Source organism: Clostridium culturomicium, from assembly GCF_000821305.1.
GTDB lineage: Bacteria > Bacillota > Clostridia > Clostridiales > Clostridiaceae > Clostridium_J > Clostridium_J culturomicium.
The window spans coordinates 230686-346028 of sequence record NZ_CCXK01000017.1; the positions used below are offsets into that span (position 1 = coordinate 230686).

The 115343-nt window shown below is 32.0% G+C and carries 118 protein-coding genes (2 of these 118 only partly in view); 95 read left to right on the forward strand and 23 right to left on the reverse strand.

Annotated features, from left to right (window positions below; genetic code table 11):
* The 3 genes in view from BN1075_RS13570 to BN1075_RS13580 are tightly spaced (at most 12 nt apart) and all read left to right on the forward strand, a layout consistent with a single transcriptional unit that may run on beyond the window.
* Nucleotides 1-347, forward strand: partial view of an ABC transporter ATP-binding protein gene (locus tag BN1075_RS13570; protein ID WP_235777806.1) — the end only. It extends 634 nt beyond the left edge of the window; the window shows 347 of its 981 coding nt (coding positions 635-981); its start codon lies beyond the left edge, outside the window; its stop codon occupies nt 345-347.
* Nucleotides 337-1281, forward strand: a complete 945-nt coding sequence (locus tag BN1075_RS13575) for an ABC transporter permease subunit (RefSeq protein ID WP_040193754.1) — start codon at nt 337-339, stop codon at nt 1279-1281. The genes BN1075_RS13570 and BN1075_RS13575 overlap by 11 nt, the downstream gene beginning before the upstream one ends.
* A 12-nt stretch (nt 1282-1293) precedes the next feature.
* A complete protein-coding gene (locus BN1075_RS13580) occupies nt 1294-2256 on the forward strand; it encodes an ABC transporter ATP-binding protein (protein WP_040193755.1) in 963 nt (320 codons plus the stop codon).
* 44 nt (nt 2257-2300) lie between these two features.
* Here the strand turns inward: BN1075_RS13580 and BN1075_RS13585 are convergent, their stop codons facing one another.
* Complete coding sequence (locus tag BN1075_RS13585) at nt 2301-3617, reverse strand: APC family permease (protein WP_040193756.1); 1317 nt, start codon at nt 3615-3617, stop codon at nt 2301-2303.
* Between the two features lie 217 nt (nt 3618-3834).
* Here BN1075_RS13585 and BN1075_RS13590 point away from each other — a divergent pair, with 217 nt between their 5' ends.
* The 5 genes from BN1075_RS13590 (at nt 3835) to BN1075_RS13610 (ending at nt 10229) form a co-directional block, all read left to right on the forward strand.
* Nucleotides 3835-4629, forward strand: coding sequence for a pseudouridine synthase (locus BN1075_RS13590; protein WP_040193757.1), 795 nt, complete (start codon nt 3835-3837; stop codon nt 4627-4629).
* Between the two features lie 124 nt (nt 4630-4753).
* The gene (locus BN1075_RS13595) at nt 4754-7126 is read left to right on the forward strand and encodes a glycosyltransferase (protein WP_235777807.1); all 2373 of its coding nucleotides are present in this window, start codon (nt 4754-4756) and stop codon (nt 7124-7126) included.
* Nucleotides 7127-7139: 13 nt separating this feature from the next.
* Nucleotides 7140-7577 carry a hypothetical protein gene (locus BN1075_RS13600; RefSeq protein WP_040193758.1) on the forward strand — a complete coding sequence of 146 codons (438 nt, stop codon included), beginning with the start codon at nt 7140-7142 and terminating at the stop codon, nt 7575-7577.
* 4 nt (nt 7578-7581) lie between these two features.
* Complete coding sequence (locus BN1075_RS13605) at nt 7582-9003, forward strand: MBOAT family O-acyltransferase (RefSeq protein WP_040193759.1); 1422 nt, start codon at nt 7582-7584, stop codon at nt 9001-9003.
* Between the two features lie 14 nt (nt 9004-9017).
* On the forward strand, nt 9018-10229 hold the full coding sequence (locus BN1075_RS13610) for an alginate O-acetyltransferase AlgX-related protein (protein ID WP_040193761.1): 1212 nt from the start codon (nt 9018-9020) through the stop codon (nt 10227-10229).
* 78 nt (nt 10230-10307) lie between these two features.
* On the opposite strand, the gene BN1075_RS13615 is transcribed toward BN1075_RS13610, so the two are convergent.
* Complete coding sequence (locus BN1075_RS13615) at nt 10308-11159, reverse strand: helix-turn-helix domain-containing protein (protein WP_040193763.1); 852 nt, start codon at nt 11157-11159, stop codon at nt 10308-10310.
* A 255-nt stretch (nt 11160-11414) separates the two neighbouring features.
* On the opposite strand from BN1075_RS13615, the gene BN1075_RS13620 reads away from it, so the two are divergent.
* Both BN1075_RS13620 and BN1075_RS13625 read left to right on the forward strand, forming a co-directional pair.
* Nucleotides 11415-12758 (forward strand): MFS transporter, encoded by a 1344-nt coding sequence (locus BN1075_RS13620; RefSeq protein WP_456151392.1) that lies wholly within the window; start codon nt 11415-11417, stop codon nt 12756-12758.
* Between the two features lie 16 nt (nt 12759-12774).
* On the forward strand, nt 12775-13527 hold the full coding sequence (locus tag BN1075_RS13625) for an alpha/beta hydrolase family protein (protein WP_040193765.1): 753 nt from the start codon (nt 12775-12777) through the stop codon (nt 13525-13527).
* Nucleotides 13528-13603: 76 nt separating this feature from the next.
* Here BN1075_RS13625 and greA read toward each other — a convergent pair whose 3' ends face one another.
* Entirely contained in the window at nt 13604-14068 is a 465-nt protein-coding gene (greA, locus tag BN1075_RS13630; RefSeq protein WP_040193766.1) for a transcription elongation factor GreA, read from the reverse strand.
* Nucleotides 14069-14478: 410 nt separating this feature from the next.
* On the opposite strand from greA, the gene BN1075_RS13635 reads away from it, so the two are divergent.
* From BN1075_RS13635 to BN1075_RS13660, 6 genes are all read left to right on the forward strand, one after another.
* Nucleotides 14479-14709 carry a hypothetical protein gene (locus BN1075_RS13635; RefSeq protein WP_040193767.1) on the forward strand — a complete coding sequence of 77 codons (231 nt, stop codon included), beginning with the start codon at nt 14479-14481 and terminating at the stop codon, nt 14707-14709.
* A gap of 112 nt (nt 14710-14821) precedes the next feature.
* Entirely contained in the window at nt 14822-15463 is a 642-nt protein-coding gene (gene uppS, locus BN1075_RS13640) for a polyprenyl diphosphate synthase (protein ID WP_040193768.1), read from the forward strand.
* A 48-nt stretch (nt 15464-15511) separates the two neighbouring features.
* A complete protein-coding gene (locus BN1075_RS13645; RefSeq protein WP_197072320.1) occupies nt 15512-17038 on the forward strand; it encodes a phytoene desaturase family protein in 1527 nt (508 codons plus the stop codon).
* A gap of 198 nt (nt 17039-17236) precedes the next feature.
* Nucleotides 17237-17926: a FadR/GntR family transcriptional regulator gene (locus tag BN1075_RS13650; protein ID WP_268871545.1), complete on the forward strand. Its 690-nt coding sequence runs from the start codon at nt 17237-17239 to the stop codon at nt 17924-17926.
* A gap of 306 nt (nt 17927-18232) precedes the next feature.
* On the forward strand, nt 18233-19948 hold the full coding sequence (gene ilvD / locus BN1075_RS13655; protein ID WP_040193771.1) for a dihydroxy-acid dehydratase: 1716 nt from the start codon (nt 18233-18235) through the stop codon (nt 19946-19948).
* A 33-nt stretch (nt 19949-19981) separates the two neighbouring features.
* Entirely contained in the window at nt 19982-21340 is a 1359-nt protein-coding gene (locus BN1075_RS13660; protein ID WP_040193772.1) for a GntP family permease, read from the forward strand.
* An 89-nt stretch (nt 21341-21429) separates the two neighbouring features.
* Here BN1075_RS13660 and BN1075_RS13665 read toward each other — a convergent pair whose 3' ends face one another.
* Entirely contained in the window at nt 21430-22647 is a 1218-nt protein-coding gene (locus tag BN1075_RS13665) for a helix-turn-helix transcriptional regulator (RefSeq protein WP_040193773.1), read from the reverse strand.
* A 232-nt stretch (nt 22648-22879) separates the two neighbouring features.
* On the opposite strand from BN1075_RS13665, the gene BN1075_RS13670 reads away from it, so the two are divergent.
* Both BN1075_RS13670 and BN1075_RS13675 read left to right on the forward strand, forming a co-directional pair.
* Nucleotides 22880-24346, forward strand: a complete 1467-nt coding sequence (locus BN1075_RS13670) for an MFS transporter (protein ID WP_052406550.1) — start codon at nt 22880-22882, stop codon at nt 24344-24346.
* 133 nt (nt 24347-24479) lie between these two features.
* Nucleotides 24480-25022, forward strand: a complete 543-nt coding sequence (locus tag BN1075_RS13675) for a peptidylprolyl isomerase (protein ID WP_235777808.1) — start codon at nt 24480-24482, stop codon at nt 25020-25022.
* Between the two features lie 99 nt (nt 25023-25121).
* Here BN1075_RS13675 and BN1075_RS13680 read toward each other — a convergent pair whose 3' ends face one another.
* Entirely contained in the window at nt 25122-25778 is a 657-nt protein-coding gene (locus BN1075_RS13680) for an HAD family hydrolase (RefSeq protein WP_040193775.1), read from the reverse strand.
* Between the two features lie 173 nt (nt 25779-25951).
* On the opposite strand from BN1075_RS13680, the gene BN1075_RS13685 reads away from it, so the two are divergent.
* Nucleotides 25952-26785, forward strand: coding sequence for a tyrosine-protein phosphatase (locus BN1075_RS13685; RefSeq protein WP_040193776.1), 834 nt, complete (start codon nt 25952-25954; stop codon nt 26783-26785).
* 193 nt (nt 26786-26978) lie between these two features.
* On the opposite strand, the gene bilS is transcribed toward BN1075_RS13685, so the two are convergent.
* Both bilS and bilQ read right to left on the reverse strand, forming a co-directional pair.
* Complete coding sequence (bilS, locus tag BN1075_RS13690; protein WP_040193777.1) at nt 26979-27482, reverse strand: flavodoxin family protein BilS; 504 nt, start codon at nt 27480-27482, stop codon at nt 26979-26981.
* A gap of 106 nt (nt 27483-27588) precedes the next feature.
* Nucleotides 27589-28062: a bilirubin utilization transcriptional regulator BilQ gene (gene bilQ / locus BN1075_RS13695; RefSeq protein WP_081911601.1), complete on the reverse strand. Its 474-nt coding sequence runs from the start codon at nt 28060-28062 to the stop codon at nt 27589-27591.
* A 230-nt stretch (nt 28063-28292) separates the two neighbouring features.
* Here bilQ and BN1075_RS21215 point away from each other — a divergent pair, with 230 nt between their 5' ends.
* The gene (locus tag BN1075_RS21215) at nt 28293-28502 is read left to right on the forward strand and encodes a DUF1540 domain-containing protein (RefSeq protein ID WP_328286195.1); all 210 of its coding nucleotides are present in this window, start codon (nt 28293-28295) and stop codon (nt 28500-28502) included.
* A gap of 96 nt (nt 28503-28598) precedes the next feature.
* Here the strand turns inward: BN1075_RS21215 and BN1075_RS13700 are convergent, their stop codons facing one another.
* The 5 genes from BN1075_RS13700 to BN1075_RS13720 form a co-directional block, all read right to left on the reverse strand.
* Nucleotides 28599-30674, reverse strand: a complete 2076-nt coding sequence (locus tag BN1075_RS13700) for a carbohydrate-binding domain-containing protein (protein WP_040193781.1) — start codon at nt 30672-30674, stop codon at nt 28599-28601.
* A gap of 13 nt (nt 30675-30687) precedes the next feature.
* Entirely contained in the window at nt 30688-31383 is a 696-nt protein-coding gene (locus tag BN1075_RS13705; RefSeq protein WP_040193782.1) for a DUF4956 domain-containing protein, read from the reverse strand.
* Nucleotides 31376-32095 (reverse strand): polyphosphate polymerase domain-containing protein, encoded by a 720-nt coding sequence (locus BN1075_RS13710; protein ID WP_040193783.1) that lies wholly within the window; start codon nt 32093-32095, stop codon nt 31376-31378. The genes BN1075_RS13705 and BN1075_RS13710 overlap by 8 nt, the downstream gene beginning before the upstream one ends.
* Nucleotides 32096-32298: 203 nt before the next feature.
* Entirely contained in the window at nt 32299-33522 is a 1224-nt protein-coding gene (locus BN1075_RS13715) for a sensor histidine kinase (RefSeq protein WP_040193784.1), read from the reverse strand.
* Nucleotides 33519-34193 (reverse strand): response regulator transcription factor, encoded by a 675-nt coding sequence (locus BN1075_RS13720; protein ID WP_040193785.1) that lies wholly within the window; start codon nt 34191-34193, stop codon nt 33519-33521. The genes BN1075_RS13715 and BN1075_RS13720 overlap by 4 nt, the downstream gene beginning before the upstream one ends.
* A 309-nt stretch (nt 34194-34502) precedes the next feature.
* On the opposite strand from BN1075_RS13720, the gene BN1075_RS13725 reads away from it, so the two are divergent.
* From BN1075_RS13725 to BN1075_RS13770, 10 genes are all read left to right on the forward strand, one after another.
* Nucleotides 34503-35975, forward strand: coding sequence for a protein adenylyltransferase SelO (locus BN1075_RS13725; RefSeq protein WP_040195178.1), 1473 nt, complete (start codon nt 34503-34505; stop codon nt 35973-35975).
* Between the two features lie 309 nt (nt 35976-36284).
* Complete coding sequence (locus tag BN1075_RS13730; protein ID WP_040193786.1) at nt 36285-37019, forward strand: IclR family transcriptional regulator; 735 nt, start codon at nt 36285-36287, stop codon at nt 37017-37019.
* Between the two features lie 58 nt (nt 37020-37077).
* On the forward strand, nt 37078-37824 hold the full coding sequence (locus BN1075_RS13735; protein WP_040193787.1) for an ABC transporter ATP-binding protein: 747 nt from the start codon (nt 37078-37080) through the stop codon (nt 37822-37824).
* Entirely contained in the window at nt 37821-38606 is a 786-nt protein-coding gene (locus tag BN1075_RS13740; protein ID WP_052406552.1) for an ABC transporter permease, read from the forward strand. The genes BN1075_RS13735 and BN1075_RS13740 overlap by 4 nt, the downstream gene beginning before the upstream one ends.
* A 24-nt stretch (nt 38607-38630) precedes the next feature.
* On the forward strand, nt 38631-39419 hold the full coding sequence (locus BN1075_RS13745) for a nucleoside phosphorylase (protein WP_235777809.1): 789 nt from the start codon (nt 38631-38633) through the stop codon (nt 39417-39419).
* 44 nt (nt 39420-39463) lie between these two features.
* Nucleotides 39464-40480, forward strand: a complete 1017-nt coding sequence (locus BN1075_RS13750) for an ABC transporter substrate-binding protein (RefSeq protein WP_235777810.1) — start codon at nt 39464-39466, stop codon at nt 40478-40480.
* A gap of 36 nt (nt 40481-40516) precedes the next feature.
* A complete protein-coding gene (locus BN1075_RS13755; protein ID WP_042387339.1) occupies nt 40517-41296 on the forward strand; it encodes an ABC transporter permease in 780 nt (259 codons plus the stop codon).
* A gap of 171 nt (nt 41297-41467) precedes the next feature.
* Entirely contained in the window at nt 41468-43192 is a 1725-nt protein-coding gene (hcp, locus tag BN1075_RS13760) for a hydroxylamine reductase (RefSeq protein ID WP_040193789.1), read from the forward strand.
* Nucleotides 43193-43421: 229 nt separating this feature from the next.
* A complete protein-coding gene (locus BN1075_RS13765; RefSeq protein ID WP_040193790.1) occupies nt 43422-43748 on the forward strand; it encodes a cupin domain-containing protein in 327 nt (108 codons plus the stop codon).
* Between the two features lie 71 nt (nt 43749-43819).
* Nucleotides 43820-44008, forward strand: a complete 189-nt coding sequence (locus BN1075_RS13770; RefSeq protein WP_197072321.1) for a DUF1858 domain-containing protein — start codon at nt 43820-43822, stop codon at nt 44006-44008.
* Between the two features lie 139 nt (nt 44009-44147).
* On the opposite strand, the gene BN1075_RS13775 is transcribed toward BN1075_RS13770, so the two are convergent.
* On the reverse strand, nt 44148-45782 hold the full coding sequence (locus tag BN1075_RS13775) for a PucR family transcriptional regulator (protein WP_040193793.1): 1635 nt from the start codon (nt 45780-45782) through the stop codon (nt 44148-44150).
* Nucleotides 45783-46045: 263 nt separating this feature from the next.
* Between BN1075_RS13775 and BN1075_RS13780 the strand changes: the two genes are divergently transcribed.
* The 12 genes from BN1075_RS13780 to BN1075_RS13835 all read left to right on the forward strand — a co-directional run bounded on the left by BN1075_RS13780 (nt 46046) and on the right by BN1075_RS13835 (nt 58578).
* The gene (locus BN1075_RS13780) at nt 46046-46900 is read left to right on the forward strand and encodes a DUF3100 domain-containing protein (protein ID WP_040193794.1); all 855 of its coding nucleotides are present in this window, start codon (nt 46046-46048) and stop codon (nt 46898-46900) included.
* Between the two features lie 25 nt (nt 46901-46925).
* Nucleotides 46926-47396 (forward strand): hypothetical protein, encoded by a 471-nt coding sequence (locus BN1075_RS13785; RefSeq protein WP_040193795.1) that lies wholly within the window; start codon nt 46926-46928, stop codon nt 47394-47396.
* A 79-nt stretch (nt 47397-47475) separates the two neighbouring features.
* Complete coding sequence (locus tag BN1075_RS13790) at nt 47476-48621, forward strand: M20 family metallopeptidase (RefSeq protein ID WP_040193797.1); 1146 nt, start codon at nt 47476-47478, stop codon at nt 48619-48621.
* A 14-nt stretch (nt 48622-48635) separates the two neighbouring features.
* Entirely contained in the window at nt 48636-49574 is a 939-nt protein-coding gene (locus tag BN1075_RS13795) for a DUF1177 domain-containing protein (RefSeq protein WP_040193798.1), read from the forward strand.
* A gap of 336 nt (nt 49575-49910) precedes the next feature.
* Nucleotides 49911-51497, forward strand: a complete 1587-nt coding sequence (locus BN1075_RS13800) for an ABC transporter substrate-binding protein (protein WP_040193799.1) — start codon at nt 49911-49913, stop codon at nt 51495-51497.
* 90 nt (nt 51498-51587) lie between these two features.
* Nucleotides 51588-52544: an ABC transporter permease gene (locus BN1075_RS13805; protein WP_040193800.1), complete on the forward strand. Its 957-nt coding sequence runs from the start codon at nt 51588-51590 to the stop codon at nt 52542-52544.
* Nucleotide 52545: 1 nt separating this feature from the next.
* Nucleotides 52546-53388, forward strand: coding sequence for an ABC transporter permease (locus tag BN1075_RS13810; protein ID WP_040193801.1), 843 nt, complete (start codon nt 52546-52548; stop codon nt 53386-53388).
* 10 nt (nt 53389-53398) lie between these two features.
* Nucleotides 53399-54406, forward strand: coding sequence for an ABC transporter ATP-binding protein (locus BN1075_RS13815; protein WP_042387343.1), 1008 nt, complete (start codon nt 53399-53401; stop codon nt 54404-54406).
* On the forward strand, nt 54396-55355 hold the full coding sequence (locus BN1075_RS13820; RefSeq protein WP_040193802.1) for an ABC transporter ATP-binding protein: 960 nt from the start codon (nt 54396-54398) through the stop codon (nt 55353-55355). Before BN1075_RS13815 ends, BN1075_RS13820 begins: the two co-directional genes overlap by 11 nt.
* 24 nt (nt 55356-55379) lie before the next feature.
* Entirely contained in the window at nt 55380-56549 is a 1170-nt protein-coding gene (locus BN1075_RS13825; RefSeq protein ID WP_040193803.1) for a MalY/PatB family protein, read from the forward strand.
* Nucleotides 56550-56573: 24 nt separating this feature from the next.
* The gene (locus BN1075_RS13830; protein WP_040193804.1) at nt 56574-57725 is read left to right on the forward strand and encodes a double-cubane-cluster-containing anaerobic reductase; all 1152 of its coding nucleotides are present in this window, start codon (nt 56574-56576) and stop codon (nt 57723-57725) included.
* A 91-nt stretch (nt 57726-57816) separates the two neighbouring features.
* Nucleotides 57817-58578, forward strand: coding sequence for an acyl-CoA dehydratase activase (locus tag BN1075_RS13835; RefSeq protein WP_040193805.1), 762 nt, complete (start codon nt 57817-57819; stop codon nt 58576-58578).
* Nucleotides 58579-58667: 89 nt separating this feature from the next.
* Here BN1075_RS13835 and BN1075_RS13840 read toward each other — a convergent pair whose 3' ends face one another.
* The 4 genes from BN1075_RS13840 to BN1075_RS13855 all read right to left on the reverse strand — a co-directional run bounded on the left by BN1075_RS13840 (nt 58668) and on the right by BN1075_RS13855 (nt 62857).
* Complete coding sequence (locus tag BN1075_RS13840; RefSeq protein WP_040193807.1) at nt 58668-59687, reverse strand: polyamine aminopropyltransferase; 1020 nt, start codon at nt 59685-59687, stop codon at nt 58668-58670.
* Between the two features lie 351 nt (nt 59688-60038).
* Nucleotides 60039-61088, reverse strand: coding sequence for a lysylphosphatidylglycerol synthase transmembrane domain-containing protein (locus tag BN1075_RS13845; protein WP_040193808.1), 1050 nt, complete (start codon nt 61086-61088; stop codon nt 60039-60041).
* Nucleotides 61078-61692, reverse strand: coding sequence for a polysaccharide deacetylase family protein (locus tag BN1075_RS13850; RefSeq protein WP_235777811.1), 615 nt, complete (start codon nt 61690-61692; stop codon nt 61078-61080). Before BN1075_RS13850 ends, BN1075_RS13845 begins: the two co-directional genes overlap by 11 nt.
* Complete coding sequence (locus BN1075_RS13855; protein ID WP_052406553.1) at nt 61682-62857, reverse strand: MGDG synthase family glycosyltransferase; 1176 nt, start codon at nt 62855-62857, stop codon at nt 61682-61684. Before BN1075_RS13855 ends, BN1075_RS13850 begins: the two co-directional genes overlap by 11 nt.
* 304 nt (nt 62858-63161) lie before the next feature.
* Here BN1075_RS13855 and BN1075_RS22205 point away from each other — a divergent pair, with 304 nt between their 5' ends.
* The 10 genes from BN1075_RS22205 to BN1075_RS13890 all read left to right on the forward strand — a co-directional run bounded on the left by BN1075_RS22205 (nt 63162) and on the right by BN1075_RS13890 (nt 70851).
* Entirely contained in the window at nt 63162-63704 is a 543-nt protein-coding gene (locus tag BN1075_RS22205; RefSeq protein WP_235777812.1) for a M20/M25/M40 family metallo-hydrolase, read from the forward strand.
* Nucleotides 63689-63883, forward strand: a complete 195-nt coding sequence (locus tag BN1075_RS22210) for a peptidase dimerization domain-containing protein (protein ID WP_407637984.1) — start codon at nt 63689-63691, stop codon at nt 63881-63883. The genes BN1075_RS22205 and BN1075_RS22210 overlap by 16 nt, the downstream gene beginning before the upstream one ends.
* A gap of 68 nt (nt 63884-63951) precedes the next feature.
* Nucleotides 63952-64329, forward strand: a complete 378-nt coding sequence (locus BN1075_RS22215) for a zinc-binding metallopeptidase family protein (RefSeq protein WP_235777813.1) — start codon at nt 63952-63954, stop codon at nt 64327-64329.
* A 156-nt stretch (nt 64330-64485) separates the two neighbouring features.
* Nucleotides 64486-65901 (forward strand): amino acid permease, encoded by a 1416-nt coding sequence (locus tag BN1075_RS13865; RefSeq protein ID WP_040193811.1) that lies wholly within the window; start codon nt 64486-64488, stop codon nt 65899-65901.
* 210 nt (nt 65902-66111) lie between these two features.
* The gene (locus tag BN1075_RS13870) at nt 66112-66471 is read left to right on the forward strand and encodes a CidA/LrgA family protein (protein ID WP_040193812.1); all 360 of its coding nucleotides are present in this window, start codon (nt 66112-66114) and stop codon (nt 66469-66471) included.
* Nucleotides 66464-67156 carry an LrgB family protein gene (locus tag BN1075_RS13875; RefSeq protein WP_040193813.1) on the forward strand — a complete coding sequence of 231 codons (693 nt, stop codon included), beginning with the start codon at nt 66464-66466 and terminating at the stop codon, nt 67154-67156. Before BN1075_RS13870 ends, BN1075_RS13875 begins: the two co-directional genes overlap by 8 nt.
* A gap of 338 nt (nt 67157-67494) precedes the next feature.
* On the forward strand, nt 67495-67785 hold the full coding sequence (locus tag BN1075_RS13880; RefSeq protein WP_235777814.1) for a FeoA family protein: 291 nt from the start codon (nt 67495-67497) through the stop codon (nt 67783-67785).
* Nucleotides 67786-67803: 18 nt separating this feature from the next.
* On the forward strand, nt 67804-69804 hold the full coding sequence (gene feoB, locus BN1075_RS13885; protein ID WP_040193814.1) for a ferrous iron transport protein B: 2001 nt from the start codon (nt 67804-67806) through the stop codon (nt 69802-69804).
* Between the two features lies 1 nt (nt 69805).
* Complete coding sequence (locus BN1075_RS21220) at nt 69806-69970, forward strand: FeoB-associated Cys-rich membrane protein (RefSeq protein WP_081911604.1); 165 nt, start codon at nt 69806-69808, stop codon at nt 69968-69970.
* A 164-nt stretch (nt 69971-70134) separates the two neighbouring features.
* Nucleotides 70135-70851: a DUF5714 domain-containing protein gene (locus BN1075_RS13890; RefSeq protein WP_040193815.1), complete on the forward strand. Its 717-nt coding sequence runs from the start codon at nt 70135-70137 to the stop codon at nt 70849-70851.
* Between the two features lie 2 nt (nt 70852-70853).
* On the opposite strand, the gene BN1075_RS20835 is transcribed toward BN1075_RS13890, so the two are convergent.
* Nucleotides 70854-71570: a helix-turn-helix transcriptional regulator gene (locus BN1075_RS20835; RefSeq protein ID WP_052406554.1), complete on the reverse strand. Its 717-nt coding sequence runs from the start codon at nt 71568-71570 to the stop codon at nt 70854-70856.
* 216 nt (nt 71571-71786) lie between these two features.
* Here BN1075_RS20835 and BN1075_RS13900 point away from each other — a divergent pair, with 216 nt between their 5' ends.
* The 5 genes from BN1075_RS13900 (at nt 71787) to BN1075_RS13920 (ending at nt 76963) form a co-directional block, all read left to right on the forward strand.
* Complete coding sequence (locus BN1075_RS13900; protein ID WP_040193816.1) at nt 71787-73526, forward strand: NEAT domain-containing protein; 1740 nt, start codon at nt 71787-71789, stop codon at nt 73524-73526.
* Between the two features lie 83 nt (nt 73527-73609).
* Entirely contained in the window at nt 73610-74203 is a 594-nt protein-coding gene (locus tag BN1075_RS13905) for a class D sortase (RefSeq protein WP_040193817.1), read from the forward strand.
* A complete protein-coding gene (gene isdE, locus BN1075_RS13910) occupies nt 74196-75143 on the forward strand; it encodes a heme ABC transporter substrate-binding protein IsdE (protein WP_040193818.1) in 948 nt (315 codons plus the stop codon). Before BN1075_RS13905 ends, isdE begins: the two co-directional genes overlap by 8 nt.
* Nucleotides 75144-75158: 15 nt before the next feature.
* The gene (locus tag BN1075_RS13915) at nt 75159-76184 is read left to right on the forward strand and encodes a FecCD family ABC transporter permease (protein ID WP_042387346.1); all 1026 of its coding nucleotides are present in this window, start codon (nt 75159-75161) and stop codon (nt 76182-76184) included.
* Between the two features lie 47 nt (nt 76185-76231).
* Nucleotides 76232-76963, forward strand: a complete 732-nt coding sequence (locus BN1075_RS13920; RefSeq protein ID WP_235777846.1) for an ABC transporter ATP-binding protein — start codon at nt 76232-76234, stop codon at nt 76961-76963.
* A gap of 262 nt (nt 76964-77225) precedes the next feature.
* On the opposite strand, the gene BN1075_RS13925 is transcribed toward BN1075_RS13920, so the two are convergent.
* The gene (locus tag BN1075_RS13925) at nt 77226-77696 is read right to left on the reverse strand and encodes a hypothetical protein (protein ID WP_148315515.1); all 471 of its coding nucleotides are present in this window, start codon (nt 77694-77696) and stop codon (nt 77226-77228) included.
* 797 nt (nt 77697-78493) lie between these two features.
* Here BN1075_RS13925 and BN1075_RS13930 point away from each other — a divergent pair.
* The 4 genes from BN1075_RS13930 to BN1075_RS13945 all read left to right on the forward strand — a co-directional run bounded on the left by BN1075_RS13930 (nt 78494) and on the right by BN1075_RS13945 (nt 83268).
* On the forward strand, nt 78494-78916 hold the full coding sequence (locus BN1075_RS13930) for a DUF5301 domain-containing protein (RefSeq protein WP_052406555.1): 423 nt from the start codon (nt 78494-78496) through the stop codon (nt 78914-78916).
* 718 nt (nt 78917-79634) lie between these two features.
* Entirely contained in the window at nt 79635-81266 is a 1632-nt protein-coding gene (locus BN1075_RS13935) for an amidohydrolase (RefSeq protein ID WP_040193823.1), read from the forward strand.
* 143 nt (nt 81267-81409) lie between these two features.
* Nucleotides 81410-82579, forward strand: a complete 1170-nt coding sequence (locus BN1075_RS13940) for a hypothetical protein (RefSeq protein ID WP_052406556.1) — start codon at nt 81410-81412, stop codon at nt 82577-82579.
* Nucleotides 82580-82614: 35 nt separating this feature from the next.
* On the forward strand, nt 82615-83268 hold the full coding sequence (locus BN1075_RS13945; protein WP_040193824.1) for a hypothetical protein: 654 nt from the start codon (nt 82615-82617) through the stop codon (nt 83266-83268).
* 151 nt (nt 83269-83419) lie between these two features.
* On the opposite strand, the gene BN1075_RS13950 is transcribed toward BN1075_RS13945, so the two are convergent.
* Nucleotides 83420-83887, reverse strand: a complete 468-nt coding sequence (locus BN1075_RS13950) for a GNAT family N-acetyltransferase (RefSeq protein WP_040193825.1) — start codon at nt 83885-83887, stop codon at nt 83420-83422.
* A gap of 308 nt (nt 83888-84195) precedes the next feature.
* Here BN1075_RS13950 and BN1075_RS13955 point away from each other — a divergent pair, with 308 nt between their 5' ends.
* The 14 genes from BN1075_RS13955 (at nt 84196) to BN1075_RS14020 (ending at nt 95909) form a co-directional block, all read left to right on the forward strand.
* A complete protein-coding gene (locus tag BN1075_RS13955; RefSeq protein WP_040193826.1) occupies nt 84196-84819 on the forward strand; it encodes an alpha/beta fold hydrolase in 624 nt (207 codons plus the stop codon).
* A 160-nt stretch (nt 84820-84979) separates the two neighbouring features.
* A complete protein-coding gene (locus tag BN1075_RS13960) occupies nt 84980-85171 on the forward strand; it encodes a DUF6440 family protein (protein ID WP_040193827.1) in 192 nt (63 codons plus the stop codon).
* Nucleotides 85172-85512: 341 nt separating this feature from the next.
* On the forward strand, nt 85513-86034 hold the full coding sequence (locus BN1075_RS13965; protein WP_040193829.1) for a cysteine hydrolase family protein: 522 nt from the start codon (nt 85513-85515) through the stop codon (nt 86032-86034).
* A gap of 54 nt (nt 86035-86088) precedes the next feature.
* Nucleotides 86089-86799 (forward strand): HAD family hydrolase, encoded by a 711-nt coding sequence (locus BN1075_RS13970; RefSeq protein ID WP_040193830.1) that lies wholly within the window; start codon nt 86089-86091, stop codon nt 86797-86799.
* Nucleotides 86800-87002: 203 nt separating this feature from the next.
* Nucleotides 87003-87776 carry an aminoglycoside adenylyltransferase domain-containing protein gene (locus BN1075_RS13975; protein ID WP_040195189.1) on the forward strand — a complete coding sequence of 258 codons (774 nt, stop codon included), beginning with the start codon at nt 87003-87005 and terminating at the stop codon, nt 87774-87776.
* 195 nt (nt 87777-87971) lie between these two features.
* Nucleotides 87972-88313 (forward strand): PadR family transcriptional regulator, encoded by a 342-nt coding sequence (locus BN1075_RS13980; RefSeq protein WP_040193831.1) that lies wholly within the window; start codon nt 87972-87974, stop codon nt 88311-88313.
* Complete coding sequence (locus tag BN1075_RS13985) at nt 88297-88962, forward strand: hypothetical protein (RefSeq protein WP_040195190.1); 666 nt, start codon at nt 88297-88299, stop codon at nt 88960-88962. The genes BN1075_RS13980 and BN1075_RS13985 overlap by 17 nt, the downstream gene beginning before the upstream one ends.
* Nucleotides 88963-89077: 115 nt before the next feature.
* Nucleotides 89078-89746 (forward strand): response regulator transcription factor, encoded by a 669-nt coding sequence (locus tag BN1075_RS13990; RefSeq protein WP_040193832.1) that lies wholly within the window; start codon nt 89078-89080, stop codon nt 89744-89746.
* Between the two features lies 1 nt (nt 89747).
* A complete protein-coding gene (locus BN1075_RS13995) occupies nt 89748-90746 on the forward strand; it encodes a sensor histidine kinase (protein ID WP_040193833.1) in 999 nt (332 codons plus the stop codon).
* Between the two features lie 250 nt (nt 90747-90996).
* Entirely contained in the window at nt 90997-91764 is a 768-nt protein-coding gene (locus tag BN1075_RS14000; RefSeq protein WP_040193834.1) for an ABC transporter ATP-binding protein, read from the forward strand.
* Entirely contained in the window at nt 91757-93799 is a 2043-nt protein-coding gene (locus BN1075_RS14005) for an ABC transporter permease (protein WP_040193836.1), read from the forward strand. Before BN1075_RS14000 ends, BN1075_RS14005 begins: the two co-directional genes overlap by 8 nt.
* A gap of 194 nt (nt 93800-93993) precedes the next feature.
* Nucleotides 93994-94470, forward strand: a complete 477-nt coding sequence (locus BN1075_RS14010) for a DUF3997 domain-containing protein (protein ID WP_040193838.1) — start codon at nt 93994-93996, stop codon at nt 94468-94470.
* A gap of 31 nt (nt 94471-94501) precedes the next feature.
* On the forward strand, nt 94502-94999 hold the full coding sequence (locus BN1075_RS14015; protein ID WP_040193839.1) for an NUDIX domain-containing protein: 498 nt from the start codon (nt 94502-94504) through the stop codon (nt 94997-94999).
* Nucleotides 95000-95090: 91 nt separating this feature from the next.
* Nucleotides 95091-95909: a MerR family transcriptional regulator gene (locus BN1075_RS14020; RefSeq protein ID WP_235777815.1), complete on the forward strand. Its 819-nt coding sequence runs from the start codon at nt 95091-95093 to the stop codon at nt 95907-95909.
* A 154-nt stretch (nt 95910-96063) separates the two neighbouring features.
* Here the strand turns inward: BN1075_RS14020 and BN1075_RS14025 are convergent, their stop codons facing one another.
* Nucleotides 96064-97404, reverse strand: coding sequence for a helix-turn-helix domain-containing protein (locus BN1075_RS14025; protein ID WP_040193841.1), 1341 nt, complete (start codon nt 97402-97404; stop codon nt 96064-96066).
* A 372-nt stretch (nt 97405-97776) separates the two neighbouring features.
* On the opposite strand from BN1075_RS14025, the gene BN1075_RS14030 reads away from it, so the two are divergent.
* The 6 genes from BN1075_RS14030 (at nt 97777) to BN1075_RS14055 (ending at nt 104859) form a co-directional block, all read left to right on the forward strand.
* The gene (locus BN1075_RS14030; RefSeq protein ID WP_040193842.1) at nt 97777-98502 is read left to right on the forward strand and encodes a DUF5058 family protein; all 726 of its coding nucleotides are present in this window, start codon (nt 97777-97779) and stop codon (nt 98500-98502) included.
* A gap of 21 nt (nt 98503-98523) precedes the next feature.
* Nucleotides 98524-99246, forward strand: a complete 723-nt coding sequence (locus BN1075_RS14035; RefSeq protein ID WP_052406558.1) for a hypothetical protein — start codon at nt 98524-98526, stop codon at nt 99244-99246.
* A 13-nt stretch (nt 99247-99259) separates the two neighbouring features.
* Complete coding sequence (locus BN1075_RS14040; protein ID WP_040193843.1) at nt 99260-100435, forward strand: M20 metallopeptidase family protein; 1176 nt, start codon at nt 99260-99262, stop codon at nt 100433-100435.
* Between the two features lie 224 nt (nt 100436-100659).
* Nucleotides 100660-101931: an MFS transporter gene (locus tag BN1075_RS14045; RefSeq protein WP_040193844.1), complete on the forward strand. Its 1272-nt coding sequence runs from the start codon at nt 100660-100662 to the stop codon at nt 101929-101931.
* A gap of 271 nt (nt 101932-102202) precedes the next feature.
* Nucleotides 102203-104002, forward strand: a complete 1800-nt coding sequence (locus BN1075_RS14050; RefSeq protein ID WP_040193845.1) for a flavocytochrome c — start codon at nt 102203-102205, stop codon at nt 104000-104002.
* Between the two features lie 203 nt (nt 104003-104205).
* The gene (locus BN1075_RS14055) at nt 104206-104859 is read left to right on the forward strand and encodes an FMN-dependent NADH-azoreductase (RefSeq protein ID WP_040193846.1); all 654 of its coding nucleotides are present in this window, start codon (nt 104206-104208) and stop codon (nt 104857-104859) included.
* Nucleotides 104860-104897: 38 nt separating this feature from the next.
* Here BN1075_RS14055 and BN1075_RS14060 read toward each other — a convergent pair whose 3' ends face one another.
* On the reverse strand, nt 104898-105146 hold the full coding sequence (locus BN1075_RS14060; protein WP_040193847.1) for a DUF1653 domain-containing protein: 249 nt from the start codon (nt 105144-105146) through the stop codon (nt 104898-104900).
* Between the two features lie 231 nt (nt 105147-105377).
* Between BN1075_RS14060 and glyA the strand changes: the two genes are divergently transcribed.
* The 14 genes from glyA to rbr all read left to right on the forward strand — a co-directional run bounded on the left by glyA (nt 105378) and on the right by rbr (nt 114844).
* Entirely contained in the window at nt 105378-106616 is a 1239-nt protein-coding gene (gene glyA, locus BN1075_RS14065; RefSeq protein ID WP_040193849.1) for a serine hydroxymethyltransferase, read from the forward strand.
* Between the two features lie 21 nt (nt 106617-106637).
* Nucleotides 106638-107492: a bifunctional 5,10-methylenetetrahydrofolate dehydrogenase/5,10-methenyltetrahydrofolate cyclohydrolase gene (locus tag BN1075_RS14070; RefSeq protein WP_040193851.1), complete on the forward strand. Its 855-nt coding sequence runs from the start codon at nt 106638-106640 to the stop codon at nt 107490-107492.
* 166 nt (nt 107493-107658) lie between these two features.
* A complete protein-coding gene (locus BN1075_RS14075; RefSeq protein WP_042387351.1) occupies nt 107659-108015 on the forward strand; it encodes a hypothetical protein in 357 nt (118 codons plus the stop codon).
* Nucleotides 108016-108050: 35 nt separating this feature from the next.
* Nucleotides 108051-108452, forward strand: a complete 402-nt coding sequence (locus tag BN1075_RS14080; protein WP_040193852.1) for a hypothetical protein — start codon at nt 108051-108053, stop codon at nt 108450-108452.
* Nucleotides 108453-108586: 134 nt separating this feature from the next.
* Nucleotides 108587-109117 (forward strand): flavodoxin domain-containing protein, encoded by a 531-nt coding sequence (locus BN1075_RS14085; RefSeq protein WP_040193853.1) that lies wholly within the window; start codon nt 108587-108589, stop codon nt 109115-109117.
* A 30-nt stretch (nt 109118-109147) separates the two neighbouring features.
* Nucleotides 109148-109708, forward strand: coding sequence for a hypothetical protein (locus tag BN1075_RS22220; protein ID WP_235777816.1), 561 nt, complete (start codon nt 109148-109150; stop codon nt 109706-109708).
* A gap of 126 nt (nt 109709-109834) precedes the next feature.
* Nucleotides 109835-110266, forward strand: a complete 432-nt coding sequence (locus BN1075_RS14095) for a hypothetical protein (RefSeq protein ID WP_040193854.1) — start codon at nt 109835-109837, stop codon at nt 110264-110266.
* A 20-nt stretch (nt 110267-110286) separates the two neighbouring features.
* Nucleotides 110287-110916: an SGNH/GDSL hydrolase family protein gene (locus tag BN1075_RS14100; RefSeq protein ID WP_040193855.1), complete on the forward strand. Its 630-nt coding sequence runs from the start codon at nt 110287-110289 to the stop codon at nt 110914-110916.
* Between the two features lie 22 nt (nt 110917-110938).
* Entirely contained in the window at nt 110939-111118 is a 180-nt protein-coding gene (locus tag BN1075_RS21975) for a hypothetical protein (protein WP_197072322.1), read from the forward strand.
* A 69-nt stretch (nt 111119-111187) separates the two neighbouring features.
* Complete coding sequence (locus BN1075_RS21980) at nt 111188-111640, forward strand: hypothetical protein (RefSeq protein WP_197072323.1); 453 nt, start codon at nt 111188-111190, stop codon at nt 111638-111640.
* 238 nt (nt 111641-111878) lie between these two features.
* A complete protein-coding gene (locus tag BN1075_RS14110) occupies nt 111879-112217 on the forward strand; it encodes a DUF5643 domain-containing protein (protein ID WP_268871557.1) in 339 nt (112 codons plus the stop codon).
* Nucleotides 112207-112773: a hypothetical protein gene (locus tag BN1075_RS14115; protein ID WP_040193859.1), complete on the forward strand. Its 567-nt coding sequence runs from the start codon at nt 112207-112209 to the stop codon at nt 112771-112773. The genes BN1075_RS14110 and BN1075_RS14115 overlap by 11 nt, the downstream gene beginning before the upstream one ends.
* 177 nt (nt 112774-112950) lie before the next feature.
* A complete protein-coding gene (locus BN1075_RS14120; protein ID WP_220396210.1) occupies nt 112951-114120 on the forward strand; it encodes a S41 family peptidase in 1170 nt (389 codons plus the stop codon).
* A gap of 136 nt (nt 114121-114256) precedes the next feature.
* The gene (gene rbr / locus BN1075_RS14125; RefSeq protein WP_040193860.1) at nt 114257-114844 is read left to right on the forward strand and encodes a rubrerythrin; all 588 of its coding nucleotides are present in this window, start codon (nt 114257-114259) and stop codon (nt 114842-114844) included.
* A gap of 50 nt (nt 114845-114894) precedes the next feature.
* Here rbr and BN1075_RS14130 read toward each other — a convergent pair whose 3' ends face one another.
* Nucleotides 114895-115343, reverse strand: the final stretch of a protein-coding gene (locus tag BN1075_RS14130) for a DUF4317 family protein (protein WP_040193861.1). The gene runs 1003 nt beyond the window's last position; the window shows 449 of its 1452 coding nt (coding positions 1004-1452); its start codon lies off the right edge, out of view; it ends in the stop codon at nt 114895-114897.

Below are 115343 nucleotides of genomic sequence, written 5' to 3' on the forward strand. Positions count from 1 at the left end.
TAAGTGTAATACGCCACGTAAGTCATAAGGTGGCAGTTATGTATCTTGGAAAGATAGTTGAAAAAGGGATGGTGGATGAGATTTTTGAGAATCCCAAACATCCATATACGAAGGCACTTATGTCAGCTTCACCAATTCCAGAGCCAGGAAAACAGTTAAATAGAATAAAGCTTGAAGGTGAAATACCAAGTGCTATGGAAATACCAAAGGGGTGTGCTTTTCATGATAGATGTATCCAGAAGTTAGAAAAATGCTGTACTATTGAGCCACCAATGATAAAGCTAGAATCAGGAAGGGTTGTGGCCTGTCATTTATATATGAAGGGAGATGAGCAGGGTGAGAAGTGAAGTTGTAAAAGCTATAAGTAAGAAGATTTTTGTAAATATACTCATACTTATTGCAATATTGTTTATGATTATAGCAATAACTGGAATACCTCTGGATTTTAATATTATTACTTATAACGGAATATCAACTCCGAATATGACCATGAGCCAAATTGGAGATAGTATAAAAACAAATTTTAGAATCTTCCTTAGCGGACAGGCATTGAGTATAAAAGTTCAAGGGGATACAGTAGGGCAGCTTCTCTTGAAGACTGCAGGTAAAAGTGCTGTTATTTTAGTCGGAGGAGCAATTTTAGCACTTATTATCGGCATTCCAAAGGGAATAATTGATAGTCGTAAAAGAGATAGAAGTGGAACTTTAAAGCTTATGCAGTCTTTAATTCCTCTTTCAATTCCAGATATTTTAACAGTGGTTTTAGTGCAGTTAGGTGCTTTATATTTATATAAAAATCAAATTTCCTTTTTGGGCTTAGGAGTAATTCCATCCGTAGGGGACGCTAATTTGTTAAATGCAATTTATCCAATAATATCAATGGCGGTTTTGCCTGCAGCATATATTTCAAGGGTTACAGCAGCAACCATAGAAGAGAATTTTGAGAAGCCATTTGTTTTAGCGGCAAGGGGGAAAGGCTGTTCCAGGTTTCAAATTATAAAAAATCACATGATGAAGAGCATTGGATATGAAATATTATCTAGCTTCCCAACAATAATAGGAATAATGTTTTCAACCTTAATTGTAGTAGAAAGATTGTTTTTTTATCGCGGAATGGGATTTTACTTAATTTTCTTATACACAACAGATATAATTAAGCCCTTTGAAGCTGGGATTGCCTTTACCACATTTATTGTGGCGCTTGCAATATTCTACTATATAATCTTTATGATATTTAATATGGTTAAAGATATTATTTTACCAAAGGTTAAAGCACATTAAGGAGGGATAAGTATGGCACTGCTAGAAGTTGAAAATTTAAAAACATATTTCGATATAGAAGGCAAAAAATGTACAGCGGTAGATGGCATATCCTTTGTGCTTAATAAAGGTGAAACTATGGCTGTTATTGGGGAATCAGGTAGCGGAAAAAGTGTAACAGCTTTGTCCATAATGGGACTAATTGATTATTCAGGCAAAATTGCTGAAGGAAAAATTATATTTAATGGAGAAGATTTGTTAAAGAAAAAAGAAAATGAGATAAGAAAAATTAGGGGAAATGAAATTGCAATGATTTATCAAGATCCCATGACAACCTTAAATCCAATGAATAAGGTTGGAGAACAAATAGGGGAAGCCTTGATAATTCACAAAAAAAATAAAAAAAATGAAATTAAACCAATTGTAATTGACTTGATGAAAGCTGTTGGTATTATGGATGCAGAGGAAAGGTATAATCAGCTTCCAGATCAGTTCAGTGGTGGTATGAGGCAGAGATTAATGATTGCAATGGCAATAGCGTGTAAGCCAAAGCTTTTAATTGCCGATGAACCTACTACAGCTTTAGATGTGACAATTCAGGCTGAAATTTTAGATTTGCTGCGTAATCTTAAGAGTAGCAATGATATGTCCATAATATTAAACACTCATGATTTAGGTGTTGTTGCAGAGATGGCAGATAAAGTAATTGTAATGTATTGTGGAAAAATTATGGAGATGACATCTAATGAGGAATTATTTAATAATCCTCTGAATCCATATACAAAAAAGCTGATGGAATGTATTCCAAGAGTTGATGATAAAAAAAGAAGGCTACAAACCATAGATGGTTATGTACCATATTTAACTCAATTGCCTAAAGGATGTAGATTTTCTAACAGGTGTGAGTATGCCACAGATAAATGTAAAGCAGAAGTACCAGAGCTCATAGAAGTTGAAGAAGGACATTGGTCAAGATGTTGGTATATTAATATTTAAAACTATATTATAGAAAAATTCTCAAGCATTTGCTTGAGAATTTTTTATGCTGCACGCTTTTTATAGGCATAAATTGGAATACCTATAAGTGTTATTATTATTCCACCTGAAGAAATTAAAGGGGCCGTTATTAATTGATTAATTACAACAAATAGACCACCTAAAATTGCTAGGAATGGGATAATGGGATATAAAGGTACTTTATATGGCCTATTCATATCAGGTTTTTCTTTTCTGAGTTTTATTACACCAATAAAGGTAAGAGTATAGAAAACCCATACAGCAAATATGGTTAAGTCACTTAAAAGATTAAATTGGCCAGAAAGGGCATATATGCAGGCCAAAATTGAGGTAAGCCATATTGCATTAACAGGGGAACCACCTTTATTTACCTTTGATAAGCATTTACTTCCTGGAATGTAGCCTTGTATGCTAAGTGCATAAGGGATTCTCGAACCAGTTAGAATATATCCGTTTAAGGTTCCAAAAACAGAGATAAGGATACCTACAGTGATAATTTTACCTCCTATCGGTCCGAATATTTTATTCGCAACTAAGGTTGCAGGAGATGTTACTTTAGCAAGTTCACTGGCTGGAGCAATCCATAGATAAGCGATATTTATTAATAAGTATACGGCCATTACTACAGATAATCCACCAATGATAGCTTTAGGAAGATCTTTTCCTGGAGTTTTCATTTCACCGGCTAATGCACCAACGTTTATCCAGCCGTCATAAGCAAAGAGGGTTGCGATAAGTACTTGACCTAATGCGCTGAAGGCATTTATGTCAGGCCCAGTTAAAGGAGAGATTATAGATGTTGAGTTTCCTTTTATGAATCCAAAAATAATAATTAATATTAAAGGGATTAATTTGCAGATAGTTGCTACTGTTTGAATACCTCCTCCTATGGAAGAACCAATAATGTTTAATAATGCTAATAATAAAATTATTCCAAGTGCAATTGGTAATACGACTCTCATATTATCTGAGGTAAATCCAAGTAATTCTGATGCCTGCTGAGCAAAAATTACTCCTATGGCAGCTATGGTGCCAGGAAAAAATAGAACTGTCTGCATCCATCCAGTTAAAAATCCTAATCTTTCTCCGTAAATATCTTCAATATAAACCATCATACCACCAGTTTTGGGTATTGCAGCAGAGATTTCAGCAGCGGTTAATCCACCCATGATGGTGATAAAACCACCTAGGATCCAAGCTATAATACCAAGGCCTGGTCCACCATTTGTAGCAGTGTAAATAGCTTGGGGCTTGAAAAAAACGCCAGAGCCTATAACTAAACCTACAACAGTGGATATTGCTGCAGCGAATCCAATATTTTTCTTCAGTTTCTTTGACATACTTATTCTCCCTTACAATGTATTTTAATAAATAATAATTCAATAAAATTAGTGTTCCACTTTTATATGGATTTATTAATGCTTAGCTTATAAAAGTAGTAATGTGGTATACTAAGGTGAGCATTAAGAGGTTAAAGCACATAAAATCTATTTTCTTAGCAAAAGCTAAAGTAATTTTTATATAAATAATTAGTAACGTAAGATGAGGTAAAGAGTAATGAGGTTAGATAGGTTTTTAGTAGAGTCATCAATTGGCACAAGACAAAAAGTTAGAGATTATGTGAAGGCTGGTTTGATTAAAGTAAATGGAAAAATCACAATTGAACCGTCCATTGATGTAAATGAAGAAACGGATGTTATTAAATATAAAGATGTAATAGTTGAACTTGGTAAAAAGAGATACTATATGTTCCATAAACCAGGTGGATGCGTTACAGCCAGAACAGATTCTAACTGTAAAACTGTAATGGATTATTTTTTAAAAGAAAATATGGAAGGGATTTTTCATGTAGGAAGATTGGACAAGGATACTGAGGGGTTGCTGCTTTTTACTAATGATGGAGAGTTTAATAAAAGGCTTATGAGTCCAGAAAAGAATGTGAAAAAGACCTATTTCTTTTGGGCACTGGGAAGTTTAAATGATAAGGAGAAAGAACTTCTTGAAAAAGGCATTTATATAAGCAAGGATGAAGCAATTACAAAGCCGGCTAAAATAGAAGTTGTGCATGAAGGAATATGGAAAGAGTTTAAATCACAGCTTCAGGTCGTTAAGTTTTATAAGGCTAAAGGAAACAATGAAAAACAGTCTGTAGTAGCAGGATATCTTACAATTTCAGAAGGGCGAAAGCACCAAGTAAAAAGAATGTTAAAAGCTGTTGGCTGTTACGTGATCTATTTAAAAAGAGTATCCATTGGAGAACTAAAATTAGATGAAGATTTAATGCAGGGAGAGTATAGAGAATTAAAAGAAGATGAAATTAAATTATTGATGAAAGACCATTATAATGAATAATTAGCTTGGAGGTGCAGAGAAATCTGCACCTTTAATTTTTGCAGTAATAATAAATTTATAGTATAGAGAAATACTAAAAAAAGGAGTTTGTAATTAAAGATTAAGATAAAATCTGTGTGAAGAGGTGATTACTATTTTCTCAAAAGTATTTAAGAATAAGCTTCTTATAATTTGTACCTTTCTTTCTTCAATTATCTACATAGCATGGAGAATATTTTTCACGTTGCCCTTTGGCTATGGTTTTATATCAATGATAGCAGGAATTATTTTATTATCAGTAGAGATTATAGGACTTTTTGAGTCTGTGATTCATTACAGAACTATGTTTAGCATGGAGTACCCTGAAAGGCCACAAATAGATAGAGACCTTTATCCAGAGATTGATGTATTTGTTACAACATATAATGAACCAGTTGAATTAATATATAAGACTATTAATGGCTGTATTAATATGGATTATCCAGACAAGAAAAAGGTGCATATTTTTATTTGTGATGACTCTAATAGAGATGAAATGAAAGAACTTGCAGATAAATTAAAGGTAAATTATGTGACACGTACAGAACGAAAGGGAGCAAAGGCTGGAAACCTGAATAATGCTATGCAAAATTCTAGTTCACCCCTAATTGTAACCTTTGATGCCGATATGATACCGATGCATGACTTTTTAATGGCATGTGTACCTTATTTTTTAGAAAAAGAACAGTTTATTAAGGAGAATCCTCAGGCTGAAGTTGATGAAGAAAAATTTGAACAAATAGGTTTTGTGCAAACTCCACAAAGTTTTTATAATCCAGATTTATTTCAATATAATTTGTTCTCAGAAAACAGAATTCCTAATGAGCAGGATTATTTCTACAGGGATATACAGGTTTCAAGAAATAAGACTAATTCAGTAATTTATGGTGGGTCAAATACTATTCTTTCTAGAAAAGCTCTCGAAGAAGTTGGAGGTTTTTATACAAAAGTTATAACAGAAGATTTTGCAACAGGAATGCTAATACAGAGTAAAGGGTATAGATGTTATGCTATTGATGAAATTCATGCTTCAGGATTATCTCCATCAGATTTACAAAGTTTAATAAAACAAAGAGAACGCTGGGCCAGAGGCTGTATTCAGACAGGGAGAAAGTTAAATATTCTATTTAGAAAGGGCCTAAATTTTGGTCAAAAGTTAAGTTATATGTCTGCAATTTCTTATTGGTATTCAGGGTTTAAAAGACTTGTTTATATAATTTCACCTATTTTATTACCCCTATTTGGAATTATGGTTTTAAATGCCAGCTTATTCGAGATTTTAATATTTTGGCTTCCAATGCATTTGTTAAACAGTGCTTCCCTGAAGCTACTTTCAAAAAATATTCGAAATACTAAGTGGACCAATGTTTATGAAACAATTTTATTTCCTTCTTTGCTGCCAGTTGTATTTTTAGAAACTTTGGGAATATCAAAGAAGAAATTTTCAGTAACCAGAAAAGAGGGACCTGTTTTTGAAAAGAGGTATCAGATTAAAAAAGCAATACCCCATACAATATTTGCAGCCTTTTCAATTGCGGCAATAGTTAAGTGTATAGTTATGACCTTTGAGGTTGGTTCGCCGGTGTATAGTGTTTTATTATTTTGGTTAATTATGAATTTGTACACTATACTAATGTCAATTTTCTTTATGCTAGGAAGAGAATATTATCGAAGTGTGGAGCGATTCCCGATAAAAACTCAGTGCTTAATTTCATTTGAAGAGATATTAATTCACTGCTCAACAGTGGATATATCTGAAGGTGGTATTGCTGTAATTATTAAGGAACCACGGTTTATTCCCTATGACGAAGCTGTTAAATGTGAAGTTTCAACCATAAGATATAAAACAGAGTTTAGGGCAGTAATTGTGCAAGTAACAGAAGTTAATAATGGATGGAGATATGCTTTTAAAATTAGCAGTATAGAAGAGTTAGATTATAGACAGCTTTTAAATATCATTCATGACAGAGAGCCAGCTTTACCGAAGCATCTAGAAAAAAACAGCAGTATTTTTGAAGATTTAAGAATTAATTTGTTAAAGAGAAAAAATAAACAAACAAGGCTTAGCAGAAAGCTTCCAAGGATTAATCTAAACAAGCGAGTTCAGGTTGAGGAAGCAGGAACAATTACAATGATTAATTTCAATTATGAGTACATTTTAATTAAGAACAAAAAAAGTATGTTGGATAGGAAGAAGATTAAAATTCATCTAAATGAGGAATTTACTATAGATGCTACATTAATAAAGCATAATGTTAGGGGAAAAAAGGATTTAAATGAAGAGAAAGCTGAAAGGGAGATCCTTTTATATCGTGTAGATAATTATAAACAAGTAGCACAGAATCCCAAGCTTTTGGAACTTTTAAAGCTATGGATTAAGCAATATGAGTCAGCAGAGATTGCTGCAATTGAAAGGAGCAAACGTTCAAAGGGGCGAGGAATTGCTGAAGATGAATTTGATGAAATGAAGTATTTATAGATGAGGTGAACAAATGAGTTTTTACATTGAAGGAGATTTAATTGTTCAAATACCAGTTGCAGGAGAGTCCATTGCAATTTTCAAAACATCAGGAGCAGCAGAATTTTATATGGACTATATAGAAGGGGTATCAATAACAAAGGATGGAAGGCTTGTTATTAATACTGATGTGCAGCAACAGAGTATTAAAATTTATGCTAGAAATAATGATGGTGAAGTTGCAGAGATAGAGGTTCAACTTATAAAGTCGTGGACAGAAAACTTCATTGAAAAAGATGGAACAGTTATGAAAATTCCAAGGACCGGAGAAATGCCTACAATTGGTGGAACCTTATATGAGTTTTCTACTAAGGAAATCACAATATGGTGTATAAGAGGAATTGTATTAGTCGTTTGTATTGTTTTTATAATTTTATATTATTCGTGGAGAAAAAAACAAGGAAGGAAGTGAAGGTATGTTATTTTCAAGTATAATATTTTTATTTTATTTTTTACCTTTAGTTTTAGTAGTTTATTATCTTTGTTCTTTTTCTGTAATTTTAAAAAATGGTATTCTTCTGATCTTTAGCTTGTTTTTCTATGCATGGGGTGAGCCTAAATATGTATTTCTTATGATAGGTTCAATATTATCAAATTATTTATTAGGACTTTTAGTTCACAGATGTAGAAATAATAAGGTTTTGGGGAGTTTAACTATAGTTTTAACCTGTATCATAAATTTAGGTGGTTTATTTATCTTTAAATATTTAGCCTTTGTAATAAGAAACCTTAATGAAATAATGAGTTTTACCCTAAAGGTGCCAAGTATTCCACTTCCAATAGGAATTTCCTTTTTTACTTTTCAAGCCATGTCCTATGTTATAGACGTATATAGAGGAGATGGAAAGGTTCAGAGAAATCCTTTTTATGTGGGGTTATATATATCACTATTTCCACAGTTAATAGCTGGGCCAATTGTAAGGTATAGGACCGTATCAGAGCAGATAAAATTTAGAAGAGAAACCTTAGATAAATTTGTAGTTGGATGCTGCAGGTTTATAACAGGATTAAGTAAAAAAGTATTAATATCAAATAATATGGCCATCATCGTTGATAGAATTTTTACAATGAATAGCAATGGAAGTGTGCCAATGACTCTTGCATGGCTTGGATCAATAGCTTATACCTTCCAGATTTTCTTTGATTTTTCAGGTTATTCCGATATGGCTATTGGATTAGGACTAATATTTGGATTTAAATTTGAAGAAAACTTTAATTACCCTTATATTTCTAAGTCGATTTCGGAGTTTTGGAGAAGATGGCATATGTCCCTTGGAACTTGGTTTAAGGATTATGTATATTTCCCATTAGGAGGGTCAAGGGTAGCAAATAAGGATAAAGTTATAAGAAATTTATTTGTAGTATGGCTTTTAACGGGTGTATGGCATGGGGCAGAATGGAATTTTATTTTATGGGGCTTATTAAATTTTGTTTTCATTGCCATGGAAAAGTTAGTTTCTTTTGAAGATATTGAAGTAAAGAGTATATATAAGCATCTATATGCTATGTTCATAGTGAATTTAGGTTGGGTTCTATTTAGAGCACCAAACTTAATAGAAGCTGGGGAATATATAAAATCCATGTTTACTTTTGTAAGTAATGGATTTTGGAGTAATTATACATACATGTTTCTTAAGGAATATTTTGTGTTTTTTATAGCAGCAGCAATTTTATCAACACCTTTTGCTCGTAGAGTTAATAAGTTTATTATTAATAAAGCAAAAGGATATAAGACTTTAGAGTATATTTATCCAGTCACTATAATGCTGTTATTTTTGATTTGTGTTTCTTATTTAGTAAAGGGTGCATACAATCCGTTTATTTATTTTAACTTTTGATAGGAGCTTGAAATATGGTTAATCGATTTTTTAAGAAAAACTTTATGGCAGCAATTTTATTTATTATTTTTATATTCATATTTTCAGGATTAAATTTATTTGTATCATATAAGCCTATTGTAGAGTGCTTGAATAATGCGAAAACTTCAAAATCTTCTATGAGAGATACAATAAAGGATTTAGAAACAACTATAAATGAAAATGTATTTGAGAGATATAAATTTATTGATGGTTATGGATATATTCAAAGGCTTATGGGGAAAAATGAGGAATCAAACTTTGAAGTAATAAAAGATGAACAAGGTTTAAGTCACTATACATTTTTTGCTGATAAACCAAACCCAGTTAAAGAGATTGCAAGAAGAACAATAGCTTTTAGCAAGAATGTTGAAACTTCTCAAAAAAAGTTTATATATCTAATGCCACCAGATAAATATATTGAGGGGATTACAAAGTTTCCAACAGGGATTCCTTATAATTATGCAAATGAAACAGCAGATAATTTCTTGGAAGAGCTGAAGAAAAGTAATATTAGCACTATAGATTTGCGGGATGGGCTTAATAATTTAGGGATACCTGATGATGAAATATTTTTTAAGACAGATCACCACTGGAGGATTCCAACGGTTTTTTGGGAGTATGGCAAGCTTGTTGAAAAATTAAATGATGATTATGGATTAAAATTAGATGAAAGCGGTTTTTATAGAAATAAAGAAAATTACAACATTATAAAGTATAATAATGTGTATATTGGCTCCATGGGAAGAAAAGCAGGTGTTTATTATTCAGGTATTGATGATTTTACTCTTATTTATCCAAAGTTTAAAACTGATTATGAGTTTTATGCTAAAACTGGAGAGCAGGAGAGTAAGCTGCAGGGAAGATTTGAAGATGCATTGTTAGCTGTTTATCCTTTAAGGGTTAGAAAGGATACCTATGCGTTAGAGGCAGATAAGTATTTTTCTTATTTATATGGGAATCAAGGTGTTGTGCATGTAAAAAATAAAGAGGTCTTAGATGGGCCTAAGTTTCTATTCATTAAAGACTCATTAACAGTACCTTTATCTGCATTTTTATCTACTGTGAGTTCAGATATATATTTAATTGACCCTAGATATTATAAAGAAGACATTGTGGAGTTTGCAAAACAAGTTGATGTAGATTTTGTTTTTATGGCATTTTATCCACAAAATCTAGTAAAAGAATTTTTCCCATTTTATGAATGACATAATACGAGATTAAAGAAAGTACAGAAAGGTTAGTAGTTGCCATTTTCATGGTTCTGATAACCTTTCTGTATTTTTTCATTTTGTCTCCATATTTTTAGATTTTATTTCTTTGCAATATTCCATTGGTGTAAGTCCAAATTCGTTTTTGAAGGCACGGAACATATGGTTATAGCCGCCAAGACCACAGTGCTTATAAACATCTACTACAGAATTTCCTTGTTCCAGAAGTTTCTTGCAGAGTTCGAGTTTGTTTTTTACAATGTAACGATGGATTGTCATGCCAGTTTGCTTTTTAAATTCCCTTGAAATATGATACTTACTCACAAAAAAGACTTTTTCAAGACGTTCCAGAGGAATTTCTTCTGTAATATGAAGTTTTATGTAAATTATTAAATCATCAACTAAGGAACGGCTTCTTTTTTTAGCTTTTTCTTTTGCCTCTGCTCGGATAGCTGCTCTTATAAGGAGAATTATAAAAATACTTAATAAATTTTTTTCATATAAGTCTTGTGCAAATTCATTTTCTTTAAACTCAGAGTTTAATAGGGTTGTAGAAATATTTTTTAGAAGAAGCAATGTTTCAGCTGATGCATAGATAAATTCACATTTAGAGGGCATTACATTTAAGCAGTTAACGAAGTTAATATCTTCGGTAGAGAGTTTATTTAGATATTCTAAAGAGATGGAAACTTCAAAAATCTCTAAAGGACGGTTGCTAGAGACTTCAAGATAAATCTTATTTCCAGGACTCATGATTAAAATATCTTCTGATTGTCCCTTGAAAGTCTTTTCTTCAAAGGTAATATTACAATTACCGCCTATAATTAAAACAAATTTATAGCTTAAAATGCTTGAAAGTATTTCTACTTTTTTTTTCTCATTGCCATGGATTGATTTTTTTATTGCATATAATTTTTTATTTGACATAGAAATTTCACTCCAGTATTAATACCATTTATTCATAAATATTACATCAATTTTTGGTAGTATACAAGCAATAAATGTATATGTTATAGAGATTAATTGTGGGAAAATAGGATTAAGGAAACATATAAATCTTTGATTTGGATTATGTAAACCTATTCCTTTTAATGTTTTGGAAGGAAGCTTTTAAGATATTGCGCGCATTATTTAAGTTTTAAAATTTCTTGGGGGGAGAATAGAATAATGAGAGAATTTTCTATGAAAGACAAATTAGGTTATACCTTGGGAGACCTTGGATGTTGTTGTACAGAACAATTTAGAGCAATGTTTTTAACCGTATTTTATACCTTGGTTTTAAAAGTAAATCCTATTCATGTTGGAACAATTATGCTTATTACAAAATTATGGGATGCTGTAAATGACCCAATAATTGGAGCGATAATAGATTCAAAAAAAGCAAAAAAAGGTGCAAAGTTTGTACCTTGGATTAAAGCCTTTTCAATTCCTTGTGGAATATTAATGTGTATTGGATTTTTAAATGTTTCTAACTTAAGCTATGGGTTAAAACTGGCTTATATTTTAATTACTTATGTTGCCTATGAAGCAATGTATACTTGTGTAAACGTGCCTTTTGGTTCATTATCAAGTGTTATGACTGATGACGTAAATCATCGTACAGATTTATCAAGATATAGAAGCTTGGGTGGAACAATTTTCATGACAGTTATAGTTATTGCAGGGCCACTATTCTTATATAAAGACAATATGCCAGTACCTTCAAACTTCTTGTTACTTGCAATAATTTGTGCTTGTATAAGTATTTTGTGTCTACAGATTACATCTGTATGGTGTAAAGAGCGTGTTGAGCTTCCTGAAGTTGAAAAAGAAAAGTTTAATTACTTCGAGATTTTAAAGAATATAGGGAAGAACAAAGCTTTAGTTGGAGTTATAGTTGCAAGTTTAGTTGGAATGATTGCTGCAAGTATTGTTAACAGTTTAAATACTTATTTGTATAAAGATTATTTTGGAAACGTTAAGATTATGGCTGTTTCTGGTATGTTAAGCACAGTATATTCATTAATTACATTTGTAGGTACAAAGTATGTAGCTAAGAAGTTTGGTAAAAAAGAGTGGTGTATGTATGGATGTACCTTTGCAGCGCTTGTATTTATAGGATTATTTATATTCCCTATAACAAATCCAATAGCATTTATAGTTATTAATGGAATTTGTTATATTGGAGCTTCAGGCTTACAAGTTCTCATATGGGCATTAGTAAATGATGCTATTGATTATCAGGAACTTCAAACAGGTTCAAGGAATGAAGCAATAGTATACTCAACTTATTCTTTCTTTAGAAAGTTAGCTGGAGCAATTAGTGCAAGTTTAGGAAGCTTTACTTTAGCTTTCATTGGGTATAATGTTGAAGCTGCGGTACAAACTGCAGAAGTAACTAATAGACTTTGGAAAGCATACACAGGAATATATGCTGGAGGATATTTATTAGCGGTATTAGCATTACTATTAATATATCCTTTAACTAAGAGAAAAACTGAAGAAATGCTTAAGGCATTAGCAGAAAAGCGTAAAAACGCTGCGTAATTCAAGGAGGAGAAAGATGATTCAATTAGTAGAGGTGAAAAATAGAAAAGGTAAAATGTTAAGGGGAGTATTAACATTACCAGACGGGGTTGAAAATCCTTGGATAGTATTAAACCTTCATGGCTTTGGGGGAAGCAAATCTGGACATAAGAATTCACATACTCACTTATCGAGAGTTTTGTTGGAGGAAGGAATTGGCTGTGCTCGATTCGACTTTTATGGCTGTGGAGAAAGTGATGGAGAATTTGAAGAATTGACATTTACAGGTCAGCTTCAAGATACTGAGGATTTATATAATTGGATCATTGATAGTAAGATAACGAATAAGGAACATATAATTTTATCTGGTCAAAGCTTAGGTGGATATGTAGCATCATGTGCAGCTCCGAAGCTTCAGCCAATAGGATTAATATTAATGTGTCCAGGTGGCGGAATGTGGTTTGGATGTAAAGAGCGTTCAGATCAATTAAAGGCTAAGGGTGTTCAGTTTGCAGATTTAGAAGGTTTAAAATTTAATGTTGATTTTAATTATGACCTGTATAATTATGAACCTTTCTCAAGTGCAAAGGGATACGATAAAAAGGTGTTATTGGTGAGAGGTACAGAGGACAAACTTGTTAATGAAGAAGCATGTCAAATGTATTTGAAATGCTATAATAGAGACAATACAACTTATGTACAGGTTGATGGTGGAGATCATAATTTTGCCAGTATTACTGCTAGGGCTGCTTGCGAAAAAGCAATAATAGATTTTGTTAAAACCTTTTAATAAAGAGAGCTGCTTCGAAGAAGATTTTCTTTGAAGCAGCTCTTGTTTTATAAACATATTAACTTAAAATATCTATCTATAGAATTTCGAGAACTTCTACAGAATACTTTTCACCTGGGGCTTCAACCTCTACCACATCACCTGTAGTTTTGCCAGAAAGGGCTTTTCCTAAATCAGATTCAATACTGATAAACATTTTTTCAGGATCAGCATCCAGGGTAGTTACTAAGGTTATTTCTGTATCAAATTCATCATCTATGAACATTATTCTTGCCTTGCTATTTATTCCTAAGGTAGATTTATCTAATGAAGATTCATCAATAATTGTTGCAGTAGATATCATTGTCATCAAATATTGAATTCTATTGTCATTCTCTCTATAATTTGCACAGGCTTCTTTGTATTCGGCATTTTCTGATCTATCACCATGAGCTGCAGCAATCAATTTTTCCTTTGCAATTTCAGCTCTTTTAACTGTTAGTCTATATTCTAATTCTTCTTCTAGTTTCTTCATATTTTCTGCGGTTAATGTATTATTCATCAGTATATGAACCTCCCCTATTAAACATTATAATAGTATTATATAACATATGAAGAAAAAGAAAAGGTATAATGCAGATATAAAAGTATAGATATGAAATTGTGAATAGAATAAAATAGATGATATTTAGTTAAACTAATTAAAACTTAATTTAGTGAGAGTATGTTTGTTATTGGACATTTATAAAAAATATATGTTTATGTCTAATATTAACTAGGTTAATTTTTCAAGGAGAAGTACTAGAAATTGAGGATATTAGAACCTTAAATAAATTAGTTTTTGAAGGAATTGGAAATTTAGACCTTAATTATAATGGAAGCAAGAAGTTAAAAGATTTTATAGAAACTGTATTTCCAATTTCGTTTGTTTATATAGCTAATTTAAATTATCAGTAGAAGGAAGAGATTAAGATGGATATAAGAGAGATAAGTAAGAGTCAATTGCTAAAAAATGTTACAATCGCTCAACGAGATCAATATTCACATACCAGTAGTTTAAATGATAATGATAAACCTATAGAAGTTGAGGAGATTAATGGGGATTATTATGTAACCGAAGGATTAGACAGATTACTTAACGCGCATTTTAGTGCTTCGGGTGATGATAAAATTAAATGTTATATCAAACATAATTTGAAGTAAAGAGACTGCATTGCAGTCTCTTTACAATTTTTTTAATATATTAATTCATTACAAATGAATAGGTACAAACTTCTTATGTCAATAATAGGAACATAAGAAAGGGGAGTTAATTTTGAGAATTCCAAAGCATATAGCAGTAATTCCAGACGGAAATAGAAGATGGGCGCAGAATAATGGGTTGGAAAAGCAAGATGGATATAATTATGGCTTAGACCCAGGTTTATTGTTTTTGAGATTATGCAAAAAATATGGAGTAGAAGAAGTTACCTATTATGGGTTTACCACAGACAACTGCAAGAGACCAAGGTCCCAGGTGAAAGCTTTTTCAAAGGCTTGTGTTGATGCTGTAAAGCTTATTGAAAAGGAAAATGTTTCTTTGCTTGTAGTTGGAAACACTGAATCAGATATGTTTCCTAAAGAGTTATTACCTTATACAACTAGAACTAATTTAGCTAAAGGTGAAATTAAAGTTAATTTTCTTGTTAATTATGGATGGGAATGGGACTTAAGTTCCATGGAACTTAATTCTCGTAACAGAAAAACAATAATGGAAAGTTTAAAATCTAAGGAAGTTTCTAGGATAGATTTAGTAATTCGATTAGGAGGAAGACAGAGACTTTCAGGATTACTTCCAGTACAGTCAGTTTATGCGGATATTTTTTGCATCGATGATATGTGGCCAGAGTTTTCAGAGTTGCATTTTATAAAAGCTATAAATTGGTTTAATAATCAAGATGTGACATTAGGCGGTTAATTTAAAAGAAGTATAGAAAAGGGTAATTAAAATATGAGTCATTTTCAATTGAATATAAACAGAAATGAAAGAAAAAGAATTATAATAATTGGAGCTGGAATCGGAGGTTTATGTACAGGGATAAGACTTCAGCATGCCGGGTTTGAGGTTAAAATATACGAAAAAAATGACTTTTCAGGAGGGTGCATTAGGTATGTTACTAGTGATGATGAACTATTTAAAATAGATGAGAGTGCATCTTTAGCAATAAATCCTTTAACTTATGATAAGATTTTTTGTGATTTGGCAATAAATCCACGGAAATATTTCCAATATATATCTTTGGATAATTATTATAAAGTTTTTACTCATAGTGGTAAGGTATTTAACTTAAGTACGAACTTAGTTAAAACTCAAGAGGAGTTAAACTTTATCAATAATAAGGAAGTTGAAGGATATACTAAGTTTATTTTTGACACATCATATAAGTATTTAATTGCAAAAGACAAGATACTAAATAGGCCCTTTATAGATAGTAGTGATGTTTATAGTTTTGATACAATAAAAACTTTAGCAAGATTAAAGGTATTAAATAGCGCCGGTGATTATGTAAAAGGATATGTTGAATCTAAAGAACTTCAAGAACTTATATTTTTTCAAACCTTTTTTATGGGGGTATCTCCTTATAAGATTCCTAGTATTTATACATCAGTAGCTGCCAATTCACAAATTGAGGGGATAAGTCATATTGAAGGAGGGTTATCAGCTTATGTTCTAGCCCTCCAAAAATTGTTTTTGGAATTAGGCGGTAAAATTTGTTTTAATTCCTTCATAAACAAAATAGTAATTAAGGATAAGTATGCTAAGGGCATAATGTATGATAAAGAATTTATACCAGCTGATAAGATAGTATTAAATACAGATTACATTAATGGTCAACGAAATCTGCTTAATAGGAACATAGAGGATATTAAACTAATAAGCAATTTTGAAAAAAATATTAATAATATTGATTTGTCATGTTCTACATTTATTATACACTTAGGATTATCAATTAAATTTAAGGAATTAGAGATACATAATTTATATTTAAACAAAGATTTTAAAATAGAAATAGAAAAGGTTTTTGAAGGTAAACTACCGAAAAATCCTTCTTTGTATATCTACTATCCTTCTGCTAAAGATGGTAGTTTTTGTAAAAATAGTAATCATTCAGTGATGAATATAATGGTTAGAGTTCCTAATTTAAAAGATTTAAATATTTCTTGGGAAGATGATACAAAGATACAACTATATAGTTTATGTATTAAAATTTTAGAAAAAGCCTTGAAAATAAAAAATTTAAGTTCATATATTTTATTTCAGAAGATTACAACACCAAAGAATTTTCAGGAAAATTTTAATTATTATATGGGAAGTTGCTTTGGAATTGGTCATACGTTTTTTCAAAGTATGGTGTTTCGACCTCAGATAAAGGATAAAAAAATTGAGAATTTATATTATGTGGGTGCATCCATACATCCTGGTAATGGAGCTTCAATTGTAATGGATTGTGCTAAAATAGTAGCAAATACAATAAATAATGAAAAAAGGTAGTTTAGTTAATGGGTTAATATTAAGTTATTAACCCATATCTTTTAGTAATATATTGGTGAGTTAGGAAGTTCATTATAAATGTAATTTGTAATAATATATGTAATTGAAGAAGTATAAGTAGTTTGAAGAAGTTAAAGTAAAATTGTAGAAATTTATACTTGGTTAAGCTATAATATTTTAGGATAGGAGGTGCTAGAGTTGACAAAGAAAAAAAAATCTTTAGTAGAAACAGTATCAGATGAGATAACAAAGTATATTATGGATAATGAATTACAAGTTGGAGATAAGATACCTAATGAGTTTGAATTAGCTGAAAAACTAAATGTTGGACGAAGTACAGTTAGAGAAGCAATAAAAGCTCTAGTGTCTAGAAATGTGTTAGAGGTTAAAAGAGGTTCAGGTACATTTATTTCATCTAAAGCGGGAGTAGCGGATGATCCACTAGGACTTGAGTTAATTAAGGATAGAGCAAAGCTTGCACAGGATTTATTAGAAGTAAGATTTATGATAGAGCCAGAAATTGCATCCATTGCAGCAACTAAAGCTACAGAAGAAGAAATTGAGAGATTGCAACACTTATGCGATGAAGTTGAGCAGTTAATATTACATAAAAAGAATCATAGATTAAAGGATATTGAATTTCATACTGAAATTGCAAAGATAAGCAGGAATCAGGTTGTTGCAACACTAATTCCAATAATTGATAAATCTATTGAAATATTTATTGAACTAACTAAAAGTGCATTAGAACAGGAAACGATTGAAACACATAGAGAAATTTTTGAAGCTATAAAAAATAAAGATCCAAAGGGTGCACATGATGCAATGTATTTACACCTAGTATATAATAGAAGAAATCTAAAAAAAGCTGATGAAATAGATAGATAGTAAAAGTCATAAAACATAGTATGTTTTATGACTTTTTTATATAAATATAATAAAAAATAAAATCGAATAATAATTTTTTTAAAGAGATGTCATACGTCTAAAGGATATCAAAATGGTTGAAGACGTTGAAAATACCTGGTTTAGCTATACTATTTAGCAGTAATTGCAGTTTAAAATTAAATATTCTCAAAATATTGACGTGAAAACCTATTCATGTTATAGTATAAATACATCAGACGTCAGACGATTAATCGGGCGGATTATTTAAATAAAATATTATTATTATACAGCTAAGGAGAAAAAATTATGCGTAGTCAAGAATTAAGAAAAATTGCACCAGAATTAGATCCTTTAAGAAGAGGGATGGGATGGTCAGTTAATGATTTAGAAAAACCACAAATAATTATAGAGAGCACATTTGGAGATAGTCACCCAGGAAGTGCACACCTTTTAAAATTCGTAAATAGTGCAGCAAATGGAGTTTGGGAGCAAGGCGGAAAAGCTTCACGCTTCTTTGCAACAGATATCTGTGACGGAATGGCTCAAGGACATGACGGGATTAACTATTCTCTTGCATCAAGAGATACAATAACTTCATTAATAGAGATTCATGCTAACGCAACACCATTTGATGCTGGAGTATTTATATCAAGCTGTGATAAAGCGGTACCTTCTCACTTAATGGCTATAGGAAGATTAAACATTCCTTCAATAGTTATAACAGGTGGAGTTATGGAAGCGGGTCCAAACCTACTTACATTAGAGCAAATAGGAATGTACAGCGCAATGTGCCAAAGAGGAGAAATAACTGAAGAAGAGTTAACTTACTATAAGCACAATGCATGTCCATCATGTGGAGCATGTTCATTCATGGGAACTGCATCAACAATGCAGATTATGGCTGAAGCTTTAGGATTAATGTTACCAGGAAGTGCTTTAATGCCTGCAACTTGTGAAGATTTAAATGATTTTGCCAAGAAGGCAGGAGAGCAAGCAGTAGCCCTTGCAAAAATGAACTTATTACCAAGAGATATGGTAACAATGAAATCTTTTGAAAATGCAATTATGGTTCACGCTGCTATATCAGGTTCAAGTAACTCACTACTGCACATACCAACAATAGCACATGAATTTGGAATAGAATTAGATGCTGAATACTTTGATAGATTACATAGAGGAGCACACTACCTTCTAGATATCAGACCTGCTGGTAAGTGGCCTGCAGAGTACTTCTACTATGCTGGTGGAGTTCCTGCAATCATGGAAGAAATTAAGGATAAGCTTCACTTAGATGTTATGACTGTAACAGGTAAAACTCTAGGAGAAAACCTTGAAGATCTTAAGAAAAATGGATATTACGAAAAGTGTTATGCTCATTTAGCTAAAACTGGCTTAAAGAGAGAAGATATTATAAGACCATACGACAATCCGATAGGAAAAGATGGTACAATTGCAATCCTTAAAGGAAACTTAGCACCAGGTGGAGCTGTAGTTAAGCACTCAGCAGTACCAAAAGAAATGCATAAAGCTGTTCTTAAAGCTAAGCCTTTCGATAGTGAAGAGGAAGCAATTGATGCAGTAATCAAGAAGGTTATCAGACCTGGAGATGCTGTAATAATCAGATATGAAGGGCCTAAGGGAAGTGGAATGCCAGAGATGTTCTACACAACAGAAGCAATAGCTTCAGATGAAGAATTATCAGCAAGCATAGCTTTACTTACAGATGGAAGATTCTCAGGAGCTTCAAGAGGACCAGCTATAGGTCATATATCCCCAGAAGCAGCAGAGGGTGGACCAATTGCTCTTGTTGAAGAGAATGATTTAATTGAAATCAACATTGAGGAAAGAGTTCTTGAGATTGTTGGAATCAATGGTGAAAGATGTAGTGCAGAAGAAGTAGCTAAAGTTCTAGAAGAGCGTAAGGCTAAATGGGTACCAAAAGAGGAAAAATATAAATCAGGTATCTTAAGTATCTTCTCAAGAAATGCTGTATCCCCAATGTTGGGTGGATATATGAAATAATAATATTTTCTAAAGGATGGGAGCGATTTTAAAATGGAAGGTTTTGTAGCATCTCCAGAGAGATTAATACTTGCAGCAGTATTAGGAATGGCAATACTTTTATTCCTAATAATTAAAGTTAAGTTACAACCAGTAATATCAATCGTAATCAGTGCAGTTATCATCGGAGTAGTAGCAGGAATGCCATTACCAGGTATCGTAAGCACAATTGAAAAGGGAGTAGGTAATACTCTATCAGGAATAGCATTACTTGTAGGTTTAGGATCCATGTTTGGAGCTATACTTGAGGTAACAGGTGGAGCAGAAACAATTGCTCAGACAATGGTTAGTAAATTCGGTGATAGTAAGGCTGCTTGGGCTTTAGGTATCACAGGTTTAGTTATCGGTATGCCAGTATTCTTTGATGCAGGTCTTATCATACTTATACCACTAGCATTTGGACTTGCTAGAAAAACTAATAAATCAACTCTTACTTATGCAATACCATTACTTGCTGGTCTTGCAGTAGGGCATGCGTTTATACCACCAACTCCAGGTCCAGTTCTTGTTGCAGGAATGTTAAACGTTGAGCTTGGATACGTTATAGGAGTAGGTGCTGTGGTAGGTACTGTTGCTATGATCGTAGCAGGACCATTATTCGGTAAGTATATTGGTGGAAAAATCCACGTACCAGTTCCAAAAGCTTTCTTAGAGCAAGGAGCTGAAATAAAGAAGAATGAAAAGTTACCTTCATTCGGAACAGTTGTAGCTATAATATTAATACCATTAGTATTAATATTACTTAACACAGCTTCTAAGCAAATACCAGCTTTAGAATCAATGCAGCCAGTATTTGCATTCTTAGGAACTCCATTCATAGCTTTAACAATATCAACTGTAGTAGCTATGATATTACTAGGACTTAGACATGGATTTACTCGTGAAGAATTAGAGAAAGTTATGACTAAATCTCTTGAGCCAGCAGGTATGGTATTACTTGTTACAGCTGGTGGTGGAGTGTTAAGATATATGCTTCAAGATTCAGGATTAGGTGATGTTATCGGAAATGCAGTAGCAAGCAGCAGCTTACCACTAGTATTAGTAGCATTCGTAATCGCTGGAGCAGTAAGAATATCTATAGGTTCAGCAACAGTTTCTATGACAATGGCAGCTGGTATCGTAGCAGCAATGCCAGAAGTAGCAGCTTTATCTCAATTACACTTAGCAGCAATAGTTATGGCTATAGCTGGTGGAGCAACAATAATGTCTCACGTTAACGATTCAGGTTTCTGGTTAGTTAAATCTCTATTCGATATAGATGAGAAGACAACTTTAAAAACTTGGACAGTTATGGAAACTATCGTAGGTGTAACAGGTTTAGTTGGAGCGTTAGTAATATCAATATTTGCTTAATATTGATAAGTAAACTAAAAGGTATAATAAGTCATTTATAGTACAATAAAGAAGTCCCCTATCGTAAAAAGATAGGGGGTTATTTTTATTTATACAATATTTTCAGTCATACTTTGATTACGATATTCGCTGGGAGTTATTCCGGTTTTAGCTTTGAAAACTCTGGCAAAATAGTTTATTTCACTAAAGCCTACAGCAGTAGCAATATTACTAATTGAAAGGCTGCTGTGGCCACGTAAAAGGTATTTTGCCTCTTGAATTCTTTTTTCAGTCACATATTCAGGAAGACTTTTGCCAACTTCTTTATTGAACTGCTGTGATAAGTAAGAAGCATTAACATTTAGTTTTCTTGAAATATCCTCTAAAGTAATAGGCATTGATATATTGAGCTGAACATAAGTTATCATCTTTCTTACGTTAGAAGAATAGTTAGTTAAGGGATTTGTCCTTACTAAATGACAGTAGTCATATATCATATCCTTTTTACAAGGGTCAATATCTTTTAGTTCAGATATCTGTTCTATTTTTACAGACCATTTAGCACTTATATGGTCAATATAAAATGGATGAATTTTAGCTGACTCAATAGCTTTGCGCATTAATGTATTTAATACAATTAGAAGATTTTTTTCGTTTCTTAATTTATTTGGAATTCTGTTAAGGAAAATAGGTGATTTAATAAGGTCATGAGCAAGTTCATATTCACCTTTTGCAACTTTAGATAGAAATTCATGTTCAAATAAGTATCTTTGCTCTATAACATCAGCCCTTTTTTGAAGTGAATGAGTTTCAAAAACAGGTGATGGATAAATTATATTAGTTGGAAGTTCTATATTACAAACCTCGGAATACTCAATTTGTTCATTATAAATACTTTGTGAGAGTGTATCAAATATAACCTTTATTCTATCGTAATTCAAAACAGACAGGGAATTGAAGTAATTTATATATTTTTCTTTTAATGTTGCTGAAATTTTATTAGTTTTTAGTATAGCTTCTATATCAATAGATTTCGGTGGGTTTAAAAGATAAGGGCCTATAATTGCAAATCCGTCATTATTCCATAGGTGTAAAGTTGAAAAGTGTATGTTAAAAAGTGTTTTAACCTCACAAACTTGCCCTACGTTGCAATGATTTAAAAGATCACCTAGTAATACTAAATCGAAACTTTTACTTATTGCTGCTGGTATATTTGTTCTATCTATATAGTCACATCCATCCAGTTCTTCATTAAGATATAAAAAGTTAGTACCTAATAAATTTAGTGTCAAATTGGAATATGCTTTATATTGGTTTAAAGAAATCATAACATTCACCTCTTTAACTTTAATTTTAATTTATAACAAATATAGTACATAATTTATAAAAAATACATTTCAAAAGTTGCGATAATTTTTATTAGCAGGTTGTTAAGAATATATAAATAATTTACACAAAAAGTAAATTATTTGCTAACGTTTTATAAATACATTTGATAATATAAAGCTATAATCATAATAAATTAAAAATTCAAAATTTTATGGGAAAGGGGAATTTGTTATGAAAAAAGCCAATCAAAGTACTGCTGTTAAACCATTTGGTATTCAAGACAGATTTGGATATTTAATGGGGGATTTCGGATGTAATATGAGTTTCTCATTAATTTCAGCTTACATGATGTTATTCTATACCCAGTATATTGGAGTTAGTCTTGTACACTATGGATTTATCATTTTATTTACAAAGATTTGGGATGCAATTAATGATCCACTAATAGGAGCATTAGCAGATAAGTTTACACCTAAGAGTGGTTCTAAATTTAAGCCGTGGATTTTCTGGGGTAGCTTCCCACTAGCATTTGGATCCTGCCTACTATTTTTAAACACTCAAAGCTGGCCATATTTTGCTAAGATTCTTATCTGTGTAATAGGATACTTAGTATGGGATGTAGCTTACACTGTTGTAAACGTTCCTTATGGTTCAATGAATGCTACTATAACTTCAGATCCTGTAGAACGTAGTCAATTATCTACTTGGAGAAGCTTTGGAGCAATGGCTGCTGGAATACCAATAAGCATTATTATCCCACAATTAGTTTATAAAAAAGAAATAGTAAATGGAGTAGAACAAAGTATATTACAAGGACATAACTTGTTTTTAATAGCACTTGTAATGGGATTGATAGCACTTGTATCTTTCCAATTAGTATACCGATTATGTACAGAACGTATTACTGTTGAAGATCGTAAAGATGCACCAAAATTCAGCTATATTGAGGCTATAAAAGGATTCTTTACTAACCGTGCGGTGTTAGCACTTTCAGCAGCTACATTAGCTCAAGTTGTATTTATGATGGGTGCTCAATCAACAGGTGCATTAGTTTACCAAATGTACTTTGGAGATGGCAGTCTATCTAGCTTTGCAGTACTTGGAATGTTAGTACCAATGTTAGTTTGTGCACCACTTGTAAAACCTTTAGTTAAGAGATTTGGTAAAAAGAATCTTTGTAGCTGGCCAATTCTTATAACAATAGTTGCTTATGGAATAATATTAATATTACCCAAAATGTCACCAGTTGTTTATATCGGTTTAACATTAGTAGCTAGTTTAGGAACAGGTTTATACAGCATGGTTGGTTGGTCATTAGTAGCTGACTGTATCGATTCTATCGAGTATAAAACAGGCAGAAGAGAAGAAGGGACAATATATGCAACTTACTCAATGGTTCGTAAATTAGGACAAGGTATTGGACAAAGCTTAATACCATTTATAATTGTAGCAGTTATTCCTGGACTTGTTATGAATGATCCTACAACATGGAATCCGGCATATGGATTAACAATGAAAAACCTTGCTGCTGCATTACCTTTAGCTGGCGCAATCATTATATTCTTCTGCTTTAAGTTTATATATGATTTAGACAATAAGAAGTTAGATGAGATAGAAAAGGCTTTAGGACGTCAAAGGAAAGATGTAACAGTTACTGTTAGCAGTGCTTTATCTGCTACAACAAATTCAGAAGAATAAAATTAAGTTTGAAGCATGAACAAAGATTACCACCTTTGTTCATGCTTTTTTAGTTTAAATGCTATAATATAACAATAGAGAATTTTATATAGAGGAGAAGATGATGGTCTTGAACAGGAATCCAATAGCAACAATGACTATGAAAAGTGGAAATAAAATAGTAATAGAACTTATACCTAAGGAAGCGCCTAATGCAGCAAGTTGTTTTATAGATTTAGCACAAAGAGGTCTCTTTGATAATAGAGTAATAAAAAGAATTGCTCCAGACTTTGTTTTGCAGCCAACCTATGATTCTTTTGAAAGAGATCCAGAATGTAATGTAGCTTTGAATGGCGAGTTCAGAAAGAATGGTTTTGAAAATAACTTAAAAATCGAAAAAGGTGTGGTAGCATTAGGTGGCGATGGCTTAAAAATGTCAGGGGGAAGTTGTTTCTTTATAACCTTGAGTGATGAGGCAGGAAAAAGACTAGATGGTAAATACACTGGATTTGGAAGAGTAATAAAGGGATATGAAGAAGTTGAACGTATTGTTTCGGTAGAGACAAAATCTATTGATGTTGGAATAAAAGGTGTAGTGATAAATGAGCCTGTTGTACCAGAGATAATAGAAAAAATTGAAGTTGAAACTTTTGGTATAACATATGATAAGCCAGTCATAATAGGAGTAGCAGATTAAAATGATTTCTATGCATTGGAACGATGAAAAGTGAATGGAACAATAAAGGAGCTCATGTCTATTTGATATGAACTCCTTTTAAGATAAAAGTAAATTAGATTAAGAGCATAAAAGGGTACTTAGTTCCTCAACATCTTTTACAATGTAGTCTGCTCCAGAAGTTTCAAGCTCTTGGTAGTTTCCATAGCCATAAAGAACACCTACAGACTGAAGACCAGCTTTTTTAGCTCCGATTATATCGTGCTTTCTATCACCAACCATTATAGCTGTTGAAAGGTCAGAAATAGAATTTTCCTTTAAAACATGGAAGATAACCTCAGCTTTATTTGCTCTTGTTCCATCAAGGTTACTTCCACCAACGAAATCGAAATATTGTCTTAAATTAAAGTGTTCAAGGATTCTTTCTGCAAACACTGCTGGCTTTGAAGTCGCAATAAGTAGAGTTTTTCCTTGCTTTTTTAAGCTGATAAGCATATCTTCAAAGTTTTCATAAAGAAAGTTTTCGTAGATTCCTTTTTCTTGAAATCTTTCTCTATAATATAAGATAGCCTTCTCAGCAGCTTCATCAGAGAAGTTGTAGTATTCAATAAATGAGTCCTTAAGAGGTGGTCCTATAAATTTGCATAGGTTGTCCAGATTTTCTACATGAATATCAAATTTATTTAATGCATATGCAACTGAAGAGGTAATTCCTATTTTAGGATCAATTATTGTTCCATCCAGGTCAAATAATATGTATTGTTTCATTTGTTTCATCTCCTTGGTTTAAATGCTTTATGTAAATAGTCTTAATTAATTATAGCATAAGTTTATAATTGTAATTTAATAGAGTTTTAATTTCAATAATATGGTAGTATACTATTATAAAATATAAACTTTTATAAAATTCTGGATAGGAATTAAAGAGATTAAGGATGAGGAGAAGAAACATGGAGAAAAACGCAAATGAAATCATTAAGATTAAGAGAAGTATAGAGATACCACATGTAACAAATTTTAGAGATATTGGTGGGTATAGTGTTAAAGGTGAAAAAACCATAAAGTATGGCCAATTTTATCGATGCGCAAGCTTTTCAAGGATTGATGAAAGTGATATTAAAATATTAAAGGAATTAAATTTAAAGATTATTGTAGACCTTCGTTCAAAGGGGGAAAGAGAAAGTGAGCCAGACATTATTCCAAGTGATTGCGAATATTATAATTACTCAGGAATTGTTACTATGGACAATCCTAATGATATGGCTAATCAATTTGGTGGGAATATGGATATGAAGGATATATTGATGAATATTCTTCAAAAAAATATAGAGATGCCAAATCCAATGGATTATTTAAAAGAATGTTATACAACAATGGCTGAACATAGTCAGTCTTTTAAAGCTTTGTTTGACCTGATAAAACAAAATCCAGGTAAACCTATAGCTTTTCACTGTACAGCAGGGAAAGATAGGACAGGGGTAGCTGCAGCATTGATAATGTTATGCTTAGGAGCAAGTGAAGAAACTGTCATGGAGGATTATTTGCTATCAAATATGTATAGAAAAGTAGAAAACGACAGTGTAATAGAATCACTTAAAAAATACACATCAGCAGAAGAGTTTTTAGCCATAGTTAGATCTATGCTTGAGGTGAATGCTGAACTTTTAAATGCATATTTTGATAAAGTAAAAGAGCTTTATGAAACTTGGGATAATTATTTTGAAAAAGCTTTAGGAATCTCAAGCGAGGATAGAAAAAATTTGAAAGAGTTATATTTAGAATAGCATAGTTTGTTATTAATGAAAAGTATATATATTTATGGGATTATTATGTATAGGTATTAAATCATTTTTTCAGAGGTTTAAGTTTATAGAATTATAAAAAAGAATTCTGAAACAAAATAAAATTTAGGAGTAGTATAATACTTCCTTTAAAATAAGCTGCAGCTTCATAATTTCATGAAGCTGCAGCTTATTTTTATTTTAAGATTGAATCAATCCATATGCTTAAGTTTTCCAAATCATTAGTATCTGGATGAGTTAAAGCACAATCAAAATTTTCAATCATAGACTTCATTTGTGAATTATCTGGATCATTTTCAAGTGCTTTAGTATAATGATCTCGAACAGTGAAAGGCATTTTTCCTTGGCACATGAAAGAAGCTTTTAAAGTACATGAATTTGGAATAAAGGCTGCAATGCGACTAATTATTTGATTGAAATAAGCTTCACTTCCACCAAACCCTGCAGTACCAAAAAGTACTATGTTTTTATTCTCAAGTGATTCAATGAAAGTCTTTAAGTTATCATCACATCTTCCTTTATCAGTCCAAAATCCAATGAAGATAGTATCGGCAGCTAAGGCTTCTTGTGAAGGAACACCAAAATATACACGACTCTCAGCAGTGATTTTCTCTTTGATTTTTTCTGCGAGAAGGGCTGTATTTCCAGTTTTACTGTTATAAACGATTGAATATTTCATGATATCTCTCCTTATAAAATAAATAAAAAATTTAAGATTGAATTAAAAATTTGAGCTTTCGAATTTCTGTAAGAAGAAGTTTTATAAAAACATAGAAATAAATTATTTAATAGCTTGATAATTTACATATGATTTTTTGTTCAGGGTACGATGATTTTTTTAGTTTTGATAATGCTTTAAGCAGCAGTTCTTTTTCTTCTTTGGATATATCAGCCAATGCGATTTCATCCCACTGAGTAAAAAGATTTTTTATTTCATTAAAAGCATTTAAACCTTTTTCAGTTAAGCTTAACTGAAATGCACGCTTATCTGTTTCTTTTGTTTTTCGAGTCACAAAACCAGCTGTAACTAGTTTCTCAACAGATCGGGTAGTATGTCCTGTATCTGCTTTAATAGCTGTTGATAAATCCTTTGGAGAACATTCAGGATGATTTCCAATATAAATTACAAAGAACATCAATCCGTGAGAAAGCTCCATTTCTTGAAGCCTTTTATTACAGAAACTATCGAAATCTTTTTTTAGTGAAGTTATGTATAGAGATAATGGTTGATACAAATTAATTCCTCCAATATTATTCATTAAAGTATTTTACCTGACAAAGTCAGATTATCATATTTAATTGACAAAGTCAACTAAAATGGAGTTGTATTTTAAGATATCTAAATGCAGAATAAAGATGTAATTGATAAACCTGATTGAAAAGTTTATTTTGAATGTATCTATTGAAGTTATAAAATTATTATTATGAAGTGAGTATAAAAGGGAGTAGAAGGTGGAGATAAATTTTGAGATATTATGATAGAAAATAAATGTATATTAATCTTTCTTATGAAGATAATAAGATTGAAAGGTGGTGCATACTAATGACAAAAAATAGTGGTGTTAAATGTTCAGTTCAACAATGTAAACACAATGAAAATGAACAATATTGTAATTTACAAACAATACAAATAGGAACTCACGAACAAAATCCTAAAATGGATCAATGTACAGACTGTCAATCATTTGAATTAAAATAATTAACAGTTTAGTGAAAGTATATGTTTAAAAGATAGATCATTTTAACAGACCCCTGTCAAGTAGACAGGGGGACTGTTAATGTAAGATCTATCTTTTTATTTATTGGATGTTGGAGGAGGAGGATTCCCATTACCATTATTTCCGCCAGGCATTTTTCCACTTTGACCTCCCATACCGCCATTCATACCTTGACCATTTCCATAGATTAAACTTGTCATTTTAATGGATTGTGTTTCTGATCCCAGTGTCAATGTATAGGTCTCTCCAGTTTTTATTTCTGGTGTACTTATGACAACAGAATTATATTGTTTTCCAGGTTCAAATGAAGCAAGAAGGGTTCCTTTGTTGTCACTTATGGATACAAGACCATTTTGATTAGTTGAAGAAGTGTATAGAATTGAACCTTGAGTAGAAGTGCTTCCAAAGTTCATTGCCATACCACTAGAACCAGTTGCAATAAAAATACCTCCAGTGATTTCTCCAGTACCGTCATAGTCTAAAGCTCCATTGCCATTATCAGATGGTCCAGATACATAGGTTTCACCACCGGATATACACACGCCACCATTAGCATCTATGCCGTCTCCACTTGCATTAATTATTGTTTTACCACCAGAAATCTTAATGAAAACGTTGCTGTTAGAATTAAAGGAATTCTCTCCAGGTCTTCCATTTAAAGAAGAGTTGTCATTTCCACCAGCTGCATTAAGTCCATCATCCCTTGAAGTAAGATTAATGGAGCCTCCAGAAATTTCAATGTTTTGCCCTTCAATGCCCTCATAGCTTTTTGAAATTGTAATGGTGCCATTTGTAATTTTAACGTCACTATTACCATGGATTCCGTCATCACCAGAGCTTATGTTGAAGGTTCCATTATTAATGTATATATTAGTGTTGCTATGAATGGAGTCGTCTGAGGAATCAATTGTGAAGGCTCCGTCGTTAATTAAGATACTTCCATCTGATTTAACTCCCTTTGCACTAACTGTTGTATCTTCGGTAGTTTCTTGTGAAGATGTTGTATAATCATTAGGTTGAGCAGCATAATACGGTGGTGTTTGTACTTCATTATTTTGAGTATCAGTTGGTAATTTTTGAGAAGCACTGGTAGACATGTCAGGAGCTGCATTTGGATCTGCTAAACTATTTGGAGGTTGTGAATTGTTAGAATTAAAGATGTTATCTGAAGAGGGTGGGGTACCAGGTCTAGTACCTTTATCCCATTTTCCCCAGTTCTCATTTGCATTACCATTTGAGTCTGTGTTGGCATTAGCACTACCACCACCAGTAGTTAAGTTAAACGTTCCGCTATCAATCTGAACCAAGGAGGCTCCATCAATACCATCATAAGTTGCATTTATATCAAATGAACCACCAGCAATATAAACAAAACCAAGGTTGATTTCATCAGAATTTTCGCTATGAATTCCATCTTTACCTGAATTAATATTAAAGGTTCCTTCTGCAATTCTTACGCTATCTTTACCTTGAATACCATGGCTGGTAGCGGTTATATTATAGTTTCCGCTGGTAAAAACTAAATCATCCTTAGAAACAATTCCATGTCCATAGGCAGCATTAACTGTAAGAGTTCCAAGTCCATTTAAGGTTAAATCATCCTTTGAGTAAATCACAGAATCAATATTATTATCATCTATAGCTACAAATTCGTCTTTGTTTGAAAGGACGTTTTCACTATCCTTTTCTAGAGTTACAAAGACTTTATCTGCTTGTTTTATATAAAGTGGAGCACTAGTATTACAATTTATGGTGACACCATTTAAAACAAGCTGAATTTTATCAGTTTTTTCTGCATCAACAATGATTTGCCCGTTTGAGAGAGAACCTGAAATAACATAGGTTCCTTCATCGGTAATAGTAATAATGTTATTATCAATGGATACAGCATTGGAATCACAGTCAATATTGTTGTCTGAAAGCTTTATTTCAATGTAATCAGTATTACTATATCCAATTTCTTTATCACGATTTGAAAACATATCTTCTAATGAAACTCCAACGGTATCTGATAGCAGAGATGTCGTTTTTGAAGAGTCATTGGTACCTAAGGCTGAATTATCCGTAGAAGTTTTATTTCGATCACAGCCGGTAGAAAGACTTGTAGTTATAGAAAGAGCTAGAATAATAGACATTAGTTTTTTTCTATTCATGAATGATACTCCTTTAAAGTTCATAACTGCTGTTTTCTTGTATGGATGAGCTGATTTCCAGATTTCCATTGCGGCAACGTAGCTCATCAATGAATTTCTTTTCATCAGTGGACTTATTCAAGGTTAAATGATAAGTAAGTTTAAAAAGACTTCCCATATTTGTGGTTTTTACACGTATAAGCTCATAGTTAGATGTATATTTTTCAAGCAAATCAGTGAAAACTTCAGTGTAATTTAAATTTTCTGGAATGGTTATATCCATAGTTCTATCCAAGTGACCATGTTTTTTTTCACCTAATCCGATTTTTACATAAAGAATATTGATAAGTCCAAGAATTACCGCAAATAAGAGTCCATAAGAAAGGTATCCCATTCCTGTTATTAGACCTGCACCCATTGCAAGAAAGATTGCACCTATTTCTTTGGCTGTACCAGGGACAGAACGGAAACGAACAAGGCTGAAGGAACCCGCAACGGCTACACCGGCGCCGATGTTCCCATTAACCATCATAATAATTACGCATACAATGGCTGGAAGCATAGCAAGAGTAACTACGAAGCTTTTAGTATATTTGCTTTTATAGGTATATACAAAGGACAGAAGCAACCCAATGAAAAGGGCTGTCCCTATACATAAAAGAAAATTTGATGGCGAAATAACTGTTTGAGTAGATGTATCAAAAACACCTCTAAATAAATTGTTAAGCAACTTTAATCCCTCCTAAAAGTTTTGGTAAAATTAATGTTTTATAAGCATTACCGTATTTAGAAAATGAAGTTTTATATAACTTATTTTCACTTAAAAAATTTGTCAGCCATAGTGGTATTCCCATAGAGGTTTTAATCTCTAAAAGTACCATGTCATCGGCTAGCAGAGAAGAGCCATAAGTTCCAGCTTTTAAATTCAAATCATAATCCCTGCATAAAATATTTTCATCAAAGGTCATTCTAAAGTTTGAATCATTTTTACTAAAAAAGGCCTTCCTCTCATAGGACATAAATAATGATGGTTCCAAGCTTTGATAAAATTTAAAAAAATAATCTATTTCTTTAGTTATCTGACCTTCGATGGGTGGGTGTATTCCATCTATAAGATAATTCATTGCTTCCGCTTCAACTAGAGATATGCGGCGTTTATAAACTACACTGTTATATTTCTTTTTTAATTCTACAAACACTGTGGTCTCTGAAGTAGCAATCCCATAGCTGCGGATACGGAGTTTTTCTTTATATAAGGGCTTCTCATTAGAGCGCAGAATCAATATTTTATTCGGTGTATCAAAGTAAATATTGCATATGGTGCTTCTTCCAAATTGGTCGGGTTCCATATAGTCGTTCATTACTCTGAGTAAAAGTTTTTGTTGATCTCTGGTGATAAGATATTTAAGCTCATATCTTTTAAAAACATTTTGATACTTCATAATTTAATACCTCCTTTAAGTTATAAATTAATTATAGAAAGGAAAACTTAAGTGAACTTAAAAAAGTTATTAAAGTTTTAAGTTGAAAATTTTTAGGTATTTAGTTTTTTAAACAAGAAAAGAACAAGTAATTAAAAATGCTTCTACTTAATAGAGTAGCTTTTTAATTACTTGTTCTAAAATGGGGAATTTTTAATCTGAAATTAAAATTTAACTGTTATTACTATGGATTTTCCATCTGAACTTGCTGCTGAAATTGTACCTTTATGAGAAGTTACAATTGCTTTTGCAATGGAAAGTCCGATACCATAGCCGCCATTAGCGCTATTTCTTGAAGCATCACCTCGATAGAATCTTTCAAAGAGTATATCTAGGTTACCTTTTTCAATAGAGTTTGTAGAATTATATAAGGATAGAAGTGTTTTACGACCTTGTCTTTTTAAAGTTAGATTAATCTTGCCTGCTTCATCTGAATATTTCATTGCATTTTCTAAAAGTATAGATACAAGCTGTCGTAAAGATTGTTCATTTCCCTTAAAGGATAGATTTTTTTCTATATCAATATCAAATGTTTTATGTTGATTTTCAGCCATTACATAGAAAGGCTCACAAGCTTCACTTATTGCATCGGATAAAGAAAAGTCTGTTATTAATTGTTTATTGTTTTCTTCATCCATTCTAGAGAGAGTTACTAAGTCTGAGGTTAGGGTGGAAAGCCTTTGTACTTGATTTCTAATACTTTTTGTCCATTGATTTTCACCTTTTTCTAATTCTAAAATTTCAATATTAGCATTAATGATTGTAAGGGGAGTTTTAAGTTCATGCCCCGCATCAGTAATAAATCTTTTTTGCTTTTCATAGCTTTCAGCTACTGGTTTTACTATTCGTTTGGAAAGGATTAGAACTAGAATAAATACTAAAAACATTCCTGTCAATCCAACTAAGATACTGTTAAAAAGAAAACTATAAAAGGTGTCAAGGTCACGTTTGCAATCAATGAAAATAAGAAGTGAACCATTATCAGTGTCAAGTCTTCCATATTTATATATGTCAATAAATCCAGAGGCTTTATCCTTGAAATAGGCATGTGAAGCAAGTTCTTCTGCCATAGTAGTAGAAACAGCAGCTATATTTTCAGTATTTAAAGCAATAACTTCTCCATCTTTATTAGTTATGGCGGAAAAATATCGAGTGGAAAAGGGGACCTCAGGTGACATTTCTGGAGGCATTGGCTTAAATCCGTCATGATTTTTTTTCTTCATTGGAAAGGTTCCGCCATTTTCTATTAGAATATTTAAAATCACATCCGAATTTTCGTTTATGTTTTGAAAGTTGGAAATATTAATGGCTGCGATGAGAAGTGTTAACACTATAAATAAGGAAGCCATAGCAATAGCAATAAATTTACGTCTAAGAGTATAAATCATAATACTGCCTCTAATGAATAGCCAATATTTCTTGAAGCTTTAATTTGAACCTTGGCATCTAAGGCTGTTAGTTTCTTTCTTAGATATGAAATATATACCCACACCACACTGATTTCTGCATCAGAATCATAACCCCAGATTTTTTCCAAAAATCTATCTGTGGATATTAAATGGTTTGGATTAATCATCAACATTTCAAGGATTTGAAATTCCTTGTTGGCTAAACGAAAAGAACCTTTAGGTGAAGAAAGTTCAAAGGTGAGTCTATTTAAAGTAATATTCTCAAAGTTTATAATCATATCTGAAACATCACCTTGGCGTCTTGTCATTGCTCGTATACGTGCAAGAAGTTCTTTCATTGCAAAGGGTTTAGTTAAATAGTCATCAGCACCACTGTCAAGACCTAAAACTCTATCATCAATTTCACTTTTGGCAGTGAGCATAAGCACTGGTATATTGTTTCCTTGGGTGCGTAATTGCTTAAGGACAGTAAGTCCGTCTACTTTAGGCATCATTATATCAAGAATAACACCGTCATAATTTTCAGCTTCTAAATAATCTAAGGCATCCTGACCATTATAAACGGCATCTACAGAATAATTATTATGTTTAAGAATTGCCACTAAGGCATTTGAAAGTTCAATTTCATCTTCAGCTAACAATAGTCTCATAAAATCCCTCCTGAAAGTGATATTCCAAATCTAAAATTTAGTTTCACTAATTTAATTGAAGCATATTATCCTTAAATGTAGTTTAAATTTAAAAGTAGTATAAATCAAGGCATATAAAACCTATGTAATAAAAATTAATTAGTAAATCTTCAAAAACTATTAATAAAGAATTTGTAAATGATAATGAGAATTAATGTTAGAATAAGGGTAAGACTAGCTTTCTTAACTTATAAAGTGTAGGTCTACGATTTAGTTATTGCTGATTTTTTTGAATAAAAGGGAAAGCTATAGAGAATGAAAGAAACATTTATGAAAGGAGTACAAAATATGAGAGATTTTGGATTTGAATTTAATAATAGTTATACTGAATTACCAAAGATATTTTACACTAAGCAAAATCCAACACCGGTAAATTTACCTAAGCTGGTTGTAATGAACTATACACTTGCAAGGGAGTTAGGGTTGAATGCAGATGCACTAGCGGATGAGGCAGGGATAGATATACTTGCAGGAAATGCAATTCCCAGTGGTGCAAAGCCAATAGCTAAGGCTTATGGAGGGCATCAGTTTGGTCATTTTACTATGCTTGGTGATGGTAGAAATATATTATTAGGTGAACAGATTACACCTAAGGGGGAAAGAATAGATATTGAGTTAAAGGGCTCGGGAAGAACACCTTATTCAAGGGGTGGTGATGGAAGGGCAGCTTTAGGGCCAATGCTTAGAGAATATATAATAAGCGAAGCTATGGCAGGGTTAGGAATACCTACCACTAGAAGTCTTGCTGTAGTTACAACAGGGGAGAAAGTCGTAAGGGATGAATATCTTCAGGGCGCAATCCTAACTAGAACAGCTTTAAGCCATATTCGCGTTGGAACCTTTCAATTTGCAGCAGCTTGGGGGACCATTGATGATGTTAAAGCTTTGGCAGATTATACAATAGATAGACTTTTTAAGAATGTAAACAAGTGTGAGAATAAGTATGTTCATTTATTAAATGAAGTAATAAAAGGTCAAGCAAATCTTATAGCAAGGTGGCAGTTAGTTGGGTTTGTTCATGGTGTTATGAATACGGATAACATGACTATAAGTGGAGAAACCATTGATTATGGACCTTGTGCATTTATGGATAATTATGATCCTGCAACAGTGTTTAGCTCAATTGACAATCATGGCAGATATGCTTACGGTAATCAGCCTAATATTGGAGGATGGAATCTAGCAAGATTTGCTGAAACTTTGTTACCACTTTTGGATGATAATCAAGAAAAAGCTATAGAAATAGCTAAAGGAGCCATCTCAAATTATTATAAAGTTTTTGAAGATGCTTGGTATTCTGGTATGAGAAAAAAACTTGGATTATTTAATTCGGAAGAAAAAGATAAGTATTTAATTGAAGGTTTGCTTAGCATTATGAAAAAATATAAAGCTGATTACACAAATACTTTTATGGCATTAACTAAAGAAAAAATTGAAGACACTGGACTTATTGGCATAGAAGACTTTGATTTGTGGTTGAATTTAAGGAGTGAACGACTTGAAAGGCAAGGAAAGTCAAAGGAAGAGGTAACTTCCTTGATGAGAGAGAATAATCCAGCAGTGATACCTAGAAATCATAGGGTCGAAGAAGCTTTAACAGCTGCAGTAACTGAAGGTGATTTTGGTGTAATGGATAGATTGTTGGAGGTTTTAAAGAGGCCTTATGCATATACAAAGGAGCAGGAGGAGTATGCATTAGTTCCAGAGTTACAAGGCAGATACAGAACCTTCTGTGGGACTTGATTTATTAAAGTTAACACAAGAAATTTAAATTTAATGTTCTAAATAAAAAACGGCTAAACTTGAAATTAGCTGTTTTTTTATAAAATAAATTCATTTTAAACATTTCTTTAGTTATTAAGTTGTTATTTAGAAATAAGCTACACTATTTCGACTAAATAGGCTGTGAGAAGGGGGAAAAATTAATTTTATAAAATCGTATTAAAATTTAGAATAGTTTTATTGACTGATAATATTGAAAATGATATACTTTTTAAGAATTCTGTTACAAGAAATAATATTCCGTATAGCGGAATGAAAGGGGTGTTTTAGTTGTTAGAGAGAGCACTTAATACTTTAACTGTTTTAAGTGAAAATAAGAATGGGCTTTCAATATCAGAGCTTTCTGCAAAGCTTAACATTCCGCCTAGTTCAATCCACAGGATTGTATCTGTGTTAAAGAAAAATAATTTTGTAATTCAAGATCCAGTTACAAAGAAGTATAAGATAGCGTATAAGGTTCTTAGTTTAGCACAAAATTTAACTTTTGAAGATAGTTTGATAGACAGTGCAAGACCTCATATGGATAAATTAGCTTCAGATATAGATAAGACCATATGCTTATGCATTATGGAGGAGGATAAGAATATCTGTATTGATTATGTGGAGAATAAGGATACGGCTTTGTTTAAAGTGAACAAGGGAATAGCAATGCCATTACACGCCACATCAGCTGGAAAAGTATTTCATGCATATATGGATAAGTATATTGTTATGGAACAAATGAATAGCATAGCAATGAATCCAATTACACCTTACACAAAGACTGATTTAAATACCTACTTAAAAGAACTTGAAGAAATTAGGGTTAGTGGATATTCAATTTGTGATGAGGAGCTTCAGTTAGGAATACAGGGATTAGCATGCCCTATATTTGATATGAATAATAAGGTTGTTGCAGCTATATCTTTTACTGCCATAAAATCAGAAAATTTTATATGTGATAAATCAATAAATTTAGTTAAGGAAACAGCAAAGGCTATTTCGAAGGATTTAGGAAGCAGATAAAAGATAAAGGTAGGAAAGTTGGCTGTAAGCAATTTATAAACTTAAGGAGGGAATACAATTGGAGGATATTTATTTAAAGATTCAGGATGTCAATAAGATTTACCATAATCTTTTGAAAGAAGACACTATTGCATTAAAGGATATAAATCTTGATGTAAAGCAAGGTGAATTTATTTCCATTCTTGGGCCTTCAGGTTGTGGTAAGTCTACACTGCTGAAAATTCTAGGGGGTTTAGAAAAACTTTCTAGTGGAACTATGGAATATAAGGGTGGTAATGACCATGAGTTAGGATTTGTTTTCCAAGATTCAGTGCTGCTGCCATGGAAAAATGTTCAGGAAAATGCAGAGTTTCCACTTGTAATTAAAAAGAAACTTAATGATGAAAATAAGAAGAAACTTGATGAGCTTTTAGAATTAGCGGGATTATCTGAATTTAAAACTGCTTTACCAAGAGAATTATCTGGAGGTATGAGACAAAGAGTTTCAATAGTAAGAGCTTTATCATATGATGCACCATTACTTTTAATGGACGAGCCTTTTGGAGCTTTAGATGCCATGACCAGAGATCATCTAAATGAAGAATTACTTAAAATATGGCAAAGAACAAATAAAACAATAATATTTGTTACTCATAGTATTGAGGAAGCAACCTTTTTATCAGACAGGGTTATAGTAATGTCTCCTAGACCAGGCAGAATAAAAGAAATAGTTAACATTGACCTTCCAAGACCAAGAGGTGAACAAACAAGAAATGATGAAAGGTTTGCAGAGTACAATAAATATCTAAGGGGGATTATTGGATGATGAAACCTTCTAAAAAGTCCAGTGTTTTAAAATCCACCATGGAATATGCAGCTTCTATTGGCCTTTTTATGATAATCTGGCAGATATATGTGATGATTGCAGATGTACCCAAATTTGTTTTACCATCACCAATAGAAGTAATGAAATCTTTCATCAATATGTTTACATCAGGAATGATTTTTCCTCATTTAGGGATAACAACAGTTGAAGTAGTTATTGGTTTTGTCCTTGGGGGACTTTTAGGAATGATATTAGGGTATATCTTCGTAAAGGTTGATTTTATTAAGAGTGCATTTATGCCATACCTTATCTTTGCTCAAACAGCGCCAAAGATAGCTTTAGTACCTTTATTTGTTGTATGGTTTGGTATAGGAATGGTTTCGAAATTAGTTCTGATAATTTCAATGGTGGTTTTCCCGGTTATGGCAGGAATGATTTTAGGTATTGAATCCATGCCTAAGGATGCTAAAAATCTTATGACTGTATTAGGAGCTTCAAGATGGCAGTTGTTTTCCAAAATGGAGATGCCTTATGCATTACCAGCTTTATTTTCTAGTTTTAGAATAGGAATTGTACAAGCAGTTATAGGAGCCATAGTTGCAGAATGGATGTCAGCTAAACAAGGGTTAGGTTATATATTGACCTATGCATCGTCTACTTATGATACACCGATGCTTATGGCAGGTATCATTGCAACTATATTATTAGGAATTATTACATATGAAATAGTAAATGTTTTAGATTCAAAGTTATTATATTGGCACGAGTCTAAAAATCAATAAAAAGATTTACGGGGAGGAATAACTTTGAAATACACTTCTGCGTCAGCTCCAAAGTATGGAGATAAGATGCCACACTTAAGATGTTCAAAAGAAGATATTAGCGATATAGTTCTTTTACCAGGGGACCCTGGAAGAGTACATATGTTTAAAGATTTATGTGAGGACTTTAAGATAATTAGTACTAACAGAGAATATGTTGTTGGAACTGGTACATATAAAGGGGTAAAGATAACAGTATGTTCTACTGGAATTGGAGCGCCGTCAACAGAAATAGCAGTAATGGAACTTATTGGGCTTGGAGCAAAAGCGCTTTTAAGAATAGGCGGCACTGCAGCAATAAGAGAAGATGTGAATTGTAGTGAAATTATAATTAATACTGGGGCTATGAGATTAGGTGGTTCATCGGTGTTTTATGCAAGACCAGAGTATCCAGCAATAGCATCCTTTGAGGTTGTAGAGTCATTTAAGGAAGCCTGTGAGGAAAGAGATAAAGTTTATCATATGGGTATATGTGCATCTATTGGTTCATTCTATCATGGACAAGGAAGAGCTACGCCATTTGAAAAGAATTATGATGAAAATGCAGTTTTAAAACAATATACAGACTTAAATATATTAAATTTGGAGATGGAAGCTGAAACTATATTTACAATTTCATCTTTATATGGAATATATACTGGAAGTATTTGTAGTGTTCATTGTAATAGAATTACAGATAAATGGCTTATAGATTATGAAGAGTCACAGATTAATATGTGTAGAACTGCTTTAGAAGGAGCGGTAAAGCTTAAAAATAAGTATATCAATAGCTAAAGCTTATCAAATAAAAAATATTAATTTATTAGGGGGAAAATCAAGTGAAGAAATTTATGAAAAAAACATTAATTCTTGCAACTACATGCTTATTAGCAGTTACTTTAGGTGGATGTTCTAAGGGCGATGATAAAGGATCAGCTGGAAAGGATGGGGAATTAAAGAAGGTTTCAATACAAATCGATGGTGCAGCAGTACCATATTATGCTCCACTTTACTTAGCAGAGGAGAAGGGGTTCTTTGCTGAAGAAGGTTTAGAAGTAGAGTTTTTCTATGCAGCAGCAGCAGATATAGTTAAAAATGTTGCAGCTGGAAATATAGAGTTTGGATTCCCAAATGCAGACTCAGTAATATTAGCAAAATCACAAGGAATACCAGTGAAGGTTGCTCACACTACATATCAAAATGGGCTTGGATCAGTAATCTTTAATACTGATTCAGGAATAAAAACACCAGCAGATTTAAAGGGTAAAAAAGTTGCGGTAACAAGCTTAGGAAGTCCTAACTATATCCAGCTTCAGGTTATGTTAAAAGATGCAGGTCTAACTATTGATGATGTTCAGGTTGAAGTTATAGGAACAGGAGCAATACTAAATGCTTTAACTACAGGAGAAGTAGATGCTATAGTGTTCTCAAAGCTAAGAACTGTAGAATTAAATAATTCAGGATTCAATGTAAGTGAAATTGCATCAGATGATTACCTTCCTTCTTTCGGAAATGTTTTAATAGTTGGGGATAAACTAGCTAAAGAGGAACCAGAAGTTGTTGATGGCTTTAAAGCTGCATTAACTAAATCAATAGAGTATATCATTGATGGTAATGTTGAGGAAGCTGTAGATTTAGCTATAAAAGACCATGCTCCAACTTTTGCAGAAAAAAGAGATATAACAGTTAAAATTATTAATGAAATATTCGTTCCAACTTTATGGCAGAGTGAATATACAAAGGAGAATGGAATTGGAGCTTCTAACATTGAAAGATGGGAAAGCTTAATTAATACGTCTAAAGAATATGAAATAATAAATGAAACATTTGATGTTAAAGAGTTAATATACGAATAAGAGTATACTCTTTATCATTAGTTGGAGGTAAAAAATATGTTTTTTAAGAAGCATAAAAACATTATCCTTCCAATTGCTGTTTTTCCTATATTAATTCTTTTGTGGGATTTGTCTATACAGATTTTTGATGTGCCATCTTATTTGCTTCCAAGACCAGGAGTATTATTTGAAAGCTTTATAAACCTGTTTCAATCAGGTAACATTTGGGAACATATAAGTATAACACTGCAAGAAATCTTTATAGGTACTGGAATTGGAATTGTTGTAGGGGTAGTTTTAGGATATATAATGGCAAAGATAAGGATATTCGAAAAATTGATGATGCCTTTCATAATTATTATACAAACTGCACCAAAGATATCATTAGCTCCTTTATTTATTCTTTGGATGGGACTTGGTATGGAATCAAAGGTTGCCTTAGTAGTAATGGTTGTTTCATTCCCGATAATGATAAATCAAGTTTTAGCTATAAGATCAATAGATGGTAATGTATATAATTTAATGAAGATATTAAATGCATCAAAGCTGCAGAAGTTTATTTATGTTGAACTTCCATATTCAATTGAAATGATGCTTTCAGGAATAAAGGTTGCAGTTACTCAAGCAATGATTGGGGCAGTAATCGGAGAAATGATAGGTTCTAAGGCTGGACTTGGGTATCTTTTAGTCTTAGGAAGTGAAACCTATGATATTAATATGATTCTTAATTCTGTATTAATCTTGAGTTTTATAGGGTTAGCATTATATTTAATATCAGAGTTCATGGAAAAGAAAATACTTTTCTGGAAAGAGATTGAGAAAAGTGCTATAGGTTAATGAAGAAGAGCTGAAACAAAGCAAAACACTGCTTTGTTTCAGCTTTTTTTATTTAAAAAAATTAAAATTCAATAAATCTACAATTTCGTAACGTATGATACGGAATTGTAGTGAAATTACAAATATAATGTGTATATAAGATAAACATTTAACTGATGGAGGGATTATATTATGGAAAATACAATGTTTTGTTTTCAATGTCAGGAAACAGCAGGTTGCACAGGATGTACGAAGTTTGGAGTTTGTGGTAAGTCACCTGACTTAGCAAGAATGCAGGATTTATTAGTTTACGTTACTAAAGGCTTATCAGAAATTACAACAAGATTAAGAAAAGAAGGACAAAAAGTAGATGATACAGTAAATAACTTAATTACTATAAATTTATTTACAACTATTACTAATGCAAACTTTGATGATGCGATTTTTTATGAAAGAGTAAAAGAAACATTAAAAATAAAAGAAGAGTTAACTTTAAAATTAAAAGATAAATCAGGTTTATCAGAAGCAGCATTGTGGAATGCTGACTCTAATGACAAAATTGATGATAAGGTTGGCGCTCTTGCTAAGCTTAAAAATGCAATTCTAGGAAGTGGTAAAGAAGATGTTGATATAGATAAGATTTTAGATGAAAAATCAACAAAGGTAGGGGTATTAGCTACTAAGGATGAAGATATCAGAAGCTTAAGAGAATTAATTATTTATGGTTTAAAAGGGTTGTCTGCATACATGAAACATGCTAATGCTTTAGGATATGATAATGAAACGGTGAATGCATTTATGCAGTCAGCTTTAGCTAAGACATTAGATGATAACTTAAGTGTGGATGAATTAATTGCCTTAACACTAGAAACAGGTAAGGTAGGAGTAGATGGTATGGCACTTCTTGATGCTGCTAATACCGGAACTTATGGACACCCAGAGGTTACAAAAGTAAATATAGGGGTTAGAAAAAATCCAGGAATCCTTGTATCTGGACATGATTTAAAGGATTTAGAATTATTATTAAAACAGACTGAAGGAACAGGAGTAGACGTATATACACACTCTGAAATGCTTCCAGCTCATTATTATCCAGCATTTAAAAAGTATTCTCACTTTGCAGGAAACTATGGAAATGCTTGGTGGAAACAAAAGGAAGAGTTCGAAAGCTTTAATGGACCAATCCTAATGACAACTAACTGCATTGTGCCACCTAAGGCAAGTTATAAGGATAGACTTTACACAACTGGGGCAGCTGGTTTTGCGGGATGCACACATATAAAGGGAATTAATGAAGCATACAAAGATTTCTCAGTGATTATTGAACATGCTAAAAAGTGTAGTGCTCCAATAGAAATAGAAACAGGAGAAATTATTGGAGGCTTTGCACATAACCAGGTATTTGCATTAGCAGATAAAGTTGTTGAAGCTGTTAAAACTGGAGCTATAAAGAAATTCTTTGTTATGGCAGGCTGTGACGGAAGAGCAAAATCAAGAGATTATTACACTGACTTTGCAAAAGCTCTTCCAATGGATACTGTAATTCTTACAGCAGGATGTGCAAAATATAAATATAACAAGTTAAATCTTGGTGATATAAATGGAATTCCAAGAGTTTTAGATGCTGGACAATGCAATGATTCATATTCACTAGCTTTAATAGCATTGAAGTTAAAAGAGGTGTTTGAGCTTCAAGATATCAATGAGCTTCCAATAGCCTTCAATATAGCTTGGTATGAGCAAAAAGCTGTAATAGTTTTATTATCATTATTATATTTAGGTGTTAAGAACATTCATCTTGGACCAACACTCCCAGCATTCTTATCTCCAAATGTAGCTAAGGTATTAGTTGAAAACTTTGGAATTGGTGGAATAACAAATGTAGAAGATGATCTTAAAATGTTTTTAGGTGAATAGGAAAATAAAAACAGAAAATTAAAATACAAAATCCAGAGATGTATTGTAAGTATATCTCTGGATTAATTTTTATTGGATATTTGAAATTAAGATTAATGAAGTTATTATAAAACTATAAAATGTAACATAGGTTACAGAGTTTTCAGGAGAAATAAAATATAATCTAATCATAAGAGAAAGAGATTATTAAACAATAATAACTAAACAAAATTTTATAGGAGGGTAAGTTATGAAGAGAATAGATATAAATAATGAAAAGAATAAGGTAACTAATATTGGGGAAATAGAAACTAATAAAGCATTACTATCATTAAATGAAAAATTCAAAACTGTATTTTTCAAATTTGAAGAGGGAAAAGGACTCCCAAATCACTCACATAATGGATATGCTTCAATTCAAGTGTTCAGTGGCAGGGTTGATATAGAGTTTGTATCAGGTGAAAAATTTGAATTAAAGACAGGCGACTTTTTACCTTTTGATGCGAGAGTAGAACACAATGTAATTGCGTTAGAAGAAAGTAAGGTAATAGTTACAATAGGACAGGCTTTAAGCTAGTAAGTAAAATTAATATAAAAATAAGTAGTTAAATAAAGAAAAAATAATAAAAAGAATAGGAGTAGTATATTATGATAAAAAAAGAGAATACAATAGGTGAAATATTAAGGATGAGTCCAAAGGCAGCTAACGTTTTAATGAAATTTGGAATGGGATGTTTAGGTTGTCCTTCAGCGACAATGGAGAGTTTAGAAGAAGCATGCTTAGTGCATGACTTGGATATAAATGAAGTTCTAAATAAGTTGAATGGTGAAATATAAAAGGTTATAAATATATTAATATAAAGCATAGAAACTGCTAAGCATAAGCCTAGCAGTTTTATTTTGTGGAATTTAATTTGTCAGAGTGAAATATGTAGGGGAGTTATTTAAATTAAAGTATAGAGTAATATTTATATAGCTATTTATTTTTTACAAAGGGATAGAACTTCATAGCTATAGCAAGTGATAGTAAATGATTTTTATCAGAAAGGTTATATCCTGTAAGTTGTTCGATTTTCTTAATTCTGTACATTAAGGTATTTCTATGGAGAAATAAATTTTGAGCAGCTTGAGTTTTTACTCCCATACATAGAATTAATTGATTTAAGGTTTCTAAAAGTTCACTATCATTTTCTTTATCATGTTTTTCAAGTACTCCCATGGTATTTTGTATGTAATTTTGTAGGTATTCATTATCAGCAACTTGAAGTAGTGCTTGTTCTAAACGATTATTTTCAATGAAAACAGTCTTTGAATTTCCACCAGTTAACCTAGATATTTTGATTGCTTCACGTGCTTCTTTATTTGCTTCTATTAAAGCGGTATAAGAGTAGAATATGCTGCTTATTCCAACGGTAAAGTTAATGGATAATTTTAAGTTTAACTTATCTTGAATTTCTTCTATACAGTATAGCAGAGTATTTTCAATACATGTACTTGGGATAAGACAGGTGAAACTATCACTTTTAGGGATAACAGTAAAGTTTTCGGTAACTTTTTTAAATTTCAGTTCTATAGTATTGAGAATAAATTCTTTTATGTTTTGAATATAATACTCATCCTTATTTTTTATTATTTTATCGAATTGATCTACGTCAAAAATTACTAGCCTTAAAGGTGGTGAGGGCCACTTTAGATTAAAGGCTCGAAGCTTTGCTTCTTCCTCTGATTTTATGTTACCGGTAATTATATCTAAGAAAAAGTGGTTACCTATAAGTTTCATCTGCTCATTCAAAGCATGTTGCTTGGAAAATTCAAGCGCAATAGCTGTCGATGCTTGGTCAATAATTATATCAGACATTTCATTTTTTGAATCAGGGTCTTCTTGCAAGATTAAGTAGCCATAAGTTTCATTTTTGTTACTCATTTTTCTTACTCTATACAGAGTATTTGTTTCGATATCCTCATAAAAAATAATAGGCTTTTCTTTGAAATTTAGTAGTGTAGATGAATTTGAAAGATTAGTACAGAACGATTCTAATTTATTAGTGTAGTTTGTTTTAGGATATTCTATAGCTTCAATTTCAAAATTTGCATTAAGAATTGCATTAGCTGCTTTTAAAAGTGTGCACATTACACTAGAGATGGCATTAAATCCGCCTCCGCTTAATTCTAAGTCTATGAATTTATTATGGATGGTTTGAGAAAATTCAAGGCGTGAATGATGTTCATCAATAATTGCTTTAACCAAAGGAGTGAGTACTTCTACAAAAGGAAGATCATCGGGCATTTCAATTAGAGGTACTCCTAACTTATCAGCAAGTTCTATAGCTTCTACGGAGAAGGGACCAATAAAGCGGGTTTTAATAGCTATGCCTGATGCTTCAGTCCTGTGAATTATGTTTATGAGATCTATTAAGTTTAGGGAGGCACTATTAAGCGCGTAACCTGTGGTTATGAGCAGCTCGCCTTTAGTAAGCCAAGGTTCTATATCTGGAATTTCCATGGAGTTTGCATGCAGAATAATATTCGACAATCCTTTTTTACCTGCTATTAATCTACATTTTTTTAATCCGCCAAAGTTAAGTGCGTCTTTAATAGTTAAAGCCATCATTTATCCCCCCCTATGTATAATATGACTAAAATTCCTAATGATGTTATTTAAATTATATGAAAAGGAATCCTTTATTGTCAATGGATAGAAGTGATTTGTAATCTTTTTAATTATGTTCTATTGTGCAATATGCACTAAAAGTAAAAGAAAATGTTGGATATAATGAACCTAGACATGAAGAAGATTTACATATATAATTATGATTAAATTTAAAAGTTATCTGAATATTTCAGAAAATGAAGGTTTAAAAGGGGGAATTATGTATGAAAAAAAACTCAGGAGCTGTTAATTGTTTTATTGCTACGGCACTGATATGTGTAGTTGCAGAAACATTAGGACCACTTCAATTTACGGTATTTGGGATACCAGTTAAGATAATGACTATGATTTGGGCAATTGTTCTTGGAATGGCTCTTTCACCTCAGCTATTAGGAAAGGTAATTCCAGCAGTTAAAAATTTTATATCAGAAAAAGAAATAAAGATAGCACCTATGCTACTGTCACTAACACTTTATCCTTTAGGAATAATGTTTGGTATCAGTGCAGGACCACAGGTTGGAATTGTTTTAGAAGCAGGACCTGCTTTACTACTCCAAGAGGGTGGAAATGTAATGACAATGCTTATTGCTCTTCCACTAGGTGTTTTACTTGGACTTGGCAGAAGTGCAGTTGGAGGAACCTTCTCACTTTGCAGAGATACAGCACTAGGAATTATAGGAGATAAATATGGATTAGACTCTAGAGAAGGAATGGGAACTCTAGGAACTTATATAAGTGGAAGTGTGTTTGGAGCTATAGTATTCTCCCTTTTAGCACCAATAGGATTAGGAATTGGTTTCCATCCATATGCCTTAGCAATGGCTTCTGGAATGGGAAGTGGATCAATGATGAGTGCTGCTACCGCAGCTTTAACTGAAGCTGCTAACCCAATGTTTACAGAGCAGATTTTAGCATATTCTGCAACTAGTGGAATGATAACAGCTGTTACAGGAATATATGTTGAGATGTTTGTTGCATTACCGTTAGCTAATTTTTACTATAGTAAGGTTGCACTTCCTATAGAGAGGTTTAGAGCAAAGTTCTCAAAGAAGAAAGAGAATGATGTAAATGTAGCTTAACTAACAGTTGAAAGGGGAAATAACAATGAAAAAAACAGTTCAAGATATAGTGGAACAACTAAAATTTGTAGTAATAATATACGGTATTGTTGTTTTAATTCATTTAATGTCACCAGCATCAGATTCAAAACTGCCAGGGCTATTACTTTCTACAGTTATAAGTTTTGCTATGGTATTTATATCTTTAGTTTTAAAAAATCTTGTTAAAAAGCCTAATCTCCCAGGGTTTGCATGGGCAACATTAGTTTCGTTCTTTTTAACACTGCCAATATCACCAGTGCAGGAATTTATAGTTTCATCTATGAGTTCTTACAGCTTTAGTTTAGTTGGAATACCACTAGTGGCCTTTGCAGGAGTTGCAGTTGGAGATCAGCTTGATGTATTTAAGAAGCTAAGCTGGAAAATAGTTATTGTATCTTTTGTAGTAATGGGATCAACATACTTCTTCTCAGCAGCTATTGCAAATGCTGTATTAGCTTCAAAAGGAATGCTTTAATACAAATAATTAAATATGATGAAATAGAAACAGAATAAAATAATGAGTCGAGCTTAGCTTGACGGATAGGGGTGTAATTATGGAAGAGAAAATTCGTGGATATAAAGAAGAGATATGTACTATTTCGGAAAAGAAAGAAAATAAAGTAGGTAGTATTTGTAAATATATTTTCGATAATCCAGAGTTGGGTTTAGAAGAATATAAAGCACAGAAGATTCTTTGTGACTATCTTGAAGAAAGTGGATTTAAGGTAGAAAGAGGAGTTGGAAGCCTGGAAACAGCATTCATTGCAACCTTTGATAGCGGCAAACCTGGTAAGACGGTAGCATTAATGGCAGAGTATGATTGTCTTCCACAAATAGGACATGGTTGTGGTCATAATATTATTGGTACAAGCTCTACGGGAGCAGCGGTGGTTCTTAAAGAAGTGATGGAGAAACATGGCCTTGGTGGAGTTATAAAGGTAATGGGAACTCCTGCAGAAGAATCAGTAGGTGGAAAAGTTACAATGTTAGAAGAAGAGGCTTTTAAGGGAATTGATGCAGCATTAATAATGCACCCAGCAGATGCTTCTATGCCAGATGATATTTCCTTCGCTAGTGTAAATATGGAATATACTTTCCATGGAAGGCCAGCTCATTCAGCAGCGTTTCCATGGAAGGGAATAAATGCTTTAAGTGGAGTTATTCAAATGTTTAATGCTGTGGATGCCATGAGACTACACTTTAAAGATTTTACACGTGTACATGGAATCATTACTGAGGGAGGAACAGCTCATAATACCATAACAGATAAAGCAACTGCTGTATTTAACATTCGTGCTCTTCAGTATGAATATTTAATGGAAGTGGTTCAAGCTATAAACAACTGTGCAAAAGGTTCAGCTATGTGCTTTGGTGGTACTGTTGATATTAAACAAAAGAGTGTTGTTTTAAAGGATATCAGAAATGACAAGAAAATAGTAAACTTTGTTAGAAATAACATGGAGTTTATAAATGAGGAGTATATAGAGCGTGATTTAACACAAGGAATTGGTTCAACGGATGCAGGAAATGTAACTCATGAGATTCCGGCAATTCAATTCTATATTAGGTTAAAAGCTGGGATAGGAACCCATACTTTAGATTTTGCAGAAGCTTCAGGTGGAGCAGAAGGACTTCGTACACTTAGTGCTGCAATGAAGGTATTAGCACTAAGTGCCCTTGATGTATTACTAGATAATTAGGAGGTTGATGAGAAATGTTACTAAAGCACTTAATAGAGTTATACGATATACTAGATTCAAAATATGTAGATGGAGAAGCCGCTTTACAATATTTAAGAAATATAAATCCAGATGTAGATGCAGAAACTTACCCATTAACAGGGGATAAGGGACTTACCCATATGGTGAAAGTAAGAATACCTGGAACTAATGGGAAAAAGGCAGGAAAAGATGCTCCAACAATTGGACTTCTAGGAAGACTTGGAGGACTTGGAGCTCGTCCAGAAATGATAGGCTTTGTATCAGATGGAGATGGAGCACTAGTTGCTCTTGCTATAGCAGCTGAGCTTTTACAGATGCAAAAAAAAGGAGATTACTTAGAGGGAGATGTATTCATCTCAACTCACGTGTGTCCAGATGCACCAACAAGTCCGCATAAACCAGTACCATTTATGGGCTCGCCAGTTAATATGGCACAGGTTAACCGTGAAGAAGTAAGTAATGAACTTGATGCTATTCTTTCCGTTGATACCACTAAGGGAAATAGAATCTTTAATAAGCGTGGCTTCGCTATATCACCTACAGTTAAAGAGGGATATATATTAAAGGTAAGTGATGATCTTTTAGACATAATGGAGATTACAACAGGACAGCTTCCAAATGTATTTGCTCTTTCAACTCAAGACATTACTCCATACGGGAATGATGTGTATCATTTAAATAGTATACTGCAGCCATGTACAGCAACCAGTGTTCCTGTGGTAGGTGTTGCAATTACTGCTGAAACTATGGTGCCGGGCTGTGCAACAGGTGCAAGCCATATAAACGATCTAGAAGAGGCTGGAAGATTTATGATAGAGGTGGCTAAAGCTTTTGGAAGAAAGCAATGTAAGTTTTATGATGAAGAAGAATATGATAGAATAACAAAGCTTTACGGGTCAATGAAGCATATACAGACCTTAGGCATGGAATAAAATACTGCTAGCAATAAATATCTTATAAGTAATTACTTTATTTAGATATTTATTGCTAGCAATTTTTTTGAAGATTTAAAAGAAAATATTCGTGTAATAAACTTAAAAATTTAAAGCAAGACGAAACCGATTAAATAGAGTTGATGAGTTCAGTATTTGAAAATATCATTGATGACATTATATCTATTTTAAAACAAAATAAGTAAAATGTAGAATAATATTGTATTTCATAAGTGTATAAAGCTATAATTTAAAATGTATTTAAGTTTAATTAATAAACTTTGAAGAATATAGCGCTATATTAACTTTAATACAGGAACATTTAGGGGGAGAATTATGAAAAAAAGATTTTTATCATTAACCATTGCTGCAATAATGACAGCAACATTGTTTTCAGGATGTCAAAAGAATGATAAAGATGTTAGTAATGGAGCATCAGATAATATTCAGGTAGCTGGGCAAAAGGTAGATGGAGGAACATTCATTTATCCAATTGAAAGTGATGTATCAAGTTTAAATATATGGTATGAAACTGGGGATGAAGGCTTTACAATGCTGAAGCCAATTTATGATCCTCTATTTATTACTAGTGCAACAGGAACTCGTTATTATTTAGCTGAATCTTATGAAGTATCTGATGATGGTCTTTCTATATTAGTAAGATTGAGACAAAACGCTAAGTGGCATGATGGTGAGGCTATAACTGCAGATGACTTAATCTTTACTTTTGATATAAAAAATAATCCAGATAATAAAGTAACAAGTGGTACATCAATAAATAGAAAGCCTGTTACGTATGAAAAGGTGGATGATTATTCAGTTAAATTTACTTTACCTGAAGTATCAGCATCATACATATCAACTTTAGGAAATCTGAAGATAATGCCAAAGCATATTTACAAAGGAGAAGCATCAATTGCAACTTCAGAAAAAAACATGCTTGGAATAGGATCAGGACCATATAAAGTTGAAAAGTGGCAAGAAGGAACAAGCTTAACTTTAACTAGGTTTGAAGATTATTATAGAGGTGTTCCAAATCTAGAAAATGTAGTGTTTAAAATTATACCAGAGTTTAGTGCTCAAGAGGTTGCTTTACAAAGTGGTGAAATTTCTGTAATGCGTATTCCTACAAGTGAAAAGCTTGATAAGTACAGTAAGGATGAACGTTATAATATATGGAATATACCTGAAGGACGTAACAATTACCTAGGATTTAACTCAAATAGCGAGAAGATGAAGGACATAAAAGCGAGACAAGCTATTGCTATGGCATTAAATTGTGATGAAATAATTGCAGGAGTATATGGGGAAGAGCTCGCTGTTCGTGGAGAAAACATATTAAATCCAGAAAACATTATATATGATGAAAGTGTTAAAGGTTATGAACAAGATGTAGAAGGAGCTAAAAAGTTAATTGCAGAGCTTGGATTAGATAAGGAACCGTTAAAACTAGTTTATAATTCAAGCAGAGTAAATATGGAGGATTGTGCCTTAATCATTCAACAGCAATTAAAAGAAGTTGGAATTACTGTTGAAATTACTGGGTATGAAACTCAAGGATTCTTCGATAAGTTTTTCTATACAGATGATGGAACATGGGATTTGGGGTTAAATGGATATGCGTCTAATGCGGATCCTAATGGTAACAATGGGATGTTCCAATATGGGAAATTCTTAACTAAGAATGTTTGCACAAGTGAAGCTACTGGAGAGCTTTGGGCTAAGGGAGATCAAACTATAGATGAAGCTGAAAGAAAAGCTATTTATAGTGATATTGAAAAGGCTGTTAAAGAAGAGTATACAATCTACCCAATATCAATGCCAAACTTTGTTCTTGTTGCAGATAAGAAATTTCAAGGTTTAGATGCTATTAAAATTGTTCCTGTGTTTGAAGATTATTTACAGCTTTATATGACTGAATAAATTATATTTAGAAAAAGTAAGTAAAAGATATGAGGCTGGATTTAACCTCATATCTTTTTTCAAAGCTAATGCATAATTTAGGAGGTTACCATGAAAAAATATATTTTCAAACGAGTAATACAAATTATACCGGTTATATTATTAGTTTCAATTTTATCCTTTTTAATAATTCATAGTGCACCAGGGGATCCAATTAACATGTACATAAAACCAGATATGACACAATATGAGATTGAAGAATTGAGAGAAGAGATGGGTTTAAATGGAAGTGTCATATCTCAATATGCTTTATGGCTTGGAAATATAGTAAAGGGAGATTGGGGATATTCCTTAATAAATAACAGGCCAGTTTTAGATTTGATTCTTGCAAAGTTGCCTTCAACTATTTTATTAATGGCATCATCTTTAATGATATCATTTTTAATTTCCATACCTTTGGGGTTAATATCGGGATTTCATGAAAATAAATCAATTGATAGAGTTATTAGTTTTTGTTCTTATATAGGAGTGTCAATTCCAACTTTTTGGTTTGCTATTTTACTAATAGTTATTTTTACTTTGCAACTGGGATGGCTACCGAGTGTTGGAATGCGAACAACAGGAGTAAGTACTTTTACAGATCTAATTAAGCATTTAATTATGCCGTCTGTAGCTTTAAGTGTTGGAAATACAGCTGTGTTCACAAGGTATATTAGGGCAAACACAATTAAACAGCTTCATGAGGAGTATGTAATTACAGCACAATCAAAGGGAGCAAGTAATTCCTATATTCTGAAAAAACATGTGCTGAAAAACTGTTTGTTACCTATTATAACTTTGATGGGGATGAATTTAGCAAGCTTGGTTACAGGATCATTTATTATTGAATCTATATTTGGCTGGCCAGGGATGGGAACTCTTGGAATGAGTGCTATAAATAGCAGAGATTATCCGATGATTATGGGCTTTACCATGCTGTCGTGCATAATTCTCATTTTAGGTAACTTAATTGCTGATATATTATATGGATTTGTGGATCCAAGAATTAAGATAGGAGAAAAGAGGTAGCATGAGAGATAATTTTATATCAAGATTTAGAGTGTTATTAAAGCAGAATTATTTGGCTCAAGTTTGCCTAGGGCTTTTGGTTGTAATTGTTATAGGTTCAATAGCGGCACCATTATCTCCTTATGATCCAGATAAAATTAATTTAATGAGTAAATTTCAAAATCCTAGTTTCCAACATTGGTTTGGTACAGATAATTTAGGAAGAGATTATTTTACAAGGGCGTTATATGGTGGAAGAGTATCCTTAATAGTAGGTGCATGTTCAATGGCTGTATCAGTATTCTTTGGCTCAATAATTGGAACAATAAGCGGTTACGTTGGTGGAGTACTTGATAATCTTATAATGAGATGTATAGATATTTTTATGTCAGTGCCAAGCTTTTTACTTATTATTATCATAAATTCATTTATATCTCCAAGTATTGCTACCATGGTGTTTATCATTAGTTTATTTGCTTGGATGGGGGTTGCTAGAATTGTTAGAGCTGAAACCTTATCTTTAAAGGAGCGGGACTTTGTCATTGCTGCAAAGAACTTTGGAGCCAGTGACTTTTTTATAATATGTAGACATATATTCCCTAATTTAGCTTCTTCAATAATAGTTGCAGCAAGTGTGAGTATTGCTAAGGCAATACTTACAGAATCCAGCCTTAGTTTCTTAGGCTTTGGAGTGCAGCTTCCTAAATCATCATGGGGAAGCATGCTTCAAAATGCTCAAAGCCAAGTGTTGGATCTTCCATTTTTATCACTAATTCCAGGTGTTCTAATTTTGATTACAGTATTGAGCTTTAATATCCTTGGTGATGTATTGGCACAGGCTTTAGAGCCAAGAACAATGAAATAGGAGGCTTAGGATGGAAGAGTTATTAAAAGTAGATAATTTAAGTGTAGTCTATCACTCCAACAACGGAGATGTCCAGGCTGTAAGGCAAATATCATTTAATGTGAAGCCAGGAAGAACCATTGCCATAGTTGGGGAATCAGGATGTGGTAAATCAGCTACAGCAAAGGCATTGATGAAGCTAAATGATAATGGTCATGGAGAAATAAAGGAACATAGTAAAATAATCTATAAAGGTAAGGATATATTGAAATATTCAGATGAAGAAATGGCTACTTACCGTGGTGGTGAAGTTGCAATAATATTTCAGGATGCTCTTACAGCTTTAAATCCAACAATGAGGATTGGAAAACAGATTGCTGAAAATATTATTCTTCACAAAAAAGATATATCTAAAAAGCAGGCCATGCAGGAAGCAGTAAAACTTCTTGAGTATGTTGGTATTCCAGATCCAGTGAAAAGAGCTAGGCAATATCCACATGAGTTTTCAGGTGGTATGCGCCAAAGGGTTATGATTGCTATAGCCATAGCCTGCAGGCCAAATATACTTATTGCGGATGAACCAACAACGGCTTTAGATGTAACAATACAGGCACAGATAATAAAGTTATTAAAGGAACTACAAAATAGTTTAAATATGTCTATTATTTTAATCACCCATGACTTAGGGGTAGTAGCTGATATTGCTCATGATATAGCAGTGATGTATGGCGGAGAAATAGTTGAAATGGGGACCTGTGACGAAATTTTTTATGAGCCAAGACATCCTTATACAAAAGCACTGCTTAATTCAGTTACAAGGATTGATGAGAAAAAGAAAAGATTAGTTACCATTGAAGGGATGCCACCAAATTTAATAGATGATATTAAGGGATGTGCTTTCTATGATAGATGCACTTACTCCATGGAAAGATGCAGAAACTTTAAACCACAAAAGACTATTGTTTCAGACACTCATAACTTCGCTTGCTTTAGAGATATGAACACTGATAAAGAAGAGGAGGGGTTAGATGGAAGATAAAGTTTTATTGGAGGTAAAAGGACTGAAGAAATATTTTTCTATGGGACATAAACAGGACTTAAAGGCTGTTGATGATATTTCTTTTTATGTGAAAAAGGGAGAAACCTTAGGAGTAGTAGGAGAATCGGGAAGTGGTAAGACAACCTGTGGAAGATGTATAGCAGGGTTAAATCATATTACAGCAGGTGAAGTCATTTATGATGGAAAAAATGTAAAGAAGCTAAGGGGAAAAGAGAAAAAAAGATTTCATAAAGAGGTTCAAACAATTTTTCAAGATCCTTATTCCTCTTTAGATCCTAAAATGAAGGTTCAGGATATCATAAGTGAGGGAATGGTAATACATAAGCTATATGAAAATAATGAAGAGAGATTAAAGGCTGTGTATGAACTTATGGAGCTGGTAGGATTAAGTGCTAAACAAGGTGTTAGATATGCTCATGAATTTTCAGGAGGTCAAAGGCAAAGGATTGGTATTGCTAGAGCTTTGGCAGTGGAACCTAAACTTATAATTTGTGATGAACCAATTTCAGCCTTAGATGTTTCTATTCAAGCTCAAATCATTAACCTATTGATGGATTTACAAGAAAAAATGGGACTTACCTATCTATTTATTGCTCATGACTTATCTGTTGTAAGGCATATATCAAACAGGATAATTGTTATGTATTTAGGAAAAATCATGGAAATAAGCACTGCTGATGAGCTTTATGAAAAGCCACTACATCCTTATACTCAAGTTTTAATATCTTCAATTCCAATTCCAGATCCAAAGGTTGAACGTGAAAGGGAGAAGCTTGAGTTAGAGGGGGAAGTATCAAAGGTAGTTGGAAATGACCAGGGGTGTCGATTTAAGGATAGATGCAGATATGCCAGAGAAGTATGCAGCAAGGAAGCTCCAGAGCTTAGGGAAGTGGCTGATAACCACTTTGTTGCCTGTCATCTTTGTTAAGATTACTAATAAGGAGTGATATAAATGTATAATTTTGATGAAAAAGTAAATAGAAGAAATACAAATAGTTTAAAATGGGATTTAAATGGTAGAAGTTTTGGAAATGAAGATGCTGTATCCATGTGGGTTGCAGATATGGATTTTAAAGTATCACCACATATTATTGACGAAATGCAGAAGGTTATGGATGAAGGGATTTTTGGATACAGAATAACTCCAAAAGCTTATTATGACTCTATTATTAATTGGATGGGAAGAAGACATAATTACAAAGTAGAAAGAGAATGGATATGTTATGTACCTAATGTTGTGGCTGGACTAGCATTTGCGGTACAAGCTGTATCAGATATAGGAGACGAAGTTATAGTTCAAACCCCTGTATATGGTCCATTCTTTGAAGTGGTTAAAAATAATGGCCGTAAGCTTATTGAATGCCCTATGAAAAATGAAGATGGATATTACACCATGGATTTGAAGGCTTTTGAAGAAAGTATAACACCAAGAACCAAGGCAACAATTCTATGTAATCCTCACAATCCTACAGGAAGAGTGTGGAGTAAAAAGGAGCTTCAAGATTTTGCTGAAATTTGTTTAAAGTATAATATTTTTATTATTTCTGATGACATTCATTCAGAGTTAATAATGAAAGAACATGAGCATACATTTATTTCAACACTTTCCGAAGAAATAGCTAATAAGTGTATTGTTTGTACATCACCAGCAAAGGCTTTTAACTTAGCAAGTATTCATGTTGCAAACTGTATTATTAAAGATGAAGAGGTTAGAAAAAGATTTAAGAAGCCGATGCTTAATGCTCACTTATTTGGGGGGAATGCCTTTGTTGCAGCAGCATTAATAGGAGCTTATGATAAATCAGAACTCTGGCTTGATGAATTAATGGAGTACATTGAAGGGAATGTTGATTACTTTGTAAATTATATTAATAATGAAATTCCAAGATTAAAGGTACATAAACCAGAGGGTACTTATTTAATGTGGGTGGATTGTACAGATTTAAATATGTCACCGGAAGAGTTAAATGAGTTTATGATTAATAAATGCAATGTAATTCTTAATAAGGGTATTACCTTTGGAGAGCCAGGGAAATATTTTGTTAGATTTAATTTAGGGTGTAATAGACAGCAGATAAAAGATGTTTTAAAGGTTATTAAGGAACAAATTGAATTATTATAAATTATTTTTGAGAGGATGAGGGATATGGATTTAGTAAAAGATTTACCAGTAGTTTTTGAGGAGTTTGCAGAACAACGAAGAAATTCATTTTTAGCAATTAAGGAGATTAAGGATAAAGGTATTCCTGTAATAGGAGTATTTTGTACTTACTTCCCACAGGAACTAGCATTAGCTATGGGAGCAGCTGTAGTTGGGCTTTGTTCCATGTCAGATGAAACTATTCCAGAGGCAGAGAAAGATTTACCAAGTAATCTTTGTCCATTAATTAAGTCAAGCTATGGTTTTGCAAAAACAGATAAATGCCCATTTTTCTATTTTTCTGATTTAATTGTAGGAGAAACAACTTGTGATGGAAAAAAGAAAATGTATGAGTATTTAGGTGAATTTAAACCAGTACATGTTATGGAATTGCCTAACAGACAAAGTGAACAAGGGCTTCAGTTATGGAAGAGTGAAATAATAAGAATGAAGGAGTACCTTGAAGAAAAATTTAATGTTACTATCACGGAAGAAAATATTAGAGAAGCAATTAAAGTAAAGAATGAAGAAAGAAGAGCTTTAAAAGAATTATACGAAGTGATGAAGGCTGATCCTGTACCAATTGAGGGACAAAACTTGTTTAAGGTTCTTTATGGAAGTACATATAAATTTGACAAGGCTAGGATTCCAGGAGAAATTAGATCATTAGTATCAAAGATTAAAAGTGAATATGAGATAGAGCATAAGATTGCAAAGAAACCTAGAATATTAGTTACAGGATGTCCAATTGGTGGGGCTACAGAGAAGGTTATTAGAAGCATTGAAGAAAATGGAGGAGTAGTTGTAACTTATGAAAATTGTAGTGGAGCAAAGGCCATTGATGAATTAGTTGATGAAACAAATCCAGATGTTTATCAAGCACTAGCTGAAAGATATTTAAATATCGGATGCTCTGTAATGACTCCGAACCCAAAGAGATTAGAGCTGTTAGATAGATTAATTGACGAATATAAAGTTGACGGTGTTGTAGAAGTAGTTTTACAAGCATGTCATACCTATAATGTAGAAAGAATAGGAATTAAACGCTTCGTAAATGAGAAAAAAGGAAAGCCATATATAGGAATTGAAACTGACTATTCTATGTCAGATATAGGTCAATTAAATACTAGAATAGCTGCTTTTATTGAGATGCTTTAATAATGTAATCTTTATAGATATAAATATTACATTAAAAAGTGAAAGGTTGTCAAGAAATGGTTATTTTGCCTTAATGGAAGGTGGGAGATAAATGAATTATATCGGGATAGATATTGGTTCTACATCAGCCAAAACTGTAGTTATGAATGATGAAAAAGAGATAATTTTCAAATCAGTAATTCCTACGGGGTGGAGCAGTGTAGATACTGCAGAATATATTAAAAGTCAGTTGATGGAAAAAGGCATAACAAAGGAAAATTCAAAGGTTGTTGCAACAGGTTATGGAAGAGTTTCAGTACCCTATGCAGATAAAGCCTATACAGAAATTACGTGCCACGGTAAGGGGGCAGCATATATTTATGAAGACAGGTGTACTGTTATAGATATAGGTGGACAAGACACTAAGGTTATAAACTTAGAAGGTGGAGTTGTTACTGATTTTATTATGAATGATAAATGTTCGGCTGGCACAGGAAGATTTCTTGAAATAATGGCAAATACATTGGGGGTCAGCCTTAATGAACTTAGTAGCCTTGCAAGGAACGGTAAGGGAGTATCAATTAGTTCAATGTGTACTGTATTTGCTGAATCAGAAGTTATAAGTTTAATTGGAGCAGGCACTAAAAGAGAAGATATTGCCTTTGGAATAACAGATTCAATTGTTAATAAAGTGAAGGCTATCTGCTTCAAACAGAGAAATACAGGGAATTATTATCTCACAGGAGGCCTATGTGAAAACCAGTTTATCTTAGAAAGCTTATCAAAGAAGCTTGGATCAGAGGTTAAAGCAAAGCCATTAGGAAGATATGCTGGAGCAATTGGAGCTGCATTAATGTGTGAAAAACTTAAATAGTCTATTTAGTCAAGTGTAAACTTGAACAATGAATGGAGAATAATAGAAAATGAACATGCTGACAGCATACAGCTGACAGCATGTTCATTTTATTGTGCAAGAATTTCTCTTAGAACCTTTTTATTATGGATAAAATAAAGTAGTTCTTCTTCTGTTGTAACAATGTCAGTATTTCTTTTAAAGTACTTATTTACCTTTTTGGCAAGGGTTCTAGATTGATTGTCCAGAGATGATATAAACGTAGAAATACTTTTATTTTCATACAAAGTAAAGAGGTAGGGAGCTATGATATTTTTAAGAGAGTAGAGAATGGAGTCCTCTATCCAATAATCAACATGAGAAAGATTTACTTTTTTCTCCATGAGTTTTGTGTATAATGCTAGACCATCTTCTGTGGATTCCCAAAAGTCTGCATATACATAATCAAACTTCTTTAAAAAATCTTCGGTGAAATAGTCCATAGCATTTCCATGAATAATTTCAAGTTTTTTATTAGTTTTAAATTGGGGTTTTATGTATTTTTCAAATAAATCTATAACATCTTTATTGAATTCCACAATAGTAACGCTTTCTACGTCATCTTTAAGAAGCCAAAGATATGGTAATACACCTATACCTAATCCAAGAGTGAGACATTTTCCATGGCCTTTTTCAAGTCCATCATTCATGCTGGTTATTTCACTTATAGCAGGTGACATCCATACTCGATTTTTATCCTTCAACACTTGTAAATTAATATCTGAATCAAAGTAACCAAGGGGATGATAATGGAAGAGATATTTTCCGAGAGTTTTATGAAAATCCATGTTCATTAAGGTTCTTTTCTTAATGATCGAGTTTTCATACCAAACAGTATCAGTTAATACATTTTCAAATTTGATATTTTTATAATAAGGGTTGTTTGTAAGGCGCTTTAAGTCATATTTCAAACCTTCATGAGGTACTTTATATTTTTTTAGAATTTTTATAAGTTCCTTTTCACTTTGTGGAGTAAGTACTGAATCTGTGTAGTTAAGAATATCGGTAAGATAATTATTCATGTCAACCATTGATAAGATTAGATTTTTCATGGTTAAATCAATCTCTGCATTTTTTTCAAAATTAATCATTTAATTTATTAATAAACCTCCAGTTTTGTTTCATTTATTTTTTATGGCATTATTTATACTCAGTTTTCCTACCATAAAAATATAGTAGTTCGCAACAATAGTACTATTATTTTTGTTGCGAACTATGGGGTACAAGTTGAGTTTATCAAAATTAAATTTTTTTCATAAGTGAACAATTTGTAAAGTTTTTCAAAAAGATAATTTTAAATTTATGACCTTACGGGAATAGAGATATTATTTTAAGTTATGAAAAGTATACTTAAAAGTACTATAATATTATAAGGTTACAATGTTTTGAAACTATAATTAAAGATTATAGATTTAATTATAAGGAGGTTTTAGAGGCGAAAATTAATCTAGATTTATTATGGGTGCTGTATTTTTATTTAATTTAAGCTGCAGATACATTACACCAAGACCACTGATTAAAATCATTAAATAGAAACTGATTCCTCTGCTTAAAATCATAGCTGAGCTTAGTAGCTGAACAGGGAAAAGGGTTTTAAAGAATATGAGAAAACCACCTTCGCCAATACCAACAGCTCCAGGGAAAGGAAGGGCTGCTCCAGCTATATATAAGGCTGCTTGAATTCCTATAAATTGGAGTAAGGTTCCTGAAGATAATCCAAAGGCCTTATAAACCCAATAAGGTACACTGTGAAAGGCTGCTATTTGAATAACAACAATTATAATTGTTTCTATGATGAATTTTTTATCATTCTTAATACACTCAGCACCTTGTTTATATCTTTCAATTTCGGTTAAGGCATTTTTCTTAAAGATTTCTGCTTTTTCTGCATTGAATTTTTTTAAAATAGATACACATAGATTAACACCTTGATATATAAGCTTTTTAGAAAAAATCGCAATGAGTAATAAGAAAAGGAATATCATATTTAAAAAAATACCTAAATATAAAAGAATACTGAATTCACCAAGTGTGGTATTGAAAAATTTAAAGTTAAATATTAAACTGATTATCGCCATGGAGGAAGTAACCAATTGATATGCTGCAATTGAAATCATAATAGCAAGCATGGCATTAGAAATTTTTATCTTTCTTTTATGCATAAAGTAAATCTGCATTGGCTGACCACCTGTAGCAGCTGGGGTTATGGAGCTGAAGAAAACACCAGCAAAGGAGTATTGAATACATTGAAATAAGGTTGAGTCTTCTTTAACTTGTTTTAAACAACGCTTAATATTTAAAGCTTCACAGAAAACCATTAAAAGCATAGCTCCAATTCCCATGGCAATATATCCTAGGTTTACATGGGAAATGGCACTTGTAATTTCTTTAACATTACCGTTTATAATAAAAATTTTAAAGGTGATAGCCGCAAAAATTATAAATAATCCACCATTTTTAAGAAGATTCCATAGCTTTGTTTTAGTACTCATATAATTCCTCCAGGGTTCCAAAGGTAAAGCCACGAGATCTCCAAATAGGAATAACTATTTCTAAGGCTTCAACAGTTCTCTTTGGAGCTTCATTTTTACCTCTTCCATCATGTAAGCAGATGATATCTCCCATCTCTGTTTTTTCAAGTAATCTATTAGCAATTTCCTCTGAAGTAATATTTGCTTTCCAATCTCCAACAATTACATTCCAAAGAACAGGAGTTAAATCAAGAGATTTAAATTCTTTAATTCCAGATAAACTGAAATGGCCCCAAGGTGGTCTGAAAAACTTAGGCTTTACTCCAAGTTTTTTTAAAATATCCATACTTTTAGAGAAATCTTTTTTAATATTCCATGGTGTTTGAAGAATTTCATTTTTATGACTTAAAGAATGAAGTCCTATAATATGACCATCTGATTTAATATTAGAAATAAGTGCAGGGTGCTTTTCAGCAAAATTTGCAACTACAAAAAAAGTTGCAGGAATATTATTTTCTTTAAGGACTCTTAGAACTTCTTTAGTATATTTTTCATCAACGCCATCATCAAAGGTCAAATATATATTCTGGTTAGTGCGAGTATTTCTAAAATTTCTATTTAACACTCTGTATAGCAAAGTAGGAACTAGCCCATAAATCGTTAGAGAAAGCAGGATAATAATCATCACTAAAATCAGCCACATTAATCTTCACATTCCTTTCAAATATATTTTTAAGCTTAGAATCAGTTATTTCATTTCGGATTAATTCCATATTTGACTTATATTCATTTAGAAGTTCATTATTATTTACTAAATTGATTATATCTTTAGATAGATTTATATTATTTTTCCAAACAATCTTACCAAGATGCATTTTTTCTATAAACATTGCATTACCAATTTCTTGAGATAAAATTGGGTTCATTACATATAAAGGAGTTGAGCAGTAAATTGCTTCAAAAGTAGAAATTCCACCAGGCTTTGTAATGAGTAAATCAGAACGCTGCATATACTTATAAACTTCTTTCGTATAACCAATGACTTCTATTTCAGGATATTCTTCTTTAAGAAGTGTATATAATTTTTTATTTTTGCCAGTTATGACAGTAATATGAATACTATCAGTTTTACATAGGTTTTCTAAAATATCATTTAAATCTGGAATTATACCAAGTCCTCCACCCATAATTAGAATTTCTTTTTTAGTGTTATGGGTAGTTAAAGCAATTTCATCTTTAAAAAGACTTGCCTTTTTAAAGCATTGTCGTACAGGTATACCGTTAATAATAATTTTATTTGAAGAAATTCCTTTTGAAATTAGTAGTTCCTTTGTAGGCTCACCTGCAACAAAATATAAATCAGTTCCATTAGTAATCCATCCGTCATGAGCTTGTACGTCTGTAATGTATGTGTATAGAGGGATGGAATCTTCATATATATTCTTATAGTCCGAAACATATCTGCTTGCGGCTGACCAGGTAGCGATTATCAAATCAGGCTTCTGGTTATTTATTAAAGAATTTATCTTTTTTGTGGCTCTTTTTATAAATAAGGAATTTTCATTGTTAGATACATGACTGTTTATTCCGTTGAACATTCCAGGAAAATTACAAATAAAAAAATTAAAAAGTCCGTATATTAAATTACTTATTAAAGGAAATAAAACTGTCATTATATCTACAATTTCAATGGTAGCCTTGGAGCCAGATGCTAAAAGCTCATCCTTTACAGCCTCAGCAGCACTTTGGTGTCCCATACCAAATCGACTTGTTAAAATAAGAATTTTCATGTAGAGTCTCCTTTCTTTTAAGTATGAGGAAAGTTTTAATATAGTATAGCTTTTCCCTGCACACTTTTATCTACAATTTTATTTTACGCCATAAATCTTAAGGTTAAATTTAGTAAATCTTAAGATTTCTTAACAATTGAAGATTTATAAAAAGTTAATAAGGTTATGAACTGTTATGACTAAAGGGATAAAGAAGGCGAATTAAAAGGAATAAGAAAGTGTTTGTGGAATAACTTTTATATAGAGTTAATGGAGATAGAATATTATATTTCAGAACTAGTATTTAAGGTTTGAAGGGATAAATATGGATTGCAGATCTGATGATTCTATTAAAAATTATGTTAATGACAATATGGAGGAAGCTATAATTTTATTAGAAACCCTAGGAAAGATTCCAGCACCAAGTAATCATGAGAAGAAGAGGGCAGAATTTTGTAAGGAGTGGTTCGTAAATCAAGGAGCAGAGAAGGTTTATATTGATGATGCTTTAAATGTTATATGTGAAATAGGTTGTGAAGAACACGGAGATATAGTTGTTTTTATGGCTCATACAGATGTGGTATTCCCGGATAATCAGGAACTTCAAATGAAAAGAGAGGGGAATATTTTATATGCTCCAGGCATTGGTGATGATACAGCTAATCTTATTAATTTAATGATGGGAACAAAGTACTTTCTTAAAAATAAAGTTGCAACAAAGAAGGGGATTCTTATTGTGGCTAACTCAGGAGAAGAAGGTATGGGGAATTTAAAGGGGTGTAAGGAGATATTTAAAAATTATGGTTCAAGAATAAAGGAAGTTTATTCCTTTGACTGTTATCTAGGCAATGTATCACGGATCCAGTAGGGTCATGTAGATATAAGGTTACGATAAAGGCCAAAGGGGGACATTCTTACGCAGATTTTAGAAATGAAAATGCTATTTTTACTATGTCATATTTAATACAAGAATTATATAAAATTAAAGTAACAAAAGAAGCAAAAACTACTTATAATGTAGGCTCATTGAAGGTGGAACTACCATAAATTCCATTGCACAGGAATGTTCAATTTTATATGAATATCGTTCTTCTAGTGATAAATGTTTAAAAACCATGGAAAATAATTTTTATAAGATTATTAATGATTTCAAGGAAAAGGGAAAAATGATTGAAATTGAAGTTTTAGGAGTCAGACCTGGTATGGGACAGATCGATGAAGAAGCTTTTGAAAGGTGGACTAACAATAATGTTTCTATAATAAAGAAATATTTTAATGGTGATGTAAAGCTTGGAACGGCTTCAACAGATGCAAATATACCTTTATCCATGGGTGTTATGGCAAATACTATCGGAACAATTGATGGTGATGATGCACATAAAAGGGAAGAATGGGTTGATTTAAATAGTATTCCTATGGGGTTAAGTATTGTACTTGAACTGATGCTGCAATATGCCGGTGGGGTATGGAAAAATGATATAAGCATACATTAGTATATTTTTTCACGTAGATTGAATAATTAAAATTAAATTACAGAATATATGGTTATAGTGTGGCGGTAAAATGTCACTACCTACATTGAATAAGTCTTGGGGAGGATACTCAGGGCTTATTTTAATTTTACAAAGGATAAATTAAAGGAGAAAATTATGGGAGATAATAAAAAAATAGGGATTTGGTCATTAGTAATGATGATATTTGTGCCTACATTTAATTTTATAAATATTGCAAGTAACGCCGTATATTTGGGACCAGCAGCAATTCCATCATGGATCATTGTATCGTTGTTGTTTTTTTTACCCCTTTGTGGAATAATTGCAGAAATGGCTTCAGCTAATAGGGATAAGGATGGTGGAATTTATACCTGGGTTAATGAAGCTATTGGTGAACAATGGGCATTTGTTGGAACCTGGTCATACTTTATAGGGATTTTATTTTTTCTTCAGATGGCATTCTCTAGAATACCAGTGGCAGCTTCCTGGGCACTTTTTGGTAGAAATATTTTCAATAATTCTAATGCATATTTACTTCCTATACTATCCATATTCATTTGTGTTTCCATGACTTATATAGCCACTATAGGAGTAAATAAGTTTTCAAAGCTTGCAGACTTTGGAGGAAAGTTTACACTTGCTGCAACTTTTATTTTTGTGCTTATGTCAATTGTGGGCTTTTTAATTGGAAAGCCATCAGCAACAGTTTTTACAGCTAAGACTTTAATACCCAAATTTGATGTTAGTTACTTTTCTACTTTTTCTTGGCTACTTTTTGCGGTATCAGGTGCTGAGGTTGCGGGGACATATATAAAAGAAACAGAAAATTCTAAAATAGCATTTCCTAAAGCTATGGTAAGAGGAACAGTCCTTATTGCATTATCTTATATTTTGGGCTCTGTTGCCATTCAGCTTATTGCTTCACCAGAAGTTTTGGAGAATGCTGGATTAAAGGATGCAGCATTTGTGGTATATCATGTATTAGCTGAGAACTTTGGGTTAAGTGGTAAGATTATTGTTCAGATATATGCTGCCATCAATTTAATTACTTCAATTGCAGCATATATTATATGGATGGAATCACCTATAAGAGCTATGTTTAGCGAAGTTCCAGAAGGAACCTTTCCAAAATTTTTAACGGTAAAGAGAGAAGATGGAACATTGGTAAATGCTCTTTGGACTCAATGCTTAATATTAGTGGTTTTAACAGCAATACCATTATTTGGACTTAACTCTATAGACAATTTTTTTGAGCTTCTTACTGATTTGTCTGCTTTAACTGTTGTTATTCCATATATAGTTTTAAGTGTTGCATACATATCTTTTCGAAGAACTAATAAGGATATAGATTTCAAATTTTTTAAAAGTAACTGGATGGCCTATGCTGTAGCATTGATTGTTTTTGTTTTATCATGTGCAGGTTTCTTTGGTGCAGGACTTGATTATGTTGTGGGAAGCACAGGTAAGGAAGCTACGGCACTTATTATTAAAACTTATGGAGGACCTATAATTTTAATTACAGTAGGACTTCTAATAAAATATTTTAGTAAAAGAGTTTATGAAAATAATTAAATATTATCTATCATTATATAAAAAAGATATAGGAGTTATTAGTTATTATACTAATTATCCTATATCTTTTTTTATATTTTTAAGAAGTTTTCTAATGTTTTATGTATTTTTTTAGATTAATTTGATTGAAACTCGTAGACAATAGTGAGATTATATAATAGGACTTACGTTTAGAATTTCATTCATTGAAGAGAAAGAAGGTAATAACACATGAGATATATGCGTCAGTTTGGAACCATATTAGGAGTAACCTGTGCAGGAGAAATTTTAAAGTATTATATTAATCTGCCAATACCGGCAAGTATTTATGGATTAATTATAATGCTAATCCTCTTAATAACAGGCATTATAAAGGTGGAAAATGTAAAAAGTGTAGCTACTTTTCTTATTGAAATTATGCCTTTAATGTTTATACCTGCAGCAGTAGGATTACTTACATCTTGGGAGCAGCTTGAAGGCATTCTCCTTCCTGTTTGCATAATAACTGTTGCAACGACAATTATTGTTATGATTGTGTCAGGAAAAGTAACAGATTTTGCTTTGAAAATGGGAGGAAATAAAGATGAATAATTTAATATCTGATTCAGCAGTTATAGGTGTAATACTTAGTATTATGGGGTATGAGCTTGGACTTTATTTAAAGAAAAAATTTAATTATGCTATCTTAAATCCGTTATTAATTTCAATTATATTTGTAATGATATTTTTAGTAGTATTTAAGGTTGATTATGAAAGCTATAACATCAGTGCAAAGTATTTAAGTTATTTATTAACACCAGCTACAGTATGTCTTGCAGTACCACTATATGAACAACTTCAGTTATTAAAGGAAAATTTTGTAGCTATTATGGTTGGTATTTTTTCAGGAGTTTTAACAAGTATGGCAAGTGTTTGGGGATTAGCCATGGTGTTTAATCTTTCACATGAGCAGTATGTAACGCTTCTTCCCAAATCTATAACTACAGCAATTGGAATAGGGCTTTCAGAGGAATTAGGAGGAATGGTTACTATTACAGTAGCGGTAATAATTATAACTGGTATCTTAGGAAATATCATTGCTGAATTCATATGCAGAATATTTAAGATAAGAAGCTCAATAGCAAAAGGAATTGCAATTGGAACATCAGCCCATGCTATTGGAACAGCTCGTGCTATGGAAATGGGAGAAGTTGAAGGGGCTATGAGCAGTCTTTCAATTGCAGTTTCAGGATTGTGTACAACCATTGCTGTATCAATTTTTGCTAATTTAATTTAAGGTCAGATCATATATTTTAATCTGGAGAAAAATATAATTTGAAAGTAATTAGCTTTATCAAGAAACTATTTATAAAGTAATTTCTATCAAAGATTAAACAAAAACTGTAGTAAAGAGTTCTTTGCTACAGTTTTTATTTATATCATAACTATTCCTTGAGGGGAGGTAGAGGGGGTATTTAAAATAAGATAGTAATATATATAAGTTAATATTGATACTATATTTTATTTGAAAAATATTATCAATTACCATTGACAATTGGTGAAAATTAAAATAATATAATATTAAGATGATATTGAGAGTTAATTTCAATTAATAAAAATATGGAGGTTAATTACATGGAAGGGGTATTAAAAAGATCATTTTTTTCAAGAATAATGGGAATGGCAGATAGAGATTCAGTAGTTAAAAATCTTAGCCAAGGAAAAATTAATAGGAATTATAGAATTGAGGCAATTAAGAGCTCGGATGAGGAGCTTACAAACTTTTTATTTTCATTAGGATGCTATGAGGGAGAAGTGATTACTTTAATATCTGTTATTTGTGATAACTATGTAATTAACATTAAGGATGCAAGATACAGCATAGATAAAGAATTAGCCAGTGCGGTAATGGTTGAAGAAATATAAATTAGTAGGAGGAAGTTTATGAAGATAGCGTTAACAGGAAATCCTAACAGCGGAAAAACAACATTATTTAATCTTCTAACAGGTGGAAGTGAGAAGGTTGGTAACTGGGCAGGAGTTACCGTTGATAAAAAGGAAGGCGAATTAAAAAAAGCTTTAAACAAAAGTGGCAAATCAATAAAAATTATTGATTTACCAGGAGCTTATTCAATGTCTCCATTTACAAGTGAAGAAAGTGTAACAAGAGATTTTATAAAAAATGAAAATCCAGATGTTATTGTTAATATAGTCGATGCTACAAATTTAAGCAGAAGTTTATTTTTTACTACACAATTATTAGAGCTTAATATACCTGTAGTAATAGCGTTAAATAAAAGTGATATAAATAGAAAACAAGGTACAATAATTGATATCAAAACACTTGAGAATGTTTTAGGATGTAATGTTGTAGAAACAGTTTCAATAGCAGGTAGTGATAATGGAATAGAACAGCTTATAAAAGAAGCAGAGAAGACAATTGGTAAAACGCAAAAGTCACCTTTTAATGGACATGATGTTGATATGTCAAATAAGAAGGCGGTAGAGGAAAATGATAGAAAAAGATATGATTTTGTTAAGGAAATTGTTGAAAAGGCTGAGAATAGAAAAGTTCAAAGCAAGGAGATTACAAAACAAGATAAGGCTGATAGAGTATTAGCACATAAATGGCTGGGGTTACCAATATTTGCTGTGGTTATGTGGGCAGTATTTGCATTATCTCAAACCTATGTAGGACCATTCATAGCAGATATACTTGTTGGATGGATAGATAAGCTTTATGTATTTGTAGAAGGGATTCTTGGTTCTGGAGTATCACCAGTACTAAGTTCAATATTACTTGATGGTATGATTGGTGGAGTTGGAGCGGTTATAGGATTCTTACCATTAATTATGGTTTTATTCTTTTTAATTGCTTTACTTGAGGACTGTGGTTATATGGCTAGAATTGCTATCGTAATGGACAGATTCTTTAAGGGGATTGGTCTTAGTGGAAAGAGTATAATCCCAATGATAATTGGAACAGGATGTGCAATTCCTGGAATTATGTCTACAAGAACAATAAAAAATGAAAGACAAAGAAGAACAACAGCTATGCTTACACCATTTATGCCATGTGGGGCAAAGCTGCCTGTAATTGCTTTATTTGCAGGAGTATTCTTTAATGATGCATCATGGGTTGGTACAGCAATGTACTTTATGGGAATCTTCCTTATAATAATTGGAGCTTTAATAGTAAGAAAAATTACTGGAGAAACAGATGAGAAATCTTTCTTCATTATGGAGTTACCTCCATATAAATTTCCAAGCATTAAGAGAGCTGCAATATCAATGTTTTCAAGAGGTAAGGCTTTCATAGTTAAAGCAGGTACAATTATACTACTTTGCAACACTGTAATTCAAATTATGCAGACATTTAACTGGAGATTTGAGTTAGTTGCAGAAGGTGCACAAAACACAAGTATTTTGGCAACGATCGCTTCACCATTTGCTTTTTTACTAATTCCTCTTGGATTTGGGGTATGGCAATTAGCTGCAGCAGCAATTACTGGTTTTATAGCAAAGGAAAATGTTGTTGGAACTTTAGCAGTTGTATATTCAATTACAAACTTTATAGATGTGGAAGAGTTAGCTTTAGTATCAGGAGTAACAGAAGTATCACAAATCATGGGACTAACTTCTGTGGCAGCACTTTCATACTTGATGTTTAACTTGTTTACACCACCTTGCTTTGCTGCTATAGGTGCAATGAACTCAGAGATGGAAGATAAAAAATGGTTGTGGGGCGGAATTGCCTTCCAATTTGCAACAGGATACACAATATCCTTCCTAACATATCAAATTGGAACCTTTATAACTACAGGAGCTGTAGGCGTTGGATTTATACCAGGAGCAGTAGCGGTAGCTGCAATAGCTGGGGTTATAATCTATTTGATGAAAAAAGGAAGTGAAAAGAAAGTAAATGAAATAAGTGTGGGTGTATAGTATGGAAAATATAATTGTTTTATTGGTAATAGCAGTTATTGTTGGTCTTTCAGTTTGGAAAGTTATATCTGAAAAAAGAAAAGGTGTAAAATGTATAGGTTGTCCACACGGTAAGAGCTGTAGCAGTGGATGCAATAGTTACGATTTACATTTAAAGAAAGAATAAATATATTTTAGTTGAAAAGATTGATTCTATTAATATAAGAGTCAATCTTTTTTGTGAAGATATAATTTAGTGCCTTGACCAATATTAGTCAAGGTATTTTCATTTTCTCTGAAATAAGATAAAATAAAAGTACATTAAAGGAAAAATAAGGGTAGGGGATAAAGATGAATTTTAAAAATAATTGCATCATATGTAATAAAGACCTTATGTATTTAAAGGAGCCAAAAGAACACAAGTGTATGATCTGTGGAAAAGAGTTCCTTGTTGATTCTATATGTGAAGATGGCCATTATGTTTGTGATAGCTGTCATTCAAAGGATGGAGCTGCTATGATAAAGGAAATTTGTATTCATAGCAGTGATAAAAATCCTATTAAACTAATGGAGAAAATTATGAAGGAACCGTCCATACATATGCATGGACCAGAGCATCATGTTTTGGTTGGAGCAGCTATTTTAACTGCATACAAAAATTGCGGTGGAAATATTGAGTTAAAATCAGCATTATTTGAAATGGTAAGAAGGGGACAACAAGTTCCAGGTGGGGTTTGCGGTTTCTGGGGCTGCTGTGGGGCAGCAGTAAGCGCTGGGATAGCAGTGAGTATTATTACAGGGTCTACTCCTTTAAAAAATGAGGAATGGAAGCTGTCTAACTTAATGACCTCTAAGGCATTGAAGGCCATTGGAGAATTTGGGGGGCCACGCTGCTGTAAGAGAGATTCCTTTACTGCTGTGAATGAAGCTTGTGATTTTATTGAAGACAATTTAAAGGTGAAAATAGAAACTCAGGAAGCAATAAATTGTAAGTTCTCGATGTATAACCAACAATGTATAAAAGGTAGGTGTCCATATTTTAATAGATTAAAAGGAGTCATAGTGTAAAGCTATGACTCCTTTATTGTTCTATATTCTAGTGGTGATACTCCAACATGTTTTTTAAAACTTCTGCAGAAATAGCTTTGGCTTTGGTAGCCCATTGAAAGGGCGATATCTAAAATTGAAGAAGTTGAATTTCGTAATAGTTTTTTACTATTTTCAATTCTGTATAGATTTAAATAGGTTATGAAGGAATGACCAGTTTCTTTTTTAAAAATATTACAGAAGTAACTTTTACTAATATTAATTTCAGCACATATTTGCTGTACATTTAAGTTTTTAGCAAAGTCTTTATGCACTATTTCTAGTGCTTGCTTTACACAAGGGGAGTAGTTTTTATTGAAGTTTTCCATAATATTTGCATAAATTAAAGATAAAAACTGGGTTAAATAATTAATACATTTTTTAGTTCTGCAGGGAGCTTCATTTAAGGTTAGAGTTGCAGCTATTTTTATTGGTCCAATAATAAAGTAATAATCTTCAGTTTCTCTAGGCTGTTTCCTTATATAAGTTGCAATCATTGAATTATCTTCATTTAGACTTATACAGTTGCATGTAGGGTTTATTAAACATAGTTTATTTTTGCCATAAATTGGAGATAGCGGTTTTTTTGTGTTATCAGTATGTCCTAATTCATAAATAGAATTAAATGCATTATCTGTTACCATTATAGGGATGTGAGTGGAATCATAAAAAATATTGCAAATTTCTTTAATTAAGCACATAAGTAGCTCCTTATATAGTAATTATTGATAGAATATCTTATTTGTTTCAATGCTAATTAAAATCCTTTCTATAAAAAGTAATATTGTTAAAATATATAAAAAAATAGTTCAAGAAATTATATTTAATTATGATAAAATTTAATCATTGAAAGCGATTATCAATTATAAAATATTATCAATTAAAATTAAAATATTGTCAAGTATCGGAGGAGAAATATGATTAGTAAAAAAATAAAACAAACTATTGCTTGTGCTTTACTTTTAGGTGTAATTACTGGAGTTGCGCCAACAAAGGTGTTTGCAGATGTTTTAGAAGGTAATGAGGTGCAGGTGGTGTCAACTGCAACAACAAGTAGTTATAAGAATGGCATTTATGAAGCTACCAACGAAACAAAATATGCCACTGAAGGAAATACAACAGGTGAATCTATGGCAAGAAGTGCGGTGGGAGTTACTACAAAAATTCAGATTAAGGATGGAATGTATATTAATACTCTTTCCTTAAATAAGGATTTATTTCAATTTATGAGTAGGATAAAAATAAGTGTTGATGGAAAAGAGATTGAATCTACCATAAATGAAGCTGAAAAAACTATTACATATACATTAGATTCGTTAAGTACAGAAGTAAAAGTGGATATGTTTATAACTATGATGGGAAGAGAAGTATCTTTCTTTGTTAATAATAAAATAGATACACTTAACCTAATAAATGGAGCACCAGTGATTAAAGGTGGTAATTCAGTAGTAAAGGTTGGAGATAAGGTAGATTTATTAACTTTAGTTTCTGTTTTGGATAATGAGGGGGAGGCTGTAGATTTAAAGGTTATATCGGATACTACCAGCTTTATAAAGGATGGAATGGTTTCAAAGGCAGGAACCTATGAGGTTACTTTTGAAGCAGTAGATGCTAGTGGGTTGTCGACAAGCAAGACTCTAACTTTAGTGGTTGAAGAGAATAAGAATGAAGTTTTACAAGAAGGAAGCTACAAGATTAAAAATCAGACTCAATATATAGGTTCAGGAAACAGTGATATTGGAAATGATATGGCAAGAAAGACTTTAGAGGAGACAAGCTATCTTCAGGTTAAGGAGGGAAAAAATCTATTAACCTTAAAGTTTAACAAGGAACAGTTTGCTTTTATTGGAAAGGTTGACGTTGTAGTTGATGGAATAGCAACAGCTATAAATCTTGACAGAAATGCAGCAGAGGCTGTTTTAGAAATTCCTTCACTTAATTCTGACATACAGGTTACTGTTGAAGTAACATTAATGGGAAGAACCTCAACTTTTAAAACAATTCTGTTACAAGATACATTAGAAAAGGTTAATGGGGAGATTGATGGAGATAGTGGTTCAGGTTCTGGCTCAGGCACGGGTGAAGGAGCAGGTTCTGGCTCAGGTACAGGGGCAGAGGTTGGAGCAGGTACAAGCACTGGAGCAGGTGAGGAAAATAAGGAGGAAATACAAATAGTTAAGGGAAAGCTTTATTCCATAGAAAATGAAGTTCATTATGCAGATAATAATCCAACGGGGCTAGCAATGGCAAGGCAATATCTTGATAGTATTTCAACAATTGAAGAAATTAATGGGGTTAGATATATTAATTTAACCTTTAAAGGTATTGAATATATGAGTAATCATAGATTTTATGTTAATGGAAATGAGGTTTCTTTTAGAAAGATTTCAGATGATGGAAAACAGGCAACATTTAGATTTGCAATTCCCGACTTAGGTTCTACAATGAAAGTGAAAATGTATGTGGCACCAATGGGAAGAGATGTAGAGTTTGATATTACTTTAAAACAAGATACTTTAACCTTTATTAAGGAATATGATGTGGAAGTTTTACCACAAACAGGATCACTTATAGACAGTAATATGATGTTTATGCTAGGGTCTGCTCTAGCAGCATCAAGTGTTTTAGTTAAGAAAAGAAAAAATAAATCTGTTTAATTATTATTAGTTATTATATAGGTAAATGTGAGGTTAAAAAGGAGTGAAGCCTTCTTTTTAACCTATTACATAAGGAGAAATTCATGAAATTTAATTTAAATAAAATAGGAATAAAACAAGTAGTTTTAATTCTTGGATGCTTTTTTATGATACTAGCAGGAAGTTTAAAGGTAATTAATTATATTGAAGTGAAAAAAAGTGATGATAAATTTAAAGCTGCCCTTGAGCAAGAATCTAATCAAAAGGATTCAAGCAGTGAAGTTGCAGAAATGGATGAGGAAATAGGTAGGCTCATAATTCCTTCACTAAATATTGAAGGAGTTATAGTAGAAGGAATAGATGATGAGAGTATTAAACATAATATAGGTCATTTTCCCTATAGTGGGGAGCCGGGACAAGAGGGAAATTTTGCAGTGGCAGGACATAGAGGCACTCTCTACAATAATGTTTTTGATAATCTGCATAAGGTTAAAATAGATGATGAAGTGATTGTTGAAACTCTTAAGGGAACCTATGTGTATAAAGTTAAGGAGCAATTTATAGTAGCTCCAGAAGAAACCGAGGTGTTAAATAATACACCAGGTGTGAAGGAAATTACGATTGTTACTTGTACCCTTGATGGTAAGGAAAGATTGATTGTAAAGGGTACTTTAGTTGAGGAGGAAAAAAATGAATAGAATAAAGAAAATTATAACAACAGTTTTTCTGGGCGTTGCACTTTTAGTAGTTACGGGGTGTGAAGTAAAGGAAAGTATCAATAAAGATATGAGTACAGAGGGGGTAAAGGAAGAAAAATCTGAAGAAAGCCAAAAGATGGACGAAAGTGAAGAGGAGGAGCAAAGTGATATTGTGGTTGCAACCTCAGTGGCAGTTGTAGAGATTTTGGATAAGTTAGGAGTTCAGGTACAAGGAGTGCCAACTAGCTCTTATGACTTGCCAGAAAGTACAGTAAGTGCAACGAAAGTAGGAAATCCAATGAGTCCTGACATGGAAATAATTAAATCTTTAGAGCCTACAATTGTAATAGCAACAGATACTTTAGGTTCTGATTATGAAAATTTATTTAAATCTAATAATATACCAAGTGTTTTTGTGGATTTGAATAGTATTGAAGGATTAAAAGCAACAGTAACTCAGCTGTCAAAAAGATTTAACAAGGTGGAAAAGGGAGAAGTAATTTTAAAAGAGATTCAGGAAAAGGAAGATTCTTTTAAAGATATTTCAGAAGAAAAAGAATTAGATGTAATGATTGTATTTGCTGCTCCAGGTGGAGTTAGCATGTTAGCAACAGAAGAAAGCTATATTGGAAATCTAGTAAAAGTAGCAGGTGGTAACAATCTTGCAGGAAAATCAGATGAACCTTTTATTTCATATAATAGAGAAGCGTTATCTCAGATGAACCCAGATAAGATTCTTGTAATGACTCATGCCCTTCCAGAGCAAACCATAGCGGAATTCAAGGAAGTTCTTGCAACGGATATTGCTTGGCAGAATATTAAAGCTGTTCAAGAAGGACAAGTTGAATTTTTAGATAGTAATTACTTTGGTATGAGTGCAAATCTAAAGGTCATTGAGTCTTTAGAAATTCTTAAAGAGATTTTATATCCTAAAGAATAAAAATGAGGAAATTAAATGATTAGTAAAAACAGAAGTGAAAAAGAAAAAAAAATAATAAAAACAGAAGGTATAAAGAAAGTATATATTATGGCAGCAATTGTATTTCTTTTTTTAGTGATGCTGTATTCCCTAAATGTAGGGTCAATTTCAATGAATTTTGGAGAAATGATTAAGGGATTATGTAGTGGTGCTACTGATGGAAATATAGGAGTAATAAGGGAAATACGTATGCCTAGAGTTTTCTCAGCAGTGCTTATTGGCGGAAATCTCGCTGTGGCGGGAGTGCTTCTTCAAGCTGTAATTAGAAATCCTTTAGCAGATCCATATATAACAGGAATTTCCTCTGGAGCTTCCTTGGTAACAGTAGTTATCATGATGTTTATACCATCTATTAATATGACTAGACCTTTATTTGGATTTATGGGAGGAGCTGTTTCCTGTACCATTGTATATGTTTTTGCCTTTAAAAAGGAATTGTCACCAATCAGGATTGTTTTGGTTGGAGCTGCAGTAAATGCTCTATTTGGAGGAATTATATCCATGTTAACAACTAGTTCAGGTATTGGAGGTAGTGCTGTATCCAGGTGGCTTACAGGAAGTCTTGCTACAGTAAAGATTTTGGATGTGAAAATTCTTTTTGTATACACAATAGTAGGAATGGCGGGAGCATTTTTACTAACAAGAAGCTGTAATATTTTAAGTCTAGGTAGAAAAAATGCAAGAAGTCTTGGAATTAATCCAGATATTCATATGATATTAATAACCATGGTGGCTGTGTTTTTATCTAGTGTCTCAACTTCGATAGGTGGCATTATATCTTTTATAGGTCTTGTGGTTCCACATATGTGTAGGATAATAATAGGATCAGAACATAAATACTTAATTCCATTTTCTGCGATTATGGGAGGTACTTTGCTATTAACTGCGGATACCTTAGGCAGAGTTTTAATGAAACCAGTAGAAATACCAGTAGGAATAATAATGTCTGTCATTGGAGCGCCATTCTTTTTATATATTTTAAGAAGGAGTGATTTAAGATAGTTATTCAAGGTAAAAATATAAGTTATTCATATGACAATAAGCCGTTCATAGACAATCTAGACATTCATATTGAGAAAGGGAAGATTACTACAATTATTGGACCTAATGGTAGTGGTAAATCAACGGTACTTTCACTTTTATGTGGCATGAATAAAGTAAAAAAAGGACAAGTTTTTATAAATGGAAGAAGTTTAAGTGAAATAAAGTATAAAGAGATAGCTAAAAATATATCTATGGTTCATCAACAGAATGAAGTTCCAGGAGATTTAAGAGTTTATGATCTTGTTTCTTTTGGCAGGGTTCCATATAAAAAGGCTTTTGAAACATATAGTGAAGATGATGAGAGCTTGATTGAGTGGGCAATGGAGGCTACAGGAGTTAGTAAGTATAAAGAAACTAAAGTTATGGAATTATCGGGAGGGGAAAGACAAAGGGTATTTATTGCTATGGCATTAGCACAAGATACAGATATACTTTTTTTAGATGAACCAACCACATATTTAGATATTTTTCATCAAATTCAAATATTAGATATCATAAAGAAACTAAATGAAGAAAAGGGTATAACAGTTGTCATGGTTCTTCATGATATAAATCAAGCTTTACAATACAGCGATAATATCATTGTAATGAAAAAGGGAAAAAAGATAATTTCAGGTGAAAGTAAAAAAGTATTAGACGGAAAAGTAATAGAATTGGTATATGGAGTAAAGGGGGTAATGACGGGAATGCCGGAAGGAAGTAATTACTTTATACCATTAAGAAATATGAAAATATAATAATAACAGCCTTAGTCATCAAAAAAGGTTTGACTAAGGCTGTTTATAATATGCATATATTTAAATAATTAAGGTTACTATTTACGTTATATAACAATTCATATGCCATGGCTTACACCACTTTTGCAATAAATTAAAATTTGTATTTAATGTTATTTTATGGCATTAAATTATAGTGTGATTGTCTTAAGTCAATGCAAATAAAGTACTTAAATATTGTATCTAAGTTATTTTAAGCATAAATTTCTATAAAAAATTTACGCTAGGCATAATGAACTTCATATTTCTTTATAAGATTGAATGTGAAATTAATATCCTTTTCTAGTCTGATTGTATCTTCACAATAATCTTGTAAAAGATTATTATCGGTTTCAGTGTTTTCCTTAATGATTAAATTGAAATTATGCAAGGAATTTTTAAAGGATAAAAATTGAAAGAAAATAAATAAATTATTTTTAGCATTTTCATGACTGAAATAATTGCAGATAACCCTTATTTTATGGTTGAAGCCTTTATAACGATTATTGGCAATAAATAATTTAAATAATCTACTTTCAGTTATCGCCTTGATTTCCTTTTTAAAGTCTAGAAGCTCTTTATTAATAATGATATTTAAAAGTTTGCTTTCGGTATACTCCGTAAGCAAAGCAAAAATTAAGAAGTATCCGGTAAAGTGTAATATAGGAAATAAGGTTAAGAATAATAAGGCAAGGAATGACTTTAAGCCTTCCATAACCGAAAAAACATTGTAATGATTATAAAGTACACAAGTTAAATTATTTTTATTTAAAATGTGTTTAATCCTTTGATTGATTTTAATAAAAGAAAAAGTCATTAAAGAAAGATAGATGAAATAAGTTAAAATTAAAAATAATTTTATATAGAAACCCATACATACACTCCTTTTATAACTGATTGTAATTTAATAATACCACTTTAAGGTAAAAAAATCCATATAAGATGTGTATAAATTGTAAAGGACAATACAATATATTCTTGCCATATGACTTAAAAAATTAGAAGAAATTTTAAATTCAGATGATATTAATAAAGATACAGAATCAAAGCAAACTGTAGAATCTATATATTTAATGGTATGCGTAGCTTTAAACAGAAAAGAAAGCAGGGGTACTCATATGCACATTGGTACAAAAAATACTAAGTTTTTAGTAAAATAATATAATGGAATTAATAGAATAATTCCTATAAATATTACTGGATATATTAGGTGCCTTAGCTTTTTATCTTCACTTTTCTTATAATCGAGAATTGGTATAATTATAAAAATGCATGTAGTAAATATAAACGTACTGATTGAAAATATAATATTAATAATACTAGATTTAAAAATCATAGATAGTATCCTTAGCAATAAAGTAAGGAAAAAACTTATAGTTAGAAGTTTACCCATTTAATTAAGCTCATTTCATAAATACGAATTTCTCACTTTGAATAGTATACCATAAATTGATATAATTGTAAGAAGTAAGTTTTAGCCGTATAAAAGCAGGAACATAATGGAGGTTAATAATGAATAGAATTAGAATTTTTAGTTTTTTAGTTATGACTTTGTTATTGAGTTTAAATTTTGTTGGTTGTAGCAAAGTACAAATTGTTTTGCCAAATGAAGCTAATTTAGAAAGCATAGTTTTATCAAAATCTACAGATAAAAACAATACACTTATTACAATCAATGGAAATAAAGAGTTTAAAAATATTATTCATAGCATTAAATCAAACTCTAAAAAAACAAATAAGGAATCAATTAATGATATACCAACAAATGTAGACTATTATATAAAATTAGAGTTTTTACATGCTAAAGGTGAAAGTAGTGTAGCTTATCTATACAAAACAAAAGATAAATGTTATATTGAACAACCTTATAGTGGTATTTGGGAGATAACACAAGAATCATATGATAATATAGATATATTAATTAAGGATAAATAGTACAAATTCTAATTTTCAGAGTGAATTTAGATTAAAAAATTTTAATGTATTATAAAAATAAAATTATATATTAAATTAGTAAATTACCGTAGTATTCAAAATGAACATGCGGTATTTTTTATTTCTCTTAGGCTGGTGCTTTGAAGAGTTTTTAGTCATGATTTATTGAAATGCTATATCTGTATAGATATTCACTTTCTTTTGCACGGCTCCATAAAGGGATTAATAATGTTTTCTCAATATCGGATAGATTTACATTTATTTTATTATTCATAAAATAAACTTAAAATTTTAGAATTAAATCAATTCTTACTTTGTTATTTTCAACATCATTGTTAGTTTATTTATTAACAACAAGTAAAGTACATATTATTACAAATATAAATAAAAAAGGAATATATGATTGTAGGAAGAATAATTTATTAAGAAGCAGGAGGAATTATAATTAAGGCTACTACTACGGAATTGATATTAATGGAAGCAGAAGGTTTCTAACAATTAATCCTTTAACATGTCAGGAGTGGGAACTTGAGGATAGTTTTTATAATTTTAATAATTAGATTTTTGTATTAGGGGTTGAGGATTAGGTTGGAAAAAATAAAAGGTATATACCAAAGCTTATTTTAATAATTCCATAAATAAATGTTAATACAATAAAAGAAAGTAATGTTAAAATACTAGGCTTAATTTATTTATTTATTTAAGGGGGATTTAACAGATGAACATACTTTTTAAAAATGGTAACATAGTTACCATGGATAGAAATATGCCAAAAGCTGAGGCAATGATTATAGAAGGAAATAAATTTAAGTATGTTGGAACCTTAGTTGGAGCTTATGAAGCAATGGAAGATGAAGATTATAAGGAAGTAGAATTAGAAGGAAAAATGGTTATACCAGGACTTAATGATTCTCATATGCATTTTCTTCACTATGCAAAGGGTTTGAGAAGTGTTAATCTTATTGGAACAAAGAGTATAAAAGAAATAAAAGAAAGAATGTATGAGAGCATAGTCAATAGAGAGTCTGGGGATTTATCATGGATTGAAGGAGAAGGTTGGAATCATGATTATTTTGAGGATGTAAAAAGATTTCCAACGAAATTCGATTTAGATGAAATATCTGAAACGGTTCCAATGCTTGTTATGCGTGCTTGTTTTCATGTTGGTGCATTGAATTCCACAGGACTTAAGCTTATGGGAATAAATAAGGAAACAGCTCCACAGTTTGGCGATCTAGTTGAAGTTCTTCCTGATGGTGAACCTAATGGGATAATTAAAGAAAGACTTCTGGATGATGTGAAAACAAAGATCTCTACTTTAAACCTTGAAATTATGAAGGAGATAATTATCGCAGCCCAGGAAAAAGCTTGGCAGCAGGGGTTAACCTCTGTTCAAAGTGATGATATTGGATATACGCCTAATTATGATTATGACCTTTTATTCACGTGTTTTAGAGAGCTTGAGGAATCAGGTAAATTAAAAATAAGAATTAGTGAGCAGTGTCTTTTAACGGATAAAATTAGTGTTGAGAAGTTTTTTGAAAAGGGATATTACTATTGGTGGGGGACTGAAAAGGCAAGAGTTTCTTGTGTGAAAATTTTAAGCGATGGTTCATTAGGTGCAAGAACAGCAGCTTTAAGAAGTGAATATAAAGATGATAGTACAACTAAAGGTATTGAGATGTTTACACAGGAAGCGTTAAATGAACTAGTATTATCTTCACACAAAAATAGCTGTCCAGTTGCAATCCACGCTATCGGAGATAGAGCTGTGGAAATGGCATTAGATGCTATTGATAATGGTCAAAGAATGTACCCAGGAAAGAGTTTAAGAGATAGTATTGTTCATTGTCAGATTACTGATGAAGGACTATTAAATAGAATAAGAGACCTTAAGGTTTTAACTTTAGTTCAGCCTATCTTTATTGATTATGATATGAATATTGTAGAAAGCAGAGTTGGTATTGAACTTACAGAGTCTTCTTATGCATGGAAAACCATGATGGAAAAAGGGATTCACACTTCTTTTGGAACTGACTGTCCTGTAGAGGCTTTTAATACAATGCCAAATCTTTATACAGCAGTAACAAGAAAAAATATTTCAGGTAAAGATAAAAAGGTATTTTTACCAAAAGAAAAAATGAATATGGAAGAAGCTTTAAGAGCTTATACAATTGAGGGAGCTTATGCTTCAGGGGAAGAGAAAATCAAAGGCTCAATTTCGGCTGGGAAATTGGCAGACTTTGTAGTTTTAAATAAAGACTTATTTAACCTAAATGATGAGGAAGAAATTCTTGAAACAAAGGTCCTTGAAACCTATTTTGATGGTGAACTTGTTTACAAGTTATAGATTTAGATAAGATTCTTAGTTAAGACGTTTGAAAAATTTCAATTAAGATTAAAAATAATTGTAGTATAGGAGTAGATATACAATTGACTTGAATATAGATTGATTGTTATATCTACTTTTATATATTTCAGGAGGGGTAGATGATGCTTAATTATAAAATAACATTAAGTGATAGAAGGAAGGGACAGTATGCTGTCTTTGGACATGTTGGAGTTGGACATGTTCATTCCCATAGTTCTTACGTACAAGATGACTCCGTTGGCTTTGCTGTGGTAGCCATGATAATGCGAGAAGCCTTAGGGGTTGATACTAGAATAAAGCAAATAAGCGCAGAGGTTGAAAGTGGAAAGATTATTGTTATAACCAATGGTGGAGGCATAGGTGAAACTTATTCATATAGAGGAATAACACCTTGGGAGAAAAAAATACTTGAGAATGTAGCTGGCGATGATGGCATCTACACACAAAAAATTGCTATTAAGATATTTGGAAGGATGTATGGTCAAGGGGTTACAACTGTGCCAGTGGCTCTTCAAGGAGCTATAGCATTAGCAGTCCTGGATACCTTTGAAAAAAGTAGTGATAAGGTTGTCTCAACAACGGTTAAGTACCATGGGCTTATTGATAAAATGACAGCAATGGTAGTGGATATAAATGGTGCTCCAGTATCGGTAATGGCTGTTATTAATGGTAATGAAGGTGGGATAGGACCTAATGAAGATAATGAAGGAAACACAGATTCAGGACCTAAAGGTGAATTGATACGAAGGTTCAGAATGAATGAGGTTCCATCTATAATTGTGGAGAGCAAGGCATATATTCCAAAACTTTGTAGAAATCTTGAAAATACCAGTTTTCTTATAAGGGCTGAGAATGGTGTGGACAATACTAATCTGGCAAAGCAACTTAATGAAGCAGCAGAAGAATTAATGTTACCTTTTTGGTTTAAAGAAGATAGTATGCCACTTGAGGAAAATCAGTTAATGAAAAGTACTATGGAATTTGCAGATAAAATCATTGACTTAGGAGAAATTTTAAAAAAATCAGAATCATCTGAAGAGAAGGTTGAAGTTTTATATAATCTATCCAAACTAGTGAGTGAAGATGCAGGTGGAGTTACATTCATGTCCAATCATATTCATAATAAGGTGAGGTCAGCGGGCATTATTCCAGGGAAATCAGCAATATTATCAATGATAGTTCCAAAGGTGTATATAGAGTATTGGTCAATCCCAGTGTTAGAGGTTGATGAGGCTGAAAATTTTGTAAATATAATTGGAAGTACTGCTACTAAAGGGAGTAAGACTAATTAGGTTTAAGTTTATATACGAAGTGAGGGAGTGAGTTTATGAAAACAAATCAGCAAAGATCAGAAGTCTTCAAGTTGTTTCAAACAAATATAAAAAGAAAAAAGGATTTTGAATTTGGTAAAGAGCAATTATTAACTCTTCGAGAGGAATTTATGTCAGTGTATAACTTTATTTTTGATACTTGTAATAATGATGACTTTGCAAAAATGCCTCTTTCTAAGGATAAGACTATAGCATATTATTTATTTCATTTAACTCGTATTGAGGATATTACATCGAACACTTTAATATTAGGCAAAAAGCAAATCTTCTTTAAAAGAAATTATGATGAGTTATTAAATTCGCCAATTATAACTACAGGAAATGAGATAGAACGCAACAATTTAGTGGAGTTTAGTTCTATGCTAGAAATAAATCAATTGAAGAATTACATATATGAAGTTTTTAGTAACACAAATAATATAATAAAAGATATGAGTTATGAAGATTCAAGGAAGAAAGTATCTGATGAGAGAAAAGCAGAATTAGTGAAACTTCATACTGTGTCAGAAAATGAAAATGCATTTTGGCTTATAGATTATTGGTGTAACAAAACATATACTGGGTTGTTGCTTATGCCATTTTCAAGACATCAAATGTTACACCTGGATGGATGTTTAAGAATTATTAGTAAAATAAAAAAAGTATTTTAGAACTCAATGAAATTTAAATGTTAAATATTAATTTAATCAAAATATCGTACTATAAGTGAGAATCTAAATCGATGATTTAGTTAATCGAACTTACTCATTCGAACGAATGTGAGAAGGAGTTTCATTTTACAAAGAGTGAGCACAGTATAATTTATACAAGTTCAATTTTCATTGCGATATCACATCTAGAACAAGTTTCAATGGAATCATCATTAATAAAACCATATTTTTTATAAAGCGGAAGGGCTTTTATTAGAATAGAGTTAGTTTGAAGAGTCATGTATTTATATCCTAATTGCTTAGCTTTTTCTAGGGCGGTTCTCATAAGAGTAGAGCCTATACCTTGTCCTTGGTATTCTGGGTAAAGATACATTTTTCTAAGCTCACATTCGTTGTTGTCTATTTTATAGATACCAACTGAGCCAATAATTTTTTCACCATTTTCAACAACCTGGAACCACCCATTATTGGTTAGATAATTGCTTTTAAGGTTTGTAACATCCTTATCAGCACCCTGCGGTTCTAAGTTTAAATTGTATTCAGATAAAACAACCTCAATAAGCTTTAATACTTGATTTTCATCACCAGGCTGAGCTTCTCTATAAATTAAATTATTCATTTTAAATCACCTCTATGTATTTAATATATGGTTATTAGTTTAACATATTTTGGAGGTTTACTCTACTTAAATTTGAAGCAGTTTAAAGATTGAAATCGTAGTGATTATGCGTAAAATTTAAGTTTAAAGGAATCTGAATACTAGTAGAGTTAAGGAATTTATTTATTTTAAAGGTATACAAAATTTAAGTTTAATGAACACAACAGGAGAAAGATAATTAGTATCATACTTTAAAATCTGTTATAATTCATATGTAGTTAAAGATATTTATATTGGCTAATAAGAAATTGACATGGAGGAATCAGATAATGCAGTATATTTTAATTCATGGTCTTGGACAAGATTCATCAAGCTGGAAGGAAACAGTTTCACATATGAATGAACAAGATCATATTCTATGTCCAGAGCTATCTTTGCTTCTTAAGGATAAAGAGGTAACATACGAAAATTTATATAATGCTTTTTCGGAGTATTGTGATAAGTTTTTAGAACCTTTAAATTTATGCGGACTTTCCTTAGGCGGTGTTGTAGCATTAAATTATGCAATAAATAACCCTGGAAAAGTAAATTCCTTAGTGTTGATTGCAGCCCAATATCATATGCCTAAGGCGCTGCTTAAGGTGCAAAATGTTATTTTTAAATTTATACCAGAGAAATCTTTTAATAATATGGGAATGAAGAAAAAAGACTTTTTAGAACTAACAAGTTCCATGATGAATTTAGATTTTAGTAATGACTTAAAAAGTATTACTTGCCCTGTGATGGTTGTTTGCGGAGATAAAGATAATGCCAATAAAAAAGCTTCTAAAAATCTGGCTGAAATAATTGAAAATGCAGAATTAAAGTTTATAAAAAATGCTAAGCATGAAGTAAATATTGATGAACCAAAGGAGCTAGCTGAAATTATCAAGTCCTTTTATAATAATTTTTAGTTTTAAGACAAGTATATCCTGATTTAGATCACTTAAGTATTCGTTATTCGTGCAGTTTGCATTCAATAATGAATAGTATAATATGTATGAAATATGGTAAAATATACATAAATAAATTGTGAGCTTGTAAATATATAATACATTAGGAGGCAAAGTAAGTATGTTTGGAGGTAAAGATAAAGAAAGATTTCACGTTACTTACAAAGAAGGTGGTATGTCTGGCTTCAAAATAATAGTTGATAAAGAAACTGGAGTAAACTATTTATGCAGCTGGGATGGGTATTCAGGTGGTATTACACCTTTATTAAATAGTGATGGAAGTGTTGTTGTAAGTTCTGTTGTGAAAGAATAAGTTTTAGAAGATAAGTCCTTAGCCAGTTTAGTTACAGTGGCTAAGGCTATTTTTATGTATCCAATTGATAGAAGCTTTGAATAAATATAAAGTGTTAATCATTAGATACTTAAGATTTAATGTAGAATTAACTTAGATATAACATAAGTACATTGTAGAAATATGTTGAAATTGTAAAATATTATATAGGCTGTGACTAATTTTTATATGATTAAAAGGAAAGTTTTGGTATGTGAAAATATATGGTATCATTGTAATATGAATACTGGTTGGAATAATATTACAAATGAGGGGTTAAGGTGAAAAATTATTTATTATTTTAACAGGGAAAGGACGAGAATATGGTTTTATTAGTAATTGATACACAAAAATTAATAACAAATGATAAATTATATCAGTTTCACAGGTTTGTAAGCAACCTAAAAGAATTAATAATGAAGGCTAGAGAAAATAACCTTGAAGTAATATATGTACGTCATGATGATGGAGAAGGTCAGGAGCTGACAAAGGGAACTGAAGGCTTTGAAATTTATGAAGAATTTAAACCAAGAAATGATGAGAAAATTTTTGATAAAACAGTTAATAGTGCATTTAAGGGTACAGGGCTTTTGGAATACCTAAAGGATAAAAAGGTGAAGGACATAATTATTACAGGGCTTCAAACAGATTTTTGCATTGATGCAACTGTTAAATGTGGCTTTGAGCATGGTTTTAATACTATAGTTCCTGCATATGCCAATACAACGGTGGATAATAAATTTATGACTGGAGAAGAAAGTTACAGATATTATAATGAGTTTATGTGGCAGAGAAGATATACACAGTGTATGTCTGTAGAGGAAACTATAGGAAAAATGAAGTAGTAAATTTAATGATTTATGAATTTGAAATAAGTGAACATTGAGAGGGTGAGTTTTGTGACAAAACCAAAAGTAGTTGTATTTGATTTATATGACACCTTGCTACATGATATTAAATTTGATTTTAATTCAGTGTTGCTTTATTTGCATGAAGAGATTTTATCAAAGGATATTGATAAATTTGAGTTTTTAAATTATGCAGCAACATATTGGAAAGAACTTTATGATAGCAGAGATAAGGATAATATAGAAGTTGCATTTGATGAAGAACTTTTAGATTTTAAAAACAAATATGGGTTTAGAGAAGAGTTTCCTATGGAAGAAATTTTGCTTAACTGTGCTTTGAAAATGAATTCAGTTGAATTATTTGAAGATACCATTTTCATATTAGAATATCTTAATAAGTTAGGTATTCCAGTATATTTGTTAAGTAACGCTATATTTAAAAAGGAAGTAATGAAAAAAATAATTAACAGATATGATTTGGAAAAGTACTTTGAGAATATACATTTTAGTGCTGATTATAAATTGAGAAAGCCACATCAAGATCTATTTAAAGTGATTTTTGAAGATATCAAAAAAGATAATGACAGTATTGAAAATAGTCAGATTTATTTTATTGGTGATAACTTTGAAGCAGATGTAAAGGGAGCAGCAAATTTTGGATTTACACCAATATTTATAAATAGAAGCAATAATAAATATATTAATGACAAAGGGTTTATTGAAATAGAAGCATTAAGTGATTTAATGCAGATAATTATTTAAGGTGAGGAGGGTTTGCATGTGTAGAATACTTAAGGCACCAGAGAACTGGAATCCAACGAAGTCAAAGCATTTCACCGCTTATGGTGAGTATGGTAAACAATGGGTAGTTTTTATATATGATGAGAAAATAAACTAATACAGAAATATATATGAGGGAACCTTGGATTATGTGCAAGGGGTTAACCTGGAAATGGAGAAATGTAATGAACAACGAGAATCAAGTAAAAATTGATAAAGTTCTTACTGAAATTGCAAGACAGTATGAGGATATTTTAAGAAATAACCTGGTTGGAATATATGTACATGGTTCTTTAGCTTTTGGGTGTTTTAATTCAAGGAAAAGTGATATAGATTTTATCGTTGTTGTAAATAGCGAACCTGCAGTTGAGGAAAAGGTAGCATTGATAAAGCTGTTACTTAAATTATCATCAGAAGTACCAGAAAAAGGTTTTGAAATGAGTGTAGTCTTAGCTGAGGTATGCGAGAGATTCATTTATCCAACTCCCTTTGAGATTCACTATTCAGCAATGCATATGCAGCGATGCAAAGAGAATTTGAGAAAATATTGTACAACTATGAAGGGAACTGATAAAGATTTAGCAGCACATTTTACTGTGATAAAAACTGTAGGTTATACAATTGAAGGACAACCTATATCAAAAGTATTTGGAGAGGTTCCTAGAAGTGCTTATTTAGACAGCATTGAGTTGGATGTTAAAAATGCAGTAGAAGACATATGTGACAATCCCGTTTATATTATATTGAATTTATGCCGTGTGTTAGCCTTTAAACAGGATGGATTAATTTTATCGAAAGAGCAAGGTGGCCTATGGGGAATGAAGAATCTTGATGAAAAATATGAATCATTCATTGCTAAAGCATTGAAGGCCTATAGCAATGAAGAAAATGTGGATTTTAATGAACAGATTTCATTAAGTTTTTGCCATTATATGATTGAAAAAATATTTAAGGTTTAAGATAGAACTTAATAACATAATAAATAATTTAAGTAAGTCTCTTTTTAAAGAGGCTATTTTTATGTAGTAAATATAGAATTTAACTTAGAAATAACAAAAGATTTAGAAAAAATGGAAAAGAGTATTGAATTTCTAGCTATCTTGCAATACAATATAGTTATAGTTCATTGTATTACAAGATAGTGAGGTGAGAATATGATTCCATCACAAATGCTAAAAGGAATGCTGGAAGGGTGTATTTTAGAAATTATAAATAAACAAGAAACTTATGCTTATGAAATATCAGAGAAACTTAGCAAGTTTGGTTTTGGTGAGATATCAGAAGGGACAGTTTATCCAATAATTTTGCGCCTTCAAAAGAATGAACAAATAAGTGCAACCTTAAGAGATTCTAATAGTGGGCCCAAAAGAAAATATTATAATCTTACACCCAGCGGAATGAAAGCATTAAGCCAGTTTAAAAATCAATGGCAGGAGTTAAATTTTGCAGTTAATAATTTATTGAAGGGAGAAAATGAAAGTGAAAAAGAAGTATAGAGAGTTACTTAAAATAAATAATAAACTAGAGAAGGAAATATTAAAAGAGAATAACGAATTGTATACAGATATGATAGTTTATATTCGTGGTTCAGAAATGACTAATTATGATCAAGAATTGGTTCGTGGGGATTTAATTCAAATGATTATTGATGGTCAGAATCGTGGTGACAATATAGAAAATGTCATAGGAGAAAATTATAAAAATATCTGTGATGAAATTATTGAAACTATGCCTAAAAGAACAAAATTTCAAAAAATTCTTCTAGGGGTTGAACACTGTTTTTCCTGTATATGGATTCTGGGTATGATTTCCATTGGAAAAATAGTAATTTGGAATTGGGGAGAAAAGAAGGGGGATTGGAAATTTATCCTTTCCATTGGTGATATTATAAATATGCTTATAGTAATTCTTTTAGCTAATGTTGTGGTTAATTATATATGTAAAACAGCTTTAGCTAATAAAGAAAAAAATAGAATAGTATCATTTCTAAAGACTTGGATTGGATTCATGATTGTAACTGGAATTATGGTGGCAAGCGCATACTATTTAAATTACACTCTTATTAATATTTCATTAGTGTTTGCAATAGTTTTTGTAGTTGTAGCATTCATATGTGATATTGTTTTATCTAGATATACGATGTAATGTATCTTATTTTCTTTAATTAGTAAAAGTATGGGTATATAATAAAGTAAATTATAATTATTATATAAAAGCAAGTGAAATTAAGATCTAACAAGTTTTTTATGGAGGATTTAATATGAAGATTTTTATTGTTGAGGATGACAGCGTTATTGCAGGTGCAATTGAAGGTCATCTTACTTCTTGGGGGTATGAGTGTAGCTGTGCTAAGGATTTTCAAAATATATTAGGTGAGTTTGTGAAGGAGAACCCGCAGCTTGTTCTAATGGATATTTCACTGCCTTTTTTCAATGGGTATCATTGGTGTAGTGAGATTAGAAAGGTGTCGAAGGTGCCAATTATATTTGTTTCTTCAGCTTCAGATAATATGAATATTGTAATGGCAATTAATATGGGTGGTGATGATTTTATTCCAAAACCTTTTGATTTAACTGTGCTTGTGGCAAAGGTTCAAGCTCTTTTAAGATGCACTTATGATTTTACTTCTAGCAGTGATGTACTTGAGCACAAAGGGATACTGCTTAATTTATCTGATGCAACTGTCACATATAAGGGTGAAAAGGTTGAGCTCACAAAGAATGAATATAGAATACTTCAGGTACTATTTGAGAATAATGGTAAAGCTGTTACAAGGGATAGTTTAATGGAAAAGCTTTGGGAGACTGATTGCTTCGTGGATGATAACACCTTAACCGTAAATATCACAAGACTTAGAAAGAAGATTGCGGGAATTGGGTTAGATAATCTTATTATAACAAAGAAGGGTATCGGATATATGGTGGAGTAGAATGAGGTCATTTAAGTATTATTTAAAGGCAAAACTAAAATTAATTCTTATACTGATGATGTGTATTACCATATTTACAGGAGTTTTTTCCTTGTATGACCTCCCCATAGAAGCAATTTTATATGGAGCAGGTCTTAGCTTCTTTGTAATATTACTTTTTGGAATTTTTGATTATAGAAGCTTTAATTTTAGGGTTCAAGCGCTTAGAAAGGTTCAGAAAGATATTGAAGTTTCCATTGAGAATCTTCCGGAAGGAGTTAATGCTATTGAGGACGCCTATATAAATCTTGTTAAAGCTCTATTCCAGCAACAAAATAAACTGATTTCAAAGTCAAGAGAAGAAATGGCAGAGATGATTGATTATTATACGCTATGGGTTCATCAGATTAAAACGCCAATTGCGGCAATGGCATTATTGCTTCAAGGGCAGGATTCTAAGGAAAATAAAGAACTAAAAATGCAGCTTTTTAAAATTGAGCAGTATGTGGAGATGGTGCTTGTGTATCTTCGAATGAATAGTGAAAGCTCTGATTATGTCTTTAAAAAGTGCGACCTTGATAGAATAGTTAAACAGTGTGTGAGAAAATATGCTTCAATGTTTATAAAAAAGAAAATAAGCATAGACTTAAAACCAATTGATAAAATGCCGATAACTGATGAGAAGTGGTTGGCCTTTGTTCTTGAGCAGATTTTATCTAATGCCATTAAATACACTAATGAAGGTTCTGTGTCAATTTACATGGAGGGTAACAATTCTTTAGTAATTGAAGATACAGGCATAGGAATAGCTGAGGAGGATTTATATAGAATTTTCGACCGTGGGTTTACTGGGTATAATGGACGAATGGATAAGAAAGCTTCGGGACTTGGTATGTATTTATCGAAAAAGATTTTAACAAACCTTGGTCATGATATAAAAATTGAATCAAAGATTGGAGAAGGCACAAAGGTGATTGTTAGTTTTGATGAAAGCAATGATTCATACCGTTTCAATGAATAGAGTCATATTTGTTTTACTTAAGAATTAAAGATTAAGAAAAGAATCCATAGAGGATTCTAAAAATTATAAGATCTAGAAACTCCGAAGGAATTTCAACCTAAATTATTCATCTTTTATCCTTCATTTTTCATTATAAAGCCTAACCTTACAAAGAAGTAAGGTTAGGTGTTATTTTGTAAGGACAATAAATGGAAGTCAACCTTAACCTTGGATAAAATTAAGATATGATAACAAAAGGAGTGAATTAATTATGGCATTACTTCAGGTAAACAGTCTAAAAAAAGTATACACCACAAGATTTGGAGGTAATCATGTTCAGGCTTTGTCCAATGTTAACTTTTCAGTGGAAGCTGGTGAATATGTAGCAATAATGGGGGAGTCAGGCTCAGGTAAAACTACTCTTCTTAATATATTGGCAGCTCTTGATAAACCAACTAGTGGAGATGTTCTTCTTGGCGGAAGGTCAATGGCAGAAATAAAGGAAAGAGAGATATCAGCCTTTAGAAGGGAGAATCTTGGCTTTGTGTTTCAAGATTTTAACCTTTTAGACACCTTTTCTTTAAAGGATAATATTTTTTTACCTTTAGTGCTTTCAGGAAATCACCATGAGGAAATGGAGAAAAGATTAAAGCCCATTGCAAAAAATCTTGGTATTGAGGAGCTTTTAAATAAATTTCCTTATGAGGTTTCAGGTGGGCAGAAGCAGAGGGCAGCGGTGGCTCGTGCACTAATTACTAATCCTCAGATAATTCTAGCTGATGAACCAACGGGAGCATTAGATTCTAAGGCAACAGACAGTCTTTTAAGACTTTTTGGAGAAATTAATGAGGCTGGGCAGACAATTTTAATGGTAACCCACTCTGTTAAAGCTGCAAGCCACGCAAGTCGTGTACTTTTCATAAAGGATGGGGAGGTATTCCACCAAATTTATCGTGGGAATTCTTCTATTGAAGATATGTATGGAAAGATATCTGATACCTTAACTCTTCTAACTACTGGAGGTAAAAACCATGAGTAGCTTTATGTATCCAAGGCTGGCATGGCAGAATATTAAAAAGAATGAAAAATTTTACCTTCCTTACATTTTAACTATAGTTGGAGCCAGCGCAGCTTTTTATATATTACTAGCAATGAATGGAGCAAAGGACCTTCCAGAGAATATTAGATATTCTTATTTAGCAAATTTTATATTCTTTGGAACCATTGTTATTGGTATCTTTTCAGTAATTTTTTTGTTTTATACTAATAGCTTTTTAATGAAGCGTCGCAACAAGGAGCTTGGAATGTATAACATCCTTGGTATGGATAAAAGACATATTGGAAAAGTTCTTGTTTTTGAAAGTATATATACGGCTTTAATTGGAATTGGCGGTGGAATAATTATTGGAATTGTATTTCAAAAGTTGGTTACCCTTCTTTTATATAAGTTGATGAAATTTGATGTACCTTTTGGATTTTATATATTTTATGAAGGAATAGGAATAACTTTCATATTCTTTACAGTTATTTTAACTGTAGCTCTTTTATTTAACTTAAGAAGGATTCATGTGCAGAATCCTATAGAGCTTCTTCGCGGAGGACAGGTTGGAGAAAGAGAGCCAAAGACAAAGTGGATTATTGCAATCCTTGGGGTTATATGTCTTGGAGGAGGTTACTATTTAGCAGTATCAACTTCCAATGCCATGGATGCTTTAGCAATGTACTTTGTAGCTGTAATTTTAGTAATCATTGGAACCTATTGTTTATTCACCGCGGTTAGTATTGTCATATTAAAGGTTTTAAGAAAGAATAAGAAGTTTTATTACAAAACCACAAATTTTATTGGCATTTCAGGGATGATTTATAGAATGAAGAGAAATGCAGTGGGTCTTGCGAATATATGTATTCTTTCCACTATGGTTCTTGTTATGGTGTCAGGAACCCTTGCACTTTATCTAGGAACGGAGGATTCAATAAATTTCCGCTATCCTGGGGATATAAATATCGAAACTAGATATAGAAAAGAAGAAAACTTATTAAATGTTGAACAGTTGCAATCAAGAATTACTTCTGGAATTGAAAAGCAAGGTTATAAAATGACTAAAGTAAATACATTAAATAGCCTAAGCTTTATCGTAGGCGATACTAACAATGGATTTATTACAGATAGAAATAAATTTAGCAATATGGGTAGCAGAATGCTAGTGTTTATCACGGCTAGTGAATACGGAAGACTTTTAGATATAGATCCCCCAAAGCTAGAAGATGATGAAATTCTTCTTTATTCGCAAGGAAGACCTGCTAAAGGAGATATATCAATAGATTTTAGCAATGCAGATAATCCAGAGGGAAAAGTTAGAACTTTTAAAGTAAAAGAAGAACTGGATTCGTTTCCTGCCGTGAGTGATTATGCAGCATTTTTATTAGATATAAGCTACTGTGTAGTTGCTGATGCAAGCGTTATGTTTAACCTTTCAAATGAACAAACACAGGCTTATGGAGATTATGCCAGTCCAATGATATGGGAGGCTCACATAGATTTAGATGGAACTACTGAAGAGAAAATAGCCTGTGCAGATTTTATAAGTAATCCAGAAAATATCAATGTGGATGGAGGTGCTGTAGGCAGCTGGGAATGGTATTCCGTAGAAAGTAAGGACAGTAATAGCATAGATTTCTACTCCCTTAATGGAGGCTTCTTTTTCCTTGGAATATTCTTAGGGCTTCTATTCATCATGGCAACGGTATTAATAATTTACTATAAACAGATATCAGAAGGTTATGAGGATAGAGAGCGTTTCCAAATAATGCAGAAGGTTGGTCTTGATAAGAAGGATATTAAGCGTTCAATAAATAGTCAGGTATTAATAGTGTTTTTCATGCCACTTATAGTAGCTTCTGTTCATATTGTCTTTAACTTTAGACTTATGAAGATGCTTCTTACCCTGTTTGGACTTACAAATACAACATTGACATTTTACTGTACAATTGGAACAGTGCTTGCTTTTATGGCAGCCTATAGCATTGTTTATATGTTAACTGCTAAGGTGTATTATAAAATTGTAAGTAAGTAGGAAAACTGTGGATATTCAAGGTCAAATATTTGGAATGTAAGGGTTCATAAATTACCAAAGATGAAGTCGAGGATAATATTAAATTATTCTCGGCTTTAATTTTTATTAGGAGCCTTGAGATAACAGTTTGTTACATAGAGGTAATAATTAAAAAATGTAGAATTATTTATATAAGAGTAAAGGAGCGGTGTTTTATGAAAAAGGGAATTTTAATTATATGTGTTTTGTTATTTGTAATATTTAGCTTAACAGGTTGCACAGACTCAAAGAAGGTTCCTTATGTTGGACCAGGTAGCAGTGATTATTACTATATGATTGGCGAACATTATCAAATTTGGCGTGCTAGTAATAACTCAATTACATTAGATAAAGTTGAGGAAGGTCAATCTGCATGGGCTATAATTCGTGAAAAGGTTACTAAAGTTGGTTGGGATGATTCTTTTATTTTAGCAGAGCAAACTCCTTTAATAAAAGAAACTATGACTTTAGATGAAGAAAATATTTGCTATTGGATAATAAGTATAGGCAACGGTGAATTATATGGACCATTAACTGAAGAAGAATTTGATTCAAAACGCATAGAATTAAATGTTGATACAGAAATAACACTTAAGAGTCCTGAAAGTTATAAATATTTAATGGAAGAACAAGGAAAAAGTAAATTGAACTAAGGAAGTAGAAAGATATATAAGGAGTACATATATGGAAATTTGGGACGGTTATAATATAGTAGGTGAAAAAGTCGGGATAGATTTAATTAGAGGGAAGAAAATACCAAAGGATATTTTTCATTGCGTTGTGGTTATTATAGTTGTGCATGAAGATGGTACGTATCTTTTAATGCAGCGAGATTATAATAAAACTGTATTCCCGGGAAAATGGGAGACTGGTGCCAGCGGATGTCTTCAAAAGGGAGAGAGTTTTGAGGAGGGAGCCAAAAGAGAGCTGCTTGAAGAAACGGGCATACTAGGAGAAAACTTAATATTTATGGAATCTTTCGTTAAGGAAGAGTATCAAACAATTTATAAGATTTATTTACATAGGTGCTCCAGTGATAAAAACTCCATTACATTACAGCAAGGAGAAACCATAGATTTTAAGTGGTTATCTAAGGTGGAGTTACTGGGAATAGTAGACACTGATGAATTTATATCACCATCCATAGAACTTATGAAAAGAATTATTATGACGCAGGAATAAAATATATAGCTATATTTATTACCATGAGTGTTTTTATAGTTTCTTGACTCTCCAGTTAGGGGAGGCAATAAAATAAATTTATAAGGAAGGAGTGAAGTGCTTGTATCGTATAGGAGAATTTTCTAAGTTAACTAAAACAACTATTAAGACACTAAGATATTATGATGAAGTTGGTCTTTTAAAACCAGATACCATTGATAAGTTCACTGGCTACAGATTTTATGGAACAGATCAGCTAGTGAAACTGCATTATATTCAATCCTTACGCCAAATAGGATTGTCCATAGAAGAAATTAAGCTTACTTTATCAGGGGTAAACACTAAAAATATCTTGGAAAAACGAAGGGCTGAATTATTAGATGAAATTAGCAATGCACAAGAACAACTCTCCAGAATTGAATTTATTTTATCGAGTAAAGAGGAGGAACAGATTATGAATTATCAAGCAATAATAAAAGAATTACCAGAGTGTATTGTATACTCAAAGAGGTTGACTGCACCAAGCTATGACTCTTATTTTAATTTAATACCAGATATAGGTAAGCAGGTTACAACAAAATATCCAGATTTAAAATGTGTTGTGCCAGAGTATTGCTTCATTGTTTATCTTGATGGAGAATATAAGGAGAAGAATATTAATATCGAGTTTTGTGAAGCAGTTGACAAATTAAAGGAAGATTTTGAGGATATTAGGTTTAAGAAAATTGATGCCGTTACTGCAGTTTCAATTATGCATATGGGGCCATATTCAAAATTAAGAGAGGCATATATCTATGCATTCAATTGGATTGAAGAAAATGGATATGTATCATGTGATAATCCTAGAGAAAATTACATTGATGGTATTTGGAACAAGGAAAGTGAAGAAGAGTGGCTAACAGAGCTTCAAATACCAGTGGTAAAAAAATAGAATAAGTAAAGAAAAATAGTGCAATGATTGTTGCACTATTTTTTTGTTCATTTAAATACTCTAGTAAAAATTGTTATATTAAGCCCGGTTAAAAATGATTTCAGTTAATTTTTATATGTATTAATAGAGCAAATATATAGGTTGAAAATATTATTTACGAATCAAAGTTTATCTTATATACATTCTTAGGTCTTCCCCTAGAAGTTCCGAATTCTTCTCCAATTACCTCTGCAATACCTGTTTCCATTAGTTTATTTAAGAATCTGTTAGCACTTCGCACTGTTATAGAGAGTTGGTTCGCCAAGTCCTGAGCAGTTAGGTTGTCAGTTTTAAGAATTTTCATTGTGGCAATGATTTTTTGCACATTTATAGGAGAAAGTCCTACTTTCTTAGCTACTTTTTCATAGTACTCCATTTTATTGTTTTGAACTATAAGATTGTTTTCAGAGGTCAAAGGACCAACTAACTGGTCCATAGATGTTGCTAAATAACTGCAGGTATAAGGTTTATACTTTGCTTCTTTATTAGCAAGAGAGGCTAGGTATTTTGCTTCCGAAACATCCTCTCCATAGCCGTATCCAATACTTACGGTGAATTTCAGTGTGCTCTTTAGATGGTTAGTTAAGGAGCATATAGTTTTATTATTAGTGATTCTATCCACGGTCTTTTGAGAGGTGAAAATTTCAAAGCTGCCGTGGTTTCTTTTTATTACAAAGTTTGTTAAATGATTTTTATTGTAATTAGTTATAGATTCATGAAGTAATATTGGAAGCAGTTCATTATCTTTATTAAATATCTCATCATTTGGATTAAATTTATCAATGGATATATCAATCACTGCTGGCTGGTTTTCACTTAATTTATGTAGTTGAATGTCTTTAATTATTCTGTGTACAGAGGACTCCACGTGATCCTTGCTAGGACAGGCAAGGTGATATTTAATTCCTTTTTTCTCAAGTTCTTCGGCTATGTTACTAAAGGTTATGATGGCAAGATCCAAGGAGCCTTGCTCCCATCTTAGGGTTATATTTTCAACTATGCTACGGCAGAAGTTGAAAATACCTCCTAAATCAAGTTCTTCTATGTTTTCTGCAATATCGGATAGTTCATATACAGGTTTATCATAGTCATAAAGTTTTTGAAGCTTATCTGGAAAAAGTGGTGAATTCATGAAGTCTAAATAGACCTTTGAAAAGTCTGTATTTCTATCTTGGATTACTAAGTTAAATAAAGTTTTATAAAGATTTAGCATATCCGTATTAAAGGATACAACAGGCTTTCGGCAGATGGGATATGTCTTTTTTATCCATTGGGATGATAGAAGACTGCTAATTAAAAAACCATCTACTAAGTCGTAATTTTTTGCGTATATCTCAACTAAATTGGAGAAGTTGGAGTATACAAAGTACTGAATTTCACAGTTCAAATTTAAATTATCAATTATTTCTTTAGTGTAATCATGTAATTGTTTGGTAGTAATTAACGCAATTTTCAAAAGATCACTTCCTTTTATAGGATTCTCTATAAAATATTGTATCAAGTGTATATTTTAAATTCAATATATTTTCAGACTACTATCGGAAAATTTTCTTTAAGTAGGAATCGAATTATTTGATTCGGTCACTGGAGATTATTAATTACAATAGATATGAGAAGAAATTTCATGAAATAATGGAGATTGTGTATTAAATATATAAGTTTTGCATTAATAGAAGTAAATTTGCCATGAAGAATTTAAGACAGTAGTCCTAAAATACGACTAAATTTTAGGACTATTGTGCATAAAAAATCATCATGCTAGACTTTTATTATAGACATGTCTTGAATAAGTCCATATATACCTATAAGTAAAAAGGAGGTTATTTCTATGACAAATGGTTCTTACTTAAACGTAGCAAACAGTGGTACCATGATGGCACTTTGTGCAGCAACTATTGGGGTAGTTGTAATGCAAGGGCTGCTGTTCTTAAGAAAAGGAATTAAAAGAAGTGAGGAATTGGGAATTCCGAAAAGCAAAATCAAGAAAGTAATTTCAAGTACAGCTATATTTTCCATTATACCTTCATTACCAATAATGGTATTTTTGATGCTTATGATGCCGACCTTGGGGAAATTCTTCCCATGGCTTCGTGTTTCTGTAATTGGTTCAGGATCCTACGAGTATATGGCGGCAGATATGGCAGCTACATCTATGGGCTTTACAGGTATGGCTGATCCAAATGTAAACGTTGCGGCATTTTGCTGTGCAATGTGGGTTATGACCATTGGTCTTATGAGTGGTCCAATTACCAATGTATTCTTACTTAAAAAATACGATGGAAAAATCAAAGAAATGAGCAGAAAGAAAAATAGTTTTGGTCCATTCTTTGTCAGCACTCTTTTCATAGCTTTAGTTTGTGTCCTAGCTATGCCTAAGTACATGGATTTTGCAAAACCATTGGGGGTTTTTGCAGCAATAGTATCTAGTGTTACCATTGTAGTTTGTAATAAAATGGCATCAAAATACAAAAATACAACTCTTAGAGACTTTGCATTTCCACTGAGCATGATTGTTGGGATGGTTTCAGTAATCCTAGTTTCAAATATCGTGTAGTTGTTGAAGGAGGAAGATTATATGGCTCAATTAAAAGTAAATAAAAAGGTTGATATAGATAGTTCATATGATTTAGCATCACAGGAGTTTGATAATCAAATTCACCGTTTGGGGAAAATTACCACTGTTATTGCATTGCTTATGATGCTTGCAGTGCCAACAGTAATAACTTTTATAACTGGAACAAAACTTACTTTTGGACAAGTTATGATTGCATCTTCCAGTGTTTTAATGACCTTTGGTCTTATTGGGGTAACTGAAGTATTCTCCTATGCACCGATTTTAGGACCAGGAGGAACTTACCTTGCATTTATCACTGGTAATATATCTAATATGAAGCTTCCAGCAGCCACTACAGCTCTTACCGTTGCGGAGGTTGAACCAGGTACAAAAGAGGGAGAAGTAGTATCAATGATAGCCGTTGCTGTTTCATCCTTAGTTACTGTATCAGTAGTTTTAATTGGAATGTTATTTGGAACAAAGATAATGCCGATATTAGAGCATCCTGTTCTAAAGCCTGGATTCGATTATCTGATTTATGCTTTATTTGGAGCTTTTGCGACTCCAGTAATTATGAAGTCACCTAAAATGTCTGTGGCTCCCGTAATTGTAATGGCTGTCTTAATATTAATACTTGGAGTTTCAAAGGTTGGTTCATTACAGGTTTATATCTTACCACTTTTAATAATTTTCTCAGTATTTGTATCTCATAGATTGTTTAAGGCTGGAAAACTTACTAAATAATGGAGTGGATTAAATGAATACAATACTTTTAAGAGCAAAAGAAATTGAAAATGAAATAATTAGTAATAGAAGACAATTACACAAAAATCCTGAACTTGGGAATGATTTATCTTTTACTTCACAGTATGTAATGGATAAGCTTTGTGAAATGGGATATGAACCAATTAAAATTGGAGAGAGTGGAGTTGTTGCAACAGTGGGGAAAGGTAATAAAACCATCCTTCTCCGTGCAGATATGGATGCCCTTCCAATGAAGGAAACTTCAGGTGAAGAATTTTCTGCAATGGGCGAATATGCCCATGCCTGTGGACACGATACCCATACAGCTATGCTTTTAGGGGCAGCAAGGCTTTTAAAAGAGAGGGAACAGGATTTAAAAGGTATAGTTAAACTTATGTTTCAACCAGATGAAGAGGGGTTAACTGGAGCTAAGCTGATGATTGATGGAGGAGTTCTAGAGAATCCAAAGGTTGATGCAGCTATGGCCATGCACATTTCAATAGGAAGAAAATGTGGTGTAGTTGCAACTAGTTATGGAACTGTAATGGCTTCTTGTGATAGATTTACAATCAATATTAATGGAAAAGGAACCCATGGAGCAGATCCACATCTTGGCGTTGACCCTATAAATATTGCAGTTCATGTTCATATGGCACTGCAAGAGCTAATGAGTAGAGAAACGGCGCCTGGTGACAATGCAGTTTTAACTATTGGAAGGATATCAGCTGGAACAGCTCCAAATATTATTCCTGAGGAGGCTGTTATGGAAGGCACTTTACGTTGCTTCAATGCTGATACAAGAAAGTTTCTATTAGAAAGACTAAAAGAAGTTTGCAACTTTACAGCAAAATCCTTTAGAGGTGAGTGTACTGTGGAAATTTCAGGATCTGTACCGCCTGTGATGTGTAATGATAATATATCAAATGCTATGGAAGGCTACGTTAAGGAGTGTATAGGAGAAGAAAACACTATTGCAATGCCAAATCAGTGTGGTGGTTCTGAAGACTTTGCTTATGTACTTGAACAGGTTCCAGGGACATACTTGGCACTAGGTGCAGGCACAGAGGAGGAAGGATATATTTATAACGTTCATAATCCAAGTGTTAGATTTAATGAAAACTCATTCCATGTTGGGGCCGCAGTTTATGCATTTTGTGCAATGAAGTGGATTGAGGACAATAGTAAGTAACATTATAAATATATATTTAAGCTATGATTATTATAGTAAATACATACATAACTATAATTGTCATAATTGAAATATAATTAAATAAAATTATAAAATAGAAAATACAAAGACTCATTCTTATATATATTTGAAAGGAGTTTAAGTATTAACCAAATCAAGGATTTGGATGATTACTTAATGAAGGGAAATATCTCTCCACTGGGTTAAAATTTGGAGGAATGACAATGAAGAAAAAATCAATATTTTATGGTTGGTGGATAGTAGTTAGTTGTTTTGTACTTATGTTTGTAATGATGTCCATAGTTTCAATGGTCATGGGTATCTTCGTAATACCAGTAAGTGCCGAGCTCAATATATCACGAACACAATTTTCACTATATTTTACCATTCTTTCTGGGGTTGGACTTTTAATAAGTCCAGCCATAGGAAGGTCAAAAATGGATTTAAGAGTAATGACAAGTCTTGGAGTAATTCTATGTGGAATTTGCTTCATGGCATTAGGTTACTGTAAAAACTTAATAATGTTTTATATTATATCAGTGGTCATGGGGATTGGATTTAAAATATGTACAAACATTCCAGCATCAATCCTTTTAGCCAACTGGTTTAAAGAAAAGAGCGGTACAGCTGTTGGTATTGCCTTTGCTGGAGCAGGTATTGGTAATATGATTTTTACACCAATTGCAAACTATTTAATATCTGTCTATGGGTGGCGTAGTGCATATGTTATTTTAGGGGTATTAATGATGATTATAACCCTTCCATTTACAATGTTCATTATAAAAAATAAACCATCAGATTTAGGAATTGTTGCCTATGGAGAAAGGCAACATTCAAGGTCAGCTAAAGATGGAGGCAAGGAAGAGGTACAAGGTTATACTCTTTCAGAACTTATGAAAACTCCTTTTTTTTGGATTATCATGTTCTGTATGATAGTTGTAAATATAGTTTCTTGTGGAATCAACAGCCATCTTCCATCTTATATGCAGGATATAGGGCATAGTGCTACTTTTGCAGCATTTATAGTTTCCTCAGGATCTTTAATGTTAACCTTCGGAAAGGTAATATTGGGATTCATGTCAGATAAATTAGGTGGAACGAGTATTGTTGCCATCTCATGTGCAGCTCTTACTTTATCATTAGTAGCTTTAATGGGTTCACCCGTTACTATTCTAGCTATTTTTGCAGGACTTTTGCATGGGTTTGGAACAAGTTTTGGATCAGTTGGCCCACCTATAATCACAAGACAATTATTTGGAGAAAAGGATTATAGTAGTGTTATGTCAGTGGTTTCAATGACCTCAGGTATAGGAATGGCTATTGGAGCCCCATTTTGTGGAGTCATTTATGATTTGACAGGAGAATATACCCTATCGTGGATAATCTTCTTAATTGCTATGATTGGATGTACTGCATGGTTCTTGATTTCATTAAAGAGCAATGAAAAAAGAGCAGCGATTATTTTTACTCGAGATGGATATAGCAAGATGGGATAAAGATAAATTTCTTAAAGTAAAATACTTAATTCGTCTTAAAATCAATATAAATTTACTTTTTAAAAAGATAATTTTATAACAATATTTAGAGACGTTATAACACATATGTGGAAGGAGGTTTGCAATAGCAGCCTCCAAACCACGATAAATAGGTATATGGGAATAAAATATATTCCTTAAATACATAAATTTTTTAATCTTAAATGTATATTTTTTAACAAAGTTATGTGGAAAAATACAAAACTTTGGAGTATAATGAGGAGGAAGAGTTATGAAAAAAGTAGTCAGTTTTTTACTAGCGTCAGTGATGATGCTAACGTTGGTTGCCTGTGGCACCACTTCAGGAGGCTCAAAGGGGAGTGGATCAGGAAAGTCTAAAGAAAATTACGACATAGTAATTATTGGTGGCGGCGGTGCTGGACTTGCAGCTGCCGTTGAAGCAAAACAAAATGGTGCTGAGAACATCGTGGTTTTAGAAAAGTTATCTTTCCTCGGGGGAAGTACAACCATGGCCTTTGGCGGATTTAACTGTGCAAAGTCAAAATATATGACTGAACAAGGAAAAGAAGAAGAGAATATTGATCTGCTTAACAGAGTTGTGGGAAAAAATGGTAAAAATTTTAACGATTCTGATGTAGCAGCTGTTGTTATTGAGGAAACACCATCAGTAATTGAGTGGTTTGAAAGTTTTGGCTCTGAATGGGGACAAATTCGTTACTCAGATTTGCATTGCCCTACAGATGGAACGATTCCAGGAGTAGAAATCATTAAAGTTCTTAGTGAACAATGTGAAAAATTAGGTGTTGAAATTCGTCTTAACACGAAGGCTACAAAACTGGTAACAGATGAAGAAGGAAGAATCAATGGAGTTGCTACTCAAAATGAAAATGGGGAAGAAGCGACAATCAATTGTACTTCTGTTATTTTAGCAACTGGTGGTTATTCAAACAATCCAGAAATGATTGCAAAAGATCATCCAGATCTTAAAAACATTCACTTCCCATCATCTAAGGGAGCAGAAGGTGACGGTATTGTAATGGCAACTGAACTTGGTGCTAAAACAAGGAATATGGATTTAATACAGTTATCATGTGCAGTAGTTCCATCTTCAATCCAAATGCAATTACCTGGACCAATTAAAGAAAAGGGGGCAATCTTCGTAAATAAAGAAGGAAATCGTTTTGTTAAGGAAACAAGTGCAGCAAGCTCAGACAGAGGAATTACTGCTGCGATCTTAGAACAGACAGATGCAATGTGTTATGGAGTTTACAACGAAACAATTTATCAAAATTTCATGTCTGTTGAAGACAAAGATTTCTTTGATGAATATAGAATTAATGGAATAGATAAATCAGGTCTAGTTATGAAAGCTGATACTATTGAAGGATTAGCAGGAATGATGGATGTTCCAGCTGATGCATTAGAAGCTACAATAAAAGGTATCAAAAATAGTGAAATAGATAATGAAGCTGCAAAAGAAGCTGCAGATACGTATAATGAAGGACCTTATTATGCAGTGCCTTTAACTCCAGGAGTTATGGACACTCTAGGTGGAATTGAAATAGATACAATTGGCCGTGTAATTAACACTGACGAAGAACCAATTCCAGGATTATATGCTGCTGGAGAAGTTATCGGAAACATCCAAGGAGCTTATTATTCAATCGGCCTTGGTGAAGCTGTTGTATACGGAAGGGTTTCAGCAAGAAATGCTATACAATATGTTAAAGACCGTGGCGGCTTAACTGAATATAAAAAGCCAGAAGGTGAATCAGAAAAGCCAGGATCAAAACCAGCTGCAAAAGGTAATTTTGTTGATGGTACTTTCACTGGAACTGCGAAAGGAAATAATGATGATTTAACAGTAGAAGTAACAGTTAAGGATGGAAGTATCACAGAAATTAAGGTGGTTGACGATAAAGAAACTCCAAACATTTTTGCAGGAGTAGTGGACAAGTATATTCCATCTATCATTGAGAGTCAAGATCTTGAGGTAGATACAATCACAGGTGCTACAAATTCTTGTAATGCCGTTAAAGAAGCTTTAAAGTCTGTATTAAAAACAAATTAAAAAACAACCCAAGTTTAAATACTAATGAATACCTTAGTAAAGTGATTTTCATAGTATGTTAATTTAATATTAATGCAGACTTTATATAAAAAGGCGGATAGCTAGTCTATCTGTCTTTTATTTTAGAAAAATAGTTATAAAAATAGAATTAAATTAAAAAATAAAGGCATACTAATATAAAATCTTAGAATTGAGGTGTGATTATGCAGAAAAAATTACTATATATAAGTGTTAACTCAAAACCAGAGGAATTATCCTCATCCAAAACTGTGGCTAGAGCCTTTATAAATCAGTTTTTAGAAAAATTCAAGGATTATAAAGTTGAAGAAGTAGATTTATATAAGGACCATATTCCAAGATTAGAGTATCAATATTTTGAGGATAGGAACTGCATTATTAGTGAAGAGGCTGAAAAGAAGCTTTCGCAGAAAGAACAGAATGAAGTTAAGAGAATTCGTGACCTTTGTGATCAGTTTGTAAGTGCTCAGGTTTGTGTAATAGCATCACCTATGTGGAGCTTGCTTTTTCCAGCACCTTTAAAAGAGTATATTGATTGTATTGTTCAGGTTGGAAAAACTATTACATTTGAAGGAAGTAAGAAGCCGAAAGGATTACTAGGAGAAGAGCACAGAGCTGTTATATATATTCAATCTTCAGGTGGTAGCATTCCTTGGATAGTTGATCCAATTTTAGATAAGGGTGAAAACTATGTTGAAAGCATAATGAAATCCATGGGAATTAAGCAAGTTAAGGAGTTAAAGGTTGATAACACTGGAACTTCTGAGGAGGAAAGACAGCAGGCTATTAAAAAGGCAGAGAAGCAGATTAATCAGATTATATCAAGTTTAAATCTATAATAAAGGTAAAAATGGACCCCCAGGTCCATTTTTTACTTTTATTTTATGCTTTTAACTTCAAACTCTTCGAATCTATATTTTTGCCCCGTTGGGTTTTCTTTGCCTTCGGGAACTTCTTCTAAGAACATTTCATATGGTCTTACAAATAATCCACAGTTTCCGTATAAGGCCCTATATAAAACCATTTTTTCCTGAGTTTCTGAATGAATAACGGAATCCTCAACTAGGTATAAATCACCTTTAAAGTGCCTAAAAATTTTCCCTTTAGAATTTTCTATAGTTCTCATAGAGATACTTCCTTTCATTTGTATATAAAAAATAGTGTAGCAATAATAATCTCATAATAACACATATAACTATTAATTTCTATGGAACTAATAGTTAATATATGTTAATGAATATTACACAAATTGTTAATAAAAATGTATCTTTTTATTATCCTATTATCATAAGATATGGAGTATATTTATAGTTGAAGAGAATTGTTTGAATTTTCGAATTTTTAAGGAGGGAAAGATATGGACTGGGAGGATATAAAAAAATCAGATTGTGAGGTCTTTAATCTTATTAATGAAGAGCTTGAGAGACAAAAAAATGGAATTGAGCTCATTGCCTCAGAGAATTTTACTTCTAAGGCAGTAATGGAGGCTGTAGGGTCTTGTTTAACAAACAAATATGCTGAAGGCTATCCAGGAAAAAGATATTATGGTGGCTGTGAAGTAGTAGACTTAATAGAAGATTTGGCTAGAAAAAGAGCTATCGAATTGTTTAAGGCTGATGGATATCATGCAAATGTTCAGCCACATAGCGGTTCCCAGGCTAACATGGCAGTTTATATGAGTATCTTAAAACCTGGAGATACTATAATGGGGATGAATCTTAGTGAGGGTGGACATTTAACTCATGGATCTCCAGTAAATTTTTCCGGAAAGTTATTCAATGTTATACCTTATGGTGTAAATAAGGAAACAGGTTATATAGATTACGAGGCTATGGAAGCCTTGGCTAAGGAACATAAACCTAAACTAATTGTTGCTGGAGCAAGTGCATATGCAAGGATAATAGATTTTAAGAGAATAAAGGAAATCAGTGATGAGGTTGGAGCTTATCTTATGGTGGATATGGCACATATTGCTGGTCTGATAGCTGCTGGAGTTCATCCATCTCCAATACCTTATGCTGACTTTGTAACTTCAACTACCCATAAGACATTAAGGGGTCCTAGAGGTGGAATGGTTTTATGTAAGGAAGAATATGCTAAGCTTTTAGATAAAGCATTATTCCCTGGAATGCAGGGGGGGCCACTTTTACATGCCATAGCAGGGAAGGCTGTATGTTTTAAAGAAGCTATGAGTGATGAGTTTAAAACATATATTAGAAACGTGGTAGATAATTGTCAAACTTTAGCTGAAGCTTTAAAGAGTCATGGATTTAAAATTGTATCTGATGGTACGGATGGTCATTTAATGCTAGTAGATTTAACAAGTAAGAATATATCAGGTAAAGCTGCAGAAACTAAGCTTAATGGTATAGGAATAACTGTTAATAAAAATACTATTCCAAATGAGCAAAGAAGCCCGTTTGTAACTTCAGGAATAAGAATTGGAACTGCTGCCATTACTACTAGGGGCTTTAAGCAAGAGGATATGATTGCTATAGCAAGCATAATTAATGATGCATTATGTAATGAAAGCGTAACAGAAGCAGAACTAAAAGCAAGAGTTAAAGAACTAAGCAAAAAATATCCTCTATATTAATTAGAAGGATAGGTAATAATTATGAGTATTGTAATGAGGGGGTTAGAGGTTGCTGGTTCAATGAAGGAAAAGCTTCAGGAGGAATTTCTGGCCTTAAAGGAAAGAGGTATTATACCACATCTTGCAATTGTTCGTGTTGGTGCAAGACCAGATGATCTTGCTTATGAGCGTGGGGCAAAGAAAAGAATGAACACCATAGGCATTAAATGTACTGTATTTGAGATTCCAGAGGACGTAGATCAAGAGTTATTTGAACTTCAGTTTGGAAAAATAAATAGTAATCCAGAAATTCATGGAATACTTCTATTTAGACCATTGCCAAAGCATCTTAATGAGGAATCTTTAAAAGGATTAATCAATCCATTAAAAGATGTTGATTCTATGAGTCCAGTGAATGCTGCAAAGGTCTTTTCAGGAGATGAAACTGGTTTTGCTCCATGCACTCCTGAATCAGTAATAGAGATTCTGGATTATTATAATATTGATATAACTGGTAAAAAGGTAGTAGTTTTAGGAAGAAGTATGGTGGTGGGAAAACCATTATCAATGCTGCTTCTCAAGAAAAATGCAACTGTTACAATATGTCATACTAAAACTAAGAATCTTGAAAAGGTGTGCCGCGAAGCTGAAATTCTTATTGCTGCAGCAGGCAAGGCTAAAATGGTTACACAGGAGATGGTAGGAGATAATGCAATTGTAATAGATGTAGGAATAAATTTAGATGAGGAAGGTAATCTATGTGGAGATGTAGATTATAAAAATGTTGAAGGAAAGTCTTCATATATAACACCAGTACCAGGTGGGGTTGGAAGTGTTACTTCATCAGTGCTGGCTAAGCATGTTATTACAGCAGCTAAGCGTTTAAATTGTATTTAGAATGTTAAGTATAAGTTAGAAATAAGAGGTCGGCAGTTCCGACTTCTTATTTTTTAGCGGTTTGCAAATAAATATGAGATGCTATGGATTTTTTATACATATGAATCGTATATTTATTACAGATGGAAATATACGATTCCTTATAAATTTAAAGGCGGTAAATAATATGAAAAATAAATTTTATAGCCTATTCTTTTTAGTTTTGTTTGCTATGCCATTTCCTTTCATATCAATATATTTAGACTTTAAATATGGGTCAATGATTGGATATTTAATAATGATTACAGCATATATAGTTTTGATTTATGGCTGTAAATTAATTAAGAATAATAAAATATATTTATATGGAAATGGAATATCTGTAATAGTTTCACTAATATTTATTCAAAGTGTAGCCCATGAAAGCTGGTACTATTATTTTAAACCCCTAACCCCAGTACAATTATTAATTTTTTTAGCACTTTTAGGTCTTATACTTCAGTTATCAGCATGGTACTTTATAACTAAGAATCTAGAAAAGTAATCTTCATTTAACAATTAATTATGGAGGGATTTTAAGTGAAAAATACTTTTAAGGTTATTTCAGTATTAATTTTTTGTGTGGTACTGCTATTAGGATGTGGAAGAAGTAATTACATTAATACTAAGGATAAAATAGATAATAAAGATGAAAAAATTATAAAGGAATTTAGATCTCATCATGGTTATGCAGAAGAAGATTTAAAAACATTGGTAATAAATTATCTTGGGGATATTGAAGGATACAGAATATACTTCGTAGAATATAATGGCGAAGAAGAGATTAATGGAGAGTGGATTAAAGATGGCTATAAATTTCCAGTAAAATCTCATACAAGAATTATTGGAAGTAAAGCTGATAATTTGTATACATTAGGTAATTTAATATATGAAACACAAATTGATGTTAAGGCTTTGTATGATATGGTGGGAGAAGAATAATAAAGGAGAAAAATATTGGAGAGCGAGTATTATTACTCCTCTTTTTTTATGAAAATAAGTTTGTTTGATTACTAATTATGGTAAGATTGTATTAATGAAGAGGAAGTTTTCTTAATATGATTTTAGGAGGTTCTATGAAAATAATCGTTATTTACAAATCAAAAACAGGATTTACAAAGAGGTATGCACAGTGGATTGCAGAGGAATTGAAGTGTGACATGGTAAGTTATGAAAAAGTTTCAGCAGCTTCTATAGCAGAATATGACTGCGTTATTTATGGCGGTGGTATTTATGCAGGAAAGATAGGTGGCCTTAAGAAGATAAAACCTTTACTTGCAAATAAGCCAAAGACTAAGTTTATTGTTTTTGCAACAGGGGCAACACCATCAGCTGCAGAAGAGGTTATTAACACAACTTGGAAGGTGAACTTCACAGAAGAAGAATTAGAAGAAGTACCACATTTTTATATGCAGAGCGGGCTAAGTTATGAAAAAATGGGCTTCTTTGATCGTCTGATGATGAAGGCTTTTTCTAAAATGTTAAGTAAAAAAGAAGATAAGAGCACAGAAGAAGTAGGTACACAACTTGCCATTATAAGGTCCCATGATATTTCTTTAAAGGAATTTATTGAACCTATAGTTAAGTTTGTAAGGTTACAAAGATAAGTTTATTTGAAAATTTGAAGGAGTGGTCGCATGAAGTTAATAAAGAGTATATGTTTTGTTGTTTTAGCACTTACTTCTTTGATTTTAACAAGGTGTGAACCAGAAGCTAAGACAGAAAAACCTGGTATTTACTTATATCCTAGTGAAGAGCAGACCATAGAGGTTAAGTTGGATTATAAAGGTGAATTCACTTGTACTTACCCAGAGTATAAAGATGGGTGGAAGGTTATTGCGAAACCAGATGGAACATTAATAAACTATGGTGATAATAAAGAGTACTCTTATTTATACTGGGAAGGTAATTCTAAGATCAATTGGGATTTATCAAGTGGGTTCGTTGTTAAGGGTGAGGATACAAGAGAGTTTCTTCAAGAAAAACTTGAGTATTTGGGTTTAACTCCAAGAGAATACAATGAGTTTATTGTGTATTGGCTGCCTATTCTTGAAGAGAATAAGTATAATTTAATTCATTTTGCAGGAGGAGAATATGATGAGTATGCAAAACTGCAAATTAAACCTAAACCTGATTCAATTTTAAGAGTTATGATGGTATATAAACCACTTGAAAAGCCTATTGATATTGAGGAGTAGCAACTGCATTGCTTTGAAAGAACGGGCTTTACTGTTATTGAATGGGGTGGAACAAAAGTAAATTAGTTGAATCAAGTAGACGTTAATAGGTATTTTATATGTATTATAAGGTGGTGTATTAAAGCAATGTTTAAAAAGGAGACTTCTTTAAATATTATAAATCTACTTAAAGGTGGTTTGGTATTAATTACACTGTTTGCAGTATTATCAATTACTTTTAATAAGTTAATGGCTGGCGAAAGGCCAGTGTATCCACCTTCAATTAAAGTTAATAATAAGTTATATTTTGCAACTGGAGATAAAATATATGTTGAACCACCTAAAAGCTTTATGGAAGCTGGAAGAATAAATTCTATGGTAGATTCTACAAAAATGCTTTCTGAAGATTTACAGTGTAATTATGAGTTTGGAAATAATGCTTTAGTCTTTGTGAGTACGGAGGATTTTACTACAATATACGTAAAGTATGATAAAACAGAGCCGGAGTATGAAGTATGGAAAACAGAGGAAGAAATACAAAGGGAGATAGACGAGAAAAATCAAAATAGAAATAATTAAGAAACGGAGAGAAATATTACTTGAAGAATAATAAAAGAAGTATTTTTGTAATAGGAGATAGTATATCAATTCATTACGGACCTTATTTAAAAGCCTTTATTCAAGAGAAATTTAATTATGATAGAAGAAGAGAAATAGGTGAAGCTTTAAAGAATTTGGATAAACCTATAGGAGCTAATGCAGGGGACAGTTCTATGGTATTAAAATATCTTCAGGAAGAAATGGACAAACAGGTTAAGTATGACATTTTACTTCTAAATTGTGGACTGCATGATATTAGAGTTGATAGAAATACTTTGGAGCTGCAGATAAAAGCAGAACAATACAAAAGGAACTTGGAAGAAATAATTGACTTAGCAAAGAGGCTGTCAAAAGAGGTGTTCTGGATTACCACAACACCAATTATTGATAAGATTCATAATTCAAGGAAAGAAGGCTTTTGGAGGTTTAGTAAAGATTTGGACACTTATAATGCAATTGCAGAAGAAGTAATGATTAAGGAAAATATAAAAACAATAGATTTATATAACTTTACCAAAGGTTTTGGAGAAAAGGTTTATTGTGATCATGTACATTTTAAAGAGGATATTAGAAAGTTACAGGCTGAATATATCGCTGGATATTTAAATAATTTTAAATGCAATTTATAGAGATTAGTAAAGGTGTGGTGAAATGGGAAAAAAGAATTTAACTTTAGAACAGAAGAAACTTGCTATTGATATATGGATTATAGCATTAGTTACATTTGGAGTGTTTTTCTTATACATGGTGTTTGGAAATAAAATGATGGAGTATATTTTAAATTCAAATACATCTATTGTTCTTCGTTTATTGATTAATGCAGGAGTTTAATTTGGCATAGCAGGATTAGGGATTACTATTGTTTGTATTTTAAGAAAAGAAAAATTTGCTGAATTTGGATTGATAAAAAATAATATAATAAAAGCTATTTTATATACAATTATATGCTTTATATCCTATATTTTATATGTTTTTATGTCTGGACAATTTGAAGGTTATGAGCCATTCAGCATTCTTCTCACAAATGAGGTTATAAAAAGTGGGTTCCCAATAAACATTTTAGGTATGATGTTAATTATTTTAGTATGGGGATTTTTTGAAGGATTTAATTATGTGGTTATTAGTGAGAAATTGAATAGATATTATTCAAAGAAGAGTAAATGGGTTAATATAGGAGCAATTACTTGTGCTATTATCTGTATTTTGTTTCACCCATTTAGTACATCATTTTGGGGCATAGTTGAAACAATTACTACATTTATAGCTATTTATGGAATCATAATAGTAAAAGATGAAACCAATAATGCATGGGGATGCATATTTGCATTTTGTTTTATTTGGAATGCTTTTTAGTTTATAAATATGTTGATTTTAGGTAGAAAGTGATAATAATTCTTATAGTAGTCTTAATTCGTTAAATTTATAAGAAATTAAAATTATATAAGGAGGGATTCACATAAAGGGTTTAAGAAGAACTATAATAGTAATTTGTCTAATTATTCTAGCGATAACTGGATGTTTAAGTATTCCAAGTGGAAAATATTATAATAAAGAAGTCAAGAAGCTGGTAAAAGAGAATAAGGCTGAAGTTATAGAAGTAGGGAAATCTATGAAAATAGATAATGATAAAATATTCATTAATCGAATTATAAATACTGAGGATGAAACTTATATAAGGTATAGGGTTATAAAATTTGAGCAAGGCTGGTCTTTCCCAGAAAGTGCTATTAAGGTGTTTGATGATAAGGGACAAGAGTATATATACCATGGTGCTGGATCATCTGGCAAGGCCTGGGGAGAGGAAGGTATATTCAGAGTTGATAGGATACCAGATGATGTAAAGGAAATAATACTTAAGCTAGATCGGTATGATAGAAAATCAGAAGTTAAAATTCACCTTGCAGAGGATGGTGAAAAAAATGAGAATTAATAAAAAATATCAAGGCATTATGGAATGGTGTATAGCTATAGTTCTAGTAGTAATATGCACAAAGTATTCTATATTATCATATGGAAGTTTTTCACCTGTTAAGGCCCATGAAAGTTCTGAAAGGACCTATCATTATGGACCTTCAGAAATTGTTAAAACTATTGATTTAGATAAAAGTAAAATATACTTATGTAGATATAAAGATTGGTTTTCAGCCAACACTGTTAAAAAAGGATTCATTAAATGGTATCCAGGAGATCAAGTTGCAGGAACTCCGATAGATTACTCAAAACAAGTATCATATAGTGGAGGTGGTTCAAGTATAAGCGAAAATGAAATGATTATGAAGGTTTATGGTTATGTAAATGACCCTGAAATAACAACAATGACCTTCAAGTTTAATAATAAAGAAGATACATTAATCTATGATTTAGATGAAAGCAGAATGTTTATTTTTTATTGGAAGGAAGGTAGTGAAAAATTCAATATAAAGTATCTGAAAGGCTTAGATGGTGAAGGAAATGTTATTTTGGAAGAGCGTGTAATGGGTCTATAATTGATAAAGATGTGGTAGAGTTATATATTTTGCGACGTAATAAGTTTAATAAACATAGCATTGATATTAACATGATTAGCCTTAATCATATATGCATTAATTCTTGCAATAAAAGCTTTAAAGATATATATTAGAAAGAACTCGTAAAGTAACACTTAAGTGAAAGGATAATTTAACATGAATGATAAAATTAAAATCATTGGTGGAGCCTCTGGATATACAGAGATAGAAATTGATAATGATTTTAATCCTGTTAATACTTGGGAAGAAAAGTGGATACAGGATATTGACTATTTAAAGGAAAATCTTAAAAAGAACCATAAAAATTTATTTGCCTACACGGATGAGCAATCATTTAATAAAAAAATTGCGGATTTAAAGAAAATCATAAATCAATTAGATTATGAAGAGATGAAGGTAGAGATTTCAAGGGTGGTGGCATCAATTAAAGATGCACATACTTCTTTGATATTTCCAGCGAAGAGGTTTATTCCACTAAAGTTTTACTACTTTGATGAGGGGATATATATTATTGATACTACTAAGGAGTATGAAAATTTAATATTTAAAAGAGTTATTGCCATTGAAGATATGAGTATAGAACTTGTTTTAAAAGAGCTGAAGAGTATTATTTCCTTTGAAAATCAGCATTTTTTTAAGGCTCAAAGCATGAAGTATCTTCAAATTGCAGAAGTTTTGTATGGTCTTTTAATAGTTGATTCCATTGATAAAGTTAAGATAACTACAGAGGATGGATGCTATGAAGTTATAACCTGTTTTCTTCAAGAGTTAATATATACAAATGAAAAACTGCCTATATTTTGGAGGCGTCCCGCAGAAAACCTTTGGTTTGCTGAGTTGAAGGATGGCGAACTTTACATAAAGTATAACAGCTGTAGAGAGCAAGATGGAGAACTGATTGCAGAGAAGTTAGCGAGAATAATCAGCTTCATGGATGAAAATAAGCCGAGTAAAGTAACAGTAGATTTAAGAAATAACCTTGGAGGAGATTCCACACTTATAAGGCCATTAATTGATTATTTAAAGAATCATGAAGAACTAAACAATAGCCAAAGGTTAAAGGTGGTGATTGGAAGAGAGACATTTTCTTCAGCACTTTTAAATGCTTATGAGTTTAAAAATTTAACAAATGCGAAAATTGTAGGAGAACCAAGCGGAGGAAAGCCTAATTGCTATGGCGAGATTTTAAAAATTAAGCTTCCTAATAGTGGCTTTGAAATTACATACTCCACTAGATATTATAAACTTATTGAAGATGATTTAGTAATGGCTCTTTATCCAGATGAAATTATTTTAGATTCAATAGATTGTTGCAGGTGCATATAGCTTCTTCAGTAATATAAAAATAAATAATAAAATAATTTGTAATGATAATCATTTACAAATATAAACATAAAGAGTATAATTTAACTTAGTGATAATTTACTTTATTACTAAATATATCATTGGTATGGAGGGAATTATGATGATTTTAAAAGGAACAAAAACATCAGAAAATTTAATGAAAGCATTTGCAGGGGAGAGCCAAGCTAGAACTAGATATACTTATTATTCTAGTATCGCTAAAAAGCAAGGCTATGTTCAAATTTCAAACATATTCATGGAAACTGCAGAGCAAGAGAAGGAGCATGCTAAAAAGTTTTATAAGTTCTTAAAAGAGGATTTTAAAGATGAAGCTATAGAAATAACAGCATCATATCCAGTATCTTTCCATGAAGATACATTATTAAATTTAAAAGCTGCTGCTGCTGGAGAAAATGAAGAGTGGACAGAATTGTATCCAGAGTTTGCTAAAGTAGCAAGAGAAGAGGGGTTTACTGATATTGCACTAGCTTTTGAAAGAATTTCAGAGGTTGAAAAAAGACATGAAGCAAGATATGCAAAACTTGCTAAGAATATTGAAGAAAATACAGTATTCAAAAAAGATGAGACAGTATTATGGAAATGCTTAAACTGTGGATACATCTATGAAGGCGAAGAGGCTCCTGCTAGCTGCCCAGCTTGTGCACACCCTCAAGGATATTTTGAAGTATTTGTAGAAACTTACTAATAAATTATTGTAGTAAAAAAGCAAACCTAAATTAAAGGTTTGCTTTTTTATTAAATTAAATCATTTTGCCCATTAACTGTAGTTTGTTCATCATCACTAATGGGGATAATAATACATTTTTGACCATCAATTATTTGTGATTTTATTTGAGGTATTTTTTCAGGTTTAACCTGTAAAATAACATCATATTCAGTTTCGCTATTTAGAGTTTCCTCAGATGAATCAGTTAAGTCACCTTCATTTACTTCTGAATTTGTATTGTCTTCTTGATCATTATTATTTTCCGATACTTCAGATGTTTCACTTACGGATGGTTCTATGAAGTTTTCGGTGCTTTCAGATGAAATTTTAACTATATCTTCAGTTGAAGGTTCGTCATCTATATTTTCATTAGCTGCTTGAAGTTTTTTTTCTGATGCAGCATCTTGTTTAACCTGCTCAAGTTTATTTTGCAATACTTCTACTTGCTTTTGCAGATGCTCTTCTTTTTTTCTTTGTG

Excerpts from the sequence above, each read along its gene's own strand:
- BN1075_RS13580 (WP_040193755.1), top strand. The coding sequence starts at position 1,294 with ATGGCACTGCTAGAAGTTGAAAATTTAAAAACATATTTCGATATAGAA.
- BN1075_RS13585 (WP_040193756.1), bottom strand. The coding sequence starts at position 3,617 with ATGTCAAAGAAACTGAAGAAAAATATTGGATTCGCTGCAGCAATATCC.
- BN1075_RS13590 (WP_040193757.1), top strand. The coding sequence starts at position 3,835 with ATGAGGTTAGATAGGTTTTTAGTAGAGTCATCAATTGGCACAAGACAA.
- BN1075_RS13600 (WP_040193758.1), top strand. The coding sequence starts at position 7,140 with ATGAGTTTTTACATTGAAGGAGATTTAATTGTTCAAATACCAGTTGCA.
- BN1075_RS13605 (WP_040193759.1), top strand. The coding sequence starts at position 7,582 with ATGTTATTTTCAAGTATAATATTTTTATTTTATTTTTTACCTTTAGTT.
- BN1075_RS13610 (WP_040193761.1), top strand. The coding sequence starts at position 9,018 with ATGGTTAATCGATTTTTTAAGAAAAACTTTATGGCAGCAATTTTATTT.
- BN1075_RS13615 (WP_040193763.1), bottom strand. The coding sequence starts at position 11,159 with ATGTCAAATAAAAAATTATATGCAATAAAAAAATCAATCCATGGCAAT.
- BN1075_RS13620 (WP_456151392.1), top strand. The coding sequence starts at position 11,415 with ATGAAAGACAAATTAGGTTATACCTTGGGAGACCTTGGATGTTGTTGT.
- BN1075_RS13625 (WP_040193765.1), top strand. The coding sequence starts at position 12,775 with ATGATTCAATTAGTAGAGGTGAAAAATAGAAAAGGTAAAATGTTAAGG.
- greA (WP_040193766.1), bottom strand. The coding sequence starts at position 14,068 with ATGAATAATACATTAACCGCAGAAAATATGAAGAAACTAGAAGAAGAA.
- BN1075_RS13635 (WP_040193767.1), top strand. The coding sequence starts at position 14,479 with ATGGATATAAGAGAGATAAGTAAGAGTCAATTGCTAAAAAATGTTACA.
- ilvD (WP_040193771.1), top strand. The coding sequence starts at position 18,233 with ATGCGTAGTCAAGAATTAAGAAAAATTGCACCAGAATTAGATCCTTTA.
- BN1075_RS13660 (WP_040193772.1), top strand. The coding sequence starts at position 19,982 with ATGGAAGGTTTTGTAGCATCTCCAGAGAGATTAATACTTGCAGCAGTA.
- BN1075_RS13665 (WP_040193773.1), bottom strand. The coding sequence starts at position 22,647 with ATGATTTCTTTAAACCAATATAAAGCATATTCCAATTTGACACTAAAT.
- BN1075_RS13670 (WP_052406550.1), top strand. The coding sequence starts at position 22,880 with ATGAAAAAAGCCAATCAAAGTACTGCTGTTAAACCATTTGGTATTCAA.
- BN1075_RS13675 (WP_235777808.1), top strand. The coding sequence starts at position 24,480 with ATGACTATGAAAAGTGGAAATAAAATAGTAATAGAACTTATACCTAAG.
- BN1075_RS13680 (WP_040193775.1), bottom strand. The coding sequence starts at position 25,778 with ATGAAACAAATGAAACAATACATATTATTTGACCTGGATGGAACAATA.
- BN1075_RS13685 (WP_040193776.1), top strand. The coding sequence starts at position 25,952 with ATGGAGAAAAACGCAAATGAAATCATTAAGATTAAGAGAAGTATAGAG.
- bilS (WP_040193777.1), bottom strand. The coding sequence starts at position 27,482 with ATGAAATATTCAATCGTTTATAACAGTAAAACTGGAAATACAGCCCTT.
- bilQ (WP_081911601.1), bottom strand. The coding sequence starts at position 28,062 with ATGAATAATATTGGAGGAATTAATTTGTATCAACCATTATCTCTATAC.
- BN1075_RS21215 (WP_328286195.1), top strand. The coding sequence starts at position 28,293 with ATGTATATTAATCTTTCTTATGAAGATAATAAGATTGAAAGGTGGTGC.
- BN1075_RS13700 (WP_040193781.1), bottom strand. The coding sequence starts at position 30,674 with ATGAATAGAAAAAAACTAATGTCTATTATTCTAGCTCTTTCTATAACT.
- BN1075_RS13710 (WP_040193783.1), bottom strand. The coding sequence starts at position 32,095 with ATGAAGTATCAAAATGTTTTTAAAAGATATGAGCTTAAATATCTTATC.
- BN1075_RS13715 (WP_040193784.1), bottom strand. The coding sequence starts at position 33,522 with ATGATTTATACTCTTAGACGTAAATTTATTGCTATTGCTATGGCTTCC.
- BN1075_RS13720 (WP_040193785.1), bottom strand. The coding sequence starts at position 34,193 with ATGAGACTATTGTTAGCTGAAGATGAAATTGAACTTTCAAATGCCTTA.
- BN1075_RS13725 (WP_040195178.1), top strand. The coding sequence starts at position 34,503 with ATGAAAGGAGTACAAAATATGAGAGATTTTGGATTTGAATTTAATAAT.
- BN1075_RS13740 (WP_052406552.1), top strand. The coding sequence starts at position 37,821 with ATGATGAAACCTTCTAAAAAGTCCAGTGTTTTAAAATCCACCATGGAA.
- BN1075_RS13755 (WP_042387339.1), top strand. The coding sequence starts at position 40,517 with ATGTTTTTTAAGAAGCATAAAAACATTATCCTTCCAATTGCTGTTTTT.
- hcp (WP_040193789.1), top strand. The coding sequence starts at position 41,468 with ATGGAAAATACAATGTTTTGTTTTCAATGTCAGGAAACAGCAGGTTGC.
- BN1075_RS13765 (WP_040193790.1), top strand. The coding sequence starts at position 43,422 with ATGAAGAGAATAGATATAAATAATGAAAAGAATAAGGTAACTAATATT.
- BN1075_RS13770 (WP_197072321.1), top strand. The coding sequence starts at position 43,820 with ATGATAAAAAAAGAGAATACAATAGGTGAAATATTAAGGATGAGTCCA.
- BN1075_RS13775 (WP_040193793.1), bottom strand. The coding sequence starts at position 45,782 with ATGATGGCTTTAACTATTAAAGACGCACTTAACTTTGGCGGATTAAAA.
- BN1075_RS13780 (WP_040193794.1), top strand. The coding sequence starts at position 46,046 with ATGAAAAAAAACTCAGGAGCTGTTAATTGTTTTATTGCTACGGCACTG.
- BN1075_RS13785 (WP_040193795.1), top strand. The coding sequence starts at position 46,926 with ATGAAAAAAACAGTTCAAGATATAGTGGAACAACTAAAATTTGTAGTA.
- BN1075_RS13790 (WP_040193797.1), top strand. The coding sequence starts at position 47,476 with ATGGAAGAGAAAATTCGTGGATATAAAGAAGAGATATGTACTATTTCG.
- BN1075_RS13795 (WP_040193798.1), top strand. The coding sequence starts at position 48,636 with ATGTTACTAAAGCACTTAATAGAGTTATACGATATACTAGATTCAAAA.
- BN1075_RS13800 (WP_040193799.1), top strand. The coding sequence starts at position 49,911 with ATGAAAAAAAGATTTTTATCATTAACCATTGCTGCAATAATGACAGCA.
- BN1075_RS13805 (WP_040193800.1), top strand. The coding sequence starts at position 51,588 with ATGAAAAAATATATTTTCAAACGAGTAATACAAATTATACCGGTTATA.
- BN1075_RS13810 (WP_040193801.1), top strand. The coding sequence starts at position 52,546 with ATGAGAGATAATTTTATATCAAGATTTAGAGTGTTATTAAAGCAGAAT.
- BN1075_RS13815 (WP_042387343.1), top strand. The coding sequence starts at position 53,399 with ATGGAAGAGTTATTAAAAGTAGATAATTTAAGTGTAGTCTATCACTCC.
- BN1075_RS13820 (WP_040193802.1), top strand. The coding sequence starts at position 54,396 with ATGGAAGATAAAGTTTTATTGGAGGTAAAAGGACTGAAGAAATATTTT.
- BN1075_RS13825 (WP_040193803.1), top strand. The coding sequence starts at position 55,380 with ATGTATAATTTTGATGAAAAAGTAAATAGAAGAAATACAAATAGTTTA.
- BN1075_RS13830 (WP_040193804.1), top strand. The coding sequence starts at position 56,574 with ATGGATTTAGTAAAAGATTTACCAGTAGTTTTTGAGGAGTTTGCAGAA.
- BN1075_RS13835 (WP_040193805.1), top strand. The coding sequence starts at position 57,817 with ATGAATTATATCGGGATAGATATTGGTTCTACATCAGCCAAAACTGTA.
- BN1075_RS13840 (WP_040193807.1), bottom strand. The coding sequence starts at position 59,687 with ATGATTAATTTTGAAAAAAATGCAGAGATTGATTTAACCATGAAAAAT.
- BN1075_RS13845 (WP_040193808.1), bottom strand. The coding sequence starts at position 61,088 with ATGAGTACTAAAACAAAGCTATGGAATCTTCTTAAAAATGGTGGATTA.
- BN1075_RS13855 (WP_052406553.1), bottom strand. The coding sequence starts at position 62,857 with ATGAAAATTCTTATTTTAACAAGTCGATTTGGTATGGGACACCAAAGT.
- BN1075_RS22205 (WP_235777812.1), top strand. The coding sequence starts at position 63,162 with ATGGATTGCAGATCTGATGATTCTATTAAAAATTATGTTAATGACAAT.
- BN1075_RS22215 (WP_235777813.1), top strand. The coding sequence starts at position 63,952 with ATGGAAAATAATTTTTATAAGATTATTAATGATTTCAAGGAAAAGGGA.
- BN1075_RS13865 (WP_040193811.1), top strand. The coding sequence starts at position 64,486 with ATGGGAGATAATAAAAAAATAGGGATTTGGTCATTAGTAATGATGATA.
- BN1075_RS13870 (WP_040193812.1), top strand. The coding sequence starts at position 66,112 with ATGAGATATATGCGTCAGTTTGGAACCATATTAGGAGTAACCTGTGCA.
- BN1075_RS13875 (WP_040193813.1), top strand. The coding sequence starts at position 66,464 with ATGAATAATTTAATATCTGATTCAGCAGTTATAGGTGTAATACTTAGT.
- BN1075_RS13880 (WP_235777814.1), top strand. The coding sequence starts at position 67,495 with ATGGAAGGGGTATTAAAAAGATCATTTTTTTCAAGAATAATGGGAATG.
- feoB (WP_040193814.1), top strand. The coding sequence starts at position 67,804 with ATGAAGATAGCGTTAACAGGAAATCCTAACAGCGGAAAAACAACATTA.
- BN1075_RS21220 (WP_081911604.1), top strand. The coding sequence starts at position 69,806 with ATGGAAAATATAATTGTTTTATTGGTAATAGCAGTTATTGTTGGTCTT.
- BN1075_RS13890 (WP_040193815.1), top strand. The coding sequence starts at position 70,135 with ATGAATTTTAAAAATAATTGCATCATATGTAATAAAGACCTTATGTAT.
- BN1075_RS20835 (WP_052406554.1), bottom strand. The coding sequence starts at position 71,570 with ATGTGCTTAATTAAAGAAATTTGCAATATTTTTTATGATTCCACTCAC.
- BN1075_RS13900 (WP_040193816.1), top strand. The coding sequence starts at position 71,787 with ATGATTAGTAAAAAAATAAAACAAACTATTGCTTGTGCTTTACTTTTA.
- BN1075_RS13905 (WP_040193817.1), top strand. The coding sequence starts at position 73,610 with ATGAAATTTAATTTAAATAAAATAGGAATAAAACAAGTAGTTTTAATT.
- isdE (WP_040193818.1), top strand. The coding sequence starts at position 74,196 with ATGAATAGAATAAAGAAAATTATAACAACAGTTTTTCTGGGCGTTGCA.
- BN1075_RS13915 (WP_042387346.1), top strand. The coding sequence starts at position 75,159 with ATGATTAGTAAAAACAGAAGTGAAAAAGAAAAAAAAATAATAAAAACA.
- BN1075_RS13925 (WP_148315515.1), bottom strand. The coding sequence starts at position 77,696 with ATGGAAGGCTTAAAGTCATTCCTTGCCTTATTATTCTTAACCTTATTT.
- BN1075_RS13930 (WP_052406555.1), top strand. The coding sequence starts at position 78,494 with ATGAATAGAATTAGAATTTTTAGTTTTTTAGTTATGACTTTGTTATTG.
- BN1075_RS13935 (WP_040193823.1), top strand. The coding sequence starts at position 79,635 with ATGAACATACTTTTTAAAAATGGTAACATAGTTACCATGGATAGAAAT.
- BN1075_RS13940 (WP_052406556.1), top strand. The coding sequence starts at position 81,410 with ATGCTTAATTATAAAATAACATTAAGTGATAGAAGGAAGGGACAGTAT.
- BN1075_RS13945 (WP_040193824.1), top strand. The coding sequence starts at position 82,615 with ATGAAAACAAATCAGCAAAGATCAGAAGTCTTCAAGTTGTTTCAAACA.
- BN1075_RS13950 (WP_040193825.1), bottom strand. The coding sequence starts at position 83,887 with ATGAATAATTTAATTTATAGAGAAGCTCAGCCTGGTGATGAAAATCAA.
- BN1075_RS13955 (WP_040193826.1), top strand. The coding sequence starts at position 84,196 with ATGCAGTATATTTTAATTCATGGTCTTGGACAAGATTCATCAAGCTGG.
- BN1075_RS13960 (WP_040193827.1), top strand. The coding sequence starts at position 84,980 with ATGTTTGGAGGTAAAGATAAAGAAAGATTTCACGTTACTTACAAAGAA.
- BN1075_RS13965 (WP_040193829.1), top strand. The coding sequence starts at position 85,513 with ATGGTTTTATTAGTAATTGATACACAAAAATTAATAACAAATGATAAA.
- BN1075_RS13975 (WP_040195189.1), top strand. The coding sequence starts at position 87,003 with ATGAACAACGAGAATCAAGTAAAAATTGATAAAGTTCTTACTGAAATT.
- BN1075_RS13980 (WP_040193831.1), top strand. The coding sequence starts at position 87,972 with ATGATTCCATCACAAATGCTAAAAGGAATGCTGGAAGGGTGTATTTTA.
- BN1075_RS13990 (WP_040193832.1), top strand. The coding sequence starts at position 89,078 with ATGAAGATTTTTATTGTTGAGGATGACAGCGTTATTGCAGGTGCAATT.
- BN1075_RS13995 (WP_040193833.1), top strand. The coding sequence starts at position 89,748 with ATGAGGTCATTTAAGTATTATTTAAAGGCAAAACTAAAATTAATTCTT.
- BN1075_RS14000 (WP_040193834.1), top strand. The coding sequence starts at position 90,997 with ATGGCATTACTTCAGGTAAACAGTCTAAAAAAAGTATACACCACAAGA.
- BN1075_RS14005 (WP_040193836.1), top strand. The coding sequence starts at position 91,757 with ATGAGTAGCTTTATGTATCCAAGGCTGGCATGGCAGAATATTAAAAAG.
- BN1075_RS14010 (WP_040193838.1), top strand. The coding sequence starts at position 93,994 with ATGAAAAAGGGAATTTTAATTATATGTGTTTTGTTATTTGTAATATTT.
- BN1075_RS14015 (WP_040193839.1), top strand. The coding sequence starts at position 94,502 with ATGGAAATTTGGGACGGTTATAATATAGTAGGTGAAAAAGTCGGGATA.
- BN1075_RS14030 (WP_040193842.1), top strand. The coding sequence starts at position 97,777 with ATGACAAATGGTTCTTACTTAAACGTAGCAAACAGTGGTACCATGATG.
- BN1075_RS14035 (WP_052406558.1), top strand. The coding sequence starts at position 98,524 with ATGGCTCAATTAAAAGTAAATAAAAAGGTTGATATAGATAGTTCATAT.
- BN1075_RS14040 (WP_040193843.1), top strand. The coding sequence starts at position 99,260 with ATGAATACAATACTTTTAAGAGCAAAAGAAATTGAAAATGAAATAATT.
- BN1075_RS14045 (WP_040193844.1), top strand. The coding sequence starts at position 100,660 with ATGAAGAAAAAATCAATATTTTATGGTTGGTGGATAGTAGTTAGTTGT.
- BN1075_RS14050 (WP_040193845.1), top strand. The coding sequence starts at position 102,203 with ATGAAAAAAGTAGTCAGTTTTTTACTAGCGTCAGTGATGATGCTAACG.
- BN1075_RS14055 (WP_040193846.1), top strand. The coding sequence starts at position 104,206 with ATGCAGAAAAAATTACTATATATAAGTGTTAACTCAAAACCAGAGGAA.
- BN1075_RS14060 (WP_040193847.1), bottom strand. The coding sequence starts at position 105,146 with ATGAGAACTATAGAAAATTCTAAAGGGAAAATTTTTAGGCACTTTAAA.
- glyA (WP_040193849.1), top strand. The coding sequence starts at position 105,378 with ATGGACTGGGAGGATATAAAAAAATCAGATTGTGAGGTCTTTAATCTT.
- BN1075_RS14070 (WP_040193851.1), top strand. The coding sequence starts at position 106,638 with ATGAGTATTGTAATGAGGGGGTTAGAGGTTGCTGGTTCAATGAAGGAA.
- BN1075_RS14075 (WP_042387351.1), top strand. The coding sequence starts at position 107,659 with ATGAAAAATAAATTTTATAGCCTATTCTTTTTAGTTTTGTTTGCTATG.
- BN1075_RS14085 (WP_040193853.1), top strand. The coding sequence starts at position 108,587 with ATGAAAATAATCGTTATTTACAAATCAAAAACAGGATTTACAAAGAGG.
- BN1075_RS22220 (WP_235777816.1), top strand. The coding sequence starts at position 109,148 with ATGAAGTTAATAAAGAGTATATGTTTTGTTGTTTTAGCACTTACTTCT.
- BN1075_RS14095 (WP_040193854.1), top strand. The coding sequence starts at position 109,835 with ATGTTTAAAAAGGAGACTTCTTTAAATATTATAAATCTACTTAAAGGT.
- BN1075_RS21975 (WP_197072322.1), top strand. The coding sequence starts at position 110,939 with ATGGGAAAAAAGAATTTAACTTTAGAACAGAAGAAACTTGCTATTGAT.
- BN1075_RS14115 (WP_040193859.1), top strand. The coding sequence starts at position 112,207 with ATGAGAATTAATAAAAAATATCAAGGCATTATGGAATGGTGTATAGCT.
- BN1075_RS14120 (WP_220396210.1), top strand. The coding sequence starts at position 112,951 with ATGAATGATAAAATTAAAATCATTGGTGGAGCCTCTGGATATACAGAG.
- rbr (WP_040193860.1), top strand. The coding sequence starts at position 114,257 with ATGATGATTTTAAAAGGAACAAAAACATCAGAAAATTTAATGAAAGCA.